Genomic DNA, 114,693 nt, shown 5'->3' on the forward strand with positions numbered 1-114,693 from the left:
CCCGCCCCCGGATCGGACCGGGTCCGGGACGGGTTCTCGTACCGGATCACGGTCGACGGCCGGACGGTCGCCTGCCAGGAGCCGGACCTGTCGGAGGCGCAGCGGACGCTGATCTCCAGGGTGCTGAAGGAGGGCGCCTGAGCGGAACGCCGCCGTCCCCCCGCCGGGTGGCCGAAACCAGCCCCTGACTGCGGCTGCGGGCTGCGGGCTGCGGCGGGGCCTCGGGGCGGTTTGCCGGAACGGCAACGATGTTTGCCCGGGCGACGGCGACCGGCGGAGCATCGAGGGGACAGGCACCCGCAGGGAAGAGGTCCCCCATGTCGCAGCACCCGCAGCACCCCGCGCCCCAGTCCGAGTACGCGCCCGAGTCCGCGCCCGAGTCCCGCACCGCGTCACCGTCGGAGTTCGCCGGCGAGGAGTTCTGGGACTCCCGCTACCGCGAGAGCGACCGGATCTGGAGCGGCGACGCCAACGCCGTACTGGTCCGGGAGGCCGCGGACCTCGCGCCCGGCCGTGCCCTCGACCTCGGCTGCGGCGAGGGGGCCGACGCCGTCTGGCTGGCCCGCCGGGGCTGGCGGGTCACCGGGACCGACATCTCGGGGGTGGCCCTGGAGCGGGCCGCCGGGCACGCCGCCGACGCGGACGTCGCCGACCGGACCGACTGGCAGCGGCACGACCTCGCCGCATCCTTCCCCGCGGGGGAGTTCGACCTGGTCTCCGCGTGCTTCCTGCACTCGTTCGGGGACTTCCCCCGCGAGCGGATCCTGCGCGCCGCGGCCTCGGCGGTGGCCCCGGGCGGGATCCTGCTGATCGCCGGGCACGCCGCCTGGCCGTCCTGGCAGCAGGACGACCGCCCCGAGGTCCACTTCCCGACCCCGGAGGAGGTCCTCGCGCAGCTGGAGCTGCCCGAGGGCGCATGGGAGGTCCTGCTGGCCGAAGAGCACGAACGGGCCCAGACCCGGCCCGACGGCCGGCCCGGGACCCGTAAGGACAACGCGGTGAAGGTCCGCCGGCTCCCCTGAGGGCCGGCGCGGGAGGACCGGGTCAGAAGCCGAGCTTGCGCAGCTGCTTGGGGTCGCGCTGCCAGTCCTTCGCGACCTTGACGTGCAGGTCGAGGAAGACCGGGGTGCCGAGGAGCGCCTCGATGTGCTTGCGCGACTTCATCCCGACCTCCTTCAGCCGGGAGCCCTTCGGGCCGATGATGATGCCCTTCTGGCTGGGCCGCTCGATGTAGACGTTCGCGTGGATGTCCAGCAGCGGGCGGTCCGCCGGGCGGTTCTCCCGCGGGATCATCTCCTCGACCACGACGGCGATGGAGTGCGGGAGCTCGTCCCGTACGCCTTCCAGGGCGGCCTCGCGGATCAGTTCCGCGACCATCACCATCTCGGGCTCGTCGGTGAGGTCGCCCTCGGGGTACAGCGGCGGGCTCTCCGGCAGCAGCGGCGCGATCAGGTCGGCCAGCAGCTGCACCTGGGTGTCGCCGACCGCCGAGACGGGGACGATCTCGGCCCACTCGATGCCGAGCTCCGCGCCGAGCTGGTGGATCGCGAGGAGCTGTTCGGCCAGGGCCTTGGAGTCGACGAGGTCGGTCTTCGTCACGATGGCGATCTTGGGGGTCTTCTTGATCCCCGCGAGCTCCTTCGCGATGAACTTGTCGCCGGGGCCGAGCTTCTGGTCGGCCGGCAGGCAGAAGCCGATGACGTCGACCTCGGCCCAGGTGGTCCGCACGACGTCGTTCAGCCGCTCGCCGAGCAGCGTGCGCGGCTTGTGCAGGCCGGGCGTGTCGACCAGGACGAGCTGGGCGTCGGGGCGGTGCACGATGCCGCGGACGGTGTGGCGGGTGGTCTGCGGCCGGTTGGAGGTGATCGCGACCTTGGTGCCCACGAGTGCGTTGGTCAGGGTCGACTTCCCCGCGTTGGGGCGGCCGACGAAACAGGCGAAGCCCGCACGGTGCGGGCTGGTGGACTCGGGGGAACGATCGCTCATACGGGCCATTCTCCCCGATGCAGGTCCCGGCGCCGACCAGCCTGCCGCGACGGGGGCGAGGGCGTCGGCGGGCACGGCGGCCGGAGCGGGCCGGCGGCGTACGGGGCGGCGGTCCGGGCGGCGGCTCCTGCGGCCCCGGCACGCACCGTGAGCTCGGCCCGCCCGGCGGCCGGGGTCACGAGAAGGCCAGGGTGAGGACCGCCGTGTAGGCGCCCGGCGGGGTGTACGGCGGGAGCGTGAGGGTGACCGCTGCGTCGATCGTGAAGGTCCCTCCCGCCTGCGCCGAGCCGGGCGCGGAGGCGAGTACGGCGCCCTGCGGGCCGACCACCCCCGCGGCGCCGGGCGCACAGCGGCTCGCGCTGCCCGCGGCGGCGGTGCAGGTCGGGGTCCAGCTCAGCGAAGCGCCCGGGACCCGGATGCCGCCCGGGCCCGTGAAGTCCGTGACCCTGCCGGTCAGCGTCCATCCCGCCGCTTCGCCCCGGGCGTCCTTGACGGTGACCGTGCCGATCCGGCCGGCGGCCGCGCCGCCCCGCCCGTACGGGACCGCGCCCAGGGTGATCGCCGCACCCTCCTGGGTCATCGACAGCGCGCCCGGCTCGACCACCGCCGTCACCTGCCGGGTGCCGGGCGCCGGCGGGGGCGCGTCCTCGATCACCGTGTACGCCGCCGGGCCCGAGCCCTGCCCCGCCGACCACGCCGGGCCCTCGTACGCGATCACCGCGGTCGTCGTCCGGTCCGCCACCGGCAGCTCCGCGCGGACCGCCCCGCGCTCGTCCGCGGTGACGGTCACCCGGTCCGCGGTCTCGGCGGCGCCCGCCCGGCCGGCCACGGTCACGGCCGCGCCCGGGGCGAAGCCTGCGCCGGTGACCTCGACCCCCGCGCCCGGTTTCCCGTACGCCGCGGCGAGCGTGACCGAGCGCAGGTTGGCCCGGCCGGGGGTCCCCCCAGCGGTAACCGGGGGCGCGCTCGCGGTGAGCCGTGCGGACACCGGGGCCCCGGTCACGGTGCAGGTGGTGTCGAGGTCCCTGAGGTGGCTGGTGTGCAGGGTGTAGTCGCCCGGGGCCAGCGTGATCTCGCCCGGCGCGGTGACGGTGAAGGTGCCGGTCATGGTGACGGCGGGCAGTTGCGCACCCGCACGGACGGGATCGTTCCGCTTCGCCCCCACGACGGTGACCCCACCGCTCTGCGCACCCCCCAGCAGGATCCGCCCGGTCGGGGTCAGCGCATCGGCCGGGAGTTCGCCGCCGACGGGGTTCGCCGCGGGGGTCCGGGCCACCTGGTACGTCACGGTGACCGTGTCACCGACCTTCGGCGCCGGGTCGTCCACGGCGATCCGGGCCGCGGTCGTCCCGTCGGCGGGCGGGAGTCCGGCCTCCGGCGGGGGCAGGCAGTGCGTCGGGAAGCCGACCCGCCCCTGCTCCGGGGGCGCCTCGCCGTCGGCGGCGGCGGGCGCGCCCAGCGCACCGCCCGTCGTGGCCGCGAGCACCGCCATGCCGACGGCCACCGGCGCCCATCTCCTGCTGCCCGCCCGTGTTCGCACGGCCCGCCCCCTGTGTTCCCTCGCGCCGACAGGGGGTCATTCACGAGCGGGCGGCGGGAGAAGTCAAGGCCCGGGTCCGGCAGCAACTGATGGCCCATCAGGCATTGGCAGCCTCGGCCCTCGCCTCCGCCTCCGGCTCGGCCCCCGCCTCCGCCTCCGCCTCCGCCTCCGCCTGCCCGCTCATCGCGCGGAACGTGCGCCGGTACGCCGTGGGGCTCACCCCCAGGGCCGACTGCACGTGCTTGCGCAGGGACTGGGCCGTCCCGAAACCCGTCTCCCGAGCCACCTGTTCCATCGGCAGATCCGTCTGCTCCAGCAGCCGCCGGGCCCGCTCCACCCGCTGCCCGACGATCCACTCGCCCGGGCTGATGCCGGACTCCTCCCGGAACCGGCGCGTGAACGTCCGTACGGACATGGCCTCCTGGCGGGCCAGGTCGACCAGCCGGACCGGCTCGTGCAGCCGGTCCAGCACCCACGCCCGGGCCGCCGCCGTACTGGCCTGCTGCGGCTGCGGCACCGGGCGGTCCACGTACTGGGCCTGCCCGCCGTCCCGGTGCGGCGGCACGACGGTCCGCCGGGCCACGTCGTTGGCGACGGCGGCCCCGTGGTCGCGGCGCACGATGTGCAGGCACAGGTCGATGCCGGCGGCGACCCCGGCCGAGGTCAGCACGTCCCCGTCGTCGGTGTAGAGCACGCCGGCGTCCACCCGCACGGCCGGGAAGAGCCGCTGGAAGTGCTCGGCGTGCGCCCAGTGCGTGGTGGCGGGGCGGCCGTCCAGGAATCCGGCGGCGGCCAGCACGTAGCCGCCCGTGCAGATCGAGACGAGCCGCGTCCCGGGCCGGACGTGCGCGAGCGCCGCGGCGAGTTCGCCGGTCAGCCGGCCCTCCTCGTACACGGGCCCCAGCTCGTAGGAGGCGGGCACCACCACGGTGTCCGCCGTGGCCAGCAGCTCGGGCCCGTGCTCGACGTGGACCGCGAAATCGGCGTCCGTGCGCACCGGCCCGGCGGCCAGGGCGCAGGTGAGGATCTCGTACAGCGGCTGCCCGGCGGAGTCCTTGGCGCGGCCGAAGATCCGGTGCGGGATGCCGAGCTCGAAGGGCAGCAGCCCGGTGAGGGCGAGGACGACGACGCGATGAGGGGCCATGGCCCAATCGTATCGAAGGGTGTCGTTCAGGCCACTGTCGTCAGGGGCCCCGCGGCCGGATGCTGTCTGCGTGACGCAGACAGCTCCCCACCCCGCCCCGCCCGCCCCCGCCCCGGTCGCCCCCGGGCGCGTTCACCGCGCCTGGTTCGTCGCGGTCGTCACCTTCGTGACGATCATCGGCGCCGCGGCTTTCGCCTCACTCCCCGGCCTGCTCATCGAGCCGCTGCACGCGGAGTTCGACTGGTCGCGCGGCACGATCGGCTTCGCCGTGTCGGTGAACCTCGCGCTGTACGGACTCACCGCGCCCTTCGCCGCCGCCCTGATGGACCGTTTCGGCATCCGCAAGGTGGTGGCCCTGGCCCTGCTGGTCATATCCGGCGGCACGGTGGCCACCCTGTGGATGACGGCGTCCTGGCAGCTGGTGCTGTTCTGGGGCGTACTGGTGGGCCTGGGCAGCGGCTCCATGGCCCTGGCCTTCGCCGCGACGGTGACCAACCGCTGGTTCACCGCGCGGCGCGGGCTCGTCACCGGCATCCTCACCGCGGCCGGCGCCTCCGGCCAGCTGATCTTCCTTCCGCTGCTGTCCTGGCTGGTGGTCCACCACGGCTGGCGTCCGGCGGCCGTGACGGTCTCGCTGGCGGCGCTGGCGGTCGTCCCGTTCGTGTGGCTGCTGCTGCGCGACCACCCGGCCGACGTGGGGCTCGCGCCGTACGGGGGCACCTATGCCGAGAAGCCCGCGCCGGCCGAGGGTGCGGCGCGCCGGGCGGTGACCGTGCTGTTCAAGGCGGCCCGGACCGGCCCCTTCTGGCTGCTCGCCGGCACCTTCGCGATCTGCGGGGCCTCGACCAACGGACTGGTCAAGACCCACTTCGTGCCGGCGGCCCACGACCACGGCATGCCCGTGACGGCGGCCGCGGGACTGCTCGCGGTGATCGGCGTGTTCGACGTGGTCGGCACGATCGCCTCCGGCTGGTTCACGGACCGCTTCGAGGCGCGCCGTCTGCTGGCGGTGTACTACGCGCTGCGCGGGATCTCGCTGATGTTCCTGCCGGTGCTGCTGGCGCCGTCCGTGCACCCGCCGATGGTCTTCTTCATCGTCTTCTACGGGCTGGACTGGGTCGCGACCGTCCCGCCGACCATCGCGCTCTGCCGCGAGCACTACGGGGAGGACAGCGCGATCGTCTTCGGCTGGGTCCTGGCCTCGCACCAGGTGGGTGCGGCGCTGGTGGCCTTCCTGGGCGGCCTGGCCCGCGACGCCTTCGGCTCGTACGACCTGGTCTGGTACGCCTCGGGCGCGCTGTGCGCGATGGCCGCGCTGATGGCCATGGTGATCCGCCGCCGCACGCATGATCCACTCACTGCATGAGGACGGTGACGCGGCGCGCCCTGGAGGCGATCGGCCGGTTCAACGACGCCCACCCGTGGGACCACAACGCCCACTACCACCGCTGGATCCTGCGGCAGCTGCCCGCGCGGTTCGGCAGGGCACTGGACGTGGGCTCGGGCAGCGGTGACCTGGCCCGGCTCCTGGCCGGCCGGGCCGGGGCGGTGGACGCGGTCGACGCCGATGCGGCGATCGTCGCCCGGGCGCGGGAACTGACGGCCCCGGGCGCCGCGGTGACGTTCTGCGTCGCGGACGCGATGACGGAGCTGCCGCCCGGGCCGTACGACGTGATCACCTGCGTGGCCACCCTCCACCACCTGCCGTTCGGCGGGGCCCTGCGGCTCCTGCGCCGGCACCTGGCGCCCGGCGGAACCCTGGTCGTCGTCGGACTCGCGCAGGCGCAGACGCCGGGCGACCACCTGCTCGGCGCGGCCGCGATCCCGCTCAACGCCGCCCTCGGCTGGATCAGGAACAAGGGGCGTACGGCTCCCCGGCCGCCCTCGATGACCGCCCCGACCCGTCAGGCGGACATGGGCTTCCGGGCCGTCGTCCGGGAGGCCCGGGCCGTCCTGCCGGGCGCGCGGCTGCGCCGCAGGCTCTTCTGGCGCTACACCCTGGTCTGGCGCGCGGACTGACGCGGGCGCGCAGGCCGACAGGCGCGCCGGCCGGGCGCGCAGGCCGACGGGCGCGCCGGCCGGGCGCGCAGGCCGACGGGCGCGCAGGCCGACGGCGGGACCAGCGACGGGCGCAGCGGCGGGCCGGGGCCGGGCGGGGTCAGGAGCCCGCCGGAACCGTGGCCTTGAGGGTGCCGTCCGGGGCCGCCAGGAGGACCGGGGTGGCCGGGCCACCCAGGTCGCGGACCGCCGCACGGTCGGCGTCGGCCACGGCCTCCGCCGAGCTGACCACGGCCGCGGCCTCCAGGGACTCGGCCCCGCTGGCCACCGCCATCGCGACCGCCGTCTGCAGGGCGCTCAGCTTGAGGGACTCCAGGTCCACCGTCCCGGCGACGTAGGTGCGGCCCGTCTCGTCCCGCACGGCGGCGCCCTCGGGCACCCCGTTGCGGGCCCGGGCGCTGCGCGCCAGCGTGATGATCTTGCTGTCCTCGGGGTTGATCCCGGTGGTGTCGGTCATGGTCGAAAGCATATGGAGCGCCTCGACGGGGCCGTGCAACGACCCTGCCGAGGCGCTCTCCCCTGCGTCCGCCGTGGATCTTGGACGCGCGGAAGTCACGGCCGGTCGAGCCGCAGCCGCTCCGCCCTCGGCAGGCCCGCGACCACCAGGTCGTACGAGTCCTCGATCAGCTCCCGTACCAGCGCGTCCGGCAGCCCGCCGACCGTCACCGTGTTCCAGTGCCGCTTGTTCATGTGCCAGCCCGGCGCGACCGCGTCGTGCTCCGCCCGCAGCCGCACCGCCTGCTCCGGCTCGCACTTGAGGTTCACGCTCAGCGGGTCCCCGTCCAGCGCGGACAGCGCGAACATCTTGCCGAGCACCTTGAACACCGAGGTTTCCGGGCCGAAGGGGAACTCCTCCACCGCCGCGTTGAAACCCAGGCAGAACGCACGCAGCTCCGTCGGCGTCATGTGCCCTCCCCGCCCTCGCCGGCCACCGGAGCCACCGGCTCCACCAGCACGGTCACGATCTTGTTCCGGCGGCCCGCCGGGGACTCGGCCGTCAGCCTCAGCGGCCGCCCGTCCGGCAGCTCCACGAGCGCCGAGGCGCCCGCGATCGGCACCCGGCCCAGCGCCTTCGCCAGCAGCCCGCCGACCGTCTCCACGTCCTCGTCGTCGAAGTCCTCTACCTTGAACAGCTCGCCGAGGTCGGTGATGTCCAGGCGCGCCGTCACCCGGTAGCGGCCCTCGCCCAGGTCCTCGACGGGGGCGAGTTCGCGGTCGTACTCGTCGGTGATCTCGCCGACGATCTCTTCGAGGATGTCCTCGATGGTGACGATGCCCGCCGTGCCGCCGTACTCGTCGATGACCACGGCCACGTGGTTGCGCACCTGCTGCATCTCGCGCAGCAGATCGCCCGCGTTCTTGGTGTCCGGGACGAACACCGCCGGCCGCATCGCCGTCGTGACCAGGTCGGCCTCCGCGTCCCGGCTGATGTGCGTCTTGCGGACCAGGTCCTTCAGGTACACGATGCCGACGATGTCGTCCTCGTTCTCCCCGGTCACCGGGATGCGCGAGAAACCCGACCGCAGGGCGAGCGTGGTCGCCTGACGGACCGTCTTGTACCGCTCGATGCAGACCAGGTCGGTGCGGGGGACCATGACCTCGCGCACCAGCGTGTCGCCGAGCTCGAAGACCTGGTGCACCATCCGGCGCTCCTCGTCCTCGATCAGCGACTCCTTCTCCGCGAGGTCGACCATCGCGCGCAGCTCGGCCTCGGAGGCGAACGGCCCCTTGCGGAAGCCCTTTCCGGGCGTGAGCGCGTTGCCGATGAGGATCAGCAGCTGCGGGACGGGCCCCATGACGCGGGCGAGCGGGACCAGGACGTACGAGGCCGCCGTCGCCGTGTTGAGGGGGTGCTGGCGGCCGATGGTGCGCGGGGAGACCCCCACGGCCACGAAGGACACCAGCACCATCACCGCGATCGCGACGAGCAGCGCCTTCCAGTTGTCGCCGAACTCGTCGAGGCAGACGTACGTGACGAGCACCCCGGCGGCCATCTCGCAGGTGACCCGCACGAGCAGCGCCACGTTGAGGTAGCGGGTGGGGTCGGCGGCGACCTGCGCGAGCTTTTCGCTGCCGCGCCGGCCCTCCCGTACGGCCTGTTCGGCGCGGAAGCTGGAGATCCGGGCGATCCCGGACTCGGCGCACGCCGCGAACCAGGCCACCACCACCAGCAGCACCGCGCCGGTGATCAGCTGCGGGGCGGTCACGAGACGGTCGGGGCCGGGGACGGACCGGTCAGGCCGCGCTCACCGCGCCAGCCGTCGACGATGGCCGCCTGGAGGCCGAACATCTCGGCCTTCTCGTCCGGCTCCTCGTGGTCGTAGCCGAGCAGGTGGAGCACCCCGTGGACGGTCAGGAGCTGGAGCTCCTCGTCCATGGAGTGCTGCGTCGGGGCGTCCTCACCCTGCTTCTTCGCCACCTCGGGGCAGAGCACGATGTCGCCGAGGAGGCCCTGCGGGGGCTCCTCGTCGTCCTTCGACGGCGGACGGAGCTCGTCCATGGGGAAGGACATGACGTCGGTGGGGCCCGGCAGGTCCATCCACTGGATGTGGAGCTGCTCCATGGCGTCCTCGTCGACGACGATGACGGAGAGCTCGGACAGCGGGTGGATCCGCATCCGGGCGAGCGCGTAGCGGGCGATGTCGAGGATCGCCCGCTCGTCGACCTCGGTTCCGGACTCGTTGTTGACGTCGATCGACATGGTGCGCTGGGTTCTACTTCCGCTGGTAGCCGTTCCGGGACCGGTCGTCCTGGCTGTCGTCGTACTTCTCGTACGCATCGACGATACGGCCGACCAGCTTGTGCCGGACGACATCCTCGGACGTGAGCCGCGAGAAGTGGATGTCGGGGACCCCTTCGAGGATCGCCTGGACCTGGCGCAGACCGGACTTGGCGCCGCCCGGAAGGTCGACCTGGGTGATGTCACCCGTGATGACGATCTTCGAATCGAACCCGAGGCGGGTCAGGAACATCTTCATCTGCTCGGTGGTCGTGTTCTGCGCCTCGTCGAGCACGACGAACGCCTCGTTGAGGGTGCGGCCGCGCATGTACGCCAGCGGCGCGACCTCGATCGTGCCCGCGGCCATGAGGCGGGGGATCGAATCCGGGTCGATCATGTCGTGCAGCGCGTCGTACAGCGGGCGCAGGTAGGGGTCGATCTTGTCGAAGAGCGTGCCCGGCAGGAAGCCGAGCCGCTCTCCCGCCTCGACGGCGGGGCGGGTCAGGATGATGCGGCTGACCTGCTTGGACTGGAGGGCCTGGACCGCCTTGGCCATGGCGAGGTACGTCTTGCCGGTACCGGCGGGGCCGATGCCGAACACGATCGTGTTCTTGTCGATCGCGTCGACGTACCGCTTCTGGTTGAGGGTCTTGGGGCGGATGGTGCGGCCGCGGCTGGAGAGGATGTTCTGGGTGAGCACCTCTGCGGGCGTCTCGTCCGGGCCGTTGCCGTTGCCGCTCGCCTTGAGCATGGCGATCGAGCGTTCCACTGCGTCCTCCGTCATCGGCTGCCCGGTGCGGAGCACCAGCATCATCTCGTCGAACAGGCGCTGGATCAGGACGACTTCCGCCGCGTCTCCGACCGCGCTGACCTGATTGCCCCGAACATGGATGTCGGCCTTCGGGAAGGCCTTCTCGATCACGCGCAACAGGGCGTCACCCGAGCCGAGCACCGCGACCATCGGGTGCCTGGCCGGAACGGTGAAGTGGGCTCGCGCCTGCCCCGGCGCCGGTGTCTGGGCTGTGGGTGTCTGAGTCATGGGCCGGCACTGTGGCCTGCACATACCTCCCGCTGAGGGGCCTCGCCGATCGTCGACCTCCGGAGTACCAAGGGTACGACTCCGCCGGACCATCCCCGAGGGGTTTTCCCCGCCCCCGGCCCCGCCGGGGCCGGGGGCGGCTCAGACCGGGTGGCGGAAGCCGATGGTCGGGACCGCCCGGCGCCGGGAGGCCGGCTCCGTGCCCGGCGGGACCAGCGCGTCCAGGAAGGCGTAGCGCGGCCGCAGGTCCTCGGGGGCCGTACGCCACCAGTGGGCCACCTCGGGCCAGCCCGGGGCCGACAGGGAGCCGCCGAACTCCTGGACCGAGAGGGCCGCCGTCAGCCCCGCGAAGGCCAGCCGGTCCGCCAGCGGCCATCCCGCCAGGGCGCCCGTGACGAAGCCGGCCACGTAGACGTCGCCCGCCCCCGTCGGGTCCAGCGCGTCCACGGCGATCCCGGGGACCTCCGCCGTCTCACCGGTCCGCCCGTCCACCGCGTACGAGCCCTCCGCCCCCATGGTCACCACCGCGACCGGCACCCGCTCGGCCAGCGCCCGGGCCGCGGCTCTCGGACACTCGGTCCGCGTGTACCGCATCGCCTCGCCCGCGTTCGGCAGGAACGCCTCGCAGTGCTCCAGGTCGGCCAGGGCGTCCAGGTCCCAGCGGCCGCTCTCGTCCCACCCCACGTCCGCGAAGACCCGCGCCCCGCGCCGCGCCGCCTCCGCGATCCACGGGTCCGTCCGCCCCTGCCCCAGGGAGGCCACGGCGGCGCGGGTGCGCGGCGGGCACTGCGGGAACGGCCCGGGGCCCGCCGGGGGCGGTGCCTCGTGGCCGTGGGAGACCATCGTGCGCTCCCCCTCGTACGCCATCGAGACCGTGACCGGGCTGTGCCAGCCGGGGATGGTCCGCGACATCGACAGGTCGATGCCCTCGCCCTGTTCCAGTGCGTCCCAGCAGTACTCGCCGTAGTGGTCGTCGCCGAACGCCGCGGCCAGCGAGGTGCGCAGGCCGAGCCTGGCCAGCGCGGTGGCCATGTTGGCCACGCCCCCGGGGCTGGAACCCATGCCGCGCGCCCAGGACTCCGTACCGCGGACCGGGGCCGAGTCGAGGCCGGTGAAGATGATGTCGAGGAAGACCGAGCCGGTCAGGTAGACGTCGAACCCCGGTTCGGCGGGGTCCCGCAGCGGACCGAGCGGGTCCACGGCTGCGCTGCGGATGGTGCGGCTGTCCCGACTGGTCACGGTGTACTCCCCGTTTGGTGCGAAGGCTCGTTTCTGCAAGCGGGCATGGAGTGGAAAGCAGGTGGAAAGCTGCCAGCCCTGCCCGTCCCCGGCACGGCCAAAACCCAGTGTGTCGCACATCACTCTCGTGCCGCTCTTCTCGGGGTCGCGCACCACTTGATAGACAAAGGCGCCGCGGTTCCGCGGAATCCTCCGCCGCACCTGAGCACCACCGGGAACTGCCGTGTCCGACAACGCCTCCGCGCCGCCCGCCTCCTGGCCCCTGGTGGCCCTCTTCACCGCCGGGTACCTCGCCTCGTACTTGCTGCCCACGGTCGTCGGACGGCTCGACGCGCACCTCCCGCTGAGCCCCGCTCAGGCCGGGCTCGTCGGCACCGCCCTGCTGCTCGGCTCGGCGACGGCCGGATTCACGCTGGCCTCCCGCATCCCCCGCCACGGGCCCCGCCCGCTGGCCCGGCTCGGGCTGCTGCTGGCCGCCCTGGGCTACGGCACGGCGGCCTCGACCGCGATGCTCCCGCTGGTGGTCGCGGGCGTCGTGGTCGGCGGCTTCGGCTCCGGGACCGCCACCGCGGTGGCCGCCGCCGGGATCGCCGGGCAGCGCGATCCCCACCGCACCTCGTCCCTCGGGCTGCTGTCCGTCTCGGCGACGGCGGGGGCCCTCTACCTGACCCTGCCGCGCCTGGGCGGCGGGCACGCGCTGCCGTTCGCGGCCATCGCCCTGGTCGCGGCCCTGGCCTGGCCGGCGACCGGCCGCCTCGGCGGGCCCACCCGCCCGGGTCTTTCGGTACGGGGCTCCGGGCGGCCGCCGCACCCGCGCGCCGGGGCGGTGCTCACGGGCTGCCTGCTGTTCTGGTCGCTGTCCCAGGAGGCCCTGTGGGGCGTCAGCGGCCGGATCGGCGCCGAACAGGCCGGGCTGCCCGAGGCCACCCTGGGCGTCGTCTTCGCCGTGGCACTGGGCGCGGGCCTGCTCGGCGTCACGGCCGCCTCCGCGTTCGGGGCCCGGCTGGGCCGGGCCGTCCCGGTCGGTGCGGGCACCGCGGCCATCGCGGGCTGCATCGTGCTGACGTCCGCCGCCGACGGGCTCGCCTCCTTCGCCACGGGGGAGATCCTCTGGAACGCGGTGTACCCGGTCGTCCTCTCGTACGTGATCGGCCTCGCGGCGGCCCTGGACCCGCGCGGCCGCTGGGCGGTGCTGGCCGGCGCCGCCTCCTCGCTGGGAACGGCCTGCGGGCCCGTGGCGGGCAGCCTGCTCGCCGAGGCGTTCGGCTTCCCGGGCATGGGGCTGGTGCTGGGCGTGCTGCTGCTGACGGTGGCCGGGCCGCTGACCGCCGTCGCCCTGCGCGCGGGCGCCCGCCCGGCTGCCGCGGCCGAGGAGCCGGTCCTTCGCGGCGGAGCCGCGGCGGCGTTCCCCGCGAGCGGCCCGGAGCCGGCGGGCGCGCCCGTCCGCGTACGCCGCACCCCGCGCCGGATCCTGCTGCTGCCGCCGGCATCCGCCCGCACCCGCCGGAAGACGAAGGACAGGGCCTAGCCGCGCTTGGGCAGGGGGACGCGGGCGAGGTCCGCGGCGATGGTCAGTTCGCCCTCGAAGCCGGCGGCGCGGGCCTGGCGTTCGAACTCCTGCGGGTCCGGGTAGCGCTGCGAGAAGTGGGTCAGGACGAGGTGCCGGACGCCCGCGTCGCGGGCCGTGCGGGCCGCCTGGCCGGCGGTGAGGTGCCCGTGGTCGGTGGCCAGCGCCTCGTCCTCGTCGAGGAACGTGGACTCGATCACGAGCATGTCGCAGCCCGCGGCGAGCTCGTCCACGCCCGGGCACAGCCGGGTGTCCATGACGAAACCGAAGCTCTGCCCCGGCTTGTGCTCGCTGACGTCGTCGAGCGTGACCCCGCCCAGCCGCCCCTCGCGCTGGATCCGGCCCACGTCGGGCCCCTTGATCCCGTGCCGCGCGAGCAGTTCGGGCACCATGCGGCGCCCGTCCGGCTCGGTGAGCCGGTAGCCGAAGGACTCGACGGGGTGCGAGAGCAGCCGGGCCTCCAGCGTGTACGAGGGCTCCCGGGCCAGCGTCCCGCCCTCGGCCACGGGCTCCTCGCGCAGCGCGACGGTCTCCCGGTAGGCGGTGGCGTACCGGAGCCGGTCGAAGAACCTCTGCCCGGAGGCGGGGTAGTGGGCGGTGACGGGGTGCGGGACCCGGTCCAGGTTGATGCGCTGGATCACCCCGGCGAGGCCGAGGCTGTGGTCACCGTGGAAGTGGGTGATGCAGATCCGGTTGATGTCGTGTGCGGCCACCCCGGCGCGCAGCATCTGGCGCTGGGTGCCCTCGCCCGGGTCGAAGAGGATGCCCTCGCCGTCCCAGCGCAGGAGGTAGCCGTTGTGGTTGCGGTGGCGGGTGGGCACCTGGCTGGCGGTGCCCAGCACCACGAATTCGCGTGCGGACACGGTCTATCCGGGGGGCCACTGGAGGCCGCGACCGCCGAGGAGGTGCGCGTGCGCGTGAAAGACGGTCTGGCCGGCTCCGGCGCCGGTGTTGAACACGACGCGGTAGCCGTGCTCGTCGATCTTCTCGTCGGCGGCGATGCGTCCGGCCTCGCGCAGCAGGTCGGCGGCGACGGCCGGTTCGGCGGCGGCGAGGGAGGCCGCGTCGGGGTAGTGCACCCGGGGGATCACGAGGACGTGCGTGGGCGCCTGCGGGTTGATGTCCCGGAAGGCGAACGTCGTCTCGGTCTCCGCGACCACGGTCGCCGGGATGCTCCCCGCGACGATCTTGCAGAACAGGCAGTCCGCCTGCGGTTCCCCGGCCATTGCTCCGCCTTCCGTGACAGAGGCGCCGACGGGCCGCCGACGCCGATGTTGATCAGCCCGGGCATCGTATCCGGCGCCGCCGACGCCTTCCCCCGTGTTTCAGGACCAGCGGCCCGTGCGCGCCAGCAGGACCGCCGCCGCCGCGGTGCCGGCGGTGGAGGTGCGCAGGACCGACGGGCCCAGGCGGTGCGGGTGGGCGCCCGCCTCCGCGAAGACGGCCAGCTCCTCCGGGGAGACCCCGCCCTCGGGGCCGACCACCAGGACGATGGAGCCGCCGGCCGGGAGTTCGGCCGTGGCCAGCGCCCCCGAGGGGGCGTCGCGGTCCTCGTGCAGGACCATCGCCAGGTCGGCTCCGGCCAGCAGCGCCGCGACCTGCTTCGTGGACATGGCCTCCGCCACCTCGGGGAAGCGGACCCGTCGGGACTGCTTGCCCGCCTCCCGGGCCGTGGCCCGCCACTTGGCCAGGGACTTGGCTCCACGGTCGCCGCGCCACTGCGTGATGCAGCGCGAGGCCTGCCAGGGGACGATGGCGTCCACACCGGTCTCGGTCATGGTCTCGACGGCGAGCTCGCCGCGGTCCCCCTTGGGCAGGGCCTGGACGACGGTGATCCGCACGGCCGGTTCCGGTTCCCCGCCGGTGGCGGACACCGAGACGACCAGCCGGTCCTTGCCCTCGGCGGCCTTCACCACGCACTCGGCCCAGCGGCCGCGCCCGTCGGTGAGGACCACGTCCTCACCGGGGTTCAGCCGCTTCACGGACACCGCGTGCCGGCCCTCCGGGCCGTCGAGCACGAACTCCGGCCCCGCGGGGACCTCTTCGACCACGAACACGGGGGCGGTCATGACGTACTCCTCTTCTGCATGTCCTTCAAAGCTCCCTGCGCCTCGGCCAGTTCGGCCGTCAGCACCTCCATCAGCTCCGCCGCCGGCAGCGCCCGCGCCAGCCGGTGCCCCTGGCCCGCCCACAGCGCCATGCCCTGCGGTTCCCCGGCCGCGGCGGCCGCCTTGCGCAGCCCGGCGGTCATGTGGTGGATCTGCGGGTACGCGGCCGGGGCGTACGGCCCGTGCTCGCGCATGAACCGGTTCACCAGGCCCCGGGCCGGCCGCCCCGAGAAGGCCCTGGTCAGCTCCGTGTGGGGGAACAGGGGGTCCGTCAGCGCCTTCTTGTGCAGCGGGTGCGCGCCCGACTCGGGGCAGGCCAGGAACGCGGTGCCGAGCTGCGCCGCCTCCGCGCCCGCCGCCAGCAGCGCCGCGATCTGCGAGCCGCGCATCAGTCCGCCCGCCGCGATGATCGGGAGGGCCACGGCCTCCCGTACCTGCGCGACGAGCGCGAGCAGGCCCACGCCCGCCGTGCCGTCGGCCTGCGGGTCGTCCCGGTGGGTGGCCTGGTGGCCGCCGGCCTCCACGCCCTGCACGCACACGGCGTCGGCGCCCGCCGCCTGGGCGGCGCGGGCCTCGTCGACCGAGGTCGCGGTCACGACGGTGAAGGTGCCCGCCGTGCGCAGGGCGGTCAGGACCGCGGGCGCGGGCACGCCGTAGGTGAACGAGACCACGGGAACCGGGTCTTCGAGGAGGATCGCGAGCTTGGCGTCGTAGCCGTCGTCGCTGGTGCCGATGATGTCCTCGTCGGCCAGGGAGACGTCGTACCAGCTCGCCTCGCCGGCCAGCTGCCCGCGGTACGCCTCCACGGCGGCGGGGTCCACGTAGCCGGTCTGCGGCATGAAGAGGTTCACGCCGAACGGGCGCCGCGTCAGCGCCCGCAGCCTTTTGATCTCCTGGTACATGCCGTCGGCGGTCTTGTAGCCGCCGGCCAGGAAGCCCAGCCCGCCCGCTTCGCACACGGCGGCGGCGAGCGGTGGGCACGAGGCACCGCCCGCCATGGGAGCCTGCACGATCGGGTGGGGGGAGAGACCGTTCGGTGCGGAGGACATGGACTGCATCGTGCCACGTCCCGCGCACCGGGCCGAACCGCGGCATTCGCCTGGCATAGTCCGCTTCACCGGGGGCGTCCGGATCAATGCGCCGAGCCCGGCCCGGGGCAACCCCGGACCGGGCTCGTACGTGTGCCTACGGGCCGGTCAGCGGCCGTTGAAGGCGTCCTTCAGGCGGCTGAACAGGCCCTGCTGACCCGGCGCGAACTGGCCCATGGGCCGCTCCTCGCCGCGCAGCTTGGCGAGCTGGCGCAGCAGCTCCTCCTGCTGGGCGTCCAGCTTGGTCGGGGTGGTGACCTCGACGTGGACGATCAGGTCACCGCGGCCGCCGCCGCGCAGGTGCGTGACGCCGCGCCCGTGCAGCGGGATGGCCTGGCCCGACCCGGTGCCGGGCCGGATGTCGATCTCCTCCATGCCGTCCAGCGTCTCCAGCGGGCATTTGGTGCCCAGGGCCGCGGCCGTCATGGGGATGGTCACCGTGCAGTGCAGGTCGTCCCCGCGCCGCTGGAAGGTCGGGTGCGACAGCTCGTGGATCTCCACGTACAAGTCACCGGCGGGGCCGCCGCCGGGGCCGACCTCGCCCTCGCCCGCGAGCTGGATCCGGGTGCCGTTCTCGACACCGGCCGGGATCTTGACCGTGAGGCTGCGGCGGGAGCGGACCCGGCCGTCGCCCGCGCACTCGGGGCACGGGGTCGGGACCACGGTGCCGAAGCCCTGGCACTGGGGGCAGGGGCGCGAGGTCATGACCTGGCCCAGGAAGGACCGGGTGACCTGCGACACCTCACCGCGACCACGGCACATGTCACACGTCTGCGCCGAGGTGCCGGGGGCGGCGCCCTCTCCGGAGCAGGTGGTGCACACCACGGCCGTGTCGACCTGGATGTCCTTGGTCGTGCCGAAGGCGGCCTCGTCCAGTTCCAGGTCGAGGCGGATCATGGCGTCCTGGCCGCGGCGGGTCCGCGAGCGCGGGCCGCGCTGCGACGCCTGGCCGAAGAAGGCGTCCATGATGTCGGAGAAGTTGCCGAAGCCGCCCGCCCCGAATCCGCCCGCGCCGCCACCGCCGCCGGAGGACGACAGCGGGTCGCCTCCGAGGTCGTAGACCTGCTTCTTCTGCGGGTCCGAGAGCACTTCGTACGCCGCGTTGATCTCCTTGAAGCGCTCCTGCGTCTTCGGGTCCGGATTCACGTCCGGGTGGAGTTCACGCGCGAGGCGGCGGAAGGCCTTCTTGATCTCGTCCTGCGATGCGTCGCGGCGCACGCCGAGAACGGCGTAGTAGTCCGTGGCCACTTACGACTCCGCCAGGATCTGTCCGACGTAACGTGCCACTGCGCGTACCGCTCCCATCGTTCCGGGGTAGTCCATGCGGGTCGGTCCGACCACGCCGAGTTTGGCGACGGTTTCGCCGCCCGAACCGTAGCCGACGGAGACGACGGACGTGGAGTTCAGTCCCTCGTAGGCATTCTCATGCCCGATCCGTACGGCCATCCCCGACTCGTTGGCCTCGCCCAGCAGCTTGAGGAGCACGACCTGCTCCTCCAGCGCTTCGAGCACCGGCCTGATCGTCAGGGGAAAATCATGTCCGAAGCGCGTGAGATTGGCGGTTCCGCCGATCATCAGCCGCTCCTCGGCCTCCTCGACCAGCGTCTCCAGCAGCGTGGAGAGCACCGTCGACACCGTGCCCCGGTCCTCCGGCTCGAAGGACTCCGGCAGGTCCTGCACGAGCTGCGGCACGTCGGTGAACCGGCGTCCGACGACCCGGCTGTTGAGCCGCGCCCGCAGATCCGCGAGCGAGGTCTCGCCGAACGGCGTCTGACAGTCGACGAGCCGCTGCTCGACCCGGCCCGTGTCGGTGATCAGCACGAGCATGAGCCGGGCCGGGGCCAGCGACAGCAGTTCGACGTGCCGGACCGTGGACCGGGTCAGGCTCGGGTACTGGACGACGGCTACCTGCCGGGTGAGCTGCGCGAGCAGCCGCACCGTGCGCCCGACGACGTCGTCGAGGTCGACGGCGCCGTCGAGGAAGTTCTGGATGGCCCGGCGTTCGGGCGTCGACAGGGGTTTGACCCCCGCCAGCCTGTCGACGAACAGCCGGTAACCCTTGTCCGTGGGGATCCGGCCGGCGCTGGTGTGGGGCTGGGCGATGTAGCCCTCCTCCTCCAGCACGGCCATGTCGTTGCGCACGGTGGCGGGCGAGACGCCGAGCCGGTGCCGCTCGGTGAGCGCCTTGGAGCCGACGGGCTCCTCCGTCCCGACGTAGTCCTGGACGATGGCGCGCAGCACCTCGAGTCTGCGTTCGCTGAGCATCGCGCACACCTCCAGCTGTCGTTCGGCGCTCGCCGTGGTCGGTTTCATCTGCTTCGTTGGCACTCAGGACGTTCGAGTGCCAGAGATCCCCCGGCCAGTGTACGGCCGGGTGGTCAGCCCCTGGCAAGGGCGGCCCGCCACGGTAGCGTCGCGCCATGGACGTGCAATGGGAAGAGACGGGCTGGGAGCGGCTGACCGGGCGGACCGGACGGCGCCGGCTTCCGGTGTGGGACTGCACGGTGGGACTGGTGGTGGGCGACGAATCGGTCCTCCTCATCGATCCCGGTTCATGCGTCCGGGAGGGTGCGCAGCTGCGGGCGGAGGCGGAGCGGCTGACCGGCCGGCGCGTGACGCATATCGCATTCACGCACGGGCATTTCGATCACGTACTGGGCGTGGCCGCGTTCTCCGGGGCCGAGGTGTTCGGCGCGGTCGGGCTCGACGCGGAGCTGTCGGCCGGCCGCGAGGAGCTGCGCGCGGGCGCCGTGCAGCAGGGGCTGGCGGAGGCGGAGGCCGCCGAGGCGGTGGACCTGCTGGTGGTTCCCCGGCACCACGTGTCGGGCGAATGGACGCTGGAGCTGGGCGGGGTGCAGGTCCTGCTGGCGAACGTCGGGCCCGGGCACACCCGGTACGACCTGGCGGTGTGCGTCCCCGGGGAGCGCGAGGTGGTGTTCTGCGGGGACCTCGTGGAGGAGTCGGGCGAACCGCAGGCGGGCAGCGACGCGGTGCCGGCGCAGTGGCCGGCGGCCCTGGACCGGCTGCTGTCGCTCGGCGGCGACGACGCGCTGTACGTGCCGGGTCACGGAGCGGTGGTCTCCGCGGACTTCGTCCGTGCGCAACGCGACACACTGGCCCGGCGGTTCGGCGTGTCGGACGCGTGAGCGCCGGCTCTCTCGTAGCGTCGGCCGGATGCGTGAGTACTCCCCCGACCTGACTCCCCAGTGGAAGCGCGCCAAGGCCGTCCCGGAGGTGCCGGCCGAGCCCGACCTCGTGGTCGAGGTGGCGGGTACGGACTTCTGCGGCGCGGTGGTGGCCTGCGAGGCGGGCACGGTGACCCTGGAGGACCGCTTCGGCAAGCGGCGGGTGTTCCCGCTGGAGCCGCGGGGGTTCCTGCTGGAGGGCGCCGTGGTGACGCTGACGCGCCCCTCACGGGCCCCCCGGGGCCCGCTGCGCACCGCGTCGGGCTCCCTGGCGGTCCCGGGGGCGCGCGCCCGCGTGGCGCGCGCCGGGCGGATCTACGTCGAGGGCCGGCACGACGCCGAGCTGGTGGAGCGGGTCTGGGGCGACGACCTGCGGATCGAGGGCGTGGTGGTGGAGTACCTGGAGGGCGTCGACGACCTCCCGGCCGTCGTGGCGGAGTTCGCCCCGGCCCCGGACGCCCGTCTGGGCGTCCTGGTGGACCATCTGGTCCCGGGCTCGAAGGAGTCCCGCATCGCGGCGTCGGTGACCTCCCCGGACGTGCTGATCGTCGGCCACCCGTACGTGGACGTGTGGCAGGCCGTGAAGCCGTCGGCGCTGGGCATCGGGGCGTGGCCGGTGGTCCCGCGCGGGCAGGACTGGAAGACGGGCGTGTGCCGGGCCCTGGGCTGGCCGCAGAACACGGGCGCCGCCTGGCAGCACATCCTGTCCCGGGTGACGTCCTACAAGGACCTGGAGCCCACGCTCCTGGGCGCGGTGGAACACCTCATCGACCACGTCACGGCCCCGTAGACCCGATCCCGCCCCCGTCGGCGCTCAAGGCGGTCTCCCGGCTCCGCCGGCTGCCGAGGCGGTCTCCCGGACTAGTCCACCAGGTCCCGGACCACCGCGTCGGCGAGCAGCCGGCCGCGCAGGGTCAGGACGGCCCGCCCGGCCTCGTACGGGCCGGGGGCCAGCAGGCCGTCCGCCAGCGCCTTGCGGGACGCGGCCAGCCCGGCCGGTGCGAGCAGCGACAGCGGGACCCCGTCCACCAGGCGGAGCTCCAGCAGGATCCGCTCCACCCGCCGGTCCTCCGCGGACAGGAGCTCGCGCCCCGCGCCCGGGGAGCGGCCCTCGGCCAGGGCCGCGGCGTAGGCCCCGGGGTGCTTCACGTTCCACCAGCGCACGCCGCCGACGTGCGAGTGCGCGCCGGGGCCCGCACCCCACCAGTCGGCGCCGCGCCAGTACAGCTCGTTGTGCAGGCAGCGGCCCGCCTCCGAGGTGGCCCAGTTGGAGACCTCGTACCAGGAGTACCCGGCCTCGGCCATCACGGAGTCCGCGATCAGGTACCGGTCGGCGTGCACGTCGTCGTCCGTCATGGGGACCTCGCCGCGCCGGATCCGCCGCGCCAGCTGGGTGCCCTCCTCCACGATCAGCGCGTACGCGCTGATGTGGTCGGGCCCGGCCCCGAGTGCGGCCGCCAGCGACGCCCGCCAGTCGTCGTCCGACTCGCCCGGCGTCCCGTAGATCAGGTCCAGGTTGACGTGTTCGAAGCCCGCCGCCCGGGCCTCCGCGACGCACGCCTCGGGCCGGCCCGGCGTGTGCGTGCGGTCGAGCACCTTCAGGACGTGCTGCTTCGCACTCTGCATGCCGAACGAGATCCGGTTGAAGCCTCCGGCCCGCAGTTCCGCCAGGTACTGCGGGTCCACGGACTCCGGATTGGCCTCGGTGGTGATCTCGGCGTCCTCGGCGAGGCCGAACTCGTCCCGGATCGCCGCGAGCATCCGTACGAGGTCGGCGGCCGGCAGCAGCGTCGGCGTGCCGCCGCCCACGAAGACCGTCCGGACGGCCCGGGGGTCGTCGCCGAGCACCTTGCGGGCGAGGCGGACCTCGTCGATCAGGGTGTCGGCGTAGTTCTCCCGGGAGGCGAGCACGCCGCCGGTGCCGCGCAGCTCGGTCGCGGTGTACGTGTTGAAGTCGCAGTACCCGCACCGCGTGGCGCAGTACGGGACGTGCAGGTAGAACCCGAGCGGCCGGTCCCCGGCACCCGCCAGGGCATGCGACGGCAGCGAGCCGTCTTCGGGCATGGGTTCACCGTCGGGCAGTGCGGAAGGCATGCCCCCATTGTCCCGCACCGCCCGGCGGGTCCGGCCCGCCCGGCGCCGGGCGGGCCGGGCCGAGCCCGGACCGGGGCACCCGGCGGGTTTCGCCGGGGCGGCCCGGCCGCCCCGCCCCGCCGGGCGCCGCCGCAGGCGCTACGCCTCGCGCGACCCCTCGTACATCTCGTCGATGAGGTGCTTGAACTCACGCTCGACGGCCGGCCGCTTCAGCTTGAGGCTGGGCGTGAGGTCGCCGTGCTCCACGTCGAGGTCGCGGGGCAGGATCCGGAACTTCTTGACCGTCTGCCAGCGCTGGAGGCCCTCGTTCAGGGTCTGGATGTACGTCTCGATCAGCCGGTTCGTCTCCGCCGCGGCCAGGACCTCGGCGTACGTCCTGCCCTCCAGCCCGTTCTCGGCGGCCCAGCCGAGGATGGCCGGCTCGTCGAGGGCGACGAGGGCGGTGCAGAAGTTCCGGTCGGCGCCGTGCACCACGATGCTCGACACGTACGGGCAGATCGCCTTGAAGCGGCCCTCGATCTCGGCCGGCGCGACGTACTTGCCGTTCGAGGTCTTGATCAGGTCCTTCTTGCGGTCCGTGATGCGCAGGTAGCCGTCGGGCGAGAGCTCGCCGATGTCGCCCGTGTGCAGCCACCCGTCCTCCTCCAGCACCTCGGAGGTCTTCTCGGGCTGCAGGTGGTAGCCCTGCATGATGCCGGGACCGCGCAGCAGGATCTCGCCGTCGTCGGCGATGCGGACCTCGGTGCCGGGGAGCGGCTTGCCGACGGTGCCGGTGCGGTAGGCCTCGCCCGGGTTGACGAAGGAGGCCGCACTGGACTCGGTGAGGCCGTAGCCCTCCAGGATGTGGATGCCTGCGCCGGCGAAGAAGTACCCGATCTCGGGGGCCAGGGCGGAGGCGCCGGAGACGGCGGCGCGCAGCCGGCCGCCGAAGGCGTCGCGGAGCTTGCCGTAGACGAGCGTGTCGGCGATCTTGTGCTTGGTGGCGAGGCCGAAGGGGGCGGTGGCCTGGCCGGTGCGCCGGTAGTTGTCCTGGGTGACCTTGGCGTACTCGCGGGCCACGCCGACGGACCACTGGAAGATCTTGTACTTGGCGCCGCCGCCCGCGCGGGCCTTGGCGGCGACCCCGTTGTAGACCTTCTCGAAGATGCGGGGCACGGCCGCCATGTAGGTGGGCTGGACGACCGGCAGGTTCTCGATGATCTTGTCGATGCGGCCGTCGACGGCGGTGACGTGGCCGACCTCGATCTGGCCGGAGGTCAGGACCTTGCCGAAGACGTGCGCGAGGGGCAGCCACAGGTACTGGACGTCGTCGCTGGAGATCATGCCGGTGGCGACGGTGGCCTTGGCCATGTACGACCAGTTGTCGTGCGGCAGCCGTACGCCCTTGGGGCGGCCGGTGGTGCCCGAGGTATAGATCAGCGTGGCGAGCTGGTCGGCGGTGATGGACGCGATCCGCTCCTTGATCGCCTCGGGGTGCTTGGCGAGGTACTCCCTGCCGCGCGCCTCCAGGTCGGCGAGGGAGAGCACCCAGCCCTCGGGGTCGCCCTCGGCCGGTACGGCGTCGGCGGACTCCAGGACGACGACGTGGGCGAGCTCGGGCAGGTCGGCGCGGCGCTCGCGGGCCTTGGCCAGCTGGGAAGCGTCCTCGGCGATCAGTACGCGGCTGGCCGAGTCGGAGAGGATGAACGCCGACTCCTCGGCGTTGGTGCTCGGGTAGATCGTGGTCACGGCGCCGCCGGCGCACATGACGCCCAGGTCGGAGAGGATCCACTCGACGCGGGTGTTGGAGGCGAGTGCGACCCGCTGCTCGGGCTGCAGGCCGAGGTCGAGCAGACCGGCGGCGATGCCGAAGACCCGCTCGGCCGCCTGGCCCCAGCTCAGCGACTTCCAGTCGTCGGGGCCGCTGCCGCCGGCCGCGGGCACCGGGAACCGGTAGGCCTCGGTGTGGGGCGTGGCGGCGACACGCTCAAGGAAGAGGGCCGCCACGGTGGGCGGGCGGTTCTCGATCAAGGTCTGTGTGTCGCTCACGGACGTCCTCCGGACCACGCGGCAGGGCCTGTCATCCAAGGCGGTGAATGACGGCTTCCAACAGGGCTTGCAACCAGGGCTTGTAACTGGCGAGTAACCAACGGGCAGTGATCAGACTAGGGGCCCTCCGGCTGGCGCGTAAGGGCCCTTGAGACGCCGATTCATAACGAAACAGGCCCCCGCGCGGCTGCACGGAGGCCTGTTTCACTTGCGGCACAAGGCCCGTCGGGACCGGGTCCTACTTCTTCTTGCCGCCGGACTCGTCGCTGGAGAGGACGGCGATGAAGGCCTCCTGGGGCACCTCCACCGAGCCGACCATCTTCATGCGCTTCTTGCCTTCCTTCTGCTTCTCCAGCAGCTTCCGCTTACGGGAGATGTCACCGCCGTAGCACTTGGCGAGGACGTCCTTGCGGATGGCGCGGATGGTCTCGCGGGCGATGACGCGCGAGCCGACGGCCGCCTGGATCGGGACCTCGAAGGCCTGCCGCGGGATGAGCTCGCGCAGCTTGGCGACGAGCCGCACACCGTAGGCGTAGGCGGCGTCCTTGTGGCAGACGGCGGAGAAGGCGTCGACCTTGTCGCCGTGCAGCAGGATGTCGACCTTGACCAGGCTGGAGGCCTGCTCGCCGGTGGGCTCGTAGTCCAGGGAGGCGTAGCCGCGCGTCTTGGACTTCAGCTGGTCGAAGAAGTCGAACACGATCTCCGCGAGCGGGAGGGTGTAGCGGATCTCGACCCGGTCCTCGGAGAGGTAGTCCATGCCGAGCAGCGTGCCGCGGCGGGTCTGGCAGAGCTCCATGATCGCGCCGATGAACTCGGTGGGCGCGAGCACGGTGGCCCGCACGACCGGCTCGAAGACGTCCTTGATCTTGCCTTCGGGGAACTCGCTCGGGTTGGTGACGGTGACTTCCTTGCCGTCCTCCAGCACCACGCGGTAGACCACGTTCGGCGCGGTGGCGATCAGGTCGAGGCCGAACTCGCGCTCGAGGCGCTCGCGGACCACGTCCAGGTGCAGCAGGCCGAGGAAGCCGACGCGGAAGCCGAAGCCCAGCGCCGCCGAGGTCTCCGGCTCGTAGACGAGCGCGGCGTCGTTGAGCTGGAGCTTGTCCAGGGCCTCGCGCAGGTCCGGGTAGTCGGAGCCGTCCAGCGGGTACAGGCCCGAGAAGACCATCGGCTTCGGGTCCTTGTAGCCGCCGAGGGCCTCGGTCGCACCGTTGTTCAGGCTGGTGATGGTGTCACCGACCTTGGACTGACGGACGTCCTTCACGCCGGTGATGATGTAGCCCACCTCGCCGACCCCGATGCCGTCGGCCGGCGTCATCTCCGGGGAGGAGACGCCGATCTCCAGCAGCTCGTGGGTGGCGCCGGTCGACATCATCTTGATGCGCTCGCGCTTGTTGAGCTGACCGTCGACCACACGGACGTACGTGACGACGCCGCGGTAAGAGTCGTAGACCGAGTCGAAGATCATCGCGCGGGCGGGGGCGTCCTTGACGCCGACCGGGGCCGGGACGGTGGCGACGACCTTGTCGAGCAGGGCGTCCACGCCGAGGCCGGTCTTCGCGGAGACCCGCAGGACGTCCTCGGGCTGGCAGCCGACCAGGTTCGCGAGCTCCTCGGCGAACTTCTCCGGCTGGGCGGCCGGCAGGTCGATCTTGTTCAGGACCGGGACGATCGCGAGGTCGTTCTCCATCGCGAGGTACAGGTTCGCGAGGGTCTGGGCCTCGATGCCCTGCGCGGCGTCCACCAGGAGGACGGTGCCCTCGCAGGCGGCGAGGGAGCGCGAGACCTCGTAGGTGAAGTCGACGTGCCCGGGGGTGTCGATCATGTTGAGGATGTGCGTCTTGCCCACGCCCTCGCCCACGGTGGGCGCCCAGGGCAGTCGGACCGCCTGGGACTTGATCGTGATGCCGCGCTCACGCTCGATGTCCATGCGGTCGAGGTACTGGGCGCGCATCTGCCGCTGGTCGACGACACCGGTGAGCTGGAGCATCCGGTCGGCGAGCGTCGACTTGCCGTGGTCGATGTGCGCGATGATGCAGAAATTGCGGATCAGCGCCGGGTCGGTACGGCTCGGCTCGGGCACGTGGCTGGGGATCGCGGGCACGCAGTGTCCTGATTCTCGGGTCGCAGTCGGAAGCGTTTCCGGCTCTCGTCGGATCTGTACGCAGGCTCCCATGGTCCCATGGACGGGGGGATGCGCTCGGTTTGGGCCGCTCGGAGCGTGCCTGGTAACCTGGGCAGCTGTGTCTCGTACGCCTTCTCGGTTGGGGGTCCCCCCGGACGGAGTCTGGGGGCGGGACACAATCCGAAGATCAAACTCTGAACCTGAAAAGGCTCTTTCGTGGCGAACATCAAGTCCCAGATCAAGCGGAACAAGACGAACGAGAAGGCGCGCCTGCGCAACAAGGCCGTCAAGTCTTCGCTCAAGACCGCGATCCGCAAGGCCCGTGAGGCCGTGGCCGCCGGTGACGTCGAGAAGGCCACCGTGGCTTCTCGCGCCGCCTCGCGTGCGCTCGACAAGGCCGTCTCGAAGGGTGTCATCCACAAGAACGCCGCCGCCAACAAGAAGTCGGCGCTGGCCTCCAAGGTTGCCTCCCTCCAGGGCTGAGCTCTGATGTGATCGCCGGAAGGGATCCAGCGGGCCCTCTCTCCCGCTCCCGACCGGCCCCCCGCGCCGCACACGAAGCGTTCGCCACGCGGGTGCGGTGCAACCGAGCAGTAACGAAGGCCCCGGCCGCCCCCCTTCCCCAGGGTGGCGACCGGGGCCTTCGCCTTTCCGGCGTCCGGGCGTCACAGCGGCCCGGGTTCAGCGACGTGCCGGGTTCAGCGGCCCGGGGTTCAGCGACGGGCCGGGTTCAGCGACGGCCCGGGCGGGCGGCGCGGGCCACCGCCACGACCGCCTTCTCCAGCGCGTACTCGGGGTCGTCGCCCCCGCCCTTGACGCCTGCGTCGGCCGCGGCCACGGCCCGCAGGGCCTGCGACACCCCGTCCGCCGACCAGCCGCGCATCTGCTGGCGCACCCGGTCGATCTTCCACGGCGGCATGCCCAGGTCCCGTGCCAGGTCTCCCGGCCGGGCCCCCCGCGGCGCGGAGGCGAGCTTGCCGATGGCCCGGACGGCCTGCGCCAGCGCGCTGGTGATCAGCACCGGCGCCACCCCGGTGGACAGCGACCACCGCAGGGCTTCGAGCGCTTCCGCAGCGCGCCCCTCGACCGCCCGGTCGGCGACCGTGAAGCTGGAGGCCTCGGCCCGCCCCGTGTAGTAGCGGCCGACCACGGCCTCGTCGATCGTGCCCTCGACGTCGGCGCACAGCTGCGCCGCCGCACTCGCCAGTTCCCGCAGATCGCTGCCGATCGCGTCGACCAGCGTCTGGCATGCCTCCGGGGTGGCCGACCGGCCCAGGGTGCGGAACTCGCCCCGGACGAACGCCAGCCGGTCCGCGGCCTTCGTCATCTTCGGGCAGGCGATCTCCCGGGCCCCGGCCTTGCGGGCCGCGTCCAGCAGACCCTTGCCCTTGACCCCGCCCGCATGGAGGAGGACGACGACGATCTCCTCGAACGGCGCCGCGAGGTATGCCTTGACCTCCTTGACCGTGTCCGCGGACAGGTCCTGCGCATTGCGCACGACCAGTACCTTGCGTTCGGAGAAGAGCGAGGGGCTGGTCAGCTCGGCGAGCGTGCCGGGCTGGAGCTGCTCGGGGGCGAGGTCGCGCACGTCGGTGTCGGGGTCGGCGGCCCGGGCGGCCGTCACCACCTCCCGTACGGCGCGGTCGAGCAGCAGGTCCTCCTGCCCCACCGCGAGGGTGAGCGGGGCGAGCGGATCGTCGGTGGAGTTCTTCCTGGTGGCCATCGCACCCAGCATCCCACGCCGCACTGACAGCCCCCGCGCGGCGGCCCCGTCCGCCCTGTGCCCGAGAATGGCCGCGTGAACGTGCGACATGTACTGGTGCTGCCCGACCGCGACGCCGCCGAGGAGGTGGCCCAGGAGGCCGTCGACCGCTTCGGCCTGCCCGAGGAGCCGCAGCTGGTCCGCGACGCCCTGGCCGGTGAGGACGACGCCGAGGACGCCCAGTGGCTGGTGGTCGTCGAGGACCCGCGGGAACGGCTCGACGCCACGGCGCTGGACGGCCTCGCCGCCGAGTACGAAGGCTGGCTGGAGGCCCCGTAGCGGGCCTCGGCGGGCCCCGGGCCGCTGCTACGCCTTGTGCACGATCTGGACGTCCAGCACGACCTCCACGCTCGAACCGATCGCCGCTATCCCCTGGGCCAGCACGGACTGCCAGTTCAGGGCGAAGTCCTCGCGGTGCAGTTCGACGGTCGCCCGGCAGGCCGCACGCGGTTCGCCCTCCAGCCCCGTACCGAGGCCCAGGTACTCGGTGTCCAGGGTCACCGAGCGGCTGACCCCGTGCAGGGTCAGGGCGCCCGCGACGGCCCAGCGGCTGCCGCTGCGGTGGATGAACCGCTCGCTGTAGAACTCGACCGTCGGATGGCGCGCCGCGTCGAGGAAGTCCGCAGAGCGCAGGTGGTCGTCCCGCATCCGGACGCCGGTGTCGATGCTCGCCGCGTCGATGATCACGTGCATGGAGGAGTCCTCCATGCGGTCGGCTATCCGCACCGCGCCGGCAAAGGTGTTGAACCGGCCGCGGATCCGGGCGAAGCCGATGTGCTGGGCGGTGAAGCCGATGGAGGAATGCGTCGGGTCGATCTCCCAGTGCCCGGGCGCGGGCAGCAGCGGCGGTTCCACGGCGTCGAGGACGATCTCCCCCGTGCCGGGCTGCGCCGGGTCGCCCACCAGCGTCGCACCGTGGAAGGGCGCGTAGCCCTCGGCGGTGACGGAGAGCCGGTACTCGCCCTCCGGAACGGCCGCGGTGAAGCCGCCGTACGGATCGGTCTCGCCGCTGACGATGCGGCGGCCGATCGGGTCGGTCACCTCGAACTTGGCCTGCCGGACCGGCTGGTGCACGGTGTCGAGGACACGGCAGCTGAGCAGCCGCGCCGTATGGGGCAGCGTCAGCGTGGCGGATGTGTGCGAACCGGCGCTTCCGGCCGTCTCCGTCCCTCTTCGGCGACTGAACATGGTTGGGGCACCCCCGTGCTCTGTGGACTTGTGCCGCTCTGGCGACGACGCATTCGATCATGCTGTCGGGTTGTGGGCAAACAGAAAGACCCTGTCCGGTATGCCCGTGTCGGAGACGGCGCCGCCGGAAGGGGAACGCCCGCATCCGCGGGCCGCTCCCGGCGACCGCGATCGAGCCGTCGGTGTCGGTGCGCAGGACGGTCGCGCCCAGGGCCCGCAGGCGGGCGAGGGTGCCCGGAGCGGGGTGCCCGTAGCGGTTGCCCTCTCCGACGGGGACGATCGCGAGCCGGGGCCGCACCCGGGCCTGGAGGCCGGGGTCCTGGTGGGCCGAGCCGTGGTGGGCCACCTTCAGGACGTCGACCGGCCCCAGTTCCGGATGTGCCCTCAGAAGGGCTTCCTGGGACGGTGGTTCGAGGTCCCCGAGCAGCAGCAGGGTCAGGCCCGCCGCTCGGACCAGCAGGGCGACGCTCGCGTCGTTGGGCCCCTCCGGCCGCGGGCCGTCGGGCGCGGGCCACAGCACCTGCCACTCCAGGGGCCCGGCCCGGCGCCGCTCGCCCGCCGCTGCCGCCACGACGGGTACGTGCGCCGCCGCCGCGGTCCGCCGGACGAACCCGGCCTGGGCGGCCGGCTCTTCCAGCGTGGTGGTCTGAATCACACCCACCGCCCGGCCGCGCAGCACCCCGGACAGGCCTCCGACGTGGTCGGCGTGAAAGTGCGTCAGCAGGAGCAGCGGCACCCGGCGCACCCCCAGGGCACGCAGGCACGTGTCCACCGGGCCCGGTTCGGGACCCGCGTCCACCACGACGGCCGTGTCCGGGCCGGCGGCGAGTACTGCGGCGTCGCCCTGGCCCACCGCGCACTGGACGTAGCTCCAGTCGGGCGGCGGCCAGCGGGTGAGCGTACGGATGAGCTGCGGCGGCCGCAGGACGGCCAGGAGCAGCAGTACGGCGAGCACGCAGCACACCCACGGCCGGTACCGGATCCGCGCGCCGGCGACCACGAGGGCCAGGGTGGCGGCGGCCAGCAGCAGTCCGCCGGTGAGCCCGCCGGGCCAGGCCAGTTCCGCGCCCGGCAGCCGTGCCCCGGTCCGGGCCACGGCGGCGATCCACCCGGCCGGGACCCCCGCGCACCGCGCGATCAGCTCCGCGACGGGCATGGACAGCGGGGCCGCCGCGAGCGCGGCGAAGCCGAGCACGGTCGCGGGACCCGCCCCGAGTTCGGCGAGCAGGTTGCAGGGCACCGCCACGAGGCTCACCCGGGCCGAGAGCACCGCGACCACCGGCGCACAGACGGCCTGCGCGGCCGCGGCGGCGCCCAGCGCCTCGGCGAGCCGGGGACGCACCCCGCGCCGCCGCAGGGCTTCGCTCCACCGCGGGCCGAGCGTGAGCAGGGACCCGGTGGCCAGGACCGAGAGCAGGAAGCCGGGACTGCGGGCGAGCCAGGGGTCACCGAGCACCAGCAGCAGAACGGCGGCCGCCAGGGCGGGGACCAGGGACCTGCGCCGCCCGGTGGCGAGGGCCAGCAGGGTGATCGCCCCGCAGGCCGCGGCCCGCAGCACGCTCGGCTCCGGCCGGCACACCACGACGAACGCCAGGGTCAGCGCCGTCCCGCACAGGGCCGTCGCCCGCAGGGACAGCCCGAGCCGGGGTGCGAGACCGCCCCGCTCGGCGCGCTGCGCGGCGGCGGGCGGACCGATGAGCAGGAACAGCACCACGGTCAGGTTGGACCCGGACACGGCCAGCAGGTGCAACAGGTCGGTGGCCCGGAACGCCTCGTCGAGATCGGGCGGCACCCGGGAGGTGTCCCCGACCACCAGCCCCGGCAGCAGGGCCCGGGCGTCGGGCGCGAGCCCCTCGGTCGCCCCGCGCAGCCCGGCCCGCAGCCTCCCTGCGACCCGCCGGACGGTGTCGGGGCCGCCGGTCACCCGCGGCGGGCCGTCCCCGGCCGGGCGGAGCAGCGCCACGGCCCGCTCCCCGGACCGGCCCGGGGCCAGCCGCGCGACGACCGCGACCCGGGTGGAGGGCTGGAGCCGGGCCCACCCCGGACCTCCGGCCAGCACCCGCACGGGGGTCTCGACCCGGGTCTGCGCGCCGTCGGGTCCGGTCACCCGGTTCAGCACCGCGTCCAGGACCACCACGGGCGGGCCGTTCCCGCCGCGGGAGCCGTGCGGGTCCGAGCCGACGGTCAGCTCGGCGAGGACCCGGGCGTGGTCCCCGGCCAGCCCGACGACCGGCCCGGCCCGCGCCTCGGCCCGCTGGAGGCCCGCAACCCCGGCTCCGGCGGCCGCGCAGAGCAGGGCGGCGGCCCCGGCGGTGGCGACCCTCCACAGGGACTGCGGACGCCGGCAGCCGGCCACGAGCAGCAGCCCCGCTCCGAGCACCGCCAGCGCGGCCCCCGCGGCGGTCGCGCCGGCCGGTGCGTCGAGGGCGAGGGCGGCCGCCGCCCACGCGGCCAGCGCCGGTACCGCGAGGCGCAGATCCACCGGGCCCGGCCCCTCGGGGCGCTTCACGGCCGGACCAGCTTGCGCAGATCGGCGAAGCGACGCTCGCCGATGCCGTCGACCTGGCGGAGCTCCTCCACCGAACGGAAGCCGCCGCGGGCGGTCCGGAACTCCACGATGTGCTGCGCCAGGACCGGGCCGACCCCGGGCAGGCCGTCCAGCTGCTCCACGGTGGCCGTGCCGAGGCTCAAGGGCCCGGCGCCGCCACCGGGCCCCGGGCCTGCCGGGGCGGGCTGCCCCGGCAGGGGCTGCGCCGGGGCGCCCACCACCACCTGCTCGCCGTCCACCAGCACCCGGGCCCGGTTGAGCCCGGTGGTGTCCGTACCGGGCCGCACTCCCCCGGCGGCGGCCAGCGCGTCCTCGACCCGCGACCCGGCGGGCAGCCTCCGCACACCGGGGTCACGGACCTTGCCGCTGACGTCGACCACGATCCTCGGGCCGGACCCCCCGGGGGTGACCGGCGGGCCGGGGCTCGGTGCCGCCGCCGGTGCCGCGGCCGGGGTGACCACCGGGGGCGCGGCCACCGGCTGCGGCCGGGCCGTCCAGTACTGCTGGGCGGCGAACGCGACCGCGGCGGTGAGCACCACCGCGACGGCGGCCACCGTCCGCGGCTCCACCGCGCACCGGGCCTGCAGCCAGAGGGGCAGCCGCTCCCGCACGGCGAGCCGGAGCGCGGTTCCCCTGGCCAACGGGATCTCCCCGGACGGCGGATCGGCCACGGAGGCGATCCCGGACCCGGGGCCCGGCACCGCCTCCGGTGGCGGGGGCTGGGGTGGCGGGGGCTGGGGTGGCGGCTCGGGTGACGGCGTCTGCGGCGGGCCGCCCCCGAGCAGGGCTTCGGCCCGGCGGCGCACCGCCGCGGGCTCGGGGTGGTGCGGGCGGGCGCGGCCCCGGCGAGGGCGCAGCCGCCCGTCGGAGAGGCGGGTGCGGCCCAGTCCGTCGGTGGCTGTGGCGGAGTGCGCAGTGCGTGTACGGGAACTGCGTGTACGAAGAGTCATGGCACGACGGTAGGGACGAATCCCGACCGCAGTCCGGATTTATCAATTCCGGTGGATATCCCGCCCGTTGTGGATAACCCCGCCACCCTTTCCGGTGATCAGCGCGGCGAGACGACGGCCGCCAGCAGCCCCGGGCCCGTGTGCGCGCCGATCACCGCGCCGACCTCGCTGACGTGGAGTTCGACCAGGCCGGGGATGCGCTCGCGCAGCCGTTCCGCGAGCTTCTCGGCCCGCTCGGGGGCCGCGAGGTGGTGCACGGCCACGTCGACGCCGCCCGCCCCGGCGCGTTCGACGGCCAGCTCCTCCAGGCGGGCGATGGCCTTGGAGGCCGTCCGCACCTTCTCCAGCATCTCGATCCGACCACCCTCCAGCGTGAGCAGCGGCTTGACGGCGAGGGCCGAGCCGAGGAGGGCCTGTGCGGCTCCGATGCGGCCGCCGCGGCGCAGGTAGTCCAGGGTGTCGACGTAGAAGTACGCCGACATGTCCGCGGCGCGCTTCTCGGCGGCGGCCACGGCCTCGTCCACGGAACCGCCCGCTTCGGCCGTTTCCGCGGCGGCGAGGGCGCAGAACCCGAGGGCCATCGCGACCATGCCGGTGTCGACGACGCGCACGGGGACGGGGGCGGTCTTGGCGGCGACCACGGCGGCGTCGTAGGTGCCGGAGAACTCGGCGGACAGGTGCAGGCTGACGATGCCCGTCGCGCCGGCCTCCGCGGCCGCCCGGTAGGCCCGTACGAACTCCTCCGGGCTGGGGCGGGAGGTCGTGACCGAGCGGCGCTTCTGCAGGGCCAGGGCGAGGCTGCGGGCCGAGATCTCGGTGCCCTCCTCGAGTGCCTCGTCCCCGAGGACCACGGTCAGCGGGACGGAGATGATTCCGTGCCGCGTCATGGCCGGCGGGGGCAGGTAGGCCGTGGAATCGGTGACGATCGCGACATGGCGGGACATGAGCCGGAGGTTACCGCCAGCAGGGGCCCTGTGGCAGCCCAGCCCCTGGTCGGGGGACGGCCGCGGTCGCATCCTGGCCTCGCCCGGGCCCATTCGCCCGCCCTCGGGAGCCGCTCGGCCAAAGGCGAAGCAGGCGGCGCGCCCGGCGCCGGAACCGGTGTCGGCACCCCTCGACGCACGGGAACCGGTGCCGGCACGCCTCGACGCACGGGAACCGGTGCCGGCAGCGCTTCGGTGGCGTCCGGGACTCGGTTTCTGTGTCAGCGCCCCCCAGCAGCGCGTCCGGGACCCGGGACGTGTGCCAGCCCCCTCGGCAACGCCCGCGCGGCGCCGCTGCTGGCCGCCCTCCGGCTCATCGGGCCCGGGGCCGCTGCCGACCGCCCTCCTGGCTGCTGCCGGCCGACCGCCCGCTCCGGCTCAGTACCCGGCGCCCCGGAGCAGGGCGGGGCGGTCTTCCCGTCAGGTCGTCAGGTCGTCGCTTCCGGCCTCGGGGTCTTCTGCCAGGGGTGGCGGACCGGCGGCGGCGTGGGGTTCAGGGCCGCCGGCTGGGGCGGGGTGTGGCCCGGGCGGCCCGACGGGGGTTGCGTGCCGCGCCCTGCGGGCCCGGACGGGGACTGCTGCGCGTCCCAGGCCTCTGCCGCCGCCGCGAGGTCGTCGACCGTCTCCCGGGACCAGTCCCGCAGTGCCCCCGACTCGACGTCGATCTGCGCCGACAGCGCCGACAGGTCGTCTTCCGCGAAGCGCCGGGCCCGGTCGCGGGCGGCCCAGCGCAGCGAGTCCGACGCCTGCGTGATCTTGGCGGTCCGTTCCCTGAGGTCGGGCAGCATCCCGGCGATCCGCGCCCGGTCCGGCTCCTGCTCCAGCCGCTTCAGCTCGTCGTCCAGCTCGTGCCCGTGCGCGCTCAGCCGCTCGAACAGCCCGATCGACTCCTTCAGCGAGGCGTCCGTCTGCACCCCCTGGTACAGCGCCTGCTGCGTGGCCCGCATCGACGTCCGCAGGTCCAGCCGCAGCTGCGCCAGCGTCCCGGGTACGCCCACCTGCCCGAAGCTCTTCGCCTTCAGCGCGGTGTCCTCCACGGTGCGGCGGGCCTGCGTGATCGTGCGGTCCACGCCGCGCTTCGCCGCCCCGACCGCCTTCACGGCGGCCCAGGCGCCCAGCCCCAGGAAGGCGAACAGCACCAACAGGGTAAAGATTATGATCAACGCGCCCGCCTCCATGAGAGGCTCCCTTCCCCTGCCGTTTCCGTCCCCTCCACCGTAAACGCCACGGGCAGGCAAGGGGTTCCCAGCGAACCCCCAACCTGCCCGTACGGGTATCCCCCTAGACCGGGGGAACGGCGTCTCAGACGACGATGTTGACCAGCTTCGGCGCGCGCACGATCACCTTGCGGATCTCGGCCCCGCCCAGCGCCGCCACGACCGCCTCGTCGGCCAGCGCCAGCTGCTCCAGGTCACCCTCGGAGATCGTCGGCGGGACCTCCAGACGGGCCTTGACCTTGCCCTTGATCTGAACGACGCAGGTCACGCTCTCGTCCACCACGTACGCCGGGTCCGCGACCGGGAAGTCCTGGTGGACCACCGAGTCGGTGTGGCCCAGGCGGTGCCACAGCTCCTCCGCGATGTGCGGGGCCAGCGGGGCGACCAGCAGGACCAGCCGCTCCGCGACCGAGCGCTCCAGCGGGCGGCCGGCCTTGGTCAGCGCGTTGTTCAGCTCGGTGATCTTCGCGATGGCGGTGTTGAACCGCAGGCCCGCCATGTCCGCGCCGGCCCCGTCGATGGCCTTGTGCAGCGCGCGCAGGGTGTCCTCGCCCGGCTCGCCGTCGACGACGGTGACCGCACCGGTCTCCTCGTCCACGATGTTGCGCCACAGGCGCTGCAGCAGCCGGTACTGGCCCACCACGGCCCGGGTGTCCCACGGGCGCGAGACGTCCAGCGGGCCCATCGCCATCTCGTACAGGCGCAGGGTGTCCGCGCCGTACTCCTCGCAGATCTCGTCCGGGGTGACGGCGTTCTTCAGGGACTTGCCCATCTTGCCGTGCTCGCGCTTGACCTGCTTGCCCTCGAAGAAGTACGCCCCGTCGCGCTCCTCGACCTCGGCGGCCGGCACGTACACACCGCGCTCGTCGGTGTACGCGTACGCCTGGATCATGCCCTGGTTGAACAGCTTGTGGAACGGCTCGGCCGAGGAGACGTGACCCAGGTCGAACAGGACCTTCGACCAGAAGCGCGCGTACAGCAGGTGCAGCACGGCGTGCTCGGCGCCGCCGACGTACAGGTCGACACCGCCGTGCGGCGCGCTCTCGCGCGGACCCATCCAGTACTGCTCGATCTCCGGGTCCACCAGGGCCGACGCGTTGTTCGGGTCCAGGTAGCGCAGCTCGTACCAGCAGGAACCGGCCCAGTTGGGCATCGTGTTGGTCTCGCGGCGGTACGAGCGCACCCCGCGCCCGTCGCCCAGGTCCAGCTCGACGTTGACCCACTCTTCGTTGCGCGACAGCGGGGTCTCGGGCTTGGAGGCGGCGTCGTCCGGCTCGAACGTGCGCGGCGAGTAGTCCTCGACCTCGGGCAGTTCCAGCGGCAGCATCGACTCGGGCAGCGGGTGTGCGACGCCGTCCTCGTCGTAGACGATCGGGAAGGGCTCGCCCCAGTAGCGCTGGCGGCTGAACAGCCAGTCGCGCAGCCGGAAGTTGACGGTCCCCTCGCCGATGCCCTGCTCGGCCAGCCACGCCGTGATGGCCGCCTTGGCCTCGACGACGCCCAGGCCGTCCAGGGAGATGCCCTCGCCGGTCGAGTTCACGATGGTGCCGTCGTACGAGGAGAACGCGTCCTCCCACTCCGCCGGGTCGGCGTCGCGGTCGTCCGAGGGCTCCACGACGCAGCGCATCGGCAGCTCGAAGGCGCGCGCGAACTCGAAGTCGCGGCCGTCGTGCGCCGGGACGGCCATGATCGCGCCGGTGCCGTAGCCCATCAGCACGTAGTCCGCGATGAAGACGGGGACGCGGTCGCCGCTGACCGGGTTGACCGCGTACGCGCCGGTGAAGACGCCGGTCTTGTCCTTGGCCTCGGCCTGACGCTCGACGTCCGACTTGGCGGCGGCCTGCTTGCGGTACGCGTCCACGGCCTCGCCGGGGGTCGCGGCGCCGCCGGTCCACACCTGGTGGGTGCCCTCGGGCCACTCGGCCGGGACGATCTTCTCGACCAGACCGTGCTCGGGCGCCAGCACCATGTAGGTGGCGCCGAACAGGGTGTCGGGGCGGGTGGTGAACACGGTGATGGCGTCGTCGCCGACGGCGAAGTCGACGCGCGCGCCCTCGCTGCGGCCGATCCAGTTGCGCTGCTGCAGCTTGATGGCCTCGGGCCAGTCCAGCGCGTCCAGGTCGTCCAGCAGCCGGTCCGCGTAGGCGGTGATCCGCATGTTCCACTGGCTCAGCTTGGCCTTGAAGACCGGGAAGTTGCCGCGCTCGGAGCGGCCGTCCGCGGTGACCTCCTCGTTGGCCAGTACGGTGCCCAGCCCGGGGCACCAGTTCACGGGCGCGTCGGAGGCGTAGGCCAGGCGGTGCTCGTTCAGCACGTCGGCCCGCTCGCCCGCGGTCAGCGCGGCCCAGGAGCGGCCACCGGGGACCTCACGGGAGCCGTCCTCGAAGGCGGCGACCAGCTCGGCGATGGGACGGGCCTTCGCCGCGTCCGCGTCGTACCAGGAGTTGTAGATCTGCAGGAAGATCCACTGGGTCCACTTGTAGTAGTCCGGGTCGATCGTCGCGAACGAGCGGCGCTTGTCGTGGCCCAGGCCCAGGCGGCGCAGCTGGGCCTTCATGTTCTCGATGTTGGCCTCGGTGGACACGCGGGGGTGCGTGCCGGTCTGCACGGCGTACTGCTCGGCCGGCAGGCCGAAGGCGTCGAAGCCCAGGGTGTGCAGGACGTTGTGGCCGCTCATCCGCTGGTGGCGGGCGAAGACGTCGGTGGCGATGTACCCGAGCGGGTGGCCGACGTGCAGGCCCGCACCGGACGGGTACGGGAACATGTCCATGATGAACTTCTTGGGCCGCGCGACGACTGCCGCGTCACCCGCCAGGTCGCCCGTCGGGTTCGGGGCCTCGTAGGTGCCCTCCGCGTCCCATACGTCCTGCCAGCGTGCCTCGATGTCGGCGGCCATGGCAGCCGTGTAGCGGTGCGCCTCGGCCGCCTCGGGGGCCGGGGTGTTCGTCTCGCTCATGATTTCTGAAGCTCCATCGATCGTCTCTGCCGTCTCTGCCTGCCCAAACGAAAAAACCCCTCGCACAGGAGGGGGCGCCGCGCCGATGCCGACCGTGTCGAAGGTCGGTACTGATCAGCGCGGCTCGGTAAGCAGAAGGCGTACGGCACGCATGGCGCCAGGGTACCGCAGCGGCCTCGGCCGCCGCTCGACCGTTCCGCACAACGAGAAACGGGCCACCCGATCCGGGTGGCCCGCTTCTCTTCTGTGGAGCTAAGGAGAATTGAACTCCTGACCTCCTGCATGCCATGCAGGCGCTCTACCAACTGAGCTATAGCCCCTTGCTTCTCTGCCGCCGGGCCCCTGCTCGGTTTCCCTTGCCGGTTCCCCCTGGCGACATCGAGAACATTACACGGTCATGGCCCAGGTCCAAAAATCGGTTTCGAGGTGCTGCGATTTGCCCGTTTCGCCCCGTTCCGCAGACCTGTCGGCCATGCCCGTTCCCCACGTGGTCCTGCCGCGGTCCTACGCTCTGGCGAACTGGTAGAACCGCTTGAGCGTGCAGTGCTCGTCGAGCAGCCGACCGTAGATCGGCTCCCCTTCCAGCTCGCGGTACGTCTCGATCGGGTCGCCTTTTATGATCAGCGCCCGCGCGCATTCCTCGCACCAGTACTGGTAGTCGGGGTTGACCGGGTCCATGTCCCGCACGATCGGCGTGCCGTTGTTGCACCAGTCGCACCGCCGCCGGTGTGCACCCATCCGTCAGCGACTCCCTCCCGCATCGGGCCGTCGACTCCCCCTCCGGCGGTCCGATTCTGCCACGCGGGTGCGGGGCAGGTCAGCAGGCGCCGAAGGTACAAACGGAAGGATCCCGCCCCCTAGTTGGGGACGGGATCCTGATTGTGGAGCTAAGGAGAATTGAACTCCTGACCTCCTGCATGCCATGCAGGCGCTCTACCAACTGAGCTATAGCCCCGCTCTCCGCCGCGCTCCCCCCGTTTCCGGTGTTCTGCGCTGCGAACAAGAAGAACTCTAGCCTGTGACCAGCCGGAAAGTGAAATCCGGGTGGGAGCCGCCCTGAGGCGGGCTCAGTCGTCGTCGCCGAGCACCGGTTCCGGCAGCGTGCCGGCGTTGTGCTCCATCAGACGCCAGCCGCGCGCGCCCTCGCCGAGTACGGACCAGCAGCAGTTGGAGAGCCCGCCCAGGCTCTCCCAGTCGCGGGCCTCCAGGCCCAGCAGCCGGCCGATGGTCGTACGGATCGTCCCGCCGTGGCTGACCACGACGAGCGTGCCGCCCTCCGGCAGCCGGCCGGCGTGCTCCAGCACCAGCGGCGCCGCCCGGTCGGCGACCTCGGTCTCCAGTTCGCCGCCGCCGCGGCGGACGGGCTCGCCGCGCTTCCACGCCGCGTACTGCTCGCCGTACTTCTCGATGATCTCGTCGTGCGTGAGGCCCTGCCACTCACCGGCGTACGTCTCGCGCAGCGCGGCGTCCTGCGCCACGGTCAGGCCCGTGACGGCAGCCAGCTCGGAGGCCGTCGCGGAGGCCCGCCGCAGGTCGGAGGCCACGATGGCGTCGGGCTTCAGGGAGGCGAGCAGCCGGGCGGCGCGGCGCGCCTGCGCCACACCCGTCTCGGTCAGCTCGATGTCCGTGGAGCCCTGGAAGCGGCGCTCCAGGTTCCACGAGGTCTGGCCGTGCCGCCACAGGACGATCTTCCGGCCGGTCTTGCGGTGGGCGGTCGTGCTCAGAACAGATCACCGTCCAGGTCCTCGTCGCCCGCCGCCTCGCGCAGCTTGGCGTGCTCCTCCGCCTTGCCCTTCGTGAGCTTGGCGTCCTCGGGCAGGTCGATCTCGGGGCAGTCCTTCCACAGGCGCTCCAGCGCGTAGAAGACCCGCTCCTCGCTGTGCTGCACGTGGACGACGATGTCGATGTAGTCGAGCAGGATCCAGCGGGCGTCGCGGTCGCCCTCGCGGCGCACCGGCTTGGCGCCGAGTTCCTTGAGCAGGCGCTCCTCGATCTCGTCGACGATCGACTTGACCTGGCGGTCGTTGGGCGCCGAGGCGAGCAGGAAGGCGTCGGTGATCGACAGCACGTCGCTGACGTCGTACGCGATGATGTCGTGCGCGAGCCGGTCGGCCGCGGCCTGGGCGGCGGCGGTGATGAGCTCGATGGAGCGGTCCGTGGCGGTCACTGGCCATGCTTTCGGGTTGGCGGGCAGATCCTTACAAGGGTCTCATGTACCGCCGACCCCGCCCGCGCGGAACGTCCCGCGCGGGCCGGGCACCTGCCAAGAGCCTGATCAGGCCAGGTCAGGACGGTTTGTAGTCCTTGCCCAGGGTCACCACGATGTCGGCGTTCACCGCGTTCTCGCCCTTCTTCACGGCGGTCTCGGGCAGGCCCAGCGTCTTGGCCACCTCGACGGCCTTGGCCCGCTGGGCGTCGTCCTGGTACGTGATCTGCGTGGCGGGCAGGGTCTTGTCGGCCTTGCCGCCGTCCACGAAGGTGTAGCCGCCGTTGAGCAGGGTCGCCTTCGCCGCGAGCTGCGTCTTGTCGTCGCCGGTGGCGTCCCTGAGGCCGACCCGGGGCGCGGCCCCGGCCTGGGCCGCCGTGAAGCTGCCGCCGAGCACCTCCCTGACGACGGTCTTGTTGGCGTCGTCGGTGAGCGCGCCGTCGGGCTTCACCGCGAGGAGGTCCGTGCGGTACGCGCCTTGCTTGGCGTGTTCGCCGAGCTTGGACAGCAGGGTGCCGAGCGTCTGCGCGTTCAGGGAGGGGTCCAGGATCTGGCCCATGCTCTCGACGGTGACGGTCGCCGACTTGGGGTCGCCGGGGACCTTGCGCAGCACCCCGTAGAGCACCTTGCCGAAGCGGTCCAGCTGCTTGGCCTCGGGTTCGCCCTGGGCGCGGTGGGTGGCGTACGCCACGGCCATCGCACCGCTGAGGTGCTGCTTGGCGCCCTGGGCGACGGCCGGGGTCTTGGCGGCGTCGTCGGCGGGGACGGCGGTGTCGGTGTCGATCTCGATGCCGCCGACCAGCTCGACCAGGTTCTCCAGGAAGGGGGTGTCCAGGCGCCAGGTGCCGCCGATGTGGGTGCCGAGCACCGAGTCGAGGGAGTCCCGCACGCCGCCGCCGCGCTCCTCGACCGCCTTGCCGAGGGCCGTGCCGGTGCCGTCGTCCTTGGGGACGCCCAGCGTGTTCGGCAGCAGGACGGTGGCGCCCTTGGCGGTGGTGACGTTGTCGACGAGCAGCGCCGTCGAGGTGCCGCCCTTCTTGGTGTTGTACAGGTGCACGACGATCATGTCGCGCTTCTGCGCCCCGCCGGCGGCGGTGGCGGTCTTCTTCTGCCCGGGGCCGTCGAGGAACGGCAGTTTGCCCGCGTACCAGAGGTAGCCGAGGCCGCCCACGACGAACAGGGCGAGGACGACGACGAGCGCGACCACGCGGTTGCGGCCGCGGCGGCGGGCCTCCTCACGGCGCTCGGTGCGGCTCTCGGTGAACTTGAGCCAGTCGATGACGTCTTCGGAGTTCTCGTCCGGCTGGTCGATGAACGCGAACTGCTCGGTGCGGTAGTCCGGGGCGGGCTGCCCGTCGTCGGAGCGGCGGGGTTCGGGGACCCGGTCGGGGCGCGGCGGCTCCGGTTCGGCCGCGGGGGCCGGGGCGGGGGACTCGGGGGCGGCCTGCTGCGGGATCCACTGCCGGCCCTGCTGCGCGTGCCGGGTGTCGTACCCGTAGGCGGGGGCCTGGGCCTGGGTGTACTCCTGCTGCCCGTACTCCGGGGCGGCCGGCTGGTGCGACTGCTGCTGCGACTGCTGCGGGTAGTACGCCTGCTGTGGCTGCCGGCCGTAGCCCTGCTGGTCGTAGCCGTACTGCTGCTCGTACTGCTGCGCGGGCGCCTGGCCGTACACCGGCTGCCCGTACGGGTCGTAGCCGAGGAGCTGCTGCTCCTGTGCGGCGTACGGGTCGTACGGCTCCTGTCGGTCGTTCACCGCGGGGCCCCTCTCTCCGGAAGCTCAGGCTCCCCGGTACAGCTCACGCTTGTCGATGTAGCGCACCACACCGTCGGGCACCAAATACCAGACAGGATCCCCCTGGGCGACCCGGGTGCGGCAGTCCGTGGACGAAATCGCCAGCGCGGGCACCTGCACCAGGGAGACGCCGTCCGCGGGGAGCCCGTCGTCGGTGAGTACGTGGCCCGGCCGGGTCACTCCGATGAAGTGGGCGAGCGAGAAGAGCTCGTCGGCGTTGCGCCAGGTCAGGATCTGGGCGAGGGCGTCGGCACCGGTGATGAAGAACAGGTCGGCGTCTTCGTTGAGCGCGCTCAGATCACGCAGGGTGTCGATCGTGTACGTCGGGCCGCCGCGGTCGATGTCGATGCGGCTCACCGAGAACTGGGGGTTCGAGGCCGTCGCGATGACCGTCATCAGATAGCGGTCCTCGGCGGGGGACACGGCACGCTGCGACTTCTGCCACGGCTGGCCGGTCGGTACGAACACCACCTCGTCGAGGTGGAACAGGGCGGCCACTTCACTGGCGGCCACCAGGTGTCCGTGGTGGATCGGGTCGAATGTCCCGCCCATCACGCCGAGCCGGCGCTTGACCGGGCCGGTAGGCATCTCCTGCTCTCCCATGAGCGCAGAGCCTACTGGCCCGGCGGAGCGGTGCGGACCCGCATGCGGGCGCGTGCGCGGGCGCCGGCTCAGCGGTCGCGGTTCAGGCGCGTGGTCACCCAGAGCATCAGCAGCAGGATGCACAGCGCGCCGCCACCGGTCAGGAACGGGTTCAGGCTGTCGTGGTTGCCGCCGTGCTGCTCGGCGCCCTCCGACGCGAGAACGACCAGGTTGTGGGCGGTGGAGGAGAGGCTCATCAGGCAGATACCTATCGAGTCGGGGAGCGAGCGGAGACTTCGCTCACATCGTATGCGGGGGCCTGGGGCACGCTCACGCCGACTCAGGCGTTGGAGAGGATAGACGCAGCAGCACTCAGGCCGATCAAGGGGGAGGGCGTCATGACGGAGACCGGTTTCGAGAAGGTTCCGGCGAGGGACCGCAGGAGGTTCCCCGGTATTTCCTCACGCGCGTACGAACACCCGGCGGACCGTTCGGCGCTGGTCGCGCTGCGCAAGCTGAGCGGGTTCGACACCGTGTTCAAGGCCCTGAGCGGTCTCCTCCCGGAGCGGAGCCTGCGCCTGCTCTTCCTCTCGGATTCCGTCCGGGTGGGCGAGACACAGTTCCGGCACCTGCACGAGATGCTGCGGGACGCCTGTTACATCCTGGACCTGGAGAAGGTCCCGCAGATGTACGTGCAGCAGGACCCGCGGCCGAACGCCATGTGCATCGGGCTGGACGAGCCGATCATCGTGGTGACGACGGGCCTGGTCGAGCTGCTCGACGAGGAGGAGATGCGGGCGGCCGTGGGCCACGAGGTGGGGCACGCGCTGTCGGGGCACGCGGTGTACCGCACGGTCCTGCTGTTCCTGACGGGTCTGGCGCTGAAGGTGGCGTGGATCCCGCTGGGCAACGTGGCGATCACGGCGCTCGTGACCGCGCTGCGGGAGTGGTTCCGCAAGTCGGAACTGTCGGCGGACCGGGCCGGTCTGCTGGTCGGGCAGGACCTGCAGGCCTCGATGCGGGGCCTGATGAAGCTCGCGGGCGGCAACCACCTCCACGAGATGAACGTGGACTCCTTCCTGGCCCAGGCCGAGGAGTACGAGGCCGGCGGCGACCTGCGCGACTCCGTGCTGAAGATCCTCAACATGCTGCCGCGGACGCATCCCTTCGCCACCGTGCGGGCGGCCGAGCTGAAGAAGTGGTCGCAGAACCGGGACTACCAGCGGATCATGGACGGCCACTACCCGCGGCGGGACGAGGACAAGGACACCTCGGTGTCGGACTCCTTCCGCGAGTCGGCCTCGCACTACGCGGACGCGGTGCGCAGCAGCAAGGACCCACTGTTCAAGCTGGTCGGCGACATCGCGGGCGGCGCGGCCGATGTCGGCGGCAAGCTGCGGGACAGGTTCACGGGTGCGGGCCCGGGCGGCGGGAACAAGGGCGGCGAGGCTACGGAGCAGGGCTGACGGGGGCGCTCCCGGCGGGCGTGGGCGGCGCCAGTACGCCGCACAGCCCGGCGGTGCGCCGCGGGGTGCCACTGGCGTACGGGTCGCTGGCGGCCGGGCCCACGGTGGCCGGTCCGCCTCCGGCCAGGACCGGGCGGAAGCCGTCGGCGGGCTCGGTGGAGCAGTCCTGCGGGCCGGCCATCACGTAGGCGGAGAGCAGCTCCGCCCGCCGGGTCGTGAGGTCCTCCTGGTCGAAGCGCAGCCGCAGCTCGCGCCGGACGGTGAAGAGCGAGGCGCCGTCCTCCGCGGCCGGGGATCCGGTGGCGGGACGTACGGCGTACACGAAGGTGTGGTCGGTGGTCACTTCGAGGACGTCCGCGGAGATCTCCTCGAAGGCGAGGGTTCCGCTGACCCGGACCCGGGTGTCGGCCAGGGCGGCGGTGCCGGGGTCGAAGCGGACCAGCCAGCCGGTGGCGGCGTGCCGCCCGTCGCCGGAGGGCGAGGTCATGCTGCGGTCGAACTGTGCCAGCTGGTCGGGGTCGAGCAGGACCCGAACGGGCCGGGTGGCGGCGCCGGCCAGCACGTCCGGGTCCAGCGAGGACTGCACCAGGTAGTCCTTGGCGATGGACAGCGCGGTGACGACCTGCGCTTCGGCGAAGTGGTGGGTGCGGCGCACGGCGGGCAGGGTGATCCCGGCCGCCCCGACGCGGTAGTCGGCCGCCGGGCTCTTCGCGAAGAGGTCGACGGGCCGCCCGCCGGGCACCACGGTGGCGGGTGCCAGGGGCACGACGGTGCTGGCCAGGGGTTCGGTGCGGCTGCTGTACGGGGGCACCGTCGGATTGCTCAGGCCCATGTAGACGGCCGCGGCGAAGGCCACCGCGATGAGCAGCACGAGCAGCATGCCCTGGCGGGCGCCCCGGCCGGGGGTGCTGGTCCGGGGCCGGGCGGGGCCGCTGCCGGACCAGATGGACCGGCTGCGTACGGCCCGGGCGTGTTCACCCATGCGCTCCTGCGCGGAGAACTCCTGGAGCCGGGCAGCCCGGACGAAGTCCTCGTCGAACACCACCGACCGGTACTCGTCCGACCGGTACTCGTCCGACCGGAACTCCTCGTCGCCCCCGCCGATGCCCTCGGGGGTGCCGTCGGGTGGATCTCCTGGAACGGCCATTGCTTCTCCCCGCTGTCCCCGCTTCAGAGAAGCCCCCAGCTGCGGCGGACGCGAGTGGGGTCGTTACCTTCAGGGTTGGCGGCCGACGGGGTACATAAACGCTCCGGCGCCGGTGACTTCCGTCAGCGGTGTCCTGGTGGGCGCGGGAGTGTGGTCGGCGCCGCTCGACGCGCTGCGGTAGACCGCGCTGAAGGCGAGGGCGACCATGCCGAGACCCATCACGAAGGCGAGCACCCAGGCGACCGGCCGCAGCCACGGCGCGCGGCCCCGGTAGGGCCGCAGGGCGCCGCCGTAGGCCCCGTAGGGGCCTTCCGGGTAGCTGGGGCCGTACTCCCAGCCGGGCTCGTCGATGCCGTACCCGTCGGGGCGGCCGTAGGCGTGGCCGTCGTAGTCGTCGTCGGACGTCCAGCCTCCGGCGACGGCCCGGGCCGCCTCCGCCTCGGCGCGCGCCCGGTCGGCGGCCCGCTGGCGCTCCGCGGCACTCGGTTCATGGATTTCGGCGCTCCGGACGAAGTCCTCGTCGAACACCACGGAGGCGAAGTCGTGATCCGCGCCTCCGCGGTCGTCGTTGTCGGGCTCCCCGTCGTCCGGGATCTTGCCCCCCACGTCGTCCGGCACAGGCACAGCCTAGACCTGGGGGGCTGCTTTGGGCAGGGTGTGAGCGGAATTCCGGCCACCCGGTGTTTGGTGTCCGACTACCGAACGTGACCGTCGCCGGTGACGATGTACTTGGTGGAGGTGAGCTCCGGAAGGCCCATCGGGCCACGGGCGTGCAGCTTCTGGGTGGAGATGCCGATCTCGGCGCCGAAGCCGAACTGACCACCGTCGGTGAACCGGGTGGACGCATTCACGGCGACGGTGGTCGAGTCGACCAGCTGGGTGAAGCGGCGGGCGGCGGCCTGCGAAGTGGTGACGATCGCCTCGGTGTGCCCGGAGGTCCAGCGGCGGATGTGGGCGACGGCGTCGTCGAGCGAGTCCACGACGCCGGCGGCGATGTCGTACGAGAGGTACTCGGCGGCCCAGTCCTCGTCGGTGGCGGGCAGCGCGGTGACCTTGGAGTCCTCGGCGGCCGCGAGGACGCGCGCGTCACCGTGGACGGTGACGCCTGCCTCGGCCAGCGCGTCGAGGGCGCGCGGCAGGAAGGCGCCGGCGATGTCCCGGTGGACGAGGAGGGTCTCCGCGGAGTTGCAGACGGAGGGCCGCTGGGCCTTGGAGTTGACGAGAATGTCCACGGCCATGTCGAGGTCGGCCTGGGCGTCCACGTAGACGTGGCAGTTGCCGGTGCCGGTCTCGATGACCGGGACGATGGACTCCTCGACGACCGTCTTGATGAGGGAGGCGCCGCCGCGCGGGATGAGGACGTCGACGAGGCCGCGGGCGCGCATCAGCTCGCGGACGGAGTCGCGGGACTCGCCCGGGACGAGCTGGATCGCGTCCGCGGGCAGACCGGCGCTCTCGACGGCGTCGCGGAGGATGGCGACGAGGGCGGTGTTGGAGGCATAGGCGGAGGAGCTGCCGCGCAGGAGGACCGCGTTGCCGGACTTGAGACAGAGGGCGGCCGCGTCGACGGTGACGTTGGGGCGCGCCTCGTAGATGATGCCGACGACGCCGAGCGGGACGCGGATCTGCCGGAGGTCGATCCCGTTGGGCAGGGTGGAGCCGCGGACGACCTCGCCCACCGGGTCGGGGAGGGCCGCGACGTCGCGCACGTCGGAGGCGATGGCCGCGACGCGCTCCGGGGTGAGGGTGAGGCGGTCGATGACGGTCTCGCTGGTGCCGGCGGCGCGGGCCTTGTCGGTGTCGACGGCGTTGGCGGCGACGATCTCGGCGGTACGGGCCTCCAGGGCGTCCGCGATGGCCAGGAGCGCGGTGTCCTTGGCGGACCGCGGGAGCGGGGCGATGGCCGCGGCGGCGGTGCGGGCCGCTTGCGCGGTGGCGATCACGGGCGAGACGGTGGCGTCGAGCGAGGTCATGCCGCCCAGGGTAGTCCCCGGCCCTCCGGTTCCGGCCGGGCTTCCCACCCCGCGAGACGCCTGGGCCCGGATCCCGCGCAGCGGCGCGGAGCCCGGGAGGCCGCCCGCGGCCGAGCCGCGCGAGCGGGGCGCCGAGAAGGACGCGTCAGTACGGGTGGACCCCGACCGGGTGTGCCGGGGGCGGGCCGTAGCCCTCTGCCACGCGGAGGTGGTACGTGGCGCGGTCGATGACCTCCAGGCCGACGATCTCCCACGGCGGGAGCTGCGCCGAGGAGCGGTGTTCGCCCCACAGGCGCAGGGCGACGGCCGCGGCGTCGTGGAGGTCGCGGGCCTCCTCCCAGTACCGGATCTCCGCGTGGTCGTCGGCGTACCTGCTGGTCAGCAGAAAGGGGTGGTCATGGGCCAGCTGCTCCAGCCCGCGCCGGACCTCGGACAGCGGCGCCGGCTTGCCCGAGACGCTCAGGGTGACGTGCCAGAGGCGCGAGGCTTCTTCCTGCTCGTCCCCGCCGCCGCTGATGCTGGTCAGCGCTCGTCTCACCAGCCGCCTCCTGTCTGCGCCATGCTGCCTGTCCGCCCCTCACAGTTGACCAGTCCCCGGCCCGCCGTGCGGCGGTTTTACCGAACCTCAGCCCTCCAGCAGGACCAGATCGTCGCGGTGTACGACCTCCCGCTCGTACTCCGGACCGAGTTCCCTCGCGAGCTCACGGGTGGAGCGCCCGAGGAGCTGCGGGAGCTCCTTGGCGTCGAAGTTGACGAGCCCGCGGGCCACGGCGCGGCCGTCGGGCCCGCGCAGTTCCACGGGGTCGCCGGCGACGAATTCGCCCTCGACGGCCGCGATCCCGGCGGGCAGCAGGGAGCTGCCGCGTTCGGTCACGGCGCGTACGGCGCCCTCGTCCAGCACCAGGTGCCCCTGCGGGGTCGAGGCGTGCTGGAGCCAGAGCAGCCGGTCCGCGGAGCGGCGGCCGGTGGCGTGGAAGTGCGTGCCGGTCACCCGTCCGGCCAGGGCGTCGGCGGCCTGGCTGGCGGAGGTGAGGACGACCGGGATGCCGGCCGCGGCCGCGATCCGGGCCGCCTCGACCTTGGTGACCATGCCGCCGGTGCCGACGCCCGCTTTGCCGGCGCTGCCGATAGAGACGTGCGCGATGTCCTCGGGTCCGTGCACCTCGTCGATGCGGGTGGTGCCGGGGAGCGACGGGTCGCCGTCGTAGAGGCCGTCCACGTCGGACAGCAGGACGAGGAGGTCGGCGCGGACCAGGTGGGCGACGAGGGCCGCGAGCCGGTCGTTGTCGCCGAAGCGGATCTCGTCCGTGGCCACGGTGTCGTTCTCGTTGACCACGGGCAGGGCGCCCATGGCCAGCAGCTGGTCCAGGGTCCGGTACGCGTTGCGGTAGTGGGCCCTGCGGCTGGTGTCGTCGCCGGTCAGCAGCACCTGGCCGACGCGGACGCCGTACCGGGCGAAGGAGGCGGTGTACCGGGCGACGAGCAGCCCCTGCCCGACGCTGGCGGCCGCCTGCTGGCGGGCCAGGTCGGTGGGGCGCCGGCGCAGGCCGAGCGGGGACAGGCCCGCCGCGATGGCTCCGCTGGAGACGAGGACGATCTCCTTCTCGCCGCCGCTGCGGGCCTTGGCCAGTACGTCGACCAGGGCGTCCACCCGGTCCGCGTCGAGCCCGCCGGCCGCGGTGGTCAGGGAGGAGGATCCGACCTTGACCACGATCCTGCGGGCGTCCACGACACCTTGCCTAGCCGCTGACACGTCTGTCCCCTTGCCCCTTGCCGGTACGTCTGCCACCTCAATCTACGGGGTGGTGCGCGGCGCCCGCGCAGGGGTTTCAGCCGGTGGACCCGGACGGCGCACCGGACGGCGGCTCAGCCCGCGGACCCGCTGCGGGCCGGCTGGGGCTCCTCCGCCTGCGCGGCGGCGCCCGGGACGAGGATCTTGCGGGACAGCAGGAACGTGAACGGGATGGCCACGACGGCGGCGACGAGCGGCGCGATCCGGGTGTCCAGCCCGGCCCAGGTCACCAGGGCGTACAGCCCGGCGGACTGGATCACGTAGTTCGTGATGTTGGTCAGCGGGAAGAGGAGGAACTTCTTCCAGGTGGGCTTGGTCCGGTAGGTGAAGTAGGTGTTCATGAAGAACGAGCCGACCATCGCCAGCAGGAAGGCGAGGGTGTAGGCGAGGAAGTACGGCATCCACGGGTGCAGCAGCAGGTAGATGACGAAGAAGGTGCCGGTGTTGACGGCCCCGACGAGGCCGAAGCGGAGGATCTGGCCGAGCTGGCTGCGCATGGCTCAGCGCACCTCGTGCTCGGCGGTGACCGTCAGGCGCGAGGCGGACAGCCCGCCGCGTTCACGCTCGCCCGTGCGGACCCCTGCGGCGTCGGGCCGGGCCTGCGGGTCCGCGCCGTGCGCCTCCTTCACCAGGAAGTGCGGACGGCGCTTGGTCTCGTAGTAGATGCGCCCGATGTACTCGCCGATCAGACCCAGCATGATCATCTGGACGCCGCCGATGCCGACGATGATCGCGACGAGGGTCACGTAGCCGGGAGCGGTGACGCCGTGGGTCATGGCCATGACGGCGATCCAGACCGCGTACAGGGCGGCCAGCCCCACCAGCGACACGCCCGCCCAGATGCCGATGCGCAGCGGCCGGTTGTTGAAGGAGATCAGGCCGTCCATGGCGTAGTTCAGCAGGGAGCCGAACTTCCACTTCGTCTCGCCGGCCTCGCGCTGGGCGTTGCGGTAGTCGAAGTGGACGGTGTCGAAGCCGATCCAGGAGAAGAGGCCCTTGGAGAAGCGGTTGTACTCGGGCAGCGACAGCAGCGCGTCCACGGCCGGCCGGGACAGCATCCGGAAGTCGCCGACGCCGTCGGTGAGCTCCACGTCGACCCAGCGGTTGACGCCGCGGTAGTAGAGGCGGCTGAGGGCGGAGCGGACCTTCTTGTCGCCCTCGCGGGTGCGGCGGGCGATGATCTGGTCGTGGCCCTGCCGGTGGTAGTCGAGCATGGTGGCGATGAGCTCCGGCGGGTGCTGGAGATCGGCGTCCATGATCACGACGGCGTCGCCGGTGGCCTCGCGCAGGCCGGCGAGCATGCCGGCCTCCTTGCCGAAGTTGCGGCTGAAGGAGACGTACCGGGTCTGGTCCCCGTACTCGGCGGCGATCTTCCGGAGCTTGGTGAGGGTTCCGTCACGGCTGCCGTCGTCGACGTAGCAGACCTCGTACTCGACGGGCAGGGAGTCCAGGACCCTGCGGATCTCCGCGTCGAAGCTGTCGATCACGGCTTCTTCGTTGTAGCAAGGGACTACTACGGACAGCTTCGTCATGAACACTTCCTGCTGGGTCCGAACGGGTGATTGTCGGCGACCGGACCCGCCACACACCTCTTCCTAAGAAGTATGCACGCCGAGGGTCGGCCTGCCGGATCCGCGCGCGGCACACGGTAGCTTTGACGGGTTAAGCGGAATGGAACGAAGGGATCGAGGTGCACGTGCCTGACGTCTCCGTGGTCGTCATCGTCTACAACGACGCAGAGCGTCTGCCGACAGCCGTCCGGTCGGTTTTGGACCAGACCCTGCACGGGGTCGAAGTCGTGATCGTCGACGACTGCAGCAAGGACCGGTCGTACGCGATCGCCAAGGAGCTCGAAGCGGCGCACCCGGGAAGAGTGCGCGCCTTCCAGCTGCCGGAGAACAGCGGCGGCTGCGGCGCGCCGCGCAACCACGGGATCCGGCAGGCCACCGGCACGTACGTCATGTTCCTGGACAGCGACGACGTGCTGGAACGAAACGCCTGCCGGAACATGCTGGCCGCCGCCGAGCGGACCGGCTCCGACCTGGTCTCGGGCATGTGCGTGCGCGTGCACCTCGACAACCGGTGGGGCAAGACCACCGAGTGGTACCCCTGGATCTACTCGCGCACCCGGACGCTGGAGTCGATCACCGAGTACCCCGACCTGCTGGTGTACGACACCCTCTCCACGAACAAGTGCTACCGGCGCGCGTTCCTGCTGGAGCAGGGCCTGGAGTTCCCGGTCGGCATCCACTACGAGGACCTGCTGTTCTCCGCGCAGGCCTACGTCGCCGCCCGCCGGATCACGCTGATCCCGAACCACGTGTACTACTGGAACGTGGTCGAGAAGGCCGCGTCGAAGTCGATCAGCAACCGGCGCCACGAGATCGCGAACTTCGTCCACCGGATGGAGATCCACCGCCGGGTCGACGAGCTGCTGGCCGCCAAGGGCCACACGGACATCAAGTCCGCGAAGGACGCCAAGTTCCTCAAGCACGACCTGGTGCTGCACCTGCGCGACCTGCCCCTGCTGGGCGACGCGTACCGGCAGGAGTTCGCCCGGCTCGCCAACGGCTACCTGGCCGGCATCGACCCGGCCGCGTACGAGAACGTCACGTTCCTCCAGGCGATCTGCGCCTATCTGCTCGGCAAGGAGGACTGGGACAACCTGATCCCGGCCGCCGACGCCATGACCAACAAGGGCCGCCTGACCTCTCCGCTCGCGGAGCGCGACGGGCGCGTCTACTGGTGCGCCGCGCACATCGACGGCCCGGACGGAGCCGAGGCCCGCCGGATACTGGACGTCACCGACCAGGGCTTCCACACCACCCCGCTCGGCTCGCTCGCCCTGGGCAACCGCCTGACCTCGTACGAGGACGACGGGCGCGGCACCGTCACGCTGTCGGGCACCATGGTCAACCCGCTGGGGCGGATCGGCCCGGAGGCGGCGCTGGGCGCCACGCTGGAGTTCCGGGCCCGCCGGCAGATCGGTGTGCGCTCCTTCAGCTTCCCGGTGGCAACCGTGCGCCACGCCGGTGACACGATCGAGTGGACCGCCACGGCCGACATCGGCAGCACCGTCCGCCCCCTCGGCATCATCGACGCCGTCTGGGACGTCCGGCTGAAGCTGACCGCCGGCGGCGACCGCGTCACCACGCGCGTCTCCGTCGGCGGGGTCGACCTGGACTCGGCGGCCCGCCTGCGCGTGCGTCCGCGGCTGACGAGGCTGGTCTCCGACCGCTTCGAGCCGGAGGTCACCAAGAAGGGCAACCTCTCCTACGTCCTGACCGCCGAGGGCGCCGCCGCCGTCCGCACCCAGACGCTGATCAGCAGCGCGATGCACGGCAAGGCCGCCAACGTGGTCAAGCGGGGCCTGCGCAAGGCGCTGCGCGCCCGCCGCAACCTCGGCTCGGGCGAGCAGAAGGTGAAGGTCTACCACGAGGTCTTCTCGAAGCTGCCGGTCAAGAAGGGCACGGTCGTCTTCGAGAGCCACATGGGCAAGCAGTACAGCGACAGCCCGAAGGCGATCTACGAGGAGATGGTCCGCCAGGGCGTCCCGTTCGAGGCGATCTGGTCGTACGCGGGCGGCAAGCCCACGGGCTTCCCCAAGGAGGCCACCCTGGTGCGCCGCTGGAGCTGGCCGTACCTGCGCGCGCTGGCGCAGGCCGAGTTCTGGGTCGACAACCAGGGCTTCCCCCTCGCCCTGGCCAAGCGCGACGGAACCACGTACATCCAGACCTGGCACGGCTCCGCGCTCAAGCGCATGGGCTTCCACGAGCCCCGCACCAAGGCGCAGGGCAAGGCCGGCCAGGACAAGTTCCAGGCGGCCGTCAACCGCTTCGACCACTTCCTGATCCGCTCCGAGCACGACGCCCGCACCCTCGCCAAGGGCTTCCGGCTGCGCGACGAGGTGCTGCTGCGCAGCGGATACCCGCGCAACGACGCCCTCGTCGAGGCGCAGCGCGCGGAGGCGCAGAGCGGGGAGCGGGTGCGCGGGCCGCTCGCCGCCGAGCTGGGCCTCGACCCGGACAAGAAGGTGCTGCTGTACGCGCCGACGTTCCGGGCGAGCGCGGACGGCGCGGTGGAGGGCTTCGAGTTCCCCTTCGACGTCGAGGAGTTCGCCGAGCGGCTCGGCGACCGCTTCACGCTGCTGGTGCGCACCCACTACCTCAACAGCGTCTCGCTGCCGCCGTCGGTCGCGGGCCGGGTCGTCGACGTGTCCCGGCTCCACGACATCACCCCGCTGCTGGCGCTCGCCGACGGGCTGATCACCGACTACTCGTCCGTGATGTTCGACTACGCGGTCCTGGACCGGCCGATGCTGTTCTTCGCGTACGACTACGAGAAGTACGCGACCGACATCCGCGGCACGTACTTCGACCTGAAGGAGAAGGCGCCCGGTCCGGTGGTGGCCACGGCCGACGAACTCCTCCAGGCCCTCGCCGCCTTCGACGAGGCCGACGCGAAGTACGCCGAGGCCCGCCAGCGATTCCTCACCGAGTTCGGCGAGTACGACCGCGGGGACGCGGCCCGCCAGATCGTCGAGAAGTTCTTCACCGGGAGCGGCAAGTGAGCCGGGACATCTTCATCGTCTCCAACAGCGTCGACGAGCTGGGCGGCGTGACGACCTGGTCGCACCAGATGGCCCGGCTGTTCACCGACCGCGGGCACCGGGTGCACATCGTCGGCATCGCCCCGGTCGCCGAGGAGATCCGGCAGACGCTGCCGCAGGACCTGCCGTACGCGATGACCACCCTGTACGAGGCGCACCCGCCGAAGGCCCGCCGCCTGCGCGGCATCAAGGGCCGCCTCAACGCCCCCGAGCGGCGCCGCCAGGCGGCCCGGCGGGCGAAGATGCGGGCGAAGGCGGAGGAGCTGAGCGAGCTCTTCCGCGCGGCGGGCCCCGGCGCCGTCGTGATCGTCACGCAGGTCTGGGCGATGGAGTGGGTGGCGCTCGCCGACACCAAGGGGCTCACCCTCATCGGCATGAGCCACGAGTCGTTCGAGGCCAGCCAGAAGTCCACCCGCGGCGACCGGGTCCGGCGCCACTACTCCGAGGTCGACCGGCTGCTGGTGCTGACCCCGGAGGACGCGGACCTGTGGATCCGGGCGGGCATGGAGAACGTGGGCAGCATGCCGAACCCGCTGCCGTTCATGCCGGACTCCCCCGCCCCCCGCACGGAGAAGGTCGTCGCCAGCGTCGGCCGCCTCGCGTTCGAGAAGGGCGTGGACCTGCTGCTCGACGCGTGGGCCGACGCCGCCCCGCACCACCCCGACTGGGTCCTGCGGATCTACGGGGCGGGCGTGGAGGAGGCGACGCTGCGGGCCCACGCCGCCGGTCTCGGTCTGACCGACTCGGTGCAGTGGATGGGCAGCACCGACGACGTGCTGGGCGCGCTGCGCGGGGCCTCGGTCTTCGCGCAGGCCTCGCGGGCCGAGGGCTTCCCGATCACCCTGCTGGAGGCGATGGCCGCGGGCCTTCCGGTGGCCGCGTTCGACTGCGCGCCGGGCGTACGGGCGATCGTCGAGGACGGCGAGGACGGGCTGCTGGCCCGACTGGGCAACACGATGGAGCTGGCCGGGCACCTGCGCGTGCTGATGGCGGACCGCGAACTGCGCGACCGGCTCGGCGACAACGCCTTCCGCAGCGTGAAGCGCTACTCCAGTGCCGAGATCACCGACCGCTGGGAAGAGCTGTTCGCGTTTTTGGAGCGCTGAGCCCCGGAACGCCGGCCCCGGGGGCGCCGAGCCCCTCCCCCGCGTACGAAGCCGCCCGCCCCGGACACGATCCGGAGCGGGCGGCTTCGTCCGTACGGCTCAGCGCTCGACGTGGGGCAGTTCGCCCTTGCGGTTGGCCTCCCAGCCCGCCCAGGCCGAGGTGATCATCTCGCGGACGTCGTGCCGGGCCTTCCAGCCCAGCTCCGCGGCGATCTTGTCGGCGGAGGCGACGACCTTCGCCGGGTCGCCGGGGCGCCGCGGGACGACGACGGGCTCGTGGGTGTGCCCGGTGCCCTCGTTCAGCAGCTGCGCCATCTCCCGTACGGAGACGCCCTCGCCACGGCCGATGTTGACCGTGAGGTCCTTGTACTCACCGGCCGCACCCCACTCGGCGAGCTTGCGGGCCGCCGCCACGTGGGCCTCGGCCAGGTCCTCGACGTGGATGTAGTCGCGGATGCAGGTGCCGTCCGGGGTCGGGTAGTCGTCGCCGAAGATGCGGGCGCCCTCGCCCTTGTCGAAACGCTCGAAGACCATCGGGACCAGGTTGAAGACCCCGGTGTCCGCGAGCTCGGGGGCGGCCGCGCCCGCCACGTTGAAGTAGCGCAGGCAGGCGGTGGAGATGCCGTGCGCCTTGCCCGCGGCGCGCACCAGCCACTCGCCGGCCAGCTTCGTCTCGCCGTACGGGCTCAGCGGCGCGCACGGGGTCTCCTCGGTGACCAGCTCCACGTCGGGCATGCCGTACACAGAGGCGGACGAGGAGAAGAGGAAGTTGCGGACGCCGGCTTCGGCCACGGCGCCCAGCAGGACCTGAAGGCCCTCGACGTTCTCGTGGTAGTAGAACAGCGGCTTCTCGACGGACTCGCCGACCTGCTTCTTGCCGGCCAGGTGCACCACGCCGGTGATCTTGTACCGGCGCAGGGTCTCGTCCAGGTTCAGCCGGTCCAGGACCGAGCCGATCACCAGCGGGACGCCCTCCGGGACGCGGTCCTCGTTGCCCGTGGAGAGGTCGTCGTAGACGACGACGCCCTCACCCGCGGCGATCATCGCGCGGACGACGTGGGAACCGATGTAGCCGGCGCCACCAGTGATCAGAAAAGTCATGCGTACCTCCCTGAGGTCCCCGGAGTGCGTCCGGGGGGCCTGTCCCAATTATCGGGCGACCTGACGATCGCCGGCTGTCTCACTCCGATCCGCGGCCTGCCCTGGCCCGGTGGAGACGGTTGCGTACGAGGCTCAGCGCACCCGCGGCACCCGGTGCGAGCCGCAGGGCCAGCGATCCTCCGCCCGTACGGAACGGCTGCGCCAGCAGAACACCGTACCTGCTGCTCGGCAGCGCCCGGCGGCGCAGGAGATCGTCGAGGGGGCGCGGAGAGGTGACCAGGGAGCTCCCGTCCGCGAAGTCCACGCCCACCTGGACGCCCCAGGACTGCATTCCGCGGCGGCCCCGGCGGCGCCCGGCGGCGGCCACGGCCGTCAGCCGGAACGGCAGTTCGGCGGTCCAGCCGTCACCGTCGGCGGCGGCGTGCAGCTCCACCGGCCTGTCCGGGATCGGCTCGCCGCCCGAGCGGGGCACGAAACTCAGCCGGGCCGTGCGCGGCCCGGCCATGGCGAGGCGCCCGTACAGCTCGCGCACCCGGATCCGCAGCCGGGCCGGACCGAGGGGTTCGGCGTCGATGCTGACGGGCAGTTCGGCCACCGGCAGCGCGCCCAGCCCGTCCAGGACCACCGGGAGCTCCTCGCTCCACACGGGCAGCCCGCCGGGACCGGTCGCGTACGGGGGCAGCAGCCGCGGCGGCTCGGCAGCGAAGCGGGTGAGCCGCTCCACGTCGGAGGGCGGGGCCGGGACGGCCCGCAGCAGCCGGACGATCCAGCGGGCGTGCGCCCCGGCGGCCTCGACCGCGGCCGCGTCGAACCCGGCGACGTAGTCGCGGGTCAGCGTCCACCAGGCGGCCTGGTACTCGGGGTCCTTGCCGAGCTCGCGCAGGTACATCCGCAGGTCGTACTCCAGGAACTTCACCTGGCAGGCCAGACCGAGCTCCGGGGAGGACTCGGTGATGATCCGGCGGGCCGAGCGGTGGGCCTCGATCCGGGAGCGCCAGTTGCCCACGTCCTTGCGGTCCAGGGAGATCGACACCTGGGCGGCGCTGCGGCGCACGTGCCAGACGTAGACGAGGTCGCCGATGACGGCGATGCGGGGCGCGGCGGCCAGGACGCGCGCGGTGAAGACGAAGTCCTCGTAGACGAACCGGCCGTCGGGGAAGCGGATCGCGTGCGCGTCCAGGAAGGCCCGCTCGTAGAGCTTGTTGACGCAGAGGGTGTCGCGGACCAGCTCGGGCCGGTCGGCGGGCCGCTCGATCACGTCGCCCGCCGTGTAGAGGCCGGGCATCCAGGGCACGTCGTGGTACTGCGGCAGTTCCCGCCGTACGCACGCGCCGACGGTCACCGGCGCGCGGTGCTCCTCGGCGGCGCGCACGAGGGCGTCGGCAGCCCCCGGGGGCAGGACGTCGTCGCTGTCGAGGAAGAGGACGTACGGCGAGGTCGCGAGCGCGATCCCGTCGTTGCGCGGCGTACCGCACCCGCCGCTGTTCTCCGTGCGGTGCACGACCTTCAGGCGGGGATGGACGGCGGCCAGCTCGTCCAGCACCGCCGCGGTGCCGTCGGCCGAGGCGTCGTTGACGGCGATCACCTCGGCGACGACCGGGCCCTGGGCGAGGGCCGAGGCCACGGCCTCGCCCACGAGCACGGCGTCGTTGTACGCGATCACCACGACGGAAACGCTGGGAGTGTTGGTGCTGCTCACCCGTGGATCCTAGGCGACCGGCGTAAACATCACTTCAACTCCGACGTCCGGACCGGCCGAACGGCGAAACAGCAGATCAGAAGGGCCGGAACTCGTCGTACTCCTTCTGCGCCGAGTCCCCGCGCTGGGCTTCCTTGTCCTTGCGGCGGGTGGTGGCCGGACGCGGGGCGTCCAGGCGGTGGTCCTCGCCGCGGCGGCCCAGCATCTCGGCGCCGGCCATCACGGTCGGCTCCCAGTCGAAGACGACCGCGTTCTCGGCGGATCCGATGGCCACGCCGTCGCCGGCCCGGGCACCGGCCTTCTTCAGCGCGTCCTCGACACCGAGGCGGTTGAGGCGGTCGGCCAGGTAGCCCACGGCCTCGTCGTTGTTGAAGTCGGTCTGGCGGACCCAGCGCTCCGGCTTCTCGCCACGCACGATGTAGACGTCCTCGACCTCGTCGTACGTGACGGTGAAGCCGGCGTCGTCCACGGCCTTCGGGCGGATGACGATACGGGTCGCCTCCTGCTTCGGCTTGCGGGAGCGGGCCTTGGCGACGACCTCGGCGAGGAAGTACGAGAGCTCCTTGAGGCCCGTACGGGCGACCGCGGAGACCTCGAAGACCTTGTAGCCGCGGGCCTCCAGGTCCGGGCGGACCATCTCGGCGAGGTCCTGGCCGTCGGGGATGTCGACCTTGTTGAGGACGACGAGGCGCGGGCGCTTCTCCAGGCCGCCGCCGTAGATCCTGAGCTCTTCCTCGATCACGTCGAGGTCGGCCACCGGATCGCGGTCGGACTCCAGGGTGGCGGTGTCCAGGACGTGCACGAGGACCGAGCAGCGCTCGACGTGACGCAGGAACTCCAGGCCGAGGCCCTTGCCCTGGCTGGCGCCCGGGATCAGGCCGGGGACGTCGGCGATCGTGTAGACGGTCGAGCCGGCGGTGACGACGCCCAGGTTCGGGACGAGGGTGGTGAAGGGGTAGTCCGCGATCTTCGGCTTGGCGGCGGAGAGCACCGAGATCAGCGAGGACTTGCCGGCGCTGGGGAAGCCGACCAGGGCCACGTCGGCCACGGTCTTGAGCTCCAGGACGATGTCGCCCGTGGTGCCGGGGACGCCGAGCAGCGCGAAGCCGGGGGCCTTGCGGCGGGCGGAGGACAGCGCGGCGTTGCCGAGGCCGCCGCGGCCGCCCTCGGCGGCCACGTACGTGGTGCCCTGGCCGACGAGGTCGGCGAGGACGTTGCCCTCCTTGTCGAGGACGACGGTGCCGTCCGGCACGGGCAGGACCAGGTCCTGCCCGTCCTTGCCGGAGCGGTTGCCGCCCTCGCCGGGCTTGCCGTTGGTGGCCTTGCGGTGGGGGCTGTGGTGGTAGTCCAGCAGGGTGGTGACCGCCTGCTCCACCACCAGGATCACGTCGCCGCCACGGCCGCCGTTGCCGCCGTCGGGGCCGCCCAGCGGCTTGAACTTCTCCCGGTGAACGGAGGCGCAGCCGTGGCCCCCGTTACCCGCGGCGACATGCAGCTCGACGCGGTCCACGAAGGTGGTCATGGTTGTTCCTCCAGATACATACGGGAATGTCCCAGGCAGACCTTGCTGCCCATTAAACGTGTCTCTGTACCAACGCACCGAGGGCGGACCTCTCTTCCCGGCTGGTGCCGGGAAGAGCTGAGATCCGCCCTCGGGAAGTTACGTACCGCTGATCAGCAGGAGCTGGATCAGGCAGCCGGAACGATGTTGACGACCTTGCGGCCGCGGTGCGTGCCGAACTCGACCGAGCCCGCCTGCAGCGCGAACAGCGTGTCGTCGCCGCCACGGCCGACGCCCGCGCCCGGGTGGAAGTGCGTGCCGCGCTGGCGGACGAGGATCTCACCAGCGGAAACGACCTGACCGCCGAAGCGCTTCACGCCGAGCCGCTGGGCATTGGAGTCGCGCCCGTTCCGGGTGGACGATGCGCCCTTCTTGTGTGCCATGTCTCAGTCCCTCTTACTTCGCAGCCGTGGGGATACCGGTGACCTTGATCGCCGTGTACTGCTGACGGTGACCCTGGCGACGGCGGTAGCCGGTCTTGTTCTTGTAGCGCAGGATGTCGATCTTGGCGCCCTTGTGGTGGTCCACGACCTCGGCCTGGACCTTGATGCCGGCCAGGACCCACGGGTCGGAGGTCACGGCGTCGCCGTCGACAACGAGCAGGGTCGAGAGCTCGACCGTGTCGCCAACCTTGGCAGTGGAAATCTTGTCAACCTCAACGATGTCACCAACAGCAACCTTGTGCTGGCGACCACCGCTGCGCACGATGGCGTACACGCGGATCTCTCTCTCACTCGGGACGGATGCTCCTGAAGCCAGCCGCTCACACGGGCCGGGGCCCACGGTGATCCGGATTGGACGAGCGGCCTCTCCTGCATGTGGTGCTCAGCGGGAGGAAGGTGCTCAGGAGCGCGACGCGCACTAGACGTAAACCATCTAGGACATGCCGACGGTCTAGGTTACGGGGCCGGTTCCGGAGGGTCAAACCGGGCCCCGTGCGGCCGTGGGCCCCGCCGGGAGGCGGGGCCCACGGGCCGGGCGGATCAGGCCTCGGTCGGAGCCGAGACGGACGGCTGCGCCTGCTGCTCGGCCGCCGCGGTCTTCTTCGTCGCGCGCTTGGCCACGGTCTTCTTGGCCGTCGCCTTCTTCGCGACCGTCTTCTTGGCGGCCGTCGCCTTCTTGGCGGCGGTGGCCTTCTTCGCCGGGGCCTTCTTGGCGGCCGTCTTGCGGACCGCCTTCTTGGCCGGCTTCTCGGCGACCGCGTCGTCGGCCTCCGGAGCCTCCGGGGCCTGCGCAGCCTCGGCCGGGGCCGGGGCTGCCTCGGGCTCGGCGGCCGGGGTCTCGACGACCACCACGGCGGCCTCCGCCGCCCCTGCCGGGGAACCGGCGGGTGCGGTGGCCTTGCGGGTGGCACGCCGACGCGGACGGGCCGGGGCGGCCTCCTCGACGGGGGCCTCGGCGACCGGGGCGACGGGCTCGGGCTCCGCCTCGGCGACGGGCTCCGCGGCCGGCTCCGGCTGCGGCTCCGGCTGCGGCTCCGGCTCCGGTGCGGCCTCCGCCGCGGGCGCCGGGGCACCCGCCGGAGCGGTGGCCTTGCGGGTCGCCCGGCGGCGCGTGCGGCCCTTGGGCGCGGCCTCGACGGTCTCGGAGGCCTCCACCGCCTCGGCGACGACCTCGGCGGCCGGCTCCAGGACGGTCTCGGCCGGCTCGGTGACCGGCTCGTCCTCGACCTCGACCACGGGCTGCGCCACGGGCTCGGCCACCGGGGCCGGGGCCTGGGCGGCCCCACCGCGCGGGGCACCCGCCGGGGCGGTCGCCTTGCGGGTGGCGCGGCGACGGTTGCGACGGCCGCTCAGACCGGCCGCGGCCTCCGCCTCCGCCGCGCTGCTGTAGAGCTCCTCGTCCGCGACGAACGCCGGCTCGGGCAGCGCCACCGGCGCCGCCAGCTCGGCGGCCACCTCGGCCTCGGTCTCGGCTTCGAGGACCTCGGCCTCGACGGTCTCGACGCCCTCGATCTCGTGGTCGTGCTCGTGGCCACGGCCGCCACGGCGCTTGGCGCGCTTGCCGTTGCCACCGCCGCCGACCGCGGTCGGCGTCTCCATGTGCACGATGACACCGCGCCCGTTGCAGTGGACGCAGGTCTCGGAGAAGGACTCCAGCAGGCCCTGGCCCACCCGCTTGCGGGTCATCTGGACCAGGCCCAGCGAGGTCACCTCGGCGACCTGGTGCTTCGTACGGTCGCGGCCCAGGCACTCCAGCATGCGCCGTAGGACCAGGTCGCGGTTCGACTCCAGGACCATGTCGATGAAGTCGATGACGACGATGCCGCCGAGGTCGCGCAGCCGCAGCTGGCGCACGATCTCCTCGGCCGCCTCCAGGTTGTTCCGGGTGACGGTCTCTTCGAGGTTGCCGCCCTGACCGGTGAACTTGCCGGTGTTGACGTCGATGACGATCATCGCCTCGGTCTTGTCGATCACGAGGGAGCCGCCCGAGGGCAGCCACACCTTGCGGTCGAGCGCCTTGGCGAGCTGCTCGTCGATCCGGTACGTCGCGAAGACGTCGACCTCGGAGGTCCAGCGCGACAGCCGGTCGGCCAGGTCCGGGGCCACGTGCGAGACGTAGCCGTGGATGGTCTCCCAGGCGGTGTCACCGCTGACGATGACCTTCGAGAAGTCCTCGTTGAAGATGTCGCGCACGACGCGGACGGTCATGTCCGGCTCGCCGTACAGCAGGCTCGGCGAAGAGGTCGAGATCTGCTTCGACTTCTTCTGGATGTCCTCCCACTGGGCCTGCAGACGCTCGACGTCGCGGCGCAGCTCGTCCTCGCTCGCACCCTCGGCGGCGGTGCGCACGATGACGCCCGCGTCCTCGGGGACGATCTTCTTGAGGATGGTCTTCAGGCGCGCGCGCTCGGTGTCGGGCAGCTTGCGGCTGATACCGGTCATCGAGCCCTCGGGCACGTAGACCAGGTAGCGGCCGGGCAGGGACACCTGGCTGGTCAGGCGGGCGCCCTTGTGGCCGATCGGGTCCTTGGTGACCTGCACCAGGACCGACTGGCCGGACTTGAGGGCGGACTCGATGCGGCGCGGCCCGTTGGCCATGCCGAGCGCCTCGAAGTTGACCTCGCCGGCGTACAGGACGGCGTTGCGGCCCTTGCCGATGTCGATGAAGGCGGCCTCCATCGACGGCAGCACGTTCTGGACCTTGCCCAGGTAGACGTTGCCGACGTACGAGGTGGCTTCTTCCTTGTTGACGTAGTGCTCGACGAGCACGTTGTCCTCGAGGACGCCGATCTGGGTGCGCTCGCCGCTCTGGCGGACGACCATCACGCGCTCGACGGCCTCGCGGCGGGCCAGGAACTCGGCCTCGGTGATGATCGGGACGCGACGGCGGCCCTGCTCGCGGCCCTCGCGGCGGCGCTGCTTCTTCGCCTCCAGACGGGTCGAGCCCTTGATGGACTGCACCTCGTCGGACGGCTCGGCCTTCTCGCGCGCCGGGCGCGGCTCGCGGACCTTGACGACGGTGCGCACGCCGTCGTCCTCGCCCGCTTCGGCCCCGGACGTGACGTCGGCGGGCTCACCGCTGCGACGGCGGCGGCGCCGGCGGCGACGGCTGGAGCTGGAGCCCAGGGCGCCGGCCTCGTCGGCCTCGTCCTCTTCCTCGTCGAGCTCGGCGGCCTCCTGCCCGGCGGCCTCCGGCTCGGTCTCGTCCTCGGCGGACTCGTCCAGGTCGGCGGCCTCGCCGCGGCGACGGCGGCGGCCGCCGCGACGGCGACGGCGGGACGGGCGCTCGCCCGACTCGTCGCCCTCGTCGAACTCGGCGGACTCCTCGTCGAGCTCGGCGGCCTCGGCCTCGCCCTCCATCTGCTCGACGTCGGCCAGGGACACCGGCGCGGACTCGGCGGCCGGGGCGGCCTCGACCGCACCGCGGCCACGGCGGCGACGACGGCCGGCCGGCTGCGCGGCGGGGGCCTGGACGGCCTCGGCCTCGGTCTCGTCCTCCTCCTCGATCTCCTCCGCCTCGGCGGCTGCGGCGGCGGCCGCGGCGGCCATGGCGGCGGTCTCCGGCGTCTGGAACATCGGCTCGGTGAAGACCGGGGCCCGGAACACGGCAACGGCGGGACGAGTGGCGCGGCGCGCGGCCCGGGACGGGGCCGGGGCGGCGGGCTCCTCGGCCGCGGGCTGCACCGGGGCGGTGGCCTGGGCGGCCGGGGCGGAGGAGGCCGCGGAAGCGGCGGAGCGGGTGACGCGGCGGCGGCCGCCGCGCTTGGGCGAGTCCACGGCGTCGGCGACGGTGACGGTCGGCTTCGGGGCCTCGGCCTCCTCGACGACGGCCTCGGCGGCGGGGGCCTCGGCGGAGGTCACGGCGCGGGTGGCACGGCGACGGGCCCGCGGCGCGGGGGCCGCGGCCTCCTCGGCGGCCGGAGCAGCCGTGGCAGCGGGGGCGGCGGGGGCGGCGGTCTCGACCACGACCTCGGCGGCGGCCGGGGCCTCGGGCGCGGTCACGGCACGGGTCGCACGGCGACGGGCCCGCGGCGCCGGGGCGGCAGCCTCCTCGACGGCCTCGGCCTCGACGACGGGAGCGGCGGCGGGAGCGGCCTCGGCGGCGGCCGGGGCCTCCGGCGCGGTCACGGCACGGGTCGCACGACGACGGGCCCGCGGCGCCGGGGCAGCGGCCTCCTCGACGGCCTCGGCCTCGACGACGGGAGCGGCGGCGGGCGCGGCCTCGGCGGCGGCCGGGGCCTCCGGCGCGGTCACGGCACGGGTCGCACGGCGGCGGGCCCGCGGCGCGGGGGCAGCGGGCTCCTCGGCGACCGGAGCGGGCTGGGCGGCCGGGGCGGCGGCCTCGACCACGACCTCGGCGGCGGCAGCCTCGGGGGCGGCGACGGCGCGGGTCGCGCGGCGGCGGGTACGGGCCGGGGCGGCGGCCGGAGCGGCTTCCTCGGCGGGGGCGGCCGGAGCGGCCTCGGCGGTCTCGGTCACCGCGGCGGCCGGGGCGACGGCGGTCGCACCGGGCGGTCCCGCGGGCCGGGACGCGGCGCGGCGACGCCTGCGCGGAGGCAGGTTGTCGCTCGGGCTGCCGCTGTCGGCGCCACCGGTGGTGTTGTTGGTTTCGTTGTTGAGCATGCGGGCGGTTCTCCCGTCACGCTCCCGGGCGCCGCGGCTGACTTCCGGTCCGGCACGGTCCCGCGCGTTCGGCGCGGACCCGGCCTCCGGGGCGCGGTCGCCACACGGGAGCTCTAGTCCATGGCCGCCGGTTCCGTACGTCTTGTCCGTACGGCCTGGCGGAAGTCTTCAGGTCTGTGCGCGGCCCGACCCAGGTGGCTCCCGAGTCCCAGGGCTGCGCGACGACGACGATCCCTACGCGGCGGGACCTTCCGGCGCCTTCGCGTCGGCGGCCACGGCGGCCGTGGGTGGAGCGGCCGTGTCAGCCTCGCGGTCGGGCGCGAGCGGGTCGGTCACCGTGCCGGACTCCTCGTCGAAGAGCCCCTGCGCCAGCCTGGTCACCGCTGCGGGGACCGGCGGCGCCAGGTCGGCCACAGCTCGGAGACCGGACAGGACGTCGTCGGGTCGCACGGCAGGTGTCAGATGCCGAACAACCAGCCGCAGTATCGCACAGGCATTGTCCAGCGGCCTATCAGCCGGGGCAGGAACCGCCTCGAGGCTCACCACGGCCCCGCGGGTGTCGAAGGTGCGCATGCCGTTCTTGGTGCGGCGCTGCACCTCCACCGTCTCGGCGGCGAGGAAGGCCTCGACCGCGCGCTCGGCGTCGGCGCCCTCCACGCCCTCCAGCCGCAGCTCCCACACGGAGGCCGTCAGCCGGTCCGCGAGACCGGAGGTGCGGGCCTCGACGGCGTCGATGATGTCGAGCCCGACCGGCATCGACTCGTCGAGCAGCTCGCGGAGCTTCTCGGGGTCGCGGGGCTCGGCGAGGGCGATCTCCAGGTACTCGGCCTCGCTGCCGGTGCCGGTCGGCGCGGCGTTCGCGTACGAGACCCGGGGGTGCGGGGTGAAGCCGGCCGAGTACGCCATGGGCACCTCGGCGCGGCGCAGGGCCCGCTCGAACGCGCGCTGGAAGTCTCGGTGGCTGGTGAACCGGAGGCGGCCGCGCTTGGTGTAGCGCAGTCGGATGCGCTGCACCACCGGTGCGGGGGGCGGGCCTTCGGGCTGTCGCTTGCCCAGTGGTTCTTCTCCTTGTGCGGGGCTCCGCGGCTCGCGCGTCGCCCTGAGGTCTGGTGAGCCGGCGGACCACGCCGTGCCCTCCGGCTCACCCCTGCCGCTGGGGCAGGGGGCTCTCGGGGGCGGGCGTGTTGCTCACGGCTGTCGTACTACCCAGAGTACGCGCCCGTGACCTCGCCGGTTCCCGGCCGGGGCCCCCGAACAGCGCTTTCCGCACGTCGGCCCGGACCTGGCGGACGGTGGTGCGGACGGTTCGCCACACCTCTCGTACGACATGTCCGACCGGTGTCAGCACGTGCCGGTAGACCTGCGACACGGGCCATCCCACGACCACCCACCCGACCAGCCGGACCGCCCGCCACACGGCCCGCACGATCCGCCCGGCGACGTGCCAGGCCCAGACGAGCACCTGCCCGAGCGGCGCGAGCACGTACCGGTAGAGGGCTGCGGCCAGCCATGCGAGGCCGAGCCCGACGGGCCGCAGCAGGTACCGGTACAGGGCGGTCACGAGCCGGGCGAGACCCAGCCCGGCGGGCCGCAACAGGTACTGGAACACCGCGACCGCCAGCCATGCGAGGCCGTGCCCGACGGGGGTCAGCACGTACCGGTAAGCCGTCGCGGCGAGCCAGAGCGCTCCGCGGCCGACGGGCTCGAGCACGTAGCGCCACAGCCCGACCCACGGCCAGACGAACAGCGCCATGCCGAGAGCCCACCCCATCCAGGCGACGCCCTTGGCCAGGGGCGCGAGCAGGTAGCGCATGCCGCCGCGGGCGAGCCATGCCAGCGCCTCCCCGAGCGGACGCAGCACGTAGGCGGTCAGGAACCGCCCGGCCGGCGCCAGCACCTGGCCGTACAGGCCCCGCCACACGCGGGCCAGCCCCTGCCCGACCGGGACGAGCAGGTACCGCCACAGGCCGGCCCAGGGCCAGACGAACACCAGCTTGAGCAGCACGGTCAGCACCCGGCCGATGCCGCGCAGCACCGGCTGGAGGACGTACACGCACAGGGGCCCGAGCACGTGCCGCTGAACAGCCCGCCCGAAGGCGACGAGCAGATCCCAAACCACCCGTACGGGCAGTACGACGATCAGCGCCACGATCTTGACGGGCACCCGGATGACCCCCACGAGGCAGCCCTCACCGGGATCCGCGGCCTGCCGCTTGTCGAGTTCCATACCGGCTAGGACACCGAAAACCCCCCGACCGTTGCGGTCGGGGGGCCAGGTCGGGTCGGGCCGGGGTTACTTCACGACCGTCAGCGGGAGAAGCTTCTTGCCCGTGGGGCCGATCTGGATGTGCGTGTCCATCTGCGGGCAGACGCCGCAGTCGAAGCACGGGGTCCAGCGGCAGTCCTCGACCTCGGTCTCGTCGAGGGCGTCCTGCCAGTCCTCCCAGAGCCAGTCCTTGTCGAGGCCGGAGTCCAGGTGGTCCCAGGGCAGGACCTCCTCGTACGTGCGCTCGCGGGTCGTGTACCAGGCCACGTCGACGCCGTAGGCCGGGAGCGTCTTCTCGGCGGCCTCCATCCAGCGGTCGTACGAGAAGTGCTCGCGCCAGCCGTCGAAGCGGCCGCCCGACTCGTAGACGGCGCGGATGACGTCGCCGATGCGGCGGTCACCGCGCGAGAGGAGGCCCTCGACGATGCCCGGCTTGCCGTCGTGGTAGCGGAAGCCGATCGAGCGGCCGTACTTCTTGTCGCCGCGGATCTTGTCCCGCAGCTTCGTCAGGCGCGCGTCCGTCTCCTCCGCCGACAGCTGCGGCGCCCACTGGAAGGGGGTGTGCGGCTTCGGGACGAATCCGCCGATCGACACCGTGCAGCGGATGTCGTTCTGCCCGGAGACCTCGCGGCCCTTGGCGATGACGTTGACCGCCATGTCTCCGATCTGGAGGACGTCCTCGTCGGTCTCGGTCGGCAGGCCGCACATGAAGTACAGCTTCACCTGGCGCCAGCCGTTGCCGTACGCGGTGGCGACGGTGCGGATCAGGTCCTCTTCCGAGACCATCTTGTTGATGACCTTGCGCATGCGCTCGGAGCCGCCCTCGGGGGCGAAGGTCAGCCCGGAGCGGCGCCCGTTGCGGGTGAGCTCGTTCGCCAGGTCGACGTTGAACGCGTCCACGCGGGTCGACGGCAGGGACAGGCCCACCTTGTCGTCCGTGTAGCGGTCCGCCAGGCCCTTGGCGATGTCGGCGATCTCGGAGTGGTCCGCGGAGGACAGGGACAGGAGGCCGACCTCCTCGAAGCCCGTGGCCTTGAGACCCTTCTCCACCATCTCGCCGATGCCGGTGATGCTTCGCTCCCGCACGGGGCGCGTGATCATGCCGGCCTGGCAGAAACGGCAGCCGCGGGTGCAGCCGCGGAAGATCTCGACGGACATCCGCTCGTGGACGGTCTCGGCGAGCGGGACCAGCGGCTGCTTGGGGTACGGCCACTCGTCGAGGTCCATGACCGTGTGCTTGGAGACGCGGTACGGGACGCCCGACTTGTTCGGGGCGACGCGCGCGATGCGGCCGTCGGGCAGGTAGTCGACGTCGTAGAAGCCCGGCACGTAGACCTGGCCGGTCTTGGCCAGGCGGAAGAGGACCTCCTCGCGCCCGCCCGGGCGGCCCTCGGCCTTCCACGTGCGGATGATCTCCGTCATGTCGAGGACGGCCTGCTCGCCGTCGCCGATGACCGCGCAGTCGATGAACTCCGCGATCGGCTCGGGGTTGAAGGCCGCGTGGCCGCCCGCGAGGACGATGGGGTGGTCGACCGTACGGTTGCGGGCCTCCAGCGGGATGCCCGCCAGGTCCAGGGCCGTGAGCATGTTCGTGTAGCCCAGCTCCGTGGAGAAGGACAGGCCGAACACGTCGAAGGCGCCCACGGGGCGGTGGCTGTCCACGGTGAACTGGGGCACGTTGTGCTCGCGCATCAGCTCTTCGAGGTCGGGCCACACGCTGTACGTGCGCTCCGCGAGGACGCCCTCGCGCTCGTTCAGCACCTCGTACAGGATCATGACGCCCTGGTTGGGCAGCCCGACCTCGTACGCGTCCGGGTACATGAGCGCCCAGCGGACGTCACAGGCGTCCCAGTCCTTGACGGTGGAGTTCAGCTCACCGCCGACGTACTGGATCGGCTTCTGAACGTGCGGAAGCAGGGCCTCGAGCTGAGGAAAGACTGACTCGGCGGGCATAGCAACCTTCGTGAGCTGGCAGGGGGGCGACTATCAAGCGTAACCCGCTCTCAGCCACCCCCTGAATCCCGCAGCCTGCGGGGAGCGGAGCGCGCACCGGACGTCACGGGAGTCGCACGGCGGGTCACCCCCGTCGCGGCGGGGAAGGAAGGCGCTCGGCGGTTCAACGATCCGGATGTCCTACGGTCACACCCCCAGGGCGGACCGCAGCTCAGGGTCGGCGGCGCTCTCCCAGATCCGCGGGAGCTCCCGCTCGTTCCGCTCGGCCAGAGCTTCCTCGCGGGCGTAGAGGACGCCCCAGGTGAAAGCCGACTCGCCCGCTCCGGTCGCTTGGACGCCGAGGCCGTGCAGGGCTTGGCGGGCGACGACGCTGTCCTGGTGGTCGCCGAGCTGGCTCTGCACCGATTTCACGGCCTTGGCCAGGCGCTTCGCAGGTTTGCCGAGTGCCGGTGTGGCCGCCTCGGCCGCGTAGCGCGCGCGTTTGGCGGCCTTGCGGGCGCTGTGCAGGGCGAGGTCGCGCGCTTCGCCCGGTTCCCGGTCGAGGGCGGCCGCGACCCGGGTGGCGAGGCGCTCGAAGTCCTTGAGGACGGCCTTGGGCAGCACCTTGGCGGCGGGATCGGCCGCGGCGGGCAGCAGGGGCGGGTCGGCCAGCAGGGCGTCGAGGGCGTCGAGCAGGGCCGCGTACCGCTTGCCGTCGAGCGCGGCGAGTGCGCGGCGCCGGGTGCCGGAGCGACGGGTGTTGTTCCATACGCGCAGGCGGCCGCGGACGGGGCCGAGGACGAGGGTGCGCGGGAGGTCGGCGATGCCGGTCTGGATCCGGTCGAAGAGGACCTCCTGGTCGCGGTCGAGGCCGAGTTCGGCGCCCAGCCAGCGGAGCTCCTCGCCGAGGGGGTCGGTGGCGGCGCGGTCGAGGACCTTGCGGTGGGACTTGAAGGCGCTGCGCATCCGGCGGCAGGCGACCCGCATCTGGTGGACGGAGTCGGGCAGGTTGCGGCGGACGGCGGGGTCGTGGGCGACGAGGGAGTCGCGCTGTTCGCGCAGGTACGCGAGGACGTGCGCGCCGGCGGTGTCGTGGGCGGGGGCCGGGTCCGGCCGCCGCGGCGGTTCGTTGCCGGTCTCGGTGAGGGCCCGGGCGAGTTTGGAGGGGGCGTCGCAGACCCGGAGCCCGGCCTTGCGGAACTTCTTCTCGACGGCGTCGAGCAGGGCGGGGTCGACGCCGTCGGCGAGTTCCACCTCCACCTCGGTCCAGGACGCGGAGGCGTCGTCGCGTTCGGCGCGGACGGCGTCGGTGGAGAGTTCCGCGAGGAGTGCGCCGTCGGCGTCGAGGAGGTGGCTGACGCGGCGCGAGGACAGCAGCCGGACCTGCGGTTCCAGGGCGGCGTCGCGGACGCGGGAGCGGACGAGGGCGGCGAGTACCTGGGGGACGGTGTCGTCGAGCGGGGCGCCGACCTCGTCGCGGACGCCCGGCGAGACGGGCAGTTTGAGGTGCCAGCCCGCGTCGGCGCCGCCGGTGCGGCGTCTGAGGGTGAGGCCGTCGGCGGCGAGCCGCTGGTCGGGGGTGTCGTAGTAGACGGCGTCGAGGTCGACGGTGCCCTGGTCGGCGACGGCCGCGATCGCGGCCGTGCCGGTCAGGTCCGGGATTCCGCGGCGCGCGGCCTTGCTCGTCGTGAACTCGAACTTGCGCTCGATCTCGCGCTTCGTGTCCGCCATGGTTCGAACTTAGTCCTGAACGGACGACGACGTCAGGGGGAACGGGCAATCGGCGGCGGAAGCGACCGAAGATCGGCCCTAGGTCGTGTCGTCAAAGTCCCGTCTGGCCGGCGGGGCCTGGTACGCACGCTCGCCGCGTTGTCGTCGGTCACCGACGTCCCCCAGCTACCGCTGGGAGGTGCCCCCACCGCGTCGATTCCCTCCTCCGCCTTGCGATCGCACGCACCAGGCCCCGCCGGCCCCGCCCTTCGGGCGGCCGACGCTACTTTGACGACACTCCCTAGGCCGACATCGGCCGCTGTACCTTGATCGACTGGAGTAGTCCGACCGCCACCCAGACGGCGAACATCGATGATCCTCCGTAGGAGACGAACGGCAGCGGGAGTCCCGCCACCGGCATGATCCCGAGGGTCATCCCGATGTTCTCGAACGCCTGGAAGGCGAACCAGGCGATGATCCCGGCGCACACGATCGTCCCGTACAGCTCGGTGGTCTCGCGGGCGATCATGCAGGCCCGCCAGAGCACGATGCCGAGCAGGACCAGGATCAGCCCGGCACCGAGGAAGCCCAGCTCCTCCCCCGCCACCGTGAAGACGAAGTCGGTCTGCTGCTCGGGCACGAACTGGCCGGTGGTCTGCGAGCCCTTGAAGAGCCCGGAGCCGGTCAGGCCGCCGGAGCCGATCGCGATGCGTGCCTGGTTGGTGTTGTAGCCGACGCCGGCGGGGTCGAGGTCGGGGTTGGCGAAGGCCGCGAAGCGGTTGATCTGGTACTCGTCGAGCACGCCGAGCTGCCAGATCAGGATGGCGCCGGCCGCGCCGGAGCCGAGCAGCCCGAACACCCAGCGGTTGGAGGCGCCGGAGGCGAGCAGCACGCCGAGCACGATGATGACCATGACCATGACGGAGCCGAGGTCGGGCATCAGCATGACGATGCCCATCGGCGCGGCGGCCAGGCACAGCGCCTTGACGACGGTCCGGTGGTCCGGATGGGTGAGGTCGCCCGCGTCGACCCGGGTGGCCAGCAGCATGGCCATGACCAGGATGATCGTGATCTTCACGAACTCGGAGGGCTGGAGGGAGAAGCCGCCGCCGATCACGATCCACGCGTGGGCGCCGTTGATGGTGGCGCCGAGCGGGGTGAGCACGGCGAGGATGAGCACCAGTGAGATCCCGTACAGGATCGGCACGGCGCCGCGCAGGGTGCGGTGGCCGAGCCAGACGGTGCCGATCATCAGCACGAGGCCGATGCCGGTGTTCAGGGCGTGCCGGATCAGGAAGTAGTACGGGTCGCCCTGGTTGAGCTGGGTGCGGTTGCGGGTCGCCGACCACACCAGCAGCGAGCCGATGAAGGACAGGGCGAGCGCCGACAGGAGTATCGGCCAGTCGAGGCGGCGAAGCACCGAGTCGCGCGAGGTCAGTTTGGCCATCGTGCCGCGCTCGGGCGCGTACCGGGATACGGAGAACTTGTTCGCGGTCTGCATCGGGGTCTCAGTCCTGCCGCGCGGCGGGCGGGGCGGGGGGACCGGCGAGCGCGGGCACCGGTTCCTCCGGGGACGGGGGCACGTACGGCTTGATGTCGGGGGCGTCGATGGAGCCGTCGGGCTGGATGGTGGGCAGCTTCTTCTCCGGCTTGAGCAGGAAGGCCTTCTCGACGTCCTGCTTGCCGGTCATGTCGAGGCCGTAGATGGCGTTGTAGATGTTGCGGACGGCGGGGCCGGAGGCGCCCGAACCCGTACCGCCCTGGGAGATCGTCATCACGATCGTGAAGTCCTCGGTGTACGTGGCGAACCACGAGGTGGTCTGCTTGCCGTAGACCTCGGCGGTGCCGGTCTTGGCGTGCATGGGGATCTGCTTCTGCGGCCAGCCGCCGAAGCGCCAGGCGGCGGTGCCGCGGGTGGCGACGCCCTCCAGGGCCTCGCCGATCTGGCGGCGGGTGGTCTCCGTCATCGGGAGCCTGCCGTGGGCCTGCGGCTTGATCTCCTCGATCCGCTTGCCGTCGGCGCTGATGATGGCCTTGCCGATGGTCGGGTTCCACATGGTGCCGCCGTTGCAGATGGCAGCGTAGATGGTGGCCATCTGGATCGGGGTCACGAGGGTGTCGCCCTGGCCGATGGAGTAGTTGATGGCGTCACCGGCGCGCATGAGGTTGCCTTCGAGGCAGTTCTCGTAGGACAGCAGCTCGACGTAGGTGCCGCCCTTCTTTCCGGTCTTGCACCACATGTCCTTGTTGGCCTGCCAGAACGCCTGCTTCCACCGGCGGTCCGGGACCCGGCCCTTCTCCTCGCCTGGCAGGTCCACGTGGGTCTCGGCGCCGAGGCCGAACTGGTGGGCCGTCTTGTAGAAGATCTCGCGTGGGGGCTTCTTCGGATGGAGCCCGCCGTCCTTGAGCCACTCCTTGTGGCCGAGCGCGTAGAAGACGGTGTCGCAGGAGACTTCGAGGGCCCGGCCGAGGGTGATCGAGCCGTGGCCCTGGGACTCGAAGTTCTTGAAGACCTGGCCGCCGATCGAGTAGGAGCTGGGGCAGGGGTACTCGCCGTCGAACTTGTATCCGGCGTTGACCGCGGCCGCGGTCGGGATGACCTTGAAGATGGAGCCGGGGGCCGCCTGGCCCTGGATCGCCCGGTTCATCAGCGGGACGTTGGACTCCTTGGCGGTGAGCTTGGCGTAGTCCTTGGCGGAGATCCCGCCGACCCAGACGTTCGGGTCGTACGTGGGCATGGAGGCCATGGCGACGACCCGGCCGGTCTTGGACTCCAGGACGACGACGGCGCCGGCGTCGGCCTTGTAGGGGACGCCGGTGTTGCGGTCGATCTGCTTGCGGGCCTCGACCATGGCCGCGTTCAGCTCGAATTCGGCGACGCCCTGGACGCGGGCGTCGATGCTGGTGACGAGGTGGGCGCCGGGGATAGCCGGATCGTTCTTGGCCTGGCCCATGACCCGGCCGAGGTTGTCGACCTCGTAGCGGGTGACGCCGGACTTGCCGCGCAGGGTCCTGTCGTACGTGCGTTCCAGGCCGAAGCGGCCGACCTGGTCGGAGCGCAGCAGCGGCGAGTTGGTGTTCTTGGCCTTCTGGATCTCGTCGTCGGTGACCGGGGAGAGGTAGCCGAGGACCTGGCCGGTGTTGGCGCCGCCGGGCGCGGGGTAGCGGCGTACGGCGGTGGGCTCGGCGGTGATGCCGGGGAACTCCTCGGGGCGCTCGCGGATCTGGAGGGCCTGCTGGGTGGTGGCCTCGGTGGTGACCGGGATCGGCTGGTAGGGGGAGCCGTTCCAGCAGGGCTTGGGGGTCTGGGAGTCGCAGATGCGGACCTTGTTCATGACGTCCTGCGGCTTCATGTCCAGGACGTCGGAGAGCCGGCTGAGGACGCCCTTGCCCTTGTCCTTCATCTTCATCAGCGCCGTGCGGCTGGCGGAGACGACCAGACGGGTCTCGTTGTCGGCGAGCGGGACTCCGCGGGCGTCCAGGATCGAGCCGCGTACGGCCGGCTGGACGACCTGCTGGACGTGGTTGCTCTTGGCCTCGTGGTAGTACTCCGCGCCGTTGCGGATCTGGAGGTACCACAGGCGCCCGCCGAGGGTGAACAGGAAGGAGAAGACGAGCACCTGGAGGATGACGAGCCGGATCTGCACCCGGGAGGTGCGGCCGGTCTCGGGGACGTTGGTCACGGGAACTCCCCCCTCACAGCTTCTTGACGCTCTTCACACTCTTGATTCCCTTGACGCCCTTTATCCGGCCGGCCTTGTTGGCGCGGCTGCGTGCGGTCTTCAGGCGCAGGCCGCCGCGCTGGCTGCCGATGCGCAGGCCGGTGCCGCCGGAGAGCCATCCGGAGGACACGTCGGCGGTCTTGGCGGGGCCGCCGTTCGCGTCGACGGCCAACGGGTCGTTCTCGGCGCGCCGGGCCAGCGCCATGATGAACGGCACGGTGAACGGGGCGAGCAGCAGGTCGTAGAGGGTCGCGGTGAACAGCAGCCCGGTGAGCCCGACGTGGCGTGCGGCGGTGTCGCCGACGAGGGCGCCGACGCCTGCGTACAGGAGGGTGGAGCCGATGGCGGCGGCGACGACGGTCATCATCGGGCCCCAGGCGGAGCGGAAGCGCCCGTTGTCGGGCCGGGCCAGGCCGGCGGTGTACCCGATGACGCACAGCACGAGCGCGTACCGCCCGGCCGCGTGGTCGGCGGGCGGGGCCAGGTCGGCGAGGAGTCCGGCGGCGAAGCCGATGAACGCGCCGCTCAGGTGCCCGTAGACCAGGGCGAGGGCGACGACGGTGAGCAGGACCAGGTCGGGTACGGCGCCGGGCAGTTGCAGCCGGCCCAGGACGGAGACCTGGACGACGAGGGCGACCACGACGAGCGTGGCCGAAAGCAGGATCCGGTTGAAGCGCATGGGGTCAGCTCCTACTCGTCGGCCGGCTTGCCGGGCACACTGGCGGACGGTGACGGGGTGACCGTGACGGTGACCGTCGGGGTGGGCTTCACCTCGGGCTTGGGGGGCAGCACGGCGTCGCGCGGGTCCTCGCGCGGCGGCATGACGACGACGCCGACGATGTCCAGGCGCGAGAAGCCGACGAACGGCCGGACCCAGATGGTGCGGGTCAGGTCGCCGCGCGAGGGGTCGACCTTGACCACTTCGCCGATCGGGACGCCGGGCACGAACGGCTTGTTGCCGCGCGAGCCGAAGGTGACGAGCCGGTCGCCCGGGGCGACCTTGGCCTTGCCGTTGAGCATCTGGACGGACAGGGCGCGGTCGCCCTGGCCGTTGGCGAAGCCGAGTTCACCGGTCTTCTCCAGACGGGTGCCCACGGTGAAGTCGGGGTCGTTGGCGAGGACGACGGTGGCGGTGTCGGGGCCCACGGTGGCGACCCGGCCGACGAGTCCCTCCCCGTTGAGGACGGTCATGTCGCGCTCGATGCCGTCCTTGCTGCCGGCGTCGATGGTGACGGTCCAGGAGAAGCCCTGGGCCGCTCCTATGGCGATGACCTCGGCGCCCTTGATGCCGTACTGGCCGGCGCCGGCCCGCTTGAGCATCTCGTCGAGCTCGTGGATGCGGCTGCGGGTCTGGTCGTCGCTGCCCAGCTTGGCCTTCAGGGCGGCGTTCTCGCGCTCCAGCGTGGCGATCCGGTTGTGGCGCTCGCCGGAGTCCCGGACGGCCCCTATCGCGTTGGCGACGGGATCGACCGCGGTCGCCACGCCCTTCTCGACGGGGCCGAAGACCGCTGCGGCGGCCTGCCGGGCGCCGTCGACCGGTGACTCCTCGCCTGCCCTGATGTCCACCGTGATCAACGCGAACGCGATGGCGATCATGAGCACCAGGAGCAGCCGGCTTTCTCGTGTGTCCCTCACGTGCGGCGGCCGTGCCTTCCCATGTGTCGTGCCGGCGGAGCAGGCTCCGGTGGAGCCGGTGCCCGCGCCGGGGTTCTCGGTCTGTATATCAACGATCCGCCGCACGGGCGCGGCAGCACCCGTACGGCGGATCCTTGTCTTCCGCATGGCCCCCGAACGGGGGTCTCTATCAGCGCCGGGGCTGTGCGTCCAGTACCTGCTGGAGCGCCTCGAACTCCTCCACGCACTTGCCGGAGCCGAGGGCGACGGAGTCGAGCGGGTCCTCGGCGATGTGGATCGGCATGCCCGTCTCACGGCGCAGCCGCTCGTCGAGGCCGCGGAGCAGGGCGCCGCCGCCGGTCAGTACGATGCCGCGGTCCATGATGTCGCCGGAGAGCTCCGGCGGGCACTTGTCGAGGGTCGTCTTGACGGCGTCGACGATGGCGTTGACCGGCTCCTCGATGGCCTTGCGGACCTCGGCGGCGGAGATCACGACCGTCTTCGGGAGGCCGGAGACCAGGTCCCGGCCGCGGATCTCGGTGTGCTCGTCCTTGTCGAGGTCGTACGCCGAGCCGATGGTGATCTTGATCTGCTCGGCGGTGCGCTCACCGAGGAGGAGCGAGTACTCCTTCTTGATGTGCTGGATGATCGCGTTGTCGAGCTCGTCGCCGGCCACCCGGATGGACTGTGCCGTGACGATTCCGCCGAGGGAGATGACGGCGACCTCGGTGGTGCCGCCGCCGATGTCCACGACCATGTTGCCGGTGGCCTCGTGGACGGGCAGGCCCGAGCCGATGGCGGCGGCCATGGGCTCCTCGATGATGTGCACCTGGCGGGCGCCGGCCTGGGTGGACGCCTCGATGACGGCGCGGCGCTCCACTCCCGTGATGCCGGAGGGGACGCAGACCACGACGCGCGGACGGGCCAGGTAGCGGCGCTTGTGGATCTTGAGGATGAAGTACCGGAGCATGCGCTCGGTGATCTCGAAGTCGGCGATCACGCCGTCCTTGAGGGGCCTGACGGCGACGATGTTGCCGGGCGTCCGGCCGATCATCTTCTTCGCCTCGGAGCCGACCGCCAGGATGCCGCCGGTGTTCGTGTTGATGGCGACCACGGACGGCTCGTTCAGGACGATCCCCCGGCCCCTCACGTACACCAGCGTGTTGGCGGTCCCGAGGTCGATCGCCATGTCACGGCCGATGAACGACATGTTGTTCCCCTTGTTCCCCATGAGGAGCGTCTGGCCTTCCAGTTGATAGCGGCTGCTGTCAGGTCGGCGAGGTGGGTGTGTGGGTGGAGGCCCCATCGTAGTGCCGTAAGTACGAACACCGCGCGACGGGACTCCGGCAATCCCGCCGGAACGGAAACCCGCCCCCTTAGTGGTGACGACGTGTCCTGCACATGCGTTCCCGCAACCGCCCGGCAATACCGAAGGGCGACCGAAATTACTTCGGTCGCCCCAGGTCATGAGCGCTATTCGGCTGATGTTACGTCAGGAAGGACTCATCCCAGGGTGGGGAAGAACAGCTTGAGCTCGCGTTCGGCGGACTCCTCGGAGTCCGAGGCGTGGATCAGGTTCTCCCGGGTGACGGTGCCGAAATCCCCCCGGATGGACCCGGGTGCCGCGGCGATCGGGTCAGTGGGTCCGGCCAGCTGGCGGACACCCTCGATCACACGTTCCCCTTCCGCCACCAGGACGACGACGGGACCGCTGGCCATGAAGCCCATGAGGGGCTCGTAGAACGGCTTGCCCTTGTGCTCGCCGTAGTGGGCCTCCAGGGTCTCCTGGTCCAGCGTGCGCAGCTCCAGAGCGGGGATGGTCCAGCCGGCCTTCCGCTCGATGCGGCCGATGATCTCGCCCACCAGGCCGCGACGGACGGCGTCCGGCTTGAGGATGACGAGAGTGCGCTGGGTCATTTTCCAACTCCTTGCGGCAAACGGGTGCGGTTCCCCGAGGCTACAGGGGCCGGGGGTACGGCCCGCGCACGGACCCGGTCAGGCCTGTGCCTCGCTCTGGGCCGCCCAGCGGGCCTTGGCCGCGTCGATCTTGCCGCCGTAGTGCACCGAGCACCACCACAGCCCGGCGAACACCGCACCGAGGAAGAACATCATCGGGACGACGAACCCGCTCAGGATCAGCCCGACCTGCAGGGCCCAGCCGATCTGGACCGCACCCGGACGCGACAGCATCCCGCACAGCAGCACCGACAGCAGCATGGCGATCCCGCAGACCGTCCACACGGTGGCCTGGGTCAGATCCGGGTTCTTCATGGCGACCAGCCCGGCGAAACCGATCACGAAGAACTCGCCGATCAGCGTCGAGGCACACAGCGTGCGCATTCCTCAGCCCCTCTTCAGCAGCAGGCGGGCCTCGCCCACCGTGATCACGGAACCGGTCACCAGGACCCCGGCCCCTCCGTACTCGGCCTCTTCCTCCGCGAGGGTGATCGCCGCCTCCAGGGCGTCGTCCAGCCGCGGCTCCACCTGGACCCGGTCCGGCCCGAAGACCTCGACCGCGACCGCCGCCAGCTCGTCCGCGGACATCGCGCGATGGCTGGAGTTCTCCGTGACCACGACCTCCGCGAAGATCGGCTCGAAGGCCTCCAGCACCCCCTTGACGTCCTTGCCCTCACTCGCGGCCATGACTCCGATCAGCCGGCTGAAGCCGAACGCCTCGGTCACCGCCTCCGCCGTGACCTGGGCGCCCGCCGGGTTGTGCGCCGCGTCCAGGACCACCGTCGGGCTGCGCCGCACGACCTCCATGCGGCCCGGCGACGTCACCGAGGCGAAGGCCCTGCGCACGGTCTCCACGTCCAGTTCCCGCGACTGCTCCGCGCCGACGCCGAAGAAGGCCTCGACCGCCGCCAGCGCCACCGCCGCGTTGTGCGCCATGTGGGCCCCGTACAGCGGCAGGAAGATGCCGTCGTACTCGCCGCCCATGCCGCGCAGCGTCAGCATCTGCCCGCCGACGGCCACCTCGCGCGAGACGACGCCGAACTCCATGCCCTCGCGGGCCACCGTCGCGTCGACCTCGACGGCCTTCTTCAGCAGCACCTGCGCCGCGTCCACCGGCTGCTGCGCCAGGATCACGGTGGCGTCCTGCTTGATGACGCCGCCCTTCTCCAGGGCGATCTCGCCGGGCGTGGCACCGAGGCGGTCCGTGTGGTCCAGGCTGATCGGGGTGATCACCGCGACCGAGGCGTCGATCACGTTGGTGGCGTCCCAGGTGCCGCCCATGCCGACCTCGATGACGGCCGCGTCGACCGGGGCGTCCGCGAAGGCCGCGTACGCCATACCGGTGAGCACCTCGAAGAAGGACAGCCGGAACTCCTCGGAGGAGTCGACCATCTCCACGTACGGCTTGATGTCGTAGTACGTCTCGACGAAGCGCTCGGCGCTGATCGGCGCCCCGTCGAGGCTGATCCGCTCGGTGACCGACTGCACGTGCGGGCTGGTGTAGCGGCCCGTGCGCAGCTCGAAGGCGTTGAGCAGCGCCTCGATCATGCGCGCGGTGCTGGTCTTGCCGTTGGTGCCGGTGACGTGGATCGAGGGGTACGCGTGCTGCGGCTCGCCGAGCACGTCCATCAGGGCGGCGATCCGCGTGACGGACGGCTCCAGCTTGGTCTCGCCCCAGCGGGTGGACAGTTCCTGCTCCACCTCCTGGAGCGCCCGTGCCACCTCCGGGTCGAGGGGCTGCGCGGGTACCGGATCGCCCTGGGGCGGTCCGGCCTGGGCGCGCAGGGTGCGGCTGCCGGCCTCGATCACCGCCAGGTCGGGGTCGCGGTCGGACTCTTCGGCCACGATCCGGTCGAAGACCTCGGTGGTCTCGTCGCGGTCGTCGGGTCCGATGCTCTCGGGCTGCTGCTCACTCACGGGGCCAGTCTACGGACGGGGGGCCCGGGGACTTTCGACCCGGCCGTTTCGGGACGTTCGGCGCCCGTCGCGACCGGATCGTTATGCAAGCCTTGCGGACAGGAGATAGGGGAACAAATGCCGCAGGCCAGCACCGACAAGTCCGCTTCCAGCCGCGACATAGGCATCGATCTGGGGACCGCGAACACCCTGGTCTACGCCCGGGGGCACGGAATCGTCCTCAATGAGCCGTCCGTGGTGGCCGTGAGGGCGGGCACCACCACCGCGCTGGCCGTCGGGACCGAGGCCAAGGAGACCATCGGGCGCACCCCCGGCTCCATCACCGCGATCCGCCCCCTGAGGGACGGGGTGATCTGCGACTACGAGGCCGCCGAGGAGATGATCCGGCATTTCGTCCGCAAGGCCGTGCCGAGCCGCAGGCCCCGTACCCGGATGGTGATCTGCGTGCCGTCCGGGGTCACCCCGGTCGAGCGGCGGGCCATCGTCCACGCCTCGACCCGGGCCGGGGCCAGGGCCGTCCACCTGATCGAGGAGCCGATGGCGGCGGCGATCGGCGCGGGCCTGCCGGTGGCCGAGGCGCGCGGCTCGATGGTGGTGGACATCGGCGGCGGCACCACCGAGGTCGCCGTCATCTCCCTCGGCGGCATCGTCACGGCCCGGTCGCTGCGGGTCGGCGGGGACCGGCTGGACGCCGCGATCACCGACTACGTGCGCAAGCGGCACGGGCTGCTCATCGGGGAGCGAACCGCCGAGGACGTCAAGGTCGCCATCGGGTCGGCCTGGCCGGTGCCGGACCGGCCCGAACTGGAGGACCGGACGTTCACCGTGCGCGGCCGGGAGCGGGTCGGCGGCATGCCGAAGACGCTCTCGCTGAGCGCGGCGGACGTGAGGGCCGCGCTCGACGAGCCCGTCGAGGCGGTCATCGCCGCGGTGCGCGCCACCCTGGAGGAGTGCCCGCCCGAACTGTCGGGCGATGTGATGGAGCACGGCATCGTCCTGACTGGCGGCGGCGCACTGCTGCCGGGGCTGGATCTGCGGCTTGCCTCCGCGACGGGCATCCCGGTCTTCGTCGCCGACGCGCCGCTGGACTGCGTGGCCCTGGGCTCCGGCAAGTGCGTGGAGGACCTGGACACCCTGGGCGGCCTGCTGGTCCCGGCGAGGGCCTGAGCGGCGCGGGGGCGCGAGGCGTTGGGGGGCGCCGGGCGGTGGGGGCGCCGGGCGGTGGGGGCGCGAGGCGGTGGGGGCGCCCGGACGCAGGGCGCGTCAGCCGCGCGGGAGGGTGGCCACCACCGTGTACGCGTCCTGCGTGCGCGTCGCCGTCAGCGTTCCGCCCAGGCTGCGCACGCGCTCGGACATGCTCGCCGTGCCCGAACCCGACGAGACGGGGGCGCGGGCCGGGCCGGGGACGGCCAGGGCGTTGGTGACGGCGATCCGCAGCTGCGGGCCGTCCGCCTGGATCGACACGTCGACGGTCTCCCCGCAGGCGTGCTTGGCCGCGTTGGTCAGGCATTCCTGCACCACCCGGTAGACCGCGGCCTGGCGCAGCGGCGACAGCCCGTGCACCTGCGGATCCAGGGTCAGCCGGACGGCGGAACCGGCCCGTCGGCTCTCCTCCGCAAGGGCCGGCAGACCGTCCACCCCCGGGGTCGAAGCCCGTTCCCCGCGCTGCACGATGATCTCGTTGAGCACCAGATGGGCCCGGCGCGCGGTGTCGGCCAGCTCCTCGAAGTCCTTCGCGTGCGCCGTCTCCCGCGCCCGCACCGACAGGACTTCGGAGCGCACCGTCAGCAGCGTCAGCTCCCGGCCGACGAAGTCGTGGACGTCGCGGGCGACCGAGGTGCGCTCCTGCTGGACCGCCTGCAGGACGGCCGACTCGGCGCGCCGGGCGGCCAGTTCGCGCACCAGGTCGTGCCGGTAGGCGGCGATGCCGACGGCCGAGGCGAGGACCCCGATCGGCACGACGAGGCCGAGGAAGGAGCTGAGGGTCGCCGCGTGGGGCTCGGGCCAGCCGGGGACGCTGAAGACGATCAGCGAGAAGGCCACGTACCCCAGGGTGGCCAGGACCGCGGGGCGGCGCCCCCGGAAGCGGCCGACCGAGTAGAGCGCGAACTGGATCAGCGTCAGTTCGTGCAGCCAGCCGATGAAGAGGAGCGCGGTGACGTACGAGACCCAGGGCGCCCGGCGGCGCACCACCAGGCCGGAGCACCCGGCGGCGAGGACGACGGCGGCCATCGGGCCGTTGAGCGAGTTGTCCGCGGCGGCCAGGCCGGGCAGGTCCAGCGCCATCAGCCCCAGGCAGCTCAATGCGGTGAGCACGTCAAGCGCCCGGGGTGATCCGGCCCAGCTCTCGCCGAGCCGGCGGCCGGCGGCCGCGGCCCGGTGGAGCGCCGAGGCGACGGGCGGGACGTACATGCCTTCCATCATCCGTGCTCACCACGGGGTATCGGATCGGCCGGCCCGGCCGAAAACGTGACGTCCGACACTCCGGACAACTCAGGACAACCCCCACCGACCCCGGCTCCCCGCCCGCCGGCCCGCCCGGTCAGGGCGCGGCACCGGCGCCCGGGCCCGCGTAGTCGGAGCCGAAGCAGGACCGGATCTCCCGCTCGGTGTCCGGGCGGCCCGCGAAGTTGAGCCGGGACTCCTCCTCCCTGGGGGCGGCCCCGGGGTCGGAGTCGAAGTAGACCGACCACCAGTAGACGCCCGCCATCCTGCGCTCCCGGACGACCTGGCAGACCGCCTTGTACCAGTTGGCCTGGACGGCGGGGTTCAGCGTGCGCTTCGCGTAGAAGTCGCCGGGTGCGTGGTACGCCCCGTCCATGGCGCTGATGCCCGCCTCGGCCAGCACGATCCGCGGCAGTGCGCCCTTGCTCTTCTTGTCGAGCCAGCCGTTCCAGCCGGCGACGAGCTGCTCGACGGGTGCGTCGTCCGCGACCTTGACGGGGAAGTAGGCGTCGACGCCGAGCCGGCCCACGGGCACGTCGATGTGGCCGCCCACGTAGTTGTCCCAGTTCGCGTCGTACGACACCTCGCCCTTGAACCGCTTCTCGGCCGACGCGATCAGTGACTTCCAGCCCGGGTGGCCCTCCATCGAGTTCAGCTCGGTGCCGATCACGAACGTCGCCGCCTGCTGCCGCTGGGCCGCGTCGAGGTACGGGCCGAGCATGGCCTCGTACGACGCGAACCAGGCCTCCTTGTCGACCGGCTTGATGTTGCCGCGCCAGCCCTCCGGAGGCACCAGCGCCGCCTCGTCCAGGGTCGGGCGGACGGTGGTGCGCAGTCCCGCCTCGTGGAAGACGCGCAGAACCGTGTCGAGGTGCTCGGGCGTCGGGGTGCTCTTGCCGGCCGTGAGCTTCGTCGAGGTGCGGCCCTCCGTGTAGAAGGGGAAGGAGACGGCGACGGCGTTGGCCTTCAGCCCGACGAGGTACGCGGCCTGCTCGCGGGCCTTCTTCTCGACGTACGCGTCACTGTGCTCCTTCTTGTCCTCCCAGAAGATCTGGACGCCCCACTCGGGCATGCCGGTCTTCCAGGGCCTGTCCACCTTCGGTGCGGGCCGGGCGGGCTCGGCCGGTGCGTCGGCGACCGCGCCCCCGCCGGCGAGGACGGTGCCGCCGCCGCCCTTGGCCGGGGTGGAGTCGTGCAGGACCACGATCGGCTTGAGGGAGCCCGACGCCCAGCGCAGCGGGTGGTCGCCGATCACCCACGGCAGTCCGAGGACCAGGGAGGTCACGGTCACCGGGAGGATCGCGAGCAGGGGGACCTTGGAACGCTTCGTCTTCCGGTTCGCCCCCTCGCCGTTCGTCTCGCGGTTCGTCTCGCGGTTCGTCTTGCCGGCCGTCTCGCCGGTCGTCTCAGTCTGCGTCTCGCTGCTCACGAGGGGCTCTCGGTTCCTCTTGCGGGTGCTCATGCGGGCTTGGCGATGACGACGAACTTGTTCTCCTCGCGCTTGATGAACTTGATCAGCCCGCGCAGGCCGCCGAGTCCCTCCAGCACGGAGAACAGCGGGATGAGGCCGAGCACGGCGAACGGCTCCCACCAGTGGCGCTTGCCGTTCGCCGAGACCAGGGCGTTGAGCCGCAGCCCCTCCCAGTACGTCCAGATGACGTACGCGAAGCTGAGCGACCACATGATCACGACGGACTGGGTGACGGGCGAGGTGTTGAAGTCGCCGATGAACCAGGCGACCAGGAGCACGGTCGCGACGTGCTGGAGCGGGCCGAGGACCCAGCTGATCATGCAGAGCATCAGGAACCAGCGGTACCGGAACGGCACCGTGCGGTTGAAGCAGAGCGCGACCAGCCCCCACGCCCAGCGTTCGCGCTGCTTGATGAAGTCCCCGGTGGTGGCCGGGGAGGCGCCGTAGCAGCGGCCGTTGAACCAGTCGCTGCGGCCCGGGTACTTGCGGCAGAACGTCAGCGCCAGCTGCGCGTCCTCCACGATTGCCTTGGGCCCGAAGTCCCAGCCGATCGTCGCCTCGATGGAGGCACGGAGCAGCAGCAGCTCGCCGTGCACGCCGACGACCGGGGTGCCGAGTCCGGTGAAGGCCCGGAAACGGGCTATGTCGTCGGCGGGGCGGACCGCGTCGGCCAGCCAGGTGAACCGGTTCACGGCGTTCTCGCGCGGGTAGGCGAGGATGCCCTGCGCCATGTGCTTGCCCGCTTCGCCCTCCCGCCGCTGGCGGTTGACGAACTGGGCCATGGACGCGGCGGTGTCGGGGCCGACCCCCGTGTCGTCGTCCATGTGCAGCACCCAGACGTCGTCGAGGGCCTCGCCCTCGTCGATCCGCAGCTCGTGCGCGTAGTGGTTCGCGCGGGCCTTGAACCGGGTCCCGTTGGCCGTCTCGTACACCTTGGGCACGGTCACCACGCGGATCCGGGCGTTCATCGCGGCCAGGTCGTCGATCCGCTCGGCCGCCTCGCAGCCCTCCTCCGTGAGCACGTCGACCCGCATGCGCGGGAAGTACGGCGGGAGGTGCTCGACGTAGCTGAGGACCGAACGCTCCAGCGCCGGATACGTGTCGTGGCGGCCGATGGTCGGCACGAGCACGATGAGGAAGTCCTCCTCCACCGGCGCCGGCGGAACCATCTCGTGCGCCTTGCGCAGCCGGCGGCGGATCAGCAGGACGCCCTGGAAGCCGACCATGACGCCGATGGCGGGCAGCGACCAGATCACCGACAGCGTCCAGCCGAGCGGGGTCGGGTTCGGCTCGAACACCCACAGGCCGAAGCTGACGAGGACCAGGAAGGGCAGCAGGAAGGCCAGCACGCTGGGCTTCCAGTCGGCATGGCGCTGCACCAGTTTCGTATCGCGACGGGACGTCGTCACGACCTCTTGTAAGGGGGGAGCCAGGGTCATGGGAAGGGTCCTTCGAAGTTCCTACTGCTGTTGCGGCGGTAACGGTTGGGACTGCTGGGACTGCTGGGACTGCTGAGGCCAGGCGGGCCCGCTGCCGTAGGGCCCGGGCCCGTAACCGGGCTGCGGGTGCTGAGATTGCGGCTGCGGCTGCGGCTGCGGCTGGGGCTGCGCGTAGCCCGTCTGCGGCAGCTGGGGCCCGGGCTGCCCCGGGTAGGACGGCGGGGGCCCGTACCCGTGCGCCGGCTGCGGCGGTTGCGGCAGCTGCTGCTGGGGGAACTGCGGCGGCTGGGCCTGCTGGGCGGCGGCCGCACGCTGGGCCTGCTCGTGAGCCTGGCGGGCCTCGTGGGCCTGCTGGGTCCAGGGGTTCACCGGGGGCTGCCAGGGCTCGTACACGGCGAAGTCCCGCAGCAGCAGCACGATCAGTGCGCCGGTCACGAGGACCCCGACGGCGAACGTCGCCAGCTTCAGCCCGCCCTGGACGGTGGAGGTGAAGTAGTCGGTCTGCTTCTCGTCGAACAGCGCGCCCGTCAGGCTGCGCATCCGGTTGTAGCCCTCGATGGCGGCGCCGCCGATGATGACTCCCCGGCCCAGGGTGTTCCCGCGCAGGACGAGCAGGCCGCCCGCGACGTAGACGACGCCCCAGTTGAGGTTGAACGTCTCGGCGGCTCCGGAGCCGTCGCCGATGCCGTAGTAGACGATGCCCTGCAGGAAGTCGACGACGCCGACCTGCCAGAAGCAGTTGTACAGGGCCCACAGGAGCAGGACCCCTGCCCATCCCATGGCCACGAAGGCGGCCACGCGGTGGGCACGTGGCGTTGTCGCGCTCAACTTCACTCCTTCTCGGATGATCCGTCGTGCAGGGCGGGCCACTGCACTCCGGCGGGGCCCGGTTGACGGCCCCCGGTGATCGTCTTGGGGTCGTTGTAGGTCTGCTGCACGTCCGCCGGGGAGTTCTTCGCGGTGAGTCCGTCACCCCACACGGTCCACAGCACCCAGGGGGACTGGTCGAGCGTCGTGCGCTGCGCGGCGCCCAGCGGTACGTGGAAGGACTCCGCGAGGATCCGCGGCTTTCCGTAGTCCTTGAGGCCGCGGTGCCACGTCGACGTCCAGGCGGCCGGGTCGAAGGGCTGGTCCGGGCTTCCGCTGTAGTCGTCGACACCGACGACGTCCACGTACCCGGCGCCCGGATAGAAGTCCCACGGCTCGCCGCCGTGGACGCCGTCCCAGGCCGTGGGGGCCCAGACGAAGATCAGGTTGTGCAGTCCGCGGGAGCCGACCAGGTAGTGGTAGAGCAGCTCCCACAGGGCGGTGTACTGCCGGGGTTCGAGCCCCGCCCACCAGAAGCTCTGCTCCCCGCCGAGGGAGTTCATCTCGTGGTACGGGCGCAGCAGTACGGGTACGTCGTGCGCGGCCAGGTAGCCGAGGTGGTCGGCGAGGAACGACAGGTCGAGCAGGAGCGCCGCGTGCTCGGGGGTGCCGGGGGTGATCACCCGGTCGATCCAGCCCGGGTCCTTCGCCGAGGGGGCGTTGCGGCGCAGCGTCTGGTCGTAGCTCTTGACGGGGCTGCCGGGCCACGGCTGGTGGAACGACATTCCGACCAGGCCGGCGGGCGCTCCCCCGTTGGCCGGCAGTACGGTCCGGGTGCCGTTCCAGAGGCGTTCGGTGCCGCTCGGGTTGTACGAGCCGTCGTCCTTGCGTGGCAGTCCGTGCCAGACGCCCATGGCGAGGTCCACGACGTCGTTCGTGTAGGTCCAGTACTCGCGGTGGGCGGGCCACGCGGCGCGCGAGTAGTCCCGCGGCTCCCCCACGCCCCAGCTGTCCTGCTGGTAGCCGGGGCCCAGGTCCAGTTCGAGGAAGGCCGGCAGCTTCCCCGTGATGTCCTGGGGTTTGCGGTAGTAGTAGCCGGGTGGTTTGGGACCGCTGTGGTCTCCGTACTCGGGGTTGTACCGCTCGTTGTGCACCTCGGCGTGCTGGCCGAGGAGGGTGCCGCGTCGCCGGCCGGCCCGGGCGTCCGCCTCCAGTCCGGCGAGTAATCGGTACACGGCGCGAGCCGCCGTGGAGGCCTTCGGATCGCGTGACACCAGGTCCTGTTGGAGGCCGGCGGCGGGGGCGCGCGAGGTGCCGGCCGCCGCCACTGCGGCGACGGCGCCGCCCGTGGCCGCGGTGGCCGCCGCCCCGAGTAAGAGGTTGCGGCGCTTCAGCTCGAGCCCCGACAGCAGGCGGCCCGGCGCCCGTCGGCCCGGCGCATCCCGCTCCGGCGCCTCGCGCCCCACGTCACGACCCCACACTCCGAGACCCCCCTCGGTCGACAGCACGCCGCCAACGGCCCCGGCCGGTGGTGCGAAACCGCTGGGGCCGGTGTCACCCTACGCGTCGGCCCCCGAGCTGTGCGCTCGGGGGCCGAGGGTTCACCGTTTGTACGTGTTACGCAGCGGGCAGGGTCTCCAGCTGGGCCTGGATGCGGGCGATGTCCGCCTCCGCCTTGGCCAGCCGGCCCTTGATCTTGTCCACGACGTTGTCGGGGGCCTTGGCCAGGAAGGCCTCGTTCCCGAGCTTCGCCTCGGCCTGCTGCTTCTCCTTCTCGGCGGCGCCGAGGTCCTTCGTGAGGCGCTTGCGCTCGGCGGCCACGTCGATGGTGCCCGACAGGTCGAGTGCGACGGTGGCGCCGGCGACCGGCAGGGTCGCGGTGGCGCTGAACTCGTCGCCCTCCGGCTGGAGGCGCAGCACCTGGCGGATGGCCGCCTCGTGCGCGGCCAGCGGGGTGCCGGACAGGTCCAGGCGGGCCGGGACCTTCTGCTTGTCGTCGAGGCCCTGCTCCTTGCGGAACCGGCGGACCTCGCGGACGAGGGCCTGGACGCCCTCGATCTCGGCCTCGGCGGCCTCGTCGCGGAAGCCCGAGTCGTTCGGCCAGTCGGCGATCACGAGGGACTCGCCGCCCGTCAGCGTGGTCCACAGCGTCTCGGTGACGAAGGGGACCACCGGGTGCAGCAGCCGCAGCATGACGTCGATGACCTCGCCGAGGACCCGGCTGGAGACCTTGGCCTGCTCGCCGCCCGCGAAGAACGTCGTCTTCGACAGCTCGACGTACCAGTCGAAGACCTCGTCCCACGCGAAGTGGTACAGCGCCTCGCTGAGCTTGGAGAACTGGAAGTCCTCGTAGTACGCGTCGACCTGCGCGACCGTCTTGTTGAGGCGGGACAGGATCCAGCGGTCCGTGGCGGACAGCTGCTCGGCCGGCGGCAGTTCGCCCTCGATCGTGGCGCCGTTCATCAGCGCGAAGCGCGTGGCGTTCCAGATCTTGTTGGCGAACTTGCTGGAGGCCTGGACCCAGTCCTCGCCGATCGGCACGTCGGTGCCCGGGTTGGCGCCCTTGGCCAGGGTGAAGCGGACGGCGTCGGAGCCGTACTTGTCCATCCAGTCCAGCGGGTCGACGACGTTGCCGAAGGACTTCGACATCTTCTTGCCGCGCTCGTCGCGGACCAGGCCGGTCAGCGCGATCGTCTTGAACGGCGCCTCGCCGTCCATGGCGTACAGGCCGAACATCATCATCCGGGCGACCCAGAAGAAGATGATGTCGTGGCCGGTGACCAGGACGTCGGTGGAGTAGAACTTCGCCAGGTCCGGGGTCTTCTCCGGCCAGCCGAGCGTGGAGAACGGCCACAGGCCGGAGGAGAACCAGGTGTCGAGGACGTCGGTGTCCTGGTGCCAGCCCTCCCCGGTGGGCGCCTCGTCGTCCGGGCCGACGCAGACGATCTCGCCGTCCGGGCCGTACCAGACCGGGATCCGGTGGCCCCACCACAGCTGGCGCGAGATGCACCAGTCGTTGAGGTTGTCGACCCAGTCGAAGTAGCGCTTGGACATCTCCTCGGGGTGGATCGAGACCCGGCCGTCGCGGACGGCGTCGCCGGCGGCCTTGGCCAGCGTCTCGACCTTGACCCACCACTGCAGCGACAGGCGCGGCTCGACGGTGGTGGAGCAGCGGGAGCAGTGCCCGACGGAGTGCAGGTACGGGCGCTTCTCGGCGACGATCCGGCCCTGCTCGCGCAGCGCACCGACGACCGCGGAGCGGGCCTCGAAGCGGTCCAGGCCGAGGAAGGGGCCGTGGACGGTGATGTTGCCGTGCTCGTCCATGATCGTCATGGAGGGCAGGTCGTGGCGCTGGCCGATCGCGAAGTCGTTCGGGTCGTGCGCCGGGGTCACCTTGACGCAGCCGGTGCCGAACTCGGGGTCCACGTGCGTGTCCGCGACGACCGGGATGGAGCGGTCCGTGAGCGGCAGCTTGATGAGCTTGCCGACCAGGTGCTTGTAGCGCTCGTCGTCCGGGTGGACGGCGATGGCCGTGTCACCGAGCATCGTCTCGGCGCGCGTGGTGGCGACGACCAGGGTGTCCTCGCCCTCGCCGTACTTGATCGAGACGAGCTCGCCCGCGTCCTCCTGGTACTCCACCTCGATGTCGGAGATGGCCGTCAGACAGCGGGGGCACCAGTTGATGATGCGCTCGGCGCGGTAGATCAGCTCGTCGTCGTAGAGCTTCTTGAAGATCGTCTGGACGGCCTTGGACAGGCCCTCGTCCATGGTGAAACGCTCACGGGACCAGTCGACGCCGTCGCCGAGGCGGCGCATCTGGCCGAGGATCTTGCCGCCGTACTCTTCCTTCCACTGCCAGACGCGCTCGACGAACTCCTCGCGGCCCAGGTCGTGGCGGGACTTGCCCTCCTCGGCGAGCTGCTGCTCGACCTTGTTCTGGGTGGCGATGCCGGCGTGGTCCATGCCGGGCAGCCACAGCGACTCGTAGCCCTGCATCCGCTTGCGGCGGGTCAGGGCGTCCATGAGCGTGTGCTGGAAGGCGTGCCCCAGGTGCAGGGAGCCGGTGACGTTCGGCGGCGGGATGACGATGGTGTACGCGGGCTTCTCGCTCGCGGGATCGGCCGTGAAGTAGCCACGCTCTACCCAGCGCTCGTAGAGCTTCCCCTCTACCTCGGCCGGAGCGTACGCGGTCGGCAGTTCGGAGTTGGGGCTGCTGGGTGTCTGCGTGTTCTCGGTCACGAGGCACAGGATACGGGCGGGCCCGCCTCCGTTACGAATCCATACCACACCCGCGCACTCGTTGACCTGACCATGACGATCGGGCTCACTGTGACCATGAACGAGATCCCCGGGCAGGCCGTGGCGGCCCCTGCCGCCCCGCCCAGGAACAAGCGTGCGCTCAAGACGGCCGGGACGGTGCTCGGCCTCGCGGCGGGCGTGGTGCTGGGGCGCCTGGCCATGAACGCAGTCCTCGGCGACGGCGCCGCCGAGGACGCCGGCCGCTACCGGCTGGCGGCGCCGGCCTCCTTCCAGGGCCTGACGCTCCAGGACTCCGGTCCGCGCGTGGAGGCCGTCAGGAGCGGCCAGGGGCCGGCGAAGCAGGGCGTGACGAACGTCGCCGTGGTCTACGCCGACCCGTCGGGCACCGCGCATCTGGTGGTCAGCGGGGCGTACGGCCGGTTCGGCGACCAGGACCCGGGCGCGGCGCTGACCCGCAGCCTGCAGGACATGGGGACGGTCACGGGGATCACGACGCAGGAGGCCGGGACGCCGGCGGGCGGCGCCATGCGGTGCGGCACGCTCGACGTGGGCTCCGGTGCGGGGACGCTCCCGCTCTGCATGTGGGCCGATCACAGCACCCTGGTGACGGTCACCGTCCCGGTCGAGAACCAGCCCGTGGCGATGGACGTCCTCGCGTCGCAGGCCCGGGCGCTGCGGGAGGCGATGGAGGTCCCGGCGGCGTCGTAGTTCCGTAACGCCTGGGCCCCCGGCGGCCGGAGCTGCGCGGACTTCCGCCAAGATATGAGGAACATAAGAAAGTCCTAAAGGGGGACACGGGTATGAGTTACAACCAGCCGGGACCGTACGGACAGCAGCCCGGGCCGTACGGCGGTCAGCCGCCGCAGCAGCCGGGTCCGTACGGACAGCCCGCCCCGCAGCCCGGCTACGGCTACCCGCAGCAGCCCCCGCAGGGCTACCCCCAGCAGCCCCAGCCGCAGCCGGGCTACGGCTACCAGCAGCCGGGCATGCCGCCGCAGCAGCCCCCGTACGGCATGCAGCCGCCGAAGAAGTCGAAGGCGGGCGTCGTGATCGCGGTGATCGTCGCGGTCGCGGCGATCGCCGGCGCCGGCTGGTACTTCACAAAGGGCGGCGGCGCCTCGGGCTCGGTCTCGTCGGCGACGAAGGGCTACAAGCTGGTCGCCCCGGAGACGGTGAACGAGTTCAAGAAGAACCCGAATTACAAGGAGAAGCCCCTCGCCGACAAGGACCGTCAGGAGCTGGAGGCCATCGGCGTCAAGAACCCCACCAGGGTCGCCATGGACTACAGCGCCGGCGACCCGGCCAACCCGCTGACGACCAAGGGTGTGAGCTTCCAGGGACTGTACGGCGAACTCGCGGATCCGGAGAAGTCCGTGGACGCCTACTTCGCCACGGCCAAGCTCAACGCCGGCAAGGACAAGTCCGCGACGGTCGAGATGATCGGCAGCCCGAAGTCGATGTCCCCCTCGGGGTTCAGCGGCGCCGTGATGAAGTGCCAGGAAATGAAGATCACGGCCTCCAGCACCACGACGACCAAGGGACCGAAGGAGCTGACCCTCCCCATCTGCATCTGGGGCGACTACAGCACCCTGAGTCTGGTCAGCGCCTCCGACGCTGCCTCCATCCTGGCGGGCAAGCCGGGCTACACCCTGGAGCAGACCGCCGACCTGACGGCGAAGCTCTACAACACCGCCCGCGTCAAGAAGTAACCGCGAGCCACACGCGTAGGGGCGCCCGGCCGATAGCCGGGCGCCCCTACGCGTGCTTCGTGTCGGCTACGCCGACTTCTCCTGCGGGCCCTGGTCCTTCGGGACGATGCGGGGGACCAGCGTCGGGTTGACGTTCGAGCGGACGACGTCGGCCGTGATGACCACGCGGGCCACGTCCTTGCGGGACGGGACCTCGTACATCACCGACATGAGGACCTCTTCCATGATGGCGCGCAGACCGCGCGCGCCCGTCTGGCGCAGGATCGCCTGGTCCGCGATGGCCTCCAGCGCTTCGCGCTCGAAGTCCAGTTCCACGCCGTCGAGTTCGAAGAGGCGCTGGTACTGCTTCACGAGGGCGTTGCGCGGCTCGACCAGGATCTGGAGCAGGGCTTCCCGGTCCAGGTTGTGCACCGAGGTGATGACGGGCAGACGGCCGATGAACTCCGGGATCATCCCGAACTTCACCAGGTCCTCCGGCATGACCTCCTGGAACTGGTCGCTCGCCTCGATCTCGCGCTTCGAGCGGATCGTCGCCCCGAAGCCGATGCCCTTGGCGCCCGCGCGCGACTCGATGATCTTCTCCAGGCCGGCGAAGGCGCCGCCCACGATGAAGAGCACGTTCGTCGTGTCGATCTGGATGAACTCCTGGTGCGGGTGCTTGCGGCCGCCCTGCGGCGGGACCGAGGCCGTCGTCCCCTCCAGGATCTTCAGCAGGGCCTGCTGCACGCCCTCGCCGCTCACGTCGCGCGTGATCGACGGGTTCTCGCTCTTGCGGGCGACCTTGTCGATCTCGTCGATGTAGATGATCCCGGTCTCGGCCTTCTTGACGTCGTAGTCGGCCGCCTGGATCAGCTTGAGCAGGATGTTCTCGACGTCCTCGCCCACGTACCCGGCCTCCGTCAGCGCCGTCGCGTCGGCGATGGCGAACGGGACGTTGAGCATGCGCGCGAGCGTCTGGGCGAGCAGCGTCTTGCCGGAGCCCGTCGGGCCCAGCAGCAGGATGTTGGACTTCGCGAGCTCGATCGCGTCGTCCCGGCCCTGCGCGCCGCCGTTCTCGCCGGCCTGGACGCGCTTGTAGTGGTTGTAGACCGCCACCGAGAGGGCCTTCTTCGCCGGCTCCTGGCCGACGACGTAGCTCTCCAGGAACTCGTAGATCTCACGAGGCTTGGGGAGTTCCTCCCACCGGACCTCGGAGGTCTCCGCGAGCTCCTCCTCGATGATCTCGTTGCAGAGGTCGATGCACTCGTCGCAGATGTACACACCGGGTCCTGCGATGAGCTTCTTCACCTGCTTCTGGCTCTTTCCGCAGAACGAGCACTTGAGCAGGTCGCCGCCGTCACCGATGCGTGCCACGAGGTGCTTCCCCTTCGCCTGGGAGACGCCTGGTTCAGCGCTCCTGGTGCCTCATATCCGACGGTACCTTGCCGGGGGCCCCGTACGGGGCCCCCTTGACGTGGTTCACATCGCCGAATGTGACGACGTGCCCACGCCAACTGGCGGCAAGGGTCAGTGGGAGTTCTTGCGGGTCGAGACGATCTGGTCGATCAGGCCGTACGCGAGGGCGTCCTCGGCCGTCAGGATCTTGTCGCGCTCGATGTCCTCGCGGATCTTCTCGATCGGCGTGGTGGAGTGCTTGGCCAGCATGGTCTCCAGCTGGTCGCGCATGCGCAGGATCTCGTTGGCCGCGATCTCCAGGTCGGAGAGCTGCTCGCGGCCGGTGCCGCCGGACGGCTGGTGGATCAGCACGCGGGCGTTCGGCAGCGCCATGCGCTTGCCGGGCGTGCCGGCCGCCAGCAGGACCGCGGCGGCGGAGGCCGCCTGCCCCATGCAGACCGTCTGGATGTCCGGCTTCACGAACTGCATCGTGTCGTAGATGGCCGTCAGCGCGGTGAAGGAGCCGCCGGGGCTGTTGATGTAGATCGAGATGTCGCGGTCCGGGTCCATCGACTCCAGGCACAGCAGCTGCGCCATGACGTCGTTGGCGGAGGCGTCGTCGATCTGCACGCCGAGGAAGATCACGCGCTCCTCGAAGAGCTTCGCGTACGGGTCGTACTCGCGCACGCCCTGCGAGGTGCGCTCGACGAAGCGCGGGACGACGTACCGGTTGTCCACCTGCGGGCCGGTGTAGAGGCCGCTCGCGGGAGAGAGGTTGTTCATGTGCATCTGGGTGTTCACCATCCTGGTGGCGTTCTGCGGGCTGGGGCTTGCCGGGTGCGGGCGGGCGTACGGGCCCTCGTACGAGGTGACGAGGCCCCGCGCGCCGGGGCCGGGGTCAGGCCCCGGTGCCGCCGCCGCCCGGGACCAGCGACGCGGCGGAGATGATCTCGTCGATGAGGCCGTACTCCTTGGCCTCCTCCGCGGTGAACCAGCGGTCGCGGTCGCCGTCGCGGATGATCGCCTCCACGGTCTGGCCGGAGTGGTGGGCGGTGATCTCGGCCATGCGCTGCTTGGTGCGCAGCAGGTACTGGGCCTGGATCTTGATGTCAGAGGCGGTGCCGCCGATGCCGGCGGAACCCTGGTGCATCAGGATGTCGGTGTTCGGGAGCGCGAAGCGCTTGCCCGGGGCGCCGCCGGTGAGCAGGAACTGGCCCATGGAGGCCGCCATGCCCATGCCGATGGTGACGACGTCGTTCGGGATGTACTGCATGGTGTCGTAGACCGCCATGCCCGCCGTCACCGAGCCGCCCGGGCTGTTGATGTACAGGTAGATGTCCTTCTCCGGCTCCGCGGCCAGGAGGAGGAGCTGCGCCGTGATCTTGTTCGCGATTTCGTCGTCGACCTGCTGGCCGAGGAAGATGATGCGCTCGCCGAGCAGCCGGTTGTAGACATGGTCGCCGAGGCCGCCACCGATGGACGGCTCACCCGCGGCGTAAGGCTTCAGATTCGTCACGTATCCACCTGCTCGTCTCCGACGGCCACATGCCGTCTCAGCGTCTCGTTCTGGGGCGCGGACCGGTCGGCGGCCGTGGCCGCCGGCGTCCGGGTACTCCCGTGCCCTCGTATTCATGGACCCTAACGCGCAGGTCGGACAACGCCATCCCGCTTCCCGAACTGTTCGCTCGGAGCGCAAGGTCCGCGGCCCTTGCGGAGGCGGGGCACGGGCCCTGTGCGGGCCGCCGGGAGGGGCCTGTCGCAGGGCCTTGCGCCGGTGCGCCGAAGGGCCCGTACGCGGCTGCGTACGGGCCCTTCGGGTTGCTGCTGGGCGGGTGCCGCACGGGGCGGCACCCGGGGTGTTACTTGGCCTCTTCGGCGTCACCCTCGACAGCGGCCTCGACGGTCTCGGCGGCCGTCTCGACCTCGTCCTCGTCGTCCGAGAGGTCGATGACCTCACCGTTGGTGTCGACGACCTTGGCGGCCTCGACGACGACCGCGAGGGCCTTGCCGCGGGCGACCTCGCCGACGAGCATCGGGACCTGGCCACCCTCGACGACGGCCTGGGCGAACTGGTCGGGGGACATGCCGGAGGAGGCGGCACGGCGCATGAGGTGCTCGGTGAGCTCCTCCTGGTCGACGCCCAGCTTCTCCTTGTTGACCAGCGCGTCCAGGACGAACTGGGTCTTGATGCCCTTGATCGCCTGGTCCTTGGTCTCGGCGTCGAACTCCTCGACCGTCTTGCCCTGGAACTCCAGGTACTTCTCGATGGTCAGGCCCATCTGGCCGAGCTGGTGGTGCTCCAGGTTGTGCTTGCGGGTGTTGACCTCGTCCTCGAGCAGCTTCTCGGGGATCGGCACCTCGACGAGCTCCAGCAGCTTCTCCAGGACGCGCTCCTGGGCCTGCGTGGCCTGGTCGTACTGCTTCATGTTCTCGAGGCGCTTGCGGCTGTCCGCCTTGAGGTCCTCGAGGGTGTCGAACTCGCTCGCCATCTGCGCGAACTCGTCGTCCAGCTCCGGAAGCTCGCGGGCGGAGACCTTGGTGACCTTGACGGTGACCTCGGCGTCCTTGCCCTCGGCGGAGCCGCCCTTCAGCTGGGAGGTGAAGGTGGCCTCGCCACCGGCCTCCAGGCCCTTGACGGCCTCGTCGATGCCGTCGAGGAGCTCGCCCGAGCCGATGGTGTAGGAGACGTCGGAGGCGACGCCGTCCGGCAGCACCTCGCCGTCGACCTTGGCCTCGAGGTCGATGGTGACGACGTCGCCGTCCTGGGCGGCGCGCTCGACGTCCTTGGTGGACGCGAAGCGGCCGCGCAGCTGCTCGACCGACTTCTCGATGTCCTCGTCGGAGACCTCGACCGCGTCGACCTCGACCTCGATGCCGGAGTAGTCCGGGATCTCGATCTCGGGGCGGACGTCGACCTCGGCGGTGAAGGCCAGCAGCTCGCCGTCCTTCAGCTCCGTGATGTCGACCTCGGGCTGGCCCAGCGGGTTCAGGTCGGCCTCGTTGACGGCCTCGGTGTAGAACTTCGGGAGGGCGTCGTTGACGGCCTCCTCCAGCACCGCACCGCGACCGAAGCGCTGGTCGATGACCCGGGCGGGGATCTTGCCCTTGCGGAAGCCCTTCACCGTGACCTGCTGGTTGATCTTCTTGTACGCCGCGTCGAGGCTGTCCTTGAGCTCCTCGAAGGGCACCTCAACAGTGAGCCGAACCCGAGTCGGGTTCAGGGTCTCCACGGCGCTCTTCACGGTTCGGTCTCCTTGTGGCTGACTGCTTGGGGTTCTGCGTCCGCGCTGCGATTCAGCGGTTCGGCGGATTCGGCCCGGTACATCAGACACACGGGCACGCAGCTTGCATAGTAACCGCAAGCGGCAATCAGCCCACAACGCGATCTTGCGATGGCGGTGGTTGTGGTCGGGGTGGCCGGATTCGAACCGACGACCTTCCGCTCCCAAAGCGGACGCGCTACCAAGCTGCGCCACACCCCGTCGGTGCGACACGTAGGGTACATGCCCGGAGACCCTCTGATGCGCTGGGTTTTGAGCGAACGGTTCAGGACACCGATTCAGGACACCGCGCCGCGGGGGCGCAATGGGGTGTGCACTCCCCCGGCCCGACCCGCTAGGATGCTGTCCGTGCCGCGGTCCCCGGACCTGCGGCGCACGTGTTGCGGGCGTAGCTCAATGGTAGAGCCCTAGTCTTCCAAACTAGCTACGCGGGTTCGATTCCCGTCGCCCGCTCTGAAGCACGAAGGGCCAGGTCAGAGGATGTTTCCTCGACCTGGCCCTTGGTCGTTCCCGGGGCGCCGGTCAGCTCGGCGCGCCCCCGCCACACGGGCAGCGCCGCCGAGCGGTCGCGCATAGCGGCGTCAGGAGCCCGGAATGGGTGCCGGCCACCGGTTCGCCCGGCTCCCGCGCGGTACGGTCCTGCCAAGGGGGGTGTGGCCATGCGTGAGTGGGATCTGTCGGAGTATGCGGCGATGTGGACCACCGAGCGGGATCGGTGGGAACTGCATCGTGTCGGCGATGCCTACCTGCCGACCACGAAAGGTGATCGGCCGATGGTGCACCTGATCTGTGACGATGCACTGGCGGACGAGGTGACCATGCGGATGCTTCGAGCAGGAGTCACCGTGGTGGACGAGTCGTAGTGGACGAGCGTGCCCCTGACGCGCCCGATCGGGCGGCGGTGGGCCCCGAACAGCGGAAAGCGAGCGGGGGGACTGACGGGGAGGGTCTCAGTGGTGGACCTCGGTGCACGTGACCGTCGTCTTGCCGTCGGCCGTCTTGACCACGTACTTGCTTCCCGTGAGGCCGCCGAGGTCGAACCGCCCGGACTGATCGATGGGGACCGAGCCCGAGGTGGATCCGGAGTAGGTCACCGTCGTGCCGGCCGGGAACCCCTGACCCCACACGTGGTACTTGCCGGCCGAATCCACCTCGACGTTGCACTTCGCGGCGGCGGGGGCCGCGGTGGTCGAGGCGTGTGCGGCGACGACGGGGCCCACCGCGAGAGCGGGGGCCGCCAAGACTGCGAGTACTGCAAGACGACGTGTCCGGTTCATCGTTCAACCTGCCTTGGACGCTGACGGTGCGGCCGGTGAGGCGTGACGGTTGTGATCCCGCGGCAGCGGTCGCACGGGGCGCCGAGGGGGGAGGTCTCGCTCCGTTACGCCGTGCTGATGCCGTTTTTCATCGTATCGTCCGGCCTGTCGCACAGCATCTCGCGGACGGCCCGGGGCACCGGCGGTCGGCGGATGCGCCGGTCCCCGTGCGGGTGGGACCGGCTTCGGCTGACGGAACTAGAGCTTGATGCCCGCGATGGTGTCGGCGAGGGAGTTGAGGAAGCGGTTGACGTCGGGCGCGATGGAGCTGGACGCCAGGAAGAAGCCGAAGAGGACCGCGACGATCGCGGGGCCGGCCTTGATGTGGTTGCCGCGGACGAGCACCACCAGGATGACCGCCAACAGAACCACCACTGACAGCGAAATGGCCACTACTGATCACACCTTCGGTCGTCCCCTGGTCGGCCCGGGGCGCACGGCCGCGCGCGCCCCCACATGGTCCATCCTCCCACCAACGGGCCCCGGCTATCCGCCCCGTGGCGAATCGGCATCGAAGCGTTCCCGCCAACCGCTCGCGCACCGGGCACATTTCGTCCGGGGGGCCGGGGTCACGCCCCGGTTAGGCCGAGGAGGGAGCGGACATACGCGTACTTCGCGGACAGCCGTTCCCGGGTGGGGCCGTCCAGTACGGAGAGCCGTGCGGGATCCGCGTTGTGCGCCAGATCGGCCTCCTTGACGAGGAGGGCGCCCGGGGTGGCGAGGATCCGGGCCGCGTACTCCTCCAGTGGTTCGCCGGGGCGCTTGGTGACCGCCAGCACCATGTCCTTGACGGGCTGCGGAAGAGCCGCGGAATCCAGCCACTCCCGGCTCAGCGCCTCGTCCTCGACGGCGTCGTGCAGCCACGCCGCGGCCTGCTGCTCCGGGCTGCCACCGCGGGCACGCACTCCCTCGGCGACGGCCGCGAGGTGCTCGGCGTACGGCCGGCCGGCCTTGTCGGTCTGGCCCTCGTGCGCGGAGCGCGCCAGCGCCTCGACCTCGATCAGGGTCAGCGGTTGCTGCTGCGTCATGCGGTCCCCTTCGCAGTCGTCCCTGTCGTCCCTGTCGTACGTGTCGTAGGTGTCGCAGGTGTCGTACGTGTCGTCCCCGTCGCGTGTGCCCCCAGTGCCGCCGCCTTACGCAGGGCCTGCACGGCGCGGCGTACGTCGGCGTGCGTCGTACGCCAGTTGGAGAACGCCGCGCGCAGGGCGGGGGTTCCCGCGTAGACCGTGGGCGTGACGAAGACCTCCTCCTGTGCCGCCTCCCGAAGGGCCGTCAGACGGGCCGGTGCGGGGTCGTCGGCGAGGGTGAAGCAGACGACGTTCAGGCGGACGGGGGCGAGGACGCGGAAGGCGGGGTCCTCCTCCAGTGCGGCGGCGAGGGAGCGGGCGCAGGCGATGTCGCGCTCGACGATCTCGCGGTGGCCTTCGCGGCCGTACGCGCGGAGCGTGAACCAGGCGGCGAGGGCGCGCAGCCGGTGCGAGTTCTCGGGAGTGAGGTGGACCAGGTCGGGGCGCTCGCCCAGGGGGCCGAGGTAGGCGGCGGCGTTCTGGAAGACGCGGGCCTGGAGGTCCTGGCGTCGGGTGAACTGGACGGCGCTGTCGTAGGGGACGTTCAGCCACTTGTGCAGGTCGATGCAGACGGAGTCGGAGGCGTCGAGGCCGTCGACGAGGTGGGCGTGCTCCGGGGAGAGGGCGGCGAAGGCTCCGAAGGCGGCGTCGGTGTGGAGCCAGAACGCATGGCGTTCGCGCAGAGCGGAGATCGCGCGGAGGTCATCGAAGTCCACCGTGTTGACGGTGCCGGCGTTGGCGACGACCACGGCCGGTCCGGGGGTGTCGGCGAGGGCGCGGTCCAGGGCGGCGGGATCGACGGCCTCACGGCCGGGCAGGGTCGGGACGGGGACGAGGGAGCTACGGCCGAGGCCGAGGACGGACAGGGCCTTCGCGATGGAGGAGTGCGGGGCTCCGGACAGGACGCGGACCGGGCCGAGGGCTGCCGCGCCGTCCTCGGAGGGGGAGACGCCGAGGCGCTCGCCGAGCCACTCGCGGGCGATGGCGAGGCCGGTGGTGTTGGACATGGTGGCCCCGCTGACGAAGGTCCCGGCGTGCGCGTCGCTGAGGCCGAACAGGTCGCGGAGCCAGGTGATGGTTTCGCGTTCGAGGTCCTGACCGCCGGGGTCCAGGGCGGAGTTGGAGTTCTGGTCGTGGACGGAGGTCAGCCAGTCCCCGACGAGGGCGGCGGGAGTGGCTCCGCCGGTGACGAAGCCGAGGTAGCGGGGGCCGGCGGAGGCGGAGAGCCGGGGCGCCCAGCGCTGGGCGAAGGCGTCGAGGGCGGATGCGGTGCCGGTGGGGTGGACGGGCAGCGGCTCCGCTTGGTGCGAGGGCGCGGACGGCGGCGGGGGTACGACGGGACGGGCGTCCAGGGCTTCGAGGGTGTCGGCGGCGGTGCGGCGGGTGGCCTCCAGGAGTTCGGGGAGGCGGGCGAGATCGGTGGCGAGCGTGCGGTCCATGGGGGCACGGTAGGGACCCGCCGGGCGCGGCGGACCGGCCAATCCCCAGCGATTGGCCGGTCCGGTCATCCGGTCCGGTCCGGTCATCCGGCCCGATCCGCGGCACCGCCGCGCAAGCGACCCCGGGCGGAGCCCGGACGTCCGGGCTCCGCCCCGTGCCGCGCCTTACGCGGGCGGGGCTGTAAGGGGCGCCCCGCCCGCGCCCCGGGTCCCGCGCCCCGGGCGCGGGCGGGGCCGGACGGGCGGCCACCGCCCGGGGGCGTGCGCCGACGGGGCCGGGCAGGGGTGCGCCGACGGGGCCGGGCGGGGTGGGCCGCCGAGGCCGGACGGGCCCGCACCAGCGGCCGACTGGGCGCGCGCCAACGGGGTCAGGCGGCGGCGTGCTGGCAGGGCCGGGCGGGCGGACACGGGCGGCCACCGCCCGGCAGGGAAAGGGTGCGCGGCGGTGGGGCCGGGGAACGCACACCGGTGGGGCCGGGCGGGGGCGCCAGCCGGGCCGGGCGGGGGCACGCGCCAACGGACCACGCACGGGCGTGCCGGCCGGGCCGGACGGGCGCGCACCGGCGGCCGGCTAGCGGGCGCGCACCGGCGGCCGACTGGGGGTGTGCGGCGTCGGGGCCGGGCAGGGGGTGCCCAGGCCGGGCCGGAGGGGGGCGCATCGGCGGCCGGCTGGGAGCGCGCCGGCGGGGCCAGGCGGAGCGCGCCGGCGGGGCCAGGCGGGGCGCACCGAGGGCCGGCCAGGCGGCCACCGCCCGGCAGGGAAGGGGTGCGCCGTGGTGGGGCCGGGAAACGCACACCGGTGAACCCGGGCAGGAGTGTGCCGACGGGGCCGGGCGGGCGCGCACCGAGGGCCGGCCAGACGGCCACCGCCGGGCAGGGAAGCGGCCGCCGCCCCGCCGGGAAGGGGTGCGCGGCGGTGAGGCCGGGGCGCATGCCGACGGGGCCGGGCGGGGGCACACCGGCGGCCGACTGGGAGCGCGCCACAGGCCAGGCACGGGCCTGCCGACGGGGCCGGACGGGCGCACGTCGGCAGCCAACTGGGAGCGCGCCAACAGGCCGGGCACGGGCGTGCCGACGGGGCCGGACGGGCGCACGTCGGCAGCCAACTGCTGGCGCGCGCCAACGGGCAAGGCAGAGGAGCCGGCCGACTGGCAGCGCGCGCCAACGGGCCAGGCAGGGGCGTGCCGCCCGGGCCGGGCGGGGCGCACCGGCGGCCGGCTGGGGGCGCCGCGCCGACGGGGCCGGCTGGGCGGCCACCGCCCGGCAGGGAAGGGGCGCACCGAGGGGGCTGGGCTGCGAAGGGGGGCGGCGGTGGCCGGGAAGGGGGCGTTGGGGGTGGGGACTTGGGGCGGCGTAGGGTCGGGGGATGGTGGGGACTCGGTGGGCCGGTGGGGTTGTCGGAGGCGTGCTGTTGGCCGGGCTGGTGGTGGGGTGCGATACGCCGCCCCCGCCCGCGCCCGCGCCGGGGCCCAGCTGGGGCGGGGCCGCGCCCTCCCCCCGTACGTCGCGGCCGGTGCCCCCGGCGGTCGGTTCCCTGCAGCCGGACGCCTGCCCCGAGGGGGGCGTGCGGCTCCGGGAGGGCGGCGGGGATTCCGCGATGGGGCTCCGGGTGGCCGACATCCAGCTGGTCAACTGCGGTGCACAGCCGTACGTACTCGAGGGCTATCCGGAGATCCGGCTGCTGGACAGGAAACGGGCCCCGGTGGACGTGACGGTCGTGCACGGGACCGACGGGATCACCGGTGCGCTGACCGGCGTGGACGGTGCCCCGCAGCAGGTGGAGCTCCGGCCCGGACAGGCGGCCACGGTCGGGATGGTGTGGCGGAACCTGGTGACCGATACGACGGTGGCCGCCGTCGAGGGATGGGTGGTGGACGTGACTCCACGGCCCGGTGCGCCCCGGCTGCAGCTGGAGCTCGGCCATTCCGTCGACCTCGGGAACACCGGGAAGCTCGGGATCGGTCCCTGGAGGGCGCTGGCCGGGTGACCGCCCGGGCCTCCCCGACGGGCTAATGGCTGACGCCCTGACGGCTCGACGGACCTGCGGCCGGCGGCGCGCCCCGCGCGAGGCCGCGGGGCGCGCCGTCGCGTCCGCCCATCCGTACGGACGTACGGACGTACGGACGTACGGACGGACGGACGTACGGTTCCGGCTAGACCGTTGCGGTCCGGCTGTCGCGGCGGAGGGTCCAGCGGGCCGGGAGCGCGGTGGCCGCCAGGCCCAGGGCCAGGGCGGCGGCCGCGAAGGAGGCGTACAGCAGCGGCGGGATGTGCGGGGGCGCCCCGGTGACGGCCTTGGTCAGCGGGAACAGCGTGGCCAGGGCGATGGCGCTGCCGAGGCCGACGCCCGCGCCGCCGATCAGGAGGGCCTCCCAGCGGAGCATGCGCAGCACCTGGCGGCGGGTGGAGCCGACGAGGCGCAGCATCCGCAGCTCGCGGCGGCGGTCGAGGACGGTCATCACGAGGGTGTTCGCGGCGGTGACGGCGGCGAAGCCCCCGAGGACGGCCGCCATGGTGGTGTTGGCCCAGGCGTTGACCTCGCGGTCCGTGTTCCGGGCGGTGGTCCAGTCCGAGACGGACACCGCCGGGCCGATGCCTGCCGGGACGGGGCCGCGGATCAGGAGTTCGGTGGGGTGTCCGGCCGTGGTGCGGCCCGTGAGGTCGGCCGCCGGAAGGGTGACCTGGCCGAGGCCGAGGCCGCGGGTGTAGACGGCGACGATCTCGGGGGTGGCCGGGGTCCCGTCGGGGAGGCGGAGTTCGATGCGGTCGCCGACGCCGGCGTGCGCGGAGTCGGCGAGGGTGCGGTCCACGGCGACGGTGCCGGGCCGGAGTGCGGCGAGGCTGCCTTCGCGGACGCCCAGGTCCTGCACGGTGGTGACGTCGCCCGCGACGCCCTGCGCGGAGGCGGACCGGAGCGAGCGCTCCGCGCCGGTGCCGGTCATCGCGAGGACGGAGGTACGGGTGATCGCGACACCCGCGCGGGTGGCGTCGGAGGACGGGTCGGCGATCACGTGGTCGGCGATCAGGCCGGCCTCCTGCTGCTGCCGTACGGCCCGTTCCTCGCTGGTGTGCAGGAAGACCAGGGTCGAGGAGAAGGCCATGGCGAGCACGATCGGGGTGATCGCGGAGGCGAGCCTGCGGGCGTTGGTACGGGAGTTGGCGGCGGCGAGCGAGCCGGACGCGCTGCCGGCGCGCAGCGGGAGGCCGAGTACTGCGGCGCAGGCACGGGCGATCAGGGGGCCGAGCAGGGCCACGGCGAGCATGAAGAGCATGACGACGCCGAGCGCGGCGTTGGCGGCGTCCTCCCCGCGGCCGGTGGCGGCCAGGCCCGCGCAGGTGGCGCCGCCGGCGAGGGCGGCGATGCCCAGGGGCGTGCGGATCCACCCCGGGCGCAGGCGTTCCACGGCGGCTTCGGCGAGGGCCTGGCCGGGCCGGATCCGGGCGGGCCGACGGGCGGCGGCCCAGCCGGCGAGCAGTGCGGTGGCGAGTCCGGTGGCGGCGGCCGTGACGAGGGGGAGCCAGGAGACGGTGAGTTCGACGCCGGCGGGGATCGCACCCTTGGCCTGGAGCTGTCCGAACCACCAGGCGGCGAGGCCGATGCCGGGGATGCAGCCCAGTGCCCCGGCGGCCGGTGCGACGAGCAGGGCCTCGGTGGCGATGGTGCGGCGGATCTGGCGCGGGGTGGCTCCGACGGCTCGCAGCAGCGCGAACTCGCGGGAGCGCTGCCCGACGGACAGGGCCACGGTGGCGGCGGCGGTGAAGACGGCGACGAGGGTGGCGGTGCCGCCGAAGGAGCCCCCGAGGCCGATCAGCATTTCCCTGGCGCCGGCGAGCTGCGGGTCGACGGCGCGGTCGGCGCCGGTCAGCACCTGGGCGCGGCCGTCGACGGCAGCACGGACCCGGGCCGGGTCGGCGTCGAGGAGGACGACGGCGTCGAGGGCGCCCGGGTGCCCGGAGAGGGTGCGCGCTTCGGCGTCGGAGAACCAGACGCCGGTGCCGGCGGCGTGTCCCACGACGCGGAATTCCCGCTTTCCGACGGGGGTGTCGAGCGTGACCCGGTCGCCCGGGGCGTCCGCGCCGGTGCCCGCGGCCCGGCTCGCAGCGGCACCTGTACCCGTACCCACACCCAGGACGACCTCGCCCGCGTTCGCCGGGGCCCTGCCCCGGCCGAGCTGCACGCCGGTGAAGGCGGTGGATCCCCAGCCCGAGGCCTCGGCGGTGGTGCCCGCTGCGCCGCGTACGGGGAACACGACGTCCGGCACGGCCCGTCCGAGCGGGGCCAGTCCTGCCGCCAGGGCGGCGTCGACCCGGGCCCGCTCCGGCACCGGCACCGCTTCCTCGTAGGCGCCGTCTCCGCTGCCCACCCGGCGGTGGATCTGCTGGTCGGCGGCGACCACGACGGGGGCGTGGGCGTAGCGGGTCGGCGGGACGCCCGCCCGGGCGCCGCTCTCCAGCAGGATGCCGCAGGCGCAGACGATGGCGACGGTCATGAGCAGGGCGACGAAGGTGCCGGCGAAGGCGGCGGGGCGCAACCGCACCGCTGCACGGGCCAGGCCGTTCGGGTGCAGCGGCATCAGGCGGCCGCTCCCGCGTACGCCGGTGCGGTGAGGAGTGTCATCCGGGCGGCGATGTCGGTGGCGGAGCTGGGCGGCAGCCGGTCGGCGATCAGCCCGTCAGCGAGGAAGAGGACCTGGTCGGCGTGGGAGGCGGCGACGGGGTCGTGGGTGACCATGACGATGGTGGCGCCGAGGGAGTCGACGGCGGCCCGGAGCAGGCCGAGGACCTCGGCTGCGGTGGTGGTGTCGAGGGCGCCGGTGGGTTCGTCGGCGAAGACGACGTCGGGCCGGGTGACCAGGGCCCGCGCGATGGCGACGCGCTGCTGCTGGCCGCCGGAGAGCTCGGCGGGGCGGCGCCCGCCCTTGCCTTCGAGGCCGACGCGGGCGAGCAGGTCGCGGGCCCGGTCACGGACGGGGCCCGACGTTCCGGCGCCGGCGAGCCGCATCGGGAGCAGGACGTTCTGTTCCACGGTGAGAGAGGGCAGCAGGTTGAAGGCCTGGAAGACGAAGCCCAGCCGGCTGCGGCGCAGTTCGGTGAGCTCGTTCTCGTTCATGCCGGTGATCTCGGTGCCGCCGAGGCGGACGGAGCCCGCGCTGGGCAGATCGAGTCCGGCGGCGCACTGGAGGAAGGTGGACTTGCCGGACCCGGAGGGCCCCATGACGGCGGTGAAGCTGCCGCGGGGCAGGCTGAGGTCGATGCCGCGCAGGGCGTGCACGGTGGCGGCGCCCCGCCCGTACTCGCGCCGCACACCGCGCAGTTCGACGGCGGCCGCGCCGCCGTGCGGCTGCTGCCCGACGCCCTCGTACGCCTCGTACGCCTCCTGCCCGGTCCCGCGCTGGCGCCTGCTCCGCCGGATCCCCATGATGTGCCGCCTTCCGTGTCCACCGTCGATCGTGGTCACGACGCTACGGAGGCTCAGGGGCCCGGAACCATGGCGGAAGCCGGTCGGCCCGGGGTGGGGAAAACCCCACCCCGGGCCGGCCTGTGGGCGCTGGATCAGCCCTGCTCGTTGTCACCGGACTTGAAGTGGCCGAGCTCCGAGCCGTCGGCCGCGTGCAGCACGAGGGTCGAGTCCATGCCGTACGTGAGGTAGGCACCGGGGTTGCCCCACGACTCGGTGTTCCAGATGGCGCCGCCCTTGCCCTCGCCGCCGTTCTTCGAGTAGATGACGAAGTTGCCGTCCCTCTGCATCCGGGCGTACGCGCCGGGGCTGTAGGAGCCGGCCGCGATACGGACGTTGCCCGTGCTGCGGTCGAAGACCGCGAAGTAGCCGCGGTTGTCCATGGCAAGGACCGTGTTGGTGGCGGCCATCCACGTGCCGCGGTCCAGGTTCTCGCCACCGGTCAGCGTGTGGTCCGGGACCTCCCAGGTGCGCGTCGACCAGGCGGCCGACCCGTCCTGGCGGTAGACGACCAGGTTGGCGTCGTCCTGGAAGTCGATGCGGGCGTTCGCGTTGCCCCACGTGGCGCTGTTCCAGACGGCCGCGCCCTTGACCCCGTTGACGTCCTTCTTGTAGACGACGAAGTTGCCGTCGGCCTGGAACTCGGCGTAGGCGCCGGGGTTGCCGTACGTGCCGGAGGCCCACAGCTCGGCGCCGGCCTTGTGGTCGAGGACCAGGTTGCCGTCGGGCTGCATGTACAGGACGCCGTTGGCGGTCGCGATGTACTCGTCGGACTTGAGCACCTCGCCCGGCTTCAGCGAGACGGTGCCCGCGGCGGCGACCCCGGCCGCCTGGCTCGACGCCCTGGCCTCGGCCTTGGCCTTGGGCGTGGCGGCGGCCGCGGTCGTGGCCTTGGCCTTGGCGGTCGCGGGCAGTCTCTTGGGCTGGATCTTGTCGGCCACCGGCTTGATGGTCTTGCCCTCGGCGGCCTGCGCCGGGGCGCCCACGGCGCCGGCCGTGACGACGGCGGCGACGAGGGCGCCGGTCCAGGCGGCGCGCTTGCGGTTGAGAGTCATACGGTCCCCCCACAGAAGTGGCATGAAAAAAGTTGAACCCGTTCGAATGATTCAACGGCGATCAGTCTGCACCGCGTTCGCCCCAAACACAAAGGTGTTTGCGCCCGGCGGCCGGCAGCGCCCTGCGATGCTGCCACCGGCCACTGACAGTCCGCTTACGGCTCCGCTCGCAGGCCCCGCCCACAGGCCCCCTGACGGGTCCGATCACAGGCCCGCCCACACGCCGCCGATGGGTCCGCCGACGGGTACCGACGGCTCGTCGGCGACTCAGGGCGAACGGCGGATGAGCAGCAGGGCCCGGTCGTCGTTGACGTCCTTGGCGACCTTTTCGATCAGGTGCCAGGCGGCGCCCTCCCAGCCGGCGGCGACGTAGCGGTCGGCTTCGCCGGTGAGCCGGTCGATGCCCTCGCTGATGTCTCGGTCGGCGGTTTCGACCAGGCCGTCCGTGAAGAGCATGAGGACGTCGCCGCGGCGGAGGTTGCCGCGGGCGGGTTCGAACTCGGCGCCGTCGTACACGCCGAGCAGCGGGCCCTCGCCGGACTTCTCCTGCCAGCGGCCGGTGCCCGCGGAGAGCTGGAGGGCGGGCAGGTGGCCGGCGGAGAGGAGTTCGTAGTCGCCGGTCTCCAGGTCCAGGACGAGGTGGATGGAGGTGGCGAAGCCCTCGTCCCAGTCCTGGCGGAGCAGGTAGCCGTTGGCGGCGGGCAGGAAGCCGTGCGGCGGCAGGGCGCCGAGCAGGCCGCCGAACGCGCCGGACAGCAGCAGTGCCCGGGAGCCGGCCTCCATGCCCTTGCCGGAGACGTCGGTCAGGACGATCTCCAGGGTGCGGCCGCCGTTCGTGCGGGCGGCGACGACGAAGTCGCCGGAGAAGGACTGGCCCCCGGCCGGGCGCAGGGCCATCTCGCGGTGCCAGCCGCGCGGCAGGGCGGGCAGCTTGCTCTGGACCCGGATGCGTTCGCGGAGGTCGAAGAGCATGGTGCCGCCGCGCCGCCAGGGCACGCCGACGCGGCTGCGGAACTGTGCGATGGCGAGCCCGAAGAAGCCGCAGGCGGCCACGACCAGGACCGTGCCCGGGGTGACCCGCGCCGGGCCCTGGGTGTACGGCCCGAGGACCAGGGCTTCGACGATGAGGGCCGCCGCGGAGGCCGCGTACAGGGCGAGCAGGCTCGCGGGGCGCAGCAGCAGGCCGCCGGCGACGATCGGCAGGACGAGGGCGGACGGCGAGAACCAGACGGGCAGCATGAGCGTGCCGCAGGCGATCGCGGGCACGGTCAGGAGGAGTCCGGCGAAGGCCAGCCAGTCGGAGGCGTCGCCGCGGAAGTAGTCCACGGCGGATTTGCGCAGCGTGGTGCGGGCCCGGTGCGACAGCATGCGCGACCGGGCCATGAGCGATTCCCTGCGTGCTCCGGCCATTGCTCCGGGACCCTATCCATCATGGCTGTGCGCGCGCAGGGGGACCCCCGGACCCGGGGCTCCCGGCTGGTCGAAAATCCGTCGACTGGGACGGAATGCCCTGGTAAGGATGGCCGTATGGCTCTTGAGATGCGCGTATTGCAGGCTGATGAGTGGGATGTCTGGTACGACCACCTGGAACTGGCGTTCGGCGGGGTGCCGGAATCCCGTCAGGAGAGAGATCTCTACCGGTCCCTGACGGAGCCCGGGCGCTCGCTGGGCGTCTGGGACGGCGGTACCTGCGTCGGCTCGGCCGGCGCCTTCTCCTTCCGCCTGTCGGTGCCGGGCGGGGCACTGGTGCCGGCCGCCGGGGTCACGATGGTGGGGGGTCGCGCCCACGCACCGCCGGCGCGGGGTGCTCACGTCGATGATGCGCCGTCAGCTGGACGACGTCCGGGCGGGTGGCGAGCCGCTCGCCGTGCTGACGGCCTCGGAGCCGGCGATCTACGGGCGTTTCGGCTACGGCACGGCGACGTACGCGCTGTCCGTGACCGTCGACACCACGCGCGTACGGCTCTCGCTGCCGCCGGGGACGGACGAGGTCCGGCTGCGGCTCGTCGATCCGCAGAAGGCGCTGCCGGACTGCGAGCAGGTGTACGCGCAGCTGGTCGCGCGGCGGCCCGGCATGCCGGCGCGGCAGCCCGGGTGGGAGCAGTTGGCGGTGCTCGACCCGGAGGCGGCGCGCGAGGGCGCTTCGCCGCTGAAGTGCGTGGTGGCGGAGCGGGCGGACGGCGAGGTGGCCGGGTACGCCCGCTACCGGGTCAGGGCCGACTGGGCGCCGCAGGGCCCGGAGGGCAAGGTCGAGGTGGCCGATCTCGACGCGCTGGACCCGGCGGTGACGGCCGCGCTGTGGCGCTACCTCTTCGAGCTCGACCTGACGTCCACGGTACGGGCGGGCAGGCGGCCGGTGGACGATCCACTGCTCCACCTGGTCAGCGACATCAGGCGGTCGCGGCCGAGCCCGCGCGACTCCCTGCACCTGAGGCTGGTGGACCTGCCGGCGGCCTTGGAGGCACGGACGTACGCGGGCCCGCTGGACGTGGTGATGGAGGTCGAGGACGCGTTCTGCCCGTGGAACGAGGGCCGGTGGCGGCTCGTCGCGGACGGACGGGGCGACGCCCGCTGTACGCGGACCGCGGACCCGGCGGAGCTGGAGCTGTCGGTCCGGGAACTGGGCTCGGCGTACCTCGGCGGGATCACCCTGAGCTCGCTGGCGGCGGCCGGCCGGGTGCGCGAGCTGGGCCCGGGCGCCCTGACGGCGGCCTCGCGGGCCTTCACGTCCGACGTCTCCCCCTGGCTCCCCCACGGCTTCTAGCCGAACCCGCGGCCGGCTTTCCCCGGTCGGCCTCCCCGGCCGCGGCCCGGCCCCGGCCTCCCGGAGACGGGGCCGGGCCACGGCCGGGGCCGTCGCGTTCCGCGCGGCTAGCGCTGTTGGCAGGTCGGGCACCAGAAGAGGTTGCGGGCCGCGAGGTCGGCGCTGCGGACTTCGGCCCCGCAGATGTGGCACGGCATGTTCGCCCTGCGGTACACGTACACCTCGCCGCCGTGGTCGTCCACGCGGGGCGGGCGGCCCATCGCCCCGGGCAGGTGCTCGTCGCGGACGGTGTCGATCCGGTTGTTCCGCACGCCCTCGCGCATGAGCACCGCCAGGTCGGCCCACAGGGCGTCCCATTCGCCGCGCGTGAGGTCCTTGCCCAGCCGGTACGGGTCGATGCCGTGCCGGAAGAGCACCTCGGCCCGGTAGACGTTGCCGACGCCCGCGATCACTTTCTGGTCCATCAGCAGCGCGGCGACGGTGGTGCGGGAGCGGGAGATCCGCTTCCAGGCGCGGTCCGGGTCGTCGGCCGGGCGCAGCGGGTCGGGGCCGAGCCGTTCGTGTATCGCCTTCTTCTCGGCTTCGCCGATCAGGGCGCAGGCGGTGGGGCCCCGCAGGTCGGCCCAGTGTTCCGGGTTGAGCAGGCGCAGCCGGACCGTGTCGGTGGCCGGGGGCGCCGGGGCGGGGCCGAAGCCGAGCTTGCCGAACAGCCCGAGGTGGATGTGGATCCAGGCGTCGCCGAGTTCCAGGAAGAGGTGCTTGCCGTGCGCCTCGGCGCTCTCCAGGTGCCGCCCGTCGAGCAGGGCCGCGCTCTCCGCGAACCGGCCCTGCGGGCTGCTCACCCGGACCGGCCGTCCGGCGAAGCGCTCGGTGTGGTCCTGGGCGAGGCGGTGGATCGTATGCCCCTCGGGCACGGCACTGCTCCTACGTCTGGAAACGGCCGTGCCGCCGGGGGCTCCGGCGGCACGGCGAGGCGGAAGGTCAGCCCTGCGGGTGGTGGGCCGGAATCGGGGGGAGCTCGCCGGTCTGCTCGTACGCGGAGAGCATCTCGATGCGGCGGGTGTGGCGCTCCTCGCCGGAGTACGGGGTCGCGAGGAAGGCCTCGATGAAGGAGACGGCCTCGTCCTGCGTGTGCATCCGGCCGCCGACGGAGATCACGTTGGCGTTGTTGTGCTCACGGCCGAGCTTCGCGGTCTCGACGCTCCAGGCCAGGATGGCGCGGACGCCCTTGACCTTGTTCGCGGCGATCTGCTCGCCGTTGCCGGAGCCGCCGATGACGATGCCGAGGCTGTCGGCGTCCGCGGCGGTCTTCTCCGCGGCGCGCAGGCAGAACGGCGGGTAGTCGTCCACCGCGTCGTAGATGTGGGGCCCGCAGTCGACGGGCTCGTGGCCGTTGTTCTTGAGCCAGTCCACCAGGTGGTTCTTGAGCTCAAAGCCGGCATGGTCGGATCCGAGGTACACGCGCATGGCACGAGTGTGGCACGGGCACCCCCCGCAGACCGCGGCAGGGTGTCGCGTAAGTCACTTCTAAAGCTCAAGTAAACCCAAAGAACGCAGATGGGACAGGGCGGGACCCCGGTCCTGGATGTTCGTCCTAAAGCAACGATCCGGACTGAGGTCTTCCGTCCCGCGTTCATCTCAGGTTTGAATGCCCGGGCTCGCAACCCGAGAACCTAAGGATCCGTCCATGAGCTCCACGACGACCCTTCAGAAGGCAGGCGACCCGTCCGGTAACTCCGGCGACACGCAGCCCTCAGACGGTCTGAAGGCCGGTCTCAAGAACCGCCACCTGTCCATGATCGCCATTGGCGGCGTCATCGGCGCCGGCCTCTTCGTCGGCTCCGGTGGCGGCATCGCCAAGGCCGGCCCCGCCATCCTGATCTCGTACCTCCTCGTCGGCGCCATGGTCGTCTTCGTGATGCGGATGCTGGGCGAGATGGCAGCCGCCAGCCCGAACTCCGGCTCCTTCTCCGCGTACGCCGACCGCGCGCTCGGCCGCTGGGCCGGCTTCTCCATCGGCTGGCTGTACTGGTTCTTCTGGGTCGTCGTGCTCGCCGTGGAGGCGACCGCCGGTGCGAAGATCCTCGAGGGCTGGGTCCCGGCCGTCCCGCAGTGGGGCTGGGCCCTGATCGTGATGGTGGTCCTGACGATCACCAACCTCGGGTCCGTCTCCTCCTACGGCGAGTTTGAGTTCTGGTTCGCCGGCATCAAGGTCGTCGCCATCGGCGCCTTCGTCATCGTCGGCATGCTCGCCGTCTTCGGCGTGCTGCCGGGTTCGGACAACCCGGGTGCGGGCTTCGCCCACCTCACCGACGCCGGCGGATTCATGCCGAACGGCTGGGGCTCCATCCTCACCGGTGTGCTGATGGTTGTCTTCTCCTTCATGGGCAGCGAGATCGTCACCCTGGCGGCCGGCGAGTCCGAGGACCCGCGCCGCGCGGTCACCAAGGCCACCAACTCGGTGATCTGGCGCATCGGCGTCTTCTACCTGGGCTCGATCTTCATCGTCCTCACCCTGCTGCCGTGGAACGACAAGTCGATCGTCGACAAGGGCTCGTACGTCGCCGCCCTCGACTCCATCGGCATCGCGCACGCCGGCCAGATCATGAACGTGATCGTCCTGACCGCCGTGCTGTCCTGCCTGAACTCGGGCATGTACACGGCCTCCCGCATGGCGTTCTCGCTGGGCGAGCGCGGTGACGCGCCCAAGGTCTTCGCCAAGGTCAACAAGAAGGGCGTGCCCACGGCCGCGATCCTGGGCTCGGTGGTCTTCGGCTTCGCCGCCGTCTACTTCAACTACACCTCCCCGGACACGGTCTTCAGCTTCCTGCTGAACTCCTCGGGTGCGATCGCGCTCTTCGTGTGGCTGGTCATCTGCCTGACCCAGCTGCGGATGCGCAAGATCCTGGTGCGCGAGGCGCCGGAGAAGCTCACGGTCAAGATGTGGCTCTTCCCGTACCTGACGTGGGCCACCGCCGCGATGATCACCTTCGTCCTGGGCTACATGGTCTACGACAAGGACAACCGCGAGACGGTCATGCTGTCGCTGCTGGTCGCCGCCGTCGTGCTGGTCATCGGCGTGGTGCGCGACATACGCCGCAAGGCCGCCGCACGCGCCTAGGCCACGATGCACGGCAGCCCCGGACCACGTGGTGGTCCGGGGCTGCCGTGCTTGCCGCTGGCGCGGGCCGCGCACCTGCGTGCCGCTGCGGCCGTACGGGGCTACTTGCGGCCGACGAGCTTCCAGGTCGCGGGCAGCAGGCCCATCGCCAGCGCCGCCTTGAGCGCGTCGCCGATCAGGAACGGGGTCAGGCCCGCCGCGACGGCCGCGCCGAAGGACATCCCGGTCGACAGGGCCAGGTACGGCACGCCGACCGCGTAGATCAGCGCGGAGCCCAGCACCATCGTGCCCGCCGTACGGAGGACGGAACGGTCGGCGCCACGGCGGGCCAGGGCGCCCACGACGGTGGCGGCGAGCAGCATGCCGAGCACGTACCCGAAGGAGGCGCCGCCCGCGCCGGAGGTGCCGCCCGCGAACCACGGCATGCCCGCCATGCCGGCGAGCGCGTAGAGGGCGAGCGAGAGGAAGCCGCGGCGGGCGCCGAACGCGGTGCCCACCAGCAGGGCCGCGAAGGTCTGGCCCGTGACCGGGACCGGGGAGCCGGGGACGGGCACGGAGATCTGCGCGGCGAGGCCGGTCAGTGCGGCTCCGCCGACGACGAGCGCGATATCGCGGACGCGGCTCGCGGGCAGCAGGTCGGCGAGGACGGCGCCGGGGCGGAAGGAGACGGAAGCAGTGCTCATCGGAGGCTCCGCGGAGTGAGGGTGACGGGACGATCACCGACGCTAGTGCGCGGCCGCGCGCCGCCCCGCCTCCGGCCGGGACAAAGCCCTACTCACCGGTTTGGTGGGGAGTGCACAAAGGGGCCGGTTCACACCTGACAGGGAGTGATCCGCGTCACGAGCCAGATTCAGACAACACGTCCGTTTTGCGCGGATGGGCGCCGTCCGGCGAGACTGTAGGGTCCCGCCAATCCAATGCGGAGCCCCCACCGCCGCTGCCGAGCACGAGAGTACGAGCATCCACTCATGCGCGACCGCTTGCCCACCACTCCTCCAACCGGCCCCGTCGGTCCCGACCTGCCGGTGGAACCCCTCAGCCACAGCCTCAAGCAGCGCCACCTGACCATGCTGGGCCTCGGCGGCGTGATCGGCGCCGGGCTGTTCGTCGGCTCCGGCGCCGGCATCGGCATCGCCGGGCCCGCGATCATCTGCTCCTACCTGCTCGCGGGCGCCCTGGCCATGCTGGTGATGCGCGCGCTCGGCGAGATGTCGGCGGCGATGCCCGCCTCCGGGTCGTTCTCCGTGTACGCGGAGCGGGCGCTGGGCCGCTGGGCCGGGTTCTCGGCGGGCTGGCTCTACTGGTTCCTGCTGGTCGTGGTGCTGGCGGTGGAGGCCACCGGTGCAGCGAAGATCGCGAACGGCTGGCTGCCCGCCGTGGACCAGTGGGTGTGGGTGCTGATCTTCATGGTGGTCTTCACCGTGAGCAACCTGGCCGCCGTGAAGAACTTCGGCGAGTTCGAGTTCTGGTTCGCGGCCCTCAAGGTCGGCGCGATCGTCCTGTTCCTGGTCCTCGGCACCCTCGCCGTCTTCGGCTTGCTCCCCGACACCGATCCGGTCGGCATGGCCAACCTCACCGGCCACGGCGGCTTCTTCCCCGAGGGCTTCGGCGGGGTGGTCGCCGGCATGCTCGCCGTGATCTTCGCCTTCGGCGGCCTGGAGGTCGTCACCATCGCGGCCGCCGAGTCCGACGACCCGGCCAAGTCCGTGGCCCGCGCGGTGCGCAGCGCGGTGTGGCGCATCCTCTTCTTCTACGTCGGCTCGATGCTGGTCATCGTGACCCTGCTGCCGTGGGACTCGCTGGAGCCGGGGCAGAGCCCGTACGTGGCGGTCCTGGACTCGATCGGGATCCCTGCGGCCGGCCAGATCATGAACATCGTGGTGTTCGTGGCGCTGCTCTCCGCGCTCAACGCCAACCTGTACGGGTCCTCGCGCATGGTGTTCTCGCTGGCCGAGCGCGGCGAGGCGCCCGGGGCGCTGCTGAAGGTGTCCGGCGGCGGGGTGCCGCGACGGGCCGTGTTCGCCTCGGTGGCCTTCGGATTCGTCTCGGTGGTGCTGAACCTGCTGTGGCCGGACACGGTCTTCCTCTACATGCTCAACGCGGTCGGCGCGGTGCTGCTGTTCGTGTGGGCGCTGATCGCGGTCTCGCAGCTGAGGCTGCGCCGCATGCTGGAGCGGGACATGCCGGAGCGCCTCACGCTGCGGATGTGGTGCTTCCCGTACCTGACGTGGACGGCGCTGCTCGGCATGGCGGCGGTGCTGGTGCTGATGCTGTTCGACGACTCGGCGCGGCCGCAGCTGCTGTGGTCCGCGGGCGCGGCCGCCGCCGTGCTGGTGGTGGCGTGGGTGCGCGAGATCCGGGCGCCGAAGGCGTGATCCCGCGTCGGCGGTGAAGGAGCGGGCCCCTGCGCCGGAAGCGCGGGGCCGTTGCCTGTCGCGCCTGCGGCGTCCTGCCGCGAGAGTACGGGGACGATCACCGGCGGTCATCCCGCTGTCCGGATAACGGACATTGCGGGTCCGTTGATCGGACACGGGTGAGACTGGGGCACTTCCTCCCGTCCACCCGCACACCGGACAGGCACCACCTTCATGAGTCAGACATCCACCGCGCCGCGCGTCCAGGACGCTCCCCCCTCGGGCGGCGCGGGGTCCCCCCTCGGCAACGGCCTCAAACAGCGTCACCTCTCGATGATCGCCCTCGGCGGAGTCATCGGCGCCGGGCTCTTCGTCGGCTCCGGCGCCGGCATCGCCGCCGCGGGTCCCTCGATCGTGATCGCGTACGCCGTGTCCGGACTGCTCGTGATGTTCGTGATGCGGATGCTCGGCGAGATGTCCGCCGCGAACCCCGCTTCCGGGTCCTTCTCCGTCCATGCGGACCGGGCCATCGGCCCGTGGGCCGGGTTCACCGCCGGCTGGATGTTCTGGACGCTGCTGTGCGTGGGCGTGG

Annotated in this window: 96 protein-coding genes, 4 tRNA genes and 2 pseudogenes (2 of these 102 only partly in view); 22 read left to right on the forward strand and 80 right to left on the reverse strand. The window is 72.2% G+C overall.

What is annotated here, in order from left to right:
• Together ACIPK4_RS02155 and ACIPK4_RS02160 are read left to right on the forward strand one after the other, a co-directional pair.
• Positions 1–141: the 3' portion of a protealysin inhibitor emfourin gene (locus ACIPK4_RS02155; RefSeq protein ID WP_402308643.1), read on the forward strand. The gene continues 129 nt to the left of window position 1, outside the view; 141 of the gene's 270 nt are visible here — the last part of the coding sequence; the start codon falls outside the window, past its left edge; it ends in the stop codon at positions 139–141.
• 176 nt (positions 142–317) lie between these two features.
• Entirely contained in the window at positions 318–1,022 is a 705-nt protein-coding gene (locus ACIPK4_RS02160; protein ID WP_402308646.1) for a class I SAM-dependent methyltransferase, read from the forward strand.
• A gap of 22 nt (positions 1,023–1,044) precedes the next feature.
• Here ACIPK4_RS02160 and era read toward each other — a convergent pair whose 3' ends face one another.
• The 3 genes from era to ACIPK4_RS02175 all read right to left on the reverse strand — a co-directional run bounded on the left by era (position 1,045) and on the right by ACIPK4_RS02175 (position 4,670).
• On the reverse strand, positions 1,045–1,995 hold the full coding sequence (gene era, locus ACIPK4_RS02165; RefSeq protein ID WP_037635384.1) for a GTPase Era: 951 nt from the start codon (positions 1,993–1,995) through the stop codon (positions 1,045–1,047).
• A gap of 166 nt (positions 1,996–2,161) precedes the next feature.
• Positions 2,162–3,478: a beta-xylosidase gene (locus ACIPK4_RS02170; protein ID WP_402309062.1), complete on the reverse strand. Its 1,317-nt coding sequence runs from the start codon at positions 3,476–3,478 to the stop codon at positions 2,162–2,164.
• 145 nt (positions 3,479–3,623) lie between these two features.
• Positions 3,624–4,670, reverse strand: coding sequence for a GlxA family transcriptional regulator (locus tag ACIPK4_RS02175; protein ID WP_402308650.1), 1,047 nt, complete (start codon positions 4,668–4,670; stop codon positions 3,624–3,626).
• 70 nt (positions 4,671–4,740) lie between these two features.
• Between ACIPK4_RS02175 and ACIPK4_RS02180 the strand changes: the two genes are divergently transcribed.
• A complete protein-coding gene (locus tag ACIPK4_RS02180; protein ID WP_402308653.1) occupies positions 4,741–6,036 on the forward strand; it encodes an MFS transporter in 1,296 nt (431 codons plus the stop codon).
• Positions 6,033–6,689: a class I SAM-dependent methyltransferase gene (locus ACIPK4_RS02185; RefSeq protein ID WP_402308656.1), complete on the forward strand. Its 657-nt coding sequence runs from the start codon at positions 6,033–6,035 to the stop codon at positions 6,687–6,689. The genes ACIPK4_RS02180 and ACIPK4_RS02185 overlap by 4 nt, the downstream gene beginning before the upstream one ends.
• Positions 6,690–6,828: 139 nt before the next feature.
• Here ACIPK4_RS02185 and ACIPK4_RS02190 read toward each other — a convergent pair whose 3' ends face one another.
• From ACIPK4_RS02190 to ACIPK4_RS02215, 6 genes are all read right to left on the reverse strand, one after another.
• A complete protein-coding gene (locus ACIPK4_RS02190; protein WP_054222920.1) occupies positions 6,829–7,185 on the reverse strand; it encodes a hypothetical protein in 357 nt (118 codons plus the stop codon).
• Positions 7,186–7,280: 95 nt separating this feature from the next.
• The gene (locus ACIPK4_RS02195) at positions 7,281–7,634 is read right to left on the reverse strand and encodes an MmcQ/YjbR family DNA-binding protein (protein ID WP_402308659.1); all 354 of its coding nucleotides are present in this window, start codon (positions 7,632–7,634) and stop codon (positions 7,281–7,283) included.
• Complete coding sequence (locus ACIPK4_RS02200) at positions 7,631–8,935, reverse strand: hemolysin family protein (protein WP_402308662.1); 1,305 nt, start codon at positions 8,933–8,935, stop codon at positions 7,631–7,633. Before ACIPK4_RS02200 ends, ACIPK4_RS02195 begins: the two co-directional genes overlap by 4 nt.
• Positions 8,932–9,429, reverse strand: a complete 498-nt coding sequence (ybeY, locus tag ACIPK4_RS02205) for an rRNA maturation RNase YbeY (RefSeq protein WP_402308665.1) — start codon at positions 9,427–9,429, stop codon at positions 8,932–8,934. Before ybeY ends, ACIPK4_RS02200 begins: the two co-directional genes overlap by 4 nt.
• A 13-nt stretch (positions 9,430–9,442) precedes the next feature.
• The gene (locus tag ACIPK4_RS02210; RefSeq protein WP_402308667.1) at positions 9,443–10,486 is read right to left on the reverse strand and encodes a PhoH family protein; all 1,044 of its coding nucleotides are present in this window, start codon (positions 10,484–10,486) and stop codon (positions 9,443–9,445) included.
• A gap of 141 nt (positions 10,487–10,627) precedes the next feature.
• Positions 10,628–11,725 carry a PfkB family carbohydrate kinase gene (locus ACIPK4_RS02215; protein ID WP_402308669.1) on the reverse strand — a complete coding sequence of 366 codons (1,098 nt, stop codon included), beginning with the start codon at positions 11,723–11,725 and terminating at the stop codon, positions 10,628–10,630.
• A 223-nt stretch (positions 11,726–11,948) separates the two neighbouring features.
• Between ACIPK4_RS02215 and ACIPK4_RS02220 the strand changes: the two genes are divergently transcribed.
• On the forward strand, positions 11,949–13,253 hold the full coding sequence (locus ACIPK4_RS02220) for an MFS transporter (protein ID WP_402308671.1): 1,305 nt from the start codon (positions 11,949–11,951) through the stop codon (positions 13,251–13,253).
• On the opposite strand, the gene ACIPK4_RS02225 is transcribed toward ACIPK4_RS02220, so the two are convergent.
• The 6 genes from ACIPK4_RS02225 to hrcA all read right to left on the reverse strand — a co-directional run bounded on the left by ACIPK4_RS02225 (position 13,250) and on the right by hrcA (position 18,753).
• Positions 13,250–14,155 carry a ribonuclease Z gene (locus ACIPK4_RS02225; RefSeq protein ID WP_402308673.1) on the reverse strand — a complete coding sequence of 302 codons (906 nt, stop codon included), beginning with the start codon at positions 14,153–14,155 and terminating at the stop codon, positions 13,250–13,252. The genes ACIPK4_RS02220 and ACIPK4_RS02225 overlap by 4 nt on opposite strands.
• Positions 14,156–14,158: 3 nt before the next feature.
• Entirely contained in the window at positions 14,159–14,518 is a 360-nt protein-coding gene (locus ACIPK4_RS02230; RefSeq protein WP_402308676.1) for a histidine triad nucleotide-binding protein, read from the reverse strand.
• 99 nt (positions 14,519–14,617) lie between these two features.
• Positions 14,618–15,361, reverse strand: a complete 744-nt coding sequence (locus ACIPK4_RS02235; RefSeq protein WP_402308678.1) for a 16S rRNA (uracil(1498)-N(3))-methyltransferase — start codon at positions 15,359–15,361, stop codon at positions 14,618–14,620.
• Positions 15,358–16,449, reverse strand: coding sequence for a nitronate monooxygenase (locus ACIPK4_RS02240; protein ID WP_402308680.1), 1,092 nt, complete (start codon positions 16,447–16,449; stop codon positions 15,358–15,360). Before ACIPK4_RS02240 ends, ACIPK4_RS02235 begins: the two co-directional genes overlap by 4 nt.
• 147 nt (positions 16,450–16,596) lie before the next feature.
• Positions 16,597–17,736, reverse strand: a complete 1,140-nt coding sequence (gene dnaJ / locus ACIPK4_RS02245) for a molecular chaperone DnaJ (RefSeq protein WP_054222402.1) — start codon at positions 17,734–17,736, stop codon at positions 16,597–16,599.
• Positions 17,737–18,753 carry a heat-inducible transcriptional repressor HrcA gene (gene hrcA / locus ACIPK4_RS02250; RefSeq protein ID WP_376199106.1) on the reverse strand — a complete coding sequence of 339 codons (1,017 nt, stop codon included), beginning with the start codon at positions 18,751–18,753 and terminating at the stop codon, positions 17,737–17,739.
• A 155-nt stretch (positions 18,754–18,908) separates the two neighbouring features.
• Between hrcA and ACIPK4_RS02255 the strand changes: the two genes are divergently transcribed.
• The gene (locus ACIPK4_RS02255) at positions 18,909–19,634 is read left to right on the forward strand and encodes an MBL fold metallo-hydrolase (protein ID WP_402308682.1); all 726 of its coding nucleotides are present in this window, start codon (positions 18,909–18,911) and stop codon (positions 19,632–19,634) included.
• A gap of 28 nt (positions 19,635–19,662) precedes the next feature.
• Positions 19,663–20,463: a DUF3097 domain-containing protein gene (locus tag ACIPK4_RS02260; RefSeq protein WP_402308684.1), complete on the forward strand. Its 801-nt coding sequence runs from the start codon at positions 19,663–19,665 to the stop codon at positions 20,461–20,463.
• Between the two features lie 71 nt (positions 20,464–20,534).
• Here ACIPK4_RS02260 and hemW read toward each other — a convergent pair whose 3' ends face one another.
• The 3 genes from hemW to lepA all read right to left on the reverse strand — a co-directional run bounded on the left by hemW (position 20,535) and on the right by lepA (position 25,899).
• The gene (hemW, locus tag ACIPK4_RS02265; RefSeq protein ID WP_402308686.1) at positions 20,535–21,767 is read right to left on the reverse strand and encodes a radical SAM family heme chaperone HemW; all 1,233 of its coding nucleotides are present in this window, start codon (positions 21,765–21,767) and stop codon (positions 20,535–20,537) included.
• Positions 21,768–21,905: 138 nt separating this feature from the next.
• Entirely contained in the window at positions 21,906–23,795 is a 1,890-nt protein-coding gene (locus tag ACIPK4_RS02270; RefSeq protein ID WP_402308688.1) for an AMP-dependent synthetase/ligase, read from the reverse strand.
• 238 nt (positions 23,796–24,033) lie between these two features.
• The gene (gene lepA / locus ACIPK4_RS02275) at positions 24,034–25,899 is read right to left on the reverse strand and encodes a translation elongation factor 4 (RefSeq protein ID WP_054222397.1); all 1,866 of its coding nucleotides are present in this window, start codon (positions 25,897–25,899) and stop codon (positions 24,034–24,036) included.
• Between the two features lie 237 nt (positions 25,900–26,136).
• Here lepA and rpsT point away from each other — a divergent pair, with 237 nt between their 5' ends.
• On the forward strand, positions 26,137–26,403 hold the full coding sequence (gene rpsT, locus ACIPK4_RS02280; RefSeq protein ID WP_030297183.1) for a 30S ribosomal protein S20: 267 nt from the start codon (positions 26,137–26,139) through the stop codon (positions 26,401–26,403).
• 247 nt (positions 26,404–26,650) lie between these two features.
• Here the strand turns inward: rpsT and holA are convergent, their stop codons facing one another.
• Positions 26,651–27,643, reverse strand: a complete 993-nt coding sequence (holA, locus tag ACIPK4_RS02285) for a DNA polymerase III subunit delta (RefSeq protein ID WP_402308690.1) — start codon at positions 27,641–27,643, stop codon at positions 26,651–26,653.
• Positions 27,644–27,718: 75 nt separating this feature from the next.
• Between holA and ACIPK4_RS02290 the strand changes: the two genes are divergently transcribed.
• The gene (locus ACIPK4_RS02290; RefSeq protein WP_037924385.1) at positions 27,719–27,961 is read left to right on the forward strand and encodes a hypothetical protein; all 243 of its coding nucleotides are present in this window, start codon (positions 27,719–27,721) and stop codon (positions 27,959–27,961) included.
• Between the two features lie 27 nt (positions 27,962–27,988).
• Here the strand turns inward: ACIPK4_RS02290 and ACIPK4_RS02295 are convergent, their stop codons facing one another.
• The 14 genes and pseudogenes from ACIPK4_RS02295 to ACIPK4_RS02360 all read right to left on the reverse strand — a co-directional run bounded on the left by ACIPK4_RS02295 (position 27,989) and on the right by ACIPK4_RS02360 (position 42,361).
• Positions 27,989–28,870 (reverse strand): YceI family protein, encoded by an 882-nt coding sequence (locus ACIPK4_RS02295; protein ID WP_402308691.1) that lies wholly within the window; start codon positions 28,868–28,870, stop codon positions 27,989–27,991.
• A gap of 136 nt (positions 28,871–29,006) precedes the next feature.
• A pseudogene (locus ACIPK4_RS02300) lies at positions 29,007–31,379 on the reverse strand (ComEC/Rec2 family competence protein); the annotation flags it as partial.
• Positions 31,376–32,368: a helix-hairpin-helix domain-containing protein gene (locus ACIPK4_RS02305; protein ID WP_402308692.1), complete on the reverse strand. Its 993-nt coding sequence runs from the start codon at positions 32,366–32,368 to the stop codon at positions 31,376–31,378. The pseudogene ACIPK4_RS02300 and the gene ACIPK4_RS02305, both read right to left, overlap by 4 nt.
• 98 nt (positions 32,369–32,466) lie before the next feature.
• Entirely contained in the window at positions 32,467–33,312 is an 846-nt protein-coding gene (locus tag ACIPK4_RS02310) for a DegV family protein (RefSeq protein WP_402308693.1), read from the reverse strand.
• A gap of 467 nt (positions 33,313–33,779) precedes the next feature.
• Positions 33,780–34,529, reverse strand: a complete 750-nt coding sequence (locus tag ACIPK4_RS02315; protein WP_402308694.1) for a hypothetical protein — start codon at positions 34,527–34,529, stop codon at positions 33,780–33,782.
• Between the two features lie 124 nt (positions 34,530–34,653).
• Positions 34,654–37,524: a leucine--tRNA ligase gene (gene leuS / locus ACIPK4_RS02320; protein ID WP_402308695.1), complete on the reverse strand. Its 2,871-nt coding sequence runs from the start codon at positions 37,522–37,524 to the stop codon at positions 34,654–34,656.
• Positions 37,525–37,771: 247 nt separating this feature from the next.
• Positions 37,772–37,844 (reverse strand) — tRNA-Ala (locus tag ACIPK4_RS02325).
• Positions 37,845–38,028: 184 nt separating this feature from the next.
• Positions 38,029–38,262 carry a hypothetical protein gene (locus ACIPK4_RS02330; RefSeq protein ID WP_008738908.1) on the reverse strand — a complete coding sequence of 78 codons (234 nt, stop codon included), beginning with the start codon at positions 38,260–38,262 and terminating at the stop codon, positions 38,029–38,031.
• Positions 38,263–38,406: 144 nt separating this feature from the next.
• Positions 38,407–38,479 (reverse strand) — tRNA-Ala (locus ACIPK4_RS02335).
• A gap of 112 nt (positions 38,480–38,591) precedes the next feature.
• On the reverse strand, positions 38,592–39,248 hold the full coding sequence (locus ACIPK4_RS02340; RefSeq protein WP_402309064.1) for a histidine phosphatase family protein: 657 nt from the start codon (positions 39,246–39,248) through the stop codon (positions 38,592–38,594).
• Positions 39,245–39,691: a ribosome silencing factor gene (rsfS, locus tag ACIPK4_RS02345; protein ID WP_327132035.1), complete on the reverse strand. Its 447-nt coding sequence runs from the start codon at positions 39,689–39,691 to the stop codon at positions 39,245–39,247. The genes ACIPK4_RS02340 and rsfS overlap by 4 nt, the downstream gene beginning before the upstream one ends.
• Positions 39,692–39,809: 118 nt before the next feature.
• On the reverse strand, positions 39,810–41,483 hold the full coding sequence (locus ACIPK4_RS02350) for an LCP family protein (protein ID WP_402308696.1): 1,674 nt from the start codon (positions 41,481–41,483) through the stop codon (positions 39,810–39,812).
• A 24-nt stretch (positions 41,484–41,507) separates the two neighbouring features.
• Positions 41,508–42,125 (reverse strand): nicotinate-nucleotide adenylyltransferase, encoded by a 618-nt coding sequence (gene nadD / locus ACIPK4_RS02355; protein WP_082411109.1) that lies wholly within the window; start codon positions 42,123–42,125, stop codon positions 41,508–41,510.
• A gap of 68 nt (positions 42,126–42,193) precedes the next feature.
• Positions 42,194–42,361, reverse strand: a complete 168-nt coding sequence (locus ACIPK4_RS02360; RefSeq protein WP_376202917.1) for a hypothetical protein — start codon at positions 42,359–42,361, stop codon at positions 42,194–42,196.
• A gap of 141 nt (positions 42,362–42,502) precedes the next feature.
• Here ACIPK4_RS02360 and ACIPK4_RS02365 point away from each other — a divergent pair, with 141 nt between their 5' ends.
• The gene (locus tag ACIPK4_RS02365; RefSeq protein ID WP_402308698.1) at positions 42,503–43,570 is read left to right on the forward strand and encodes a M48 family metallopeptidase; all 1,068 of its coding nucleotides are present in this window, start codon (positions 42,503–42,505) and stop codon (positions 43,568–43,570) included.
• On the opposite strand, the gene ACIPK4_RS02370 is transcribed toward ACIPK4_RS02365, so the two are convergent.
• From ACIPK4_RS02370 to ACIPK4_RS02400, 7 genes are all read right to left on the reverse strand, one after another.
• Positions 43,554–44,717, reverse strand: a complete 1,164-nt coding sequence (locus ACIPK4_RS02370) for a hypothetical protein (protein ID WP_402308700.1) — start codon at positions 44,715–44,717, stop codon at positions 43,554–43,556. The two genes, ACIPK4_RS02365 and ACIPK4_RS02370, sit on opposite strands and share 17 nt — an antisense overlap.
• A gap of 69 nt (positions 44,718–44,786) precedes the next feature.
• Complete coding sequence (locus ACIPK4_RS02375; RefSeq protein ID WP_376202924.1) at positions 44,787–45,335, reverse strand: hypothetical protein; 549 nt, start codon at positions 45,333–45,335, stop codon at positions 44,787–44,789.
• A 77-nt stretch (positions 45,336–45,412) separates the two neighbouring features.
• Positions 45,413–46,690 carry a glutamate-5-semialdehyde dehydrogenase gene (locus tag ACIPK4_RS02380; protein ID WP_054227562.1) on the reverse strand — a complete coding sequence of 426 codons (1,278 nt, stop codon included), beginning with the start codon at positions 46,688–46,690 and terminating at the stop codon, positions 45,413–45,415.
• A 145-nt stretch (positions 46,691–46,835) separates the two neighbouring features.
• Positions 46,836–47,228 carry a hypothetical protein gene (locus ACIPK4_RS02385; protein ID WP_376202929.1) on the reverse strand — a complete coding sequence of 131 codons (393 nt, stop codon included), beginning with the start codon at positions 47,226–47,228 and terminating at the stop codon, positions 46,836–46,838.
• A gap of 87 nt (positions 47,229–47,315) precedes the next feature.
• Positions 47,316–48,443 (reverse strand): glutamate 5-kinase, encoded by a 1,128-nt coding sequence (gene proB / locus ACIPK4_RS02390; RefSeq protein ID WP_376202931.1) that lies wholly within the window; start codon positions 48,441–48,443, stop codon positions 47,316–47,318.
• A 113-nt stretch (positions 48,444–48,556) separates the two neighbouring features.
• Positions 48,557–48,979 (reverse strand): GtrA family protein, encoded by a 423-nt coding sequence (locus tag ACIPK4_RS02395; RefSeq protein WP_376202934.1) that lies wholly within the window; start codon positions 48,977–48,979, stop codon positions 48,557–48,559.
• Between the two features lie 3 nt (positions 48,980–48,982).
• Positions 48,983–50,014 carry a glycosyltransferase family 2 protein gene (locus ACIPK4_RS02400; protein WP_054227558.1) on the reverse strand — a complete coding sequence of 344 codons (1,032 nt, stop codon included), beginning with the start codon at positions 50,012–50,014 and terminating at the stop codon, positions 48,983–48,985.
• A 158-nt stretch (positions 50,015–50,172) separates the two neighbouring features.
• On the opposite strand from ACIPK4_RS02400, the gene ACIPK4_RS02405 reads away from it, so the two are divergent.
• Both ACIPK4_RS02405 and ACIPK4_RS02410 read left to right on the forward strand, forming a co-directional pair.
• On the forward strand, positions 50,173–53,052 hold the full coding sequence (locus ACIPK4_RS02405; RefSeq protein WP_402308703.1) for a CDP-glycerol glycerophosphotransferase family protein: 2,880 nt from the start codon (positions 50,173–50,175) through the stop codon (positions 53,050–53,052).
• Positions 53,049–54,197, forward strand: coding sequence for a glycosyltransferase (locus ACIPK4_RS02410; protein WP_402308705.1), 1,149 nt, complete (start codon positions 53,049–53,051; stop codon positions 54,195–54,197). Before ACIPK4_RS02405 ends, ACIPK4_RS02410 begins: the two co-directional genes overlap by 4 nt.
• A 99-nt stretch (positions 54,198–54,296) precedes the next feature.
• Here ACIPK4_RS02410 and galE read toward each other — a convergent pair whose 3' ends face one another.
• The 18 genes from galE to ACIPK4_RS02500 form a co-directional block, all read right to left on the reverse strand.
• Positions 54,297–55,298: a UDP-glucose 4-epimerase GalE gene (gene galE / locus ACIPK4_RS02415; RefSeq protein WP_402308707.1), complete on the reverse strand. Its 1,002-nt coding sequence runs from the start codon at positions 55,296–55,298 to the stop codon at positions 54,297–54,299.
• Positions 55,299–55,377: 79 nt separating this feature from the next.
• On the reverse strand, positions 55,378–56,997 hold the full coding sequence (locus tag ACIPK4_RS02420) for a glycosyltransferase family 2 protein (protein ID WP_402308708.1): 1,620 nt from the start codon (positions 56,995–56,997) through the stop codon (positions 55,378–55,380).
• Positions 56,998–57,073: 76 nt separating this feature from the next.
• On the reverse strand, positions 57,074–58,519 hold the full coding sequence (obgE, locus tag ACIPK4_RS02425; RefSeq protein WP_376205193.1) for a GTPase ObgE: 1,446 nt from the start codon (positions 58,517–58,519) through the stop codon (positions 57,074–57,076).
• Between the two features lie 167 nt (positions 58,520–58,686).
• Positions 58,687–58,941 (reverse strand): 50S ribosomal protein L27, encoded by a 255-nt coding sequence (gene rpmA, locus ACIPK4_RS02430; protein WP_054227552.1) that lies wholly within the window; start codon positions 58,939–58,941, stop codon positions 58,687–58,689.
• A 13-nt stretch (positions 58,942–58,954) separates the two neighbouring features.
• Positions 58,955–59,275 (reverse strand): 50S ribosomal protein L21, encoded by a 321-nt coding sequence (gene rplU, locus ACIPK4_RS02435; RefSeq protein WP_045947825.1) that lies wholly within the window; start codon positions 59,273–59,275, stop codon positions 58,955–58,957.
• Positions 59,276–59,541: 266 nt separating this feature from the next.
• Positions 59,542–63,624, reverse strand: a complete 4,083-nt coding sequence (locus tag ACIPK4_RS02440) for a ribonuclease E/G (protein ID WP_402308711.1) — start codon at positions 63,622–63,624, stop codon at positions 59,542–59,544.
• 234 nt (positions 63,625–63,858) lie between these two features.
• On the reverse strand, positions 63,859–64,638 hold the full coding sequence (locus ACIPK4_RS02445; protein ID WP_054226620.1) for a TIGR03936 family radical SAM-associated protein: 780 nt from the start codon (positions 64,636–64,638) through the stop codon (positions 63,859–63,861).
• Positions 64,639–64,765: 127 nt separating this feature from the next.
• Positions 64,766–65,851 carry a hypothetical protein gene (locus ACIPK4_RS02450; protein ID WP_402308713.1) on the reverse strand — a complete coding sequence of 362 codons (1,086 nt, stop codon included), beginning with the start codon at positions 65,849–65,851 and terminating at the stop codon, positions 64,766–64,768.
• 66 nt (positions 65,852–65,917) lie between these two features.
• Complete coding sequence (locus ACIPK4_RS02455) at positions 65,918–67,843, reverse strand: TIGR03960 family B12-binding radical SAM protein (RefSeq protein WP_402308715.1); 1,926 nt, start codon at positions 67,841–67,843, stop codon at positions 65,918–65,920.
• Positions 67,844–68,029: 186 nt separating this feature from the next.
• On the reverse strand, positions 68,030–69,553 hold the full coding sequence (locus ACIPK4_RS02460) for a CHAD domain-containing protein (RefSeq protein WP_402308717.1): 1,524 nt from the start codon (positions 69,551–69,553) through the stop codon (positions 68,030–68,032).
• A 280-nt stretch (positions 69,554–69,833) separates the two neighbouring features.
• Positions 69,834–71,033, reverse strand: coding sequence for a rod shape-determining protein RodA (gene rodA, locus ACIPK4_RS02465; protein ID WP_402308718.1), 1,200 nt, complete (start codon positions 71,031–71,033; stop codon positions 69,834–69,836).
• Between the two features lie 7 nt (positions 71,034–71,040).
• Positions 71,041–73,215: a penicillin-binding protein 2 gene (gene mrdA, locus ACIPK4_RS02470; RefSeq protein WP_402308719.1), complete on the reverse strand. Its 2,175-nt coding sequence runs from the start codon at positions 73,213–73,215 to the stop codon at positions 71,041–71,043.
• 13 nt (positions 73,216–73,228) lie between these two features.
• Positions 73,229–73,933: a rod shape-determining protein MreD gene (gene mreD, locus ACIPK4_RS02475; protein ID WP_054226601.1), complete on the reverse strand. Its 705-nt coding sequence runs from the start codon at positions 73,931–73,933 to the stop codon at positions 73,229–73,231.
• A gap of 11 nt (positions 73,934–73,944) precedes the next feature.
• Positions 73,945–74,889: a rod shape-determining protein MreC gene (gene mreC, locus ACIPK4_RS02480; protein WP_402308721.1), complete on the reverse strand. Its 945-nt coding sequence runs from the start codon at positions 74,887–74,889 to the stop codon at positions 73,945–73,947.
• Between the two features lie 169 nt (positions 74,890–75,058).
• Complete coding sequence (locus ACIPK4_RS02485) at positions 75,059–76,078, reverse strand: rod shape-determining protein (protein WP_008738981.1); 1,020 nt, start codon at positions 76,076–76,078, stop codon at positions 75,059–75,061.
• 293 nt (positions 76,079–76,371) lie between these two features.
• Positions 76,372–76,785 (reverse strand): nucleoside-diphosphate kinase, encoded by a 414-nt coding sequence (ndk, locus tag ACIPK4_RS02490; RefSeq protein WP_376196579.1) that lies wholly within the window; start codon positions 76,783–76,785, stop codon positions 76,372–76,374.
• A 78-nt stretch (positions 76,786–76,863) separates the two neighbouring features.
• On the reverse strand, positions 76,864–77,208 hold the full coding sequence (locus tag ACIPK4_RS02495) for a DUF4233 domain-containing protein (RefSeq protein ID WP_402308723.1): 345 nt from the start codon (positions 77,206–77,208) through the stop codon (positions 76,864–76,866).
• A 3-nt stretch (positions 77,209–77,211) separates the two neighbouring features.
• Positions 77,212–78,741: a bifunctional folylpolyglutamate synthase/dihydrofolate synthase gene (locus ACIPK4_RS02500; RefSeq protein WP_402308725.1), complete on the reverse strand. Its 1,530-nt coding sequence runs from the start codon at positions 78,739–78,741 to the stop codon at positions 77,212–77,214.
• Between the two features lie 117 nt (positions 78,742–78,858).
• Between ACIPK4_RS02500 and ACIPK4_RS02505 the strand changes: the two genes are divergently transcribed.
• Positions 78,859–79,908: a rod shape-determining protein gene (locus ACIPK4_RS02505; RefSeq protein WP_402308727.1), complete on the forward strand. Its 1,050-nt coding sequence runs from the start codon at positions 78,859–78,861 to the stop codon at positions 79,906–79,908.
• A 96-nt stretch (positions 79,909–80,004) separates the two neighbouring features.
• Here the strand turns inward: ACIPK4_RS02505 and ACIPK4_RS02510 are convergent, their stop codons facing one another.
• The 6 genes from ACIPK4_RS02510 to ACIPK4_RS02535 all read right to left on the reverse strand — a co-directional run bounded on the left by ACIPK4_RS02510 (position 80,005) and on the right by ACIPK4_RS02535 (position 89,142).
• Complete coding sequence (locus ACIPK4_RS02510; RefSeq protein WP_402308729.1) at positions 80,005–81,153, reverse strand: histidine kinase; 1,149 nt, start codon at positions 81,151–81,153, stop codon at positions 80,005–80,007.
• A 130-nt stretch (positions 81,154–81,283) separates the two neighbouring features.
• Positions 81,284–82,615: a glycoside hydrolase family 113 gene (locus tag ACIPK4_RS02515; RefSeq protein ID WP_402308731.1), complete on the reverse strand. Its 1,332-nt coding sequence runs from the start codon at positions 82,613–82,615 to the stop codon at positions 81,284–81,286.
• Between the two features lie 29 nt (positions 82,616–82,644).
• On the reverse strand, positions 82,645–84,096 hold the full coding sequence (locus tag ACIPK4_RS02520) for a glycosyltransferase family 2 protein (protein ID WP_402308733.1): 1,452 nt from the start codon (positions 84,094–84,096) through the stop codon (positions 82,645–82,647).
• Positions 84,097–84,117: 21 nt separating this feature from the next.
• Positions 84,118–84,924: a hypothetical protein gene (locus tag ACIPK4_RS02525; protein WP_402308735.1), complete on the reverse strand. Its 807-nt coding sequence runs from the start codon at positions 84,922–84,924 to the stop codon at positions 84,118–84,120.
• A 2-nt stretch (positions 84,925–84,926) separates the two neighbouring features.
• Complete coding sequence (locus ACIPK4_RS02530; protein WP_402308737.1) at positions 84,927–86,369, reverse strand: glycosyl hydrolase; 1,443 nt, start codon at positions 86,367–86,369, stop codon at positions 84,927–84,929.
• 151 nt (positions 86,370–86,520) lie between these two features.
• Complete coding sequence (locus ACIPK4_RS02535) at positions 86,521–89,142, reverse strand: valine--tRNA ligase (RefSeq protein ID WP_376196587.1); 2,622 nt, start codon at positions 89,140–89,142, stop codon at positions 86,521–86,523.
• A 96-nt stretch (positions 89,143–89,238) separates the two neighbouring features.
• On the opposite strand from ACIPK4_RS02535, the gene ACIPK4_RS02540 reads away from it, so the two are divergent.
• Positions 89,239–89,871 (forward strand): hypothetical protein, encoded by a 633-nt coding sequence (locus tag ACIPK4_RS02540; RefSeq protein WP_402308738.1) that lies wholly within the window; start codon positions 89,239–89,241, stop codon positions 89,869–89,871.
• A 92-nt stretch (positions 89,872–89,963) separates the two neighbouring features.
• On the forward strand, positions 89,964–90,872 hold the full coding sequence (locus ACIPK4_RS02545; RefSeq protein WP_402308740.1) for a hypothetical protein: 909 nt from the start codon (positions 89,964–89,966) through the stop codon (positions 90,870–90,872).
• A 66-nt stretch (positions 90,873–90,938) separates the two neighbouring features.
• On the opposite strand, the gene clpX is transcribed toward ACIPK4_RS02545, so the two are convergent.
• The 5 genes from clpX to ACIPK4_RS02570 all read right to left on the reverse strand — a co-directional run bounded on the left by clpX (position 90,939) and on the right by ACIPK4_RS02570 (position 95,728).
• A complete protein-coding gene (gene clpX / locus ACIPK4_RS02550) occupies positions 90,939–92,225 on the reverse strand; it encodes an ATP-dependent Clp protease ATP-binding subunit ClpX (RefSeq protein ID WP_030297265.1) in 1,287 nt (428 codons plus the stop codon).
• A 153-nt stretch (positions 92,226–92,378) separates the two neighbouring features.
• Complete coding sequence (locus tag ACIPK4_RS02555; RefSeq protein ID WP_054226614.1) at positions 92,379–93,050, reverse strand: ATP-dependent Clp protease proteolytic subunit; 672 nt, start codon at positions 93,048–93,050, stop codon at positions 92,379–92,381.
• A gap of 94 nt (positions 93,051–93,144) precedes the next feature.
• Positions 93,145–93,762: an ATP-dependent Clp protease proteolytic subunit gene (locus ACIPK4_RS02560; protein ID WP_402308742.1), complete on the reverse strand. Its 618-nt coding sequence runs from the start codon at positions 93,760–93,762 to the stop codon at positions 93,145–93,147.
• A gap of 343 nt (positions 93,763–94,105) precedes the next feature.
• Entirely contained in the window at positions 94,106–95,488 is a 1,383-nt protein-coding gene (gene tig, locus ACIPK4_RS02565; protein WP_054226616.1) for a trigger factor, read from the reverse strand.
• Between the two features lie 163 nt (positions 95,489–95,651).
• A tRNA-Pro gene (locus ACIPK4_RS02570) sits at positions 95,652–95,728 on the reverse strand.
• Between the two features lie 181 nt (positions 95,729–95,909).
• Here ACIPK4_RS02570 and ACIPK4_RS02575 point away from each other — a divergent pair.
• A tRNA-Gly gene (locus ACIPK4_RS02575) sits at positions 95,910–95,980 on the forward strand.
• Between the two features lie 206 nt (positions 95,981–96,186).
• Positions 96,187–96,390, forward strand: coding sequence for a hypothetical protein (locus ACIPK4_RS02580; RefSeq protein WP_402308744.1), 204 nt, complete (start codon positions 96,187–96,189; stop codon positions 96,388–96,390).
• Between the two features lie 87 nt (positions 96,391–96,477).
• On the opposite strand, the gene ACIPK4_RS02585 is transcribed toward ACIPK4_RS02580, so the two are convergent.
• The 4 genes from ACIPK4_RS02585 to ACIPK4_RS02600 all read right to left on the reverse strand — a co-directional run bounded on the left by ACIPK4_RS02585 (position 96,478) and on the right by ACIPK4_RS02600 (position 99,349).
• A complete protein-coding gene (locus ACIPK4_RS02585; protein ID WP_402308746.1) occupies positions 96,478–96,768 on the reverse strand; it encodes a hypothetical protein in 291 nt (96 codons plus the stop codon).
• Positions 96,769–97,041: 273 nt separating this feature from the next.
• A complete protein-coding gene (locus ACIPK4_RS02590; RefSeq protein ID WP_030297273.1) occupies positions 97,042–97,236 on the reverse strand; it encodes a hypothetical protein in 195 nt (64 codons plus the stop codon).
• Between the two features lie 176 nt (positions 97,237–97,412).
• The gene (locus ACIPK4_RS02595) at positions 97,413–97,871 is read right to left on the reverse strand and encodes an HD domain-containing protein (protein ID WP_402308748.1); all 459 of its coding nucleotides are present in this window, start codon (positions 97,869–97,871) and stop codon (positions 97,413–97,415) included.
• Entirely contained in the window at positions 97,868–99,349 is a 1,482-nt protein-coding gene (locus ACIPK4_RS02600; RefSeq protein ID WP_402308750.1) for a pyridoxal phosphate-dependent decarboxylase family protein, read from the reverse strand. Before ACIPK4_RS02600 ends, ACIPK4_RS02595 begins: the two co-directional genes overlap by 4 nt.
• Before the next feature lie 1,366 nt (positions 99,350–100,715).
• Here ACIPK4_RS02600 and ACIPK4_RS02605 point away from each other — a divergent pair.
• On the forward strand, positions 100,716–101,336 hold the full coding sequence (locus ACIPK4_RS02605; protein WP_402308752.1) for a DUF4232 domain-containing protein: 621 nt from the start codon (positions 100,716–100,718) through the stop codon (positions 101,334–101,336).
• Between the two features lie 166 nt (positions 101,337–101,502).
• On the opposite strand, the gene ACIPK4_RS02610 is transcribed toward ACIPK4_RS02605, so the two are convergent.
• The 4 genes from ACIPK4_RS02610 to ACIPK4_RS02625 form a co-directional block, all read right to left on the reverse strand.
• Entirely contained in the window at positions 101,503–103,923 is a 2,421-nt protein-coding gene (locus tag ACIPK4_RS02610; RefSeq protein ID WP_402308754.1) for an FtsX-like permease family protein, read from the reverse strand.
• The gene (locus ACIPK4_RS02615) at positions 103,923–104,768 is read right to left on the reverse strand and encodes an ABC transporter ATP-binding protein (RefSeq protein WP_402308756.1); all 846 of its coding nucleotides are present in this window, start codon (positions 104,766–104,768) and stop codon (positions 103,923–103,925) included. Before ACIPK4_RS02615 ends, ACIPK4_RS02610 begins: the two co-directional genes overlap by 1 nt.
• A 134-nt stretch (positions 104,769–104,902) precedes the next feature.
• A complete protein-coding gene (locus tag ACIPK4_RS02620) occupies positions 104,903–105,862 on the reverse strand; it encodes a hypothetical protein (protein WP_402308758.1) in 960 nt (319 codons plus the stop codon).
• Positions 105,863–106,129: 267 nt separating this feature from the next.
• Positions 106,130–107,245 carry a PP2C family protein-serine/threonine phosphatase gene (locus tag ACIPK4_RS02625; protein WP_376204119.1) on the reverse strand — a complete coding sequence of 372 codons (1,116 nt, stop codon included), beginning with the start codon at positions 107,243–107,245 and terminating at the stop codon, positions 106,130–106,132.
• Between the two features lie 144 nt (positions 107,246–107,389).
• Here ACIPK4_RS02625 and ACIPK4_RS02630 point away from each other — a divergent pair.
• Positions 107,390–108,626, forward strand: a pseudogene (locus ACIPK4_RS02630) (GNAT family N-acetyltransferase).
• A gap of 107 nt (positions 108,627–108,733) precedes the next feature.
• Here ACIPK4_RS02630 and ACIPK4_RS02635 read toward each other — a convergent pair.
• Together ACIPK4_RS02635 and ACIPK4_RS02640 are read right to left on the reverse strand one after the other, a co-directional pair.
• Positions 108,734–109,540, reverse strand: coding sequence for an Fpg/Nei family DNA glycosylase (locus ACIPK4_RS02635; RefSeq protein WP_402308760.1), 807 nt, complete (start codon positions 109,538–109,540; stop codon positions 108,734–108,736).
• A 67-nt stretch (positions 109,541–109,607) separates the two neighbouring features.
• Positions 109,608–110,093, reverse strand: coding sequence for a ribose-5-phosphate isomerase (locus tag ACIPK4_RS02640; protein ID WP_054226804.1), 486 nt, complete (start codon positions 110,091–110,093; stop codon positions 109,608–109,610).
• Between the two features lie 220 nt (positions 110,094–110,313).
• Here ACIPK4_RS02640 and ACIPK4_RS02645 point away from each other — a divergent pair, with 220 nt between their 5' ends.
• A complete protein-coding gene (locus tag ACIPK4_RS02645) occupies positions 110,314–111,747 on the forward strand; it encodes an amino acid permease (protein WP_402308763.1) in 1,434 nt (477 codons plus the stop codon).
• Between the two features lie 101 nt (positions 111,748–111,848).
• Here the strand turns inward: ACIPK4_RS02645 and ACIPK4_RS02650 are convergent, their stop codons facing one another.
• Complete coding sequence (locus tag ACIPK4_RS02650) at positions 111,849–112,430, reverse strand: biotin transporter BioY (RefSeq protein ID WP_327283442.1); 582 nt, start codon at positions 112,428–112,430, stop codon at positions 111,849–111,851.
• Between the two features lie 285 nt (positions 112,431–112,715).
• Here ACIPK4_RS02650 and ACIPK4_RS02655 point away from each other — a divergent pair, with 285 nt between their 5' ends.
• A complete protein-coding gene (locus ACIPK4_RS02655; RefSeq protein WP_054226801.1) occupies positions 112,716–114,122 on the forward strand; it encodes an amino acid permease in 1,407 nt (468 codons plus the stop codon).
• 213 nt (positions 114,123–114,335) lie between these two features.
• Positions 114,336–114,693, forward strand: partial view of an amino acid permease gene (locus tag ACIPK4_RS02660; protein WP_402308765.1) — the start only. The gene runs 1,052 nt beyond the window's last position; the window shows 358 of its 1,410 coding nt (coding positions 1–358); its start codon is at positions 114,336–114,338; its stop codon lies beyond the right edge, outside the window.

Origin of the sequence: Streptomyces sp. NPDC086989, from assembly GCF_044745505.1 — a bacterium.
Classification (GTDB): domain Bacteria; phylum Actinomycetota; class Actinomycetes; order Streptomycetales; family Streptomycetaceae; genus Streptomyces.

Bases quoted from the DNA above. Each gene is read 5' to 3' on its own strand.
- ACIPK4_RS02580 (WP_402308744.1), top strand. From the start codon at position 96,187: ATGCGTGAGTGGGATCTGTCGGAGTATGCGGCGATGTGGACCACCGAG.
- ACIPK4_RS02640 (WP_054226804.1), bottom strand. From the start codon at position 110,093: ATGCGCGTGTACCTCGGATCCGACCATGCCGGCTTTGAGCTCAAGAAC.
- ACIPK4_RS02210 (WP_402308667.1), bottom strand. From the start codon at position 10,486: ATGACTCAGACACCCACAGCCCAGACACCGGCGCCGGGGCAGGCGCGA.
- ACIPK4_RS02330 (WP_008738908.1), bottom strand. From the start codon at position 38,262: ATGGGTGCACACCGGCGGCGGTGCGACTGGTGCAACAACGGCACGCCG.
- ACIPK4_RS02650 (WP_327283442.1), bottom strand. From the start codon at position 112,430: ATGAGCACTGCTTCCGTCTCCTTCCGCCCCGGCGCCGTCCTCGCCGAC.
- ACIPK4_RS02440 (WP_402308711.1), bottom strand. From the start codon at position 63,624: ATGCTCAACAACGAAACCAACAACACCACCGGTGGCGCCGACAGCGGC.
- ACIPK4_RS02195 (WP_402308659.1), bottom strand. From the start codon at position 7,634: ATGACGCCGACGGAGCTGCGTGCGTTCTGCCTGGGTTTCAACGCGGCG.
- ACIPK4_RS02305 (WP_402308692.1), bottom strand. From the start codon at position 32,368: ATGACTCTTCGTACACGCAGTTCCCGTACACGCACTGCGCACTCCGCC.
- hemW (WP_402308686.1), bottom strand. From the start codon at position 21,767: ATGCCTTCCGCACTGCCCGACGGTGAACCCATGCCCGAAGACGGCTCG.
- ACIPK4_RS02450 (WP_402308713.1), bottom strand. From the start codon at position 65,851: ATGGAACTCGACAAGCGGCAGGCCGCGGATCCCGGTGAGGGCTGCCTC.
- leuS (WP_402308695.1), bottom strand. From the start codon at position 37,524: ATGAGCGAGACGAACACCCCGGCCCCCGAGGCGGCCGAGGCGCACCGC.
- ACIPK4_RS02255 (WP_402308682.1), top strand. From the start codon at position 18,909: ATGGACGTGCAATGGGAAGAGACGGGCTGGGAGCGGCTGACCGGGCGG.
- ACIPK4_RS02310 (WP_402308693.1), bottom strand. From the start codon at position 33,312: ATGTCCCGCCATGTCGCGATCGTCACCGATTCCACGGCCTACCTGCCC.
- rodA (WP_402308718.1), bottom strand. From the start codon at position 71,033: ATGCAGACCGCGAACAAGTTCTCCGTATCCCGGTACGCGCCCGAGCGC.
- ACIPK4_RS02615 (WP_402308756.1), bottom strand. From the start codon at position 104,768: ATGGGGATCCGGCGGAGCAGGCGCCAGCGCGGGACCGGGCAGGAGGCG.
- ACIPK4_RS02455 (WP_402308715.1), bottom strand. From the start codon at position 67,843: ATGCCCGCCGAGTCAGTCTTTCCTCAGCTCGAGGCCCTGCTTCCGCAC.
- ACIPK4_RS02645 (WP_402308763.1), top strand. From the start codon at position 110,314: ATGAGCTCCACGACGACCCTTCAGAAGGCAGGCGACCCGTCCGGTAAC.
- ACIPK4_RS02610 (WP_402308754.1), bottom strand. From the start codon at position 103,923: ATGCCGCTGCACCCGAACGGCCTGGCCCGTGCAGCGGTGCGGTTGCGC.
- ACIPK4_RS02260 (WP_402308684.1), top strand. From the start codon at position 19,663: ATGCGTGAGTACTCCCCCGACCTGACTCCCCAGTGGAAGCGCGCCAAG.
- ACIPK4_RS02315 (WP_402308694.1), bottom strand. From the start codon at position 34,529: ATGGAGGCGGGCGCGTTGATCATAATCTTTACCCTGTTGGTGCTGTTC.
- ACIPK4_RS02555 (WP_054226614.1), bottom strand. From the start codon at position 93,050: ATGGTGAACACCCAGATGCACATGAACAACCTCTCTCCCGCGAGCGGC.
- ACIPK4_RS02370 (WP_402308700.1), bottom strand. From the start codon at position 44,717: ATGGCCGTTCCAGGAGATCCACCCGACGGCACCCCCGAGGGCATCGGC.
- ACIPK4_RS02595 (WP_402308748.1), bottom strand. From the start codon at position 97,871: ATGACGCAGCAGCAACCGCTGACCCTGATCGAGGTCGAGGCGCTGGCG.
- ACIPK4_RS02395 (WP_376202934.1), bottom strand. From the start codon at position 48,979: ATGCGCAGCCAGCTCGGCCAGATCCTCCGCTTCGGCCTCGTCGGGGCC.
- ACIPK4_RS02485 (WP_008738981.1), bottom strand. From the start codon at position 76,078: ATGTCGTTCATCGGCCGTGACATGGCGATCGACCTCGGGACCGCCAAC.
- holA (WP_402308690.1), bottom strand. From the start codon at position 27,643: ATGGCCACCAGGAAGAACTCCACCGACGATCCGCTCGCCCCGCTCACC.
- era (WP_037635384.1), bottom strand. From the start codon at position 1,995: ATGGCCCGTATGAGCGATCGTTCCCCCGAGTCCACCAGCCCGCACCGT.
- ACIPK4_RS02235 (WP_402308678.1), bottom strand. From the start codon at position 15,361: ATGACCGCCCCCGTGTTCGTGGTCGAAGAGGTCCCCGCGGGGCCGGAG.
- hrcA (WP_376199106.1), bottom strand. From the start codon at position 18,753: ATGCTCAGCGAACGCAGACTCGAGGTGCTGCGCGCCATCGTCCAGGAC.
- mreD (WP_054226601.1), bottom strand. From the start codon at position 73,933: ATGCGCTTCAACCGGATCCTGCTTTCGGCCACGCTCGTCGTGGTCGCC.
- ACIPK4_RS02540 (WP_402308738.1), top strand. From the start codon at position 89,239: ATGAACGAGATCCCCGGGCAGGCCGTGGCGGCCCCTGCCGCCCCGCCC.
- ACIPK4_RS02175 (WP_402308650.1), bottom strand. From the start codon at position 4,670: ATGGCCCCTCATCGCGTCGTCGTCCTCGCCCTCACCGGGCTGCTGCCC.
- ybeY (WP_402308665.1), bottom strand. From the start codon at position 9,429: ATGTCGATCGACGTCAACAACGAGTCCGGAACCGAGGTCGACGAGCGG.
- ACIPK4_RS02160 (WP_402308646.1), top strand. From the start codon at position 318: ATGTCGCAGCACCCGCAGCACCCCGCGCCCCAGTCCGAGTACGCGCCC.
- ACIPK4_RS02600 (WP_402308750.1), bottom strand. From the start codon at position 99,349: ATGGACCGCACGCTCGCCACCGATCTCGCCCGCCTCCCCGAACTCCTG.
- obgE (WP_376205193.1), bottom strand. From the start codon at position 58,519: ATGACCACCTTCGTGGACCGCGTCGAGCTGCATGTCGCCGCGGGTAAC.
- rpmA (WP_054227552.1), bottom strand. From the start codon at position 58,941: ATGGCACACAAGAAGGGCGCATCGTCCACCCGGAACGGGCGCGACTCC.
- galE (WP_402308707.1), bottom strand. From the start codon at position 55,298: ATGACTTTTCTGATCACTGGTGGCGCCGGCTACATCGGTTCCCACGTC.
- ACIPK4_RS02545 (WP_402308740.1), top strand. From the start codon at position 89,964: ATGAGTTACAACCAGCCGGGACCGTACGGACAGCAGCCCGGGCCGTAC.
- ACIPK4_RS02365 (WP_402308698.1), top strand. From the start codon at position 42,503: ATGACGGAGACCGGTTTCGAGAAGGTTCCGGCGAGGGACCGCAGGAGG.
- ACIPK4_RS02605 (WP_402308752.1), top strand. From the start codon at position 100,716: ATGGTGGGGACTCGGTGGGCCGGTGGGGTTGTCGGAGGCGTGCTGTTG.
- nadD (WP_082411109.1), bottom strand. From the start codon at position 42,125: ATGGGAGAGCAGGAGATGCCTACCGGCCCGGTCAAGCGCCGGCTCGGC.
- ACIPK4_RS02495 (WP_402308723.1), bottom strand. From the start codon at position 77,208: ATGCGCACGCTGTGTGCCTCGACGCTGATCGGCGAGTTCTTCGTGATC.
- ACIPK4_RS02505 (WP_402308727.1), top strand. From the start codon at position 78,859: ATGCCGCAGGCCAGCACCGACAAGTCCGCTTCCAGCCGCGACATAGGC.
- ACIPK4_RS02620 (WP_402308758.1), bottom strand. From the start codon at position 105,862: ATGACTCTCAACCGCAAGCGCGCCGCCTGGACCGGCGCCCTCGTCGCC.
- ACIPK4_RS02240 (WP_402308680.1), bottom strand. From the start codon at position 16,449: ATGTCCTCCGCACCGAACGGTCTCTCCCCCCACCCGATCGTGCAGGCT.
- ndk (WP_376196579.1), bottom strand. From the start codon at position 76,785: ATGACCCAGCGCACTCTCGTCATCCTCAAGCCGGACGCCGTCCGTCGC.
- ACIPK4_RS02295 (WP_402308691.1), bottom strand. From the start codon at position 28,870: ATGTTCAGTCGCCGAAGAGGGACGGAGACGGCCGGAAGCGCCGGTTCG.
- ACIPK4_RS02380 (WP_054227562.1), bottom strand. From the start codon at position 46,690: ATGACCTCGCTCGACGCCACCGTCTCGCCCGTGATCGCCACCGCGCAA.
- ACIPK4_RS02460 (WP_402308717.1), bottom strand. From the start codon at position 69,553: ATGGCGGACACGAAGCGCGAGATCGAGCGCAAGTTCGAGTTCACGACG.
- ACIPK4_RS02170 (WP_402309062.1), bottom strand. From the start codon at position 3,478: ATGGCGGTGCTCGCGGCCACGACGGGCGGTGCGCTGGGCGCGCCCGCC.
- ACIPK4_RS02190 (WP_054222920.1), bottom strand. From the start codon at position 7,185: ATGACCGACACCACCGGGATCAACCCCGAGGACAGCAAGATCATCACG.
- ACIPK4_RS02655 (WP_054226801.1), top strand. From the start codon at position 112,716: ATGCGCGACCGCTTGCCCACCACTCCTCCAACCGGCCCCGTCGGTCCC.
- ACIPK4_RS02625 (WP_376204119.1), bottom strand. From the start codon at position 107,245: ATGGCCCGGTCGCGCATGCTGTCGCACCGGGCCCGCACCACGCTGCGC.
- ACIPK4_RS02520 (WP_402308733.1), bottom strand. From the start codon at position 84,096: ATGACCCTGGCTCCCCCCTTACAAGAGGTCGTGACGACGTCCCGTCGC.
- ACIPK4_RS02230 (WP_402308676.1), bottom strand. From the start codon at position 14,518: ATGGCCGGGGAACCGCAGGCGGACTGCCTGTTCTGCAAGATCGTCGCG.
- ACIPK4_RS02400 (WP_054227558.1), bottom strand. From the start codon at position 50,014: ATGACGAAGCTGTCCGTAGTAGTCCCTTGCTACAACGAAGAAGCCGTG.
- ACIPK4_RS02185 (WP_402308656.1), top strand. From the start codon at position 6,033: ATGAGGACGGTGACGCGGCGCGCCCTGGAGGCGATCGGCCGGTTCAAC.
- ACIPK4_RS02510 (WP_402308729.1), bottom strand. From the start codon at position 81,153: ATGTACGTCCCGCCCGTCGCCTCGGCGCTCCACCGGGCCGCGGCCGCC.
- ACIPK4_RS02360 (WP_376202917.1), bottom strand. From the start codon at position 42,361: ATGAGCCTCTCCTCCACCGCCCACAACCTGGTCGTTCTCGCGTCGGAG.